116 protein-coding genes, 4 tRNA genes and 1 pseudogene (1 of these 121 running past the window's edge) are annotated in these 108,928 nt (G+C 66.9%); 61 read left to right on the top strand and 60 right to left on the bottom strand.

The annotated features are described in order from the left end of the window. On the top strand, positions 1-1,477 hold the 3' portion of the coding sequence (locus tag ACWEFV_RS17995) for an FAD-binding dehydrogenase (RefSeq protein ID WP_450071138.1). Its footprint begins 167 nt before the window's first position; only the last 1,477 of its 1,644 coding nucleotides appear in the window; its start codon lies off the left edge, out of view; it ends in the stop codon at positions 1,475-1,477. Between the two features lie 27 nt (positions 1,478-1,504). Here the strand turns inward: ACWEFV_RS17995 and ACWEFV_RS17990 are convergent, their stop codons facing one another. Next, entirely contained in the window at positions 1,505-2,143 is a 639-nt protein-coding gene (locus tag ACWEFV_RS17990; protein WP_450071137.1) for an MBL fold metallo-hydrolase, read from the bottom strand. A 46-nt stretch (positions 2,144-2,189) separates the two neighbouring features. On the opposite strand from ACWEFV_RS17990, the gene ACWEFV_RS17985 reads away from it, so the two are divergent. The 3 genes from ACWEFV_RS17985 to purQ are packed head-to-tail and all read left to right on the top strand — an operon-like array spanning position 2,190 to position 3,746. Further along, the gene (locus ACWEFV_RS17985; protein WP_135452476.1) at positions 2,190-2,825 is read left to right on the top strand and encodes an ATPase; all 636 of its coding nucleotides are present in this window, start codon (positions 2,190-2,192) and stop codon (positions 2,823-2,825) included. A gap of 10 nt (positions 2,826-2,835) precedes the next feature. Then, a complete protein-coding gene (purS, locus tag ACWEFV_RS17980) occupies positions 2,836-3,075 on the top strand; it encodes a phosphoribosylformylglycinamidine synthase subunit PurS (protein ID WP_075919398.1) in 240 nt (79 codons plus the stop codon). Continuing rightward, on the top strand, positions 3,072-3,746 hold the full coding sequence (gene purQ / locus ACWEFV_RS17975; protein WP_039325285.1) for a phosphoribosylformylglycinamidine synthase subunit PurQ: 675 nt from the start codon (positions 3,072-3,074) through the stop codon (positions 3,744-3,746). The genes purS and purQ overlap by 4 nt, the downstream gene beginning before the upstream one ends. Before the next feature lie 157 nt (positions 3,747-3,903). On the opposite strand, the gene ACWEFV_RS17970 is transcribed toward purQ, so the two are convergent. Genes ACWEFV_RS17970 through ACWEFV_RS17960 form a run of 3 tightly spaced genes read right to left on the bottom strand, consistent with a single transcriptional unit; the run spans position 3,904 to position 7,255 of the window. After that, a complete protein-coding gene (locus ACWEFV_RS17970) occupies positions 3,904-5,448 on the bottom strand; it encodes an outer membrane protein assembly factor BamB family protein (RefSeq protein WP_450071136.1) in 1,545 nt (514 codons plus the stop codon). Positions 5,449-5,450: 2 nt separating this feature from the next. After that, on the bottom strand, positions 5,451-6,248 hold the full coding sequence (locus ACWEFV_RS17965; RefSeq protein WP_135452481.1) for a family 1 encapsulin nanocompartment shell protein: 798 nt from the start codon (positions 6,246-6,248) through the stop codon (positions 5,451-5,453). Next, on the bottom strand, positions 6,245-7,255 hold the full coding sequence (locus ACWEFV_RS17960) for a Dyp-type peroxidase (protein WP_450071135.1): 1,011 nt from the start codon (positions 7,253-7,255) through the stop codon (positions 6,245-6,247). The genes ACWEFV_RS17965 and ACWEFV_RS17960 overlap by 4 nt, the downstream gene beginning before the upstream one ends. A gap of 50 nt (positions 7,256-7,305) precedes the next feature. Here ACWEFV_RS17960 and ACWEFV_RS17955 point away from each other — a divergent pair, with 50 nt between their 5' ends. Next, positions 7,306-8,568 (top strand): M18 family aminopeptidase, encoded by a 1,263-nt coding sequence (locus tag ACWEFV_RS17955; RefSeq protein ID WP_450071134.1) that lies wholly within the window; start codon positions 7,306-7,308, stop codon positions 8,566-8,568. Positions 8,569-8,583: 15 nt separating this feature from the next. Beyond that, a complete protein-coding gene (locus tag ACWEFV_RS17950; RefSeq protein ID WP_450071133.1) occupies positions 8,584-8,931 on the top strand; it encodes a VOC family protein in 348 nt (115 codons plus the stop codon). Between the two features lie 21 nt (positions 8,932-8,952). Here the strand turns inward: ACWEFV_RS17950 and ACWEFV_RS17945 are convergent, their stop codons facing one another. Beyond that, on the bottom strand, positions 8,953-9,933 hold the full coding sequence (locus ACWEFV_RS17945; RefSeq protein WP_450071132.1) for a hypothetical protein: 981 nt from the start codon (positions 9,931-9,933) through the stop codon (positions 8,953-8,955). Between the two features lie 114 nt (positions 9,934-10,047). Between ACWEFV_RS17945 and purL the strand changes: the two genes are divergently transcribed. Genes purL through ACWEFV_RS17930 form a run of 3 tightly spaced genes read left to right on the top strand, consistent with a single transcriptional unit; the run spans position 10,048 to position 14,716 of the window. Beyond that, the gene (gene purL / locus ACWEFV_RS17940; protein WP_167858079.1) at positions 10,048-12,342 is read left to right on the top strand and encodes a phosphoribosylformylglycinamidine synthase subunit PurL; all 2,295 of its coding nucleotides are present in this window, start codon (positions 10,048-10,050) and stop codon (positions 12,340-12,342) included. Further along, entirely contained in the window at positions 12,339-14,066 is a 1,728-nt protein-coding gene (locus ACWEFV_RS17935; RefSeq protein ID WP_450071131.1) for an alpha/beta hydrolase, read from the top strand. Before purL ends, ACWEFV_RS17935 begins: the two co-directional genes overlap by 4 nt. Beyond that, the gene (locus tag ACWEFV_RS17930; protein ID WP_450071130.1) at positions 14,066-14,716 is read left to right on the top strand and encodes an Rv0804 family intramembrane glutamic endopeptidase; all 651 of its coding nucleotides are present in this window, start codon (positions 14,066-14,068) and stop codon (positions 14,714-14,716) included. Before ACWEFV_RS17935 ends, ACWEFV_RS17930 begins: the two co-directional genes overlap by 1 nt. Here the strand turns inward: ACWEFV_RS17930 and ACWEFV_RS17925 are convergent. Together ACWEFV_RS17925 and ACWEFV_RS17920 are read right to left on the bottom strand one after the other, a co-directional pair. Continuing rightward, positions 14,637-15,905 (bottom strand): hypothetical protein, encoded by a 1,269-nt coding sequence (locus ACWEFV_RS17925; RefSeq protein ID WP_450071129.1) that lies wholly within the window; start codon positions 15,903-15,905, stop codon positions 14,637-14,639. The two genes, ACWEFV_RS17930 and ACWEFV_RS17925, sit on opposite strands and share 80 nt — an antisense overlap. An 82-nt stretch (positions 15,906-15,987) precedes the next feature. Continuing rightward, complete coding sequence (locus ACWEFV_RS17920) at positions 15,988-17,196, bottom strand: MCE family protein (RefSeq protein WP_450071128.1); 1,209 nt, start codon at positions 17,194-17,196, stop codon at positions 15,988-15,990. Between the two features lie 18 nt (positions 17,197-17,214). On the opposite strand from ACWEFV_RS17920, the gene ACWEFV_RS17915 reads away from it, so the two are divergent. Then, on the top strand, positions 17,215-17,604 hold the full coding sequence (locus tag ACWEFV_RS17915; RefSeq protein ID WP_450071127.1) for a sterol carrier family protein: 390 nt from the start codon (positions 17,215-17,217) through the stop codon (positions 17,602-17,604). Here the strand turns inward: ACWEFV_RS17915 and ACWEFV_RS17910 are convergent. Continuing rightward, positions 17,601-17,984, bottom strand: coding sequence for a DUF4259 domain-containing protein (locus ACWEFV_RS17910; protein ID WP_135452502.1), 384 nt, complete (start codon positions 17,982-17,984; stop codon positions 17,601-17,603). The genes ACWEFV_RS17915 and ACWEFV_RS17910 overlap by 4 nt on opposite strands. 58 nt (positions 17,985-18,042) lie before the next feature. Further along, positions 18,043-19,395, bottom strand: coding sequence for a DoxX family protein (locus tag ACWEFV_RS17905; protein ID WP_450071232.1), 1,353 nt, complete (start codon positions 19,393-19,395; stop codon positions 18,043-18,045). Positions 19,396-19,606: 211 nt separating this feature from the next. Between ACWEFV_RS17905 and purF the strand changes: the two genes are divergently transcribed. Beyond that, positions 19,607-21,139, top strand: coding sequence for an amidophosphoribosyltransferase (gene purF / locus ACWEFV_RS17900; protein ID WP_450071126.1), 1,533 nt, complete (start codon positions 19,607-19,609; stop codon positions 21,137-21,139). Positions 21,140-21,223: 84 nt separating this feature from the next. Continuing rightward, on the top strand, positions 21,224-22,315 hold the full coding sequence (gene purM / locus ACWEFV_RS17895) for a phosphoribosylformylglycinamidine cyclo-ligase (protein WP_450071125.1): 1,092 nt from the start codon (positions 21,224-21,226) through the stop codon (positions 22,313-22,315). A gap of 82 nt (positions 22,316-22,397) precedes the next feature. On the opposite strand, the gene ACWEFV_RS17890 is transcribed toward purM, so the two are convergent. After that, positions 22,398-22,571: a DUF3073 domain-containing protein gene (locus ACWEFV_RS17890; protein ID WP_082940115.1), complete on the bottom strand. Its 174-nt coding sequence runs from the start codon at positions 22,569-22,571 to the stop codon at positions 22,398-22,400. Positions 22,572-22,833: 262 nt separating this feature from the next. Beyond that, positions 22,834-23,928, bottom strand: a complete 1,095-nt coding sequence (gene ygfZ / locus ACWEFV_RS17885) for a CAF17-like 4Fe-4S cluster assembly/insertion protein YgfZ (RefSeq protein WP_450071124.1) — start codon at positions 23,926-23,928, stop codon at positions 22,834-22,836. Between the two features lie 69 nt (positions 23,929-23,997). On the opposite strand from ygfZ, the gene ACWEFV_RS17880 reads away from it, so the two are divergent. Then, a complete protein-coding gene (locus ACWEFV_RS17880; protein ID WP_450071123.1) occupies positions 23,998-24,876 on the top strand; it encodes an aminodeoxychorismate lyase in 879 nt (292 codons plus the stop codon). A gap of 246 nt (positions 24,877-25,122) precedes the next feature. Here the strand turns inward: ACWEFV_RS17880 and ACWEFV_RS17875 are convergent, their stop codons facing one another. From ACWEFV_RS17875 to lmeA, 9 genes are all read right to left on the bottom strand, one after another. Then, positions 25,123-25,518: a hypothetical protein gene (locus tag ACWEFV_RS17875; RefSeq protein WP_450071122.1), complete on the bottom strand. Its 396-nt coding sequence runs from the start codon at positions 25,516-25,518 to the stop codon at positions 25,123-25,125. A gap of 260 nt (positions 25,519-25,778) precedes the next feature. Further along, positions 25,779-26,030, bottom strand: coding sequence for a hypothetical protein (locus ACWEFV_RS17870; RefSeq protein ID WP_450071121.1), 252 nt, complete (start codon positions 26,028-26,030; stop codon positions 25,779-25,781). Beyond that, positions 26,030-26,701 carry an FABP family protein gene (locus ACWEFV_RS17865; RefSeq protein WP_135452516.1) on the bottom strand — a complete coding sequence of 224 codons (672 nt, stop codon included), beginning with the start codon at positions 26,699-26,701 and terminating at the stop codon, positions 26,030-26,032. Before ACWEFV_RS17865 ends, ACWEFV_RS17870 begins: the two co-directional genes overlap by 1 nt. A 234-nt stretch (positions 26,702-26,935) precedes the next feature. Then, positions 26,936-27,238 carry a DUF1416 domain-containing protein gene (locus ACWEFV_RS17860; RefSeq protein ID WP_003884652.1) on the bottom strand — a complete coding sequence of 101 codons (303 nt, stop codon included), beginning with the start codon at positions 27,236-27,238 and terminating at the stop codon, positions 26,936-26,938. A gap of 1 nt (position 27,239) precedes the next feature. Further along, complete coding sequence (locus ACWEFV_RS17855) at positions 27,240-28,076, bottom strand: sulfurtransferase (protein ID WP_135452518.1); 837 nt, start codon at positions 28,074-28,076, stop codon at positions 27,240-27,242. 47 nt (positions 28,077-28,123) lie between these two features. After that, entirely contained in the window at positions 28,124-28,606 is a 483-nt protein-coding gene (locus ACWEFV_RS17850; protein ID WP_450071120.1) for a DUF4395 domain-containing protein, read from the bottom strand. A 91-nt stretch (positions 28,607-28,697) separates the two neighbouring features. Next, positions 28,698-28,766: an Ms5788A family Cys-rich leader peptide gene (locus ACWEFV_RS17845; protein WP_350355364.1), complete on the bottom strand. Its 69-nt coding sequence runs from the start codon at positions 28,764-28,766 to the stop codon at positions 28,698-28,700. A 50-nt stretch (positions 28,767-28,816) separates the two neighbouring features. Then, entirely contained in the window at positions 28,817-29,239 is a 423-nt protein-coding gene (locus ACWEFV_RS17840) for a thioredoxin family protein (RefSeq protein ID WP_450071119.1), read from the bottom strand. Then, a complete protein-coding gene (gene lmeA / locus ACWEFV_RS17835) occupies positions 29,236-30,051 on the bottom strand; it encodes a mannan chain length control protein LmeA (protein ID WP_135452524.1) in 816 nt (271 codons plus the stop codon). The genes ACWEFV_RS17840 and lmeA overlap by 4 nt, the downstream gene beginning before the upstream one ends. Positions 30,052-30,211: 160 nt before the next feature. On the opposite strand from lmeA, the gene ACWEFV_RS17830 reads away from it, so the two are divergent. The 6 genes from ACWEFV_RS17830 to pstB all read left to right on the top strand — a co-directional run bounded on the left by ACWEFV_RS17830 (position 30,212) and on the right by pstB (position 35,944). Next, entirely contained in the window at positions 30,212-31,012 is an 801-nt protein-coding gene (locus tag ACWEFV_RS17830; protein ID WP_450071231.1) for a winged helix-turn-helix transcriptional regulator, read from the top strand. Next, on the top strand, positions 31,009-31,887 hold the full coding sequence (mshD, locus tag ACWEFV_RS17825) for a mycothiol synthase (protein WP_450071118.1): 879 nt from the start codon (positions 31,009-31,011) through the stop codon (positions 31,885-31,887). The genes ACWEFV_RS17830 and mshD overlap by 4 nt, the downstream gene beginning before the upstream one ends. 121 nt (positions 31,888-32,008) lie before the next feature. Then, entirely contained in the window at positions 32,009-33,136 is a 1,128-nt protein-coding gene (gene pstS / locus ACWEFV_RS17820) for a phosphate ABC transporter substrate-binding protein PstS (RefSeq protein ID WP_135452528.1), read from the top strand. Positions 33,137-33,191: 55 nt separating this feature from the next. Next, positions 33,192-34,244 carry a phosphate ABC transporter permease subunit PstC gene (gene pstC, locus ACWEFV_RS17815; RefSeq protein ID WP_450071117.1) on the top strand — a complete coding sequence of 351 codons (1,053 nt, stop codon included), beginning with the start codon at positions 33,192-33,194 and terminating at the stop codon, positions 34,242-34,244. Next, entirely contained in the window at positions 34,244-35,158 is a 915-nt protein-coding gene (pstA, locus tag ACWEFV_RS17810) for a phosphate ABC transporter permease PstA (protein WP_450071116.1), read from the top strand. The genes pstC and pstA overlap by 1 nt, the downstream gene beginning before the upstream one ends. A gap of 9 nt (positions 35,159-35,167) precedes the next feature. Beyond that, positions 35,168-35,944, top strand: a complete 777-nt coding sequence (gene pstB / locus ACWEFV_RS17805) for a phosphate ABC transporter ATP-binding protein PstB (protein ID WP_135452535.1) — start codon at positions 35,168-35,170, stop codon at positions 35,942-35,944. Positions 35,945-35,959: 15 nt separating this feature from the next. Here pstB and ACWEFV_RS17800 read toward each other — a convergent pair whose 3' ends face one another. Continuing rightward, the gene (locus tag ACWEFV_RS17800) at positions 35,960-36,934 is read right to left on the bottom strand and encodes a quinone oxidoreductase family protein (protein ID WP_450071115.1); all 975 of its coding nucleotides are present in this window, start codon (positions 36,932-36,934) and stop codon (positions 35,960-35,962) included. Between the two features lie 81 nt (positions 36,935-37,015). Here ACWEFV_RS17800 and ACWEFV_RS17795 point away from each other — a divergent pair, with 81 nt between their 5' ends. Then, entirely contained in the window at positions 37,016-37,534 is a 519-nt protein-coding gene (locus ACWEFV_RS17795) for a MarR family winged helix-turn-helix transcriptional regulator (RefSeq protein WP_450071114.1), read from the top strand. Position 37,535: 1 nt separating this feature from the next. Here the strand turns inward: ACWEFV_RS17795 and phoU are convergent, their stop codons facing one another. The 4 genes from phoU to ACWEFV_RS17775 form a co-directional block, all read right to left on the bottom strand. Continuing rightward, on the bottom strand, positions 37,536-38,204 hold the full coding sequence (gene phoU / locus ACWEFV_RS17790) for a phosphate signaling complex protein PhoU (RefSeq protein ID WP_135452542.1): 669 nt from the start codon (positions 38,202-38,204) through the stop codon (positions 37,536-37,538). A gap of 85 nt (positions 38,205-38,289) precedes the next feature. Further along, positions 38,290-40,602, bottom strand: coding sequence for an LCP family glycopolymer transferase (locus ACWEFV_RS17785; protein WP_450071113.1), 2,313 nt, complete (start codon positions 40,600-40,602; stop codon positions 38,290-38,292). 237 nt (positions 40,603-40,839) lie between these two features. After that, the gene (dusB, locus tag ACWEFV_RS17780) at positions 40,840-42,024 is read right to left on the bottom strand and encodes a tRNA dihydrouridine synthase DusB (RefSeq protein ID WP_135452546.1); all 1,185 of its coding nucleotides are present in this window, start codon (positions 42,022-42,024) and stop codon (positions 40,840-40,842) included. Next, entirely contained in the window at positions 42,021-43,025 is a 1,005-nt protein-coding gene (locus tag ACWEFV_RS17775; RefSeq protein WP_135452548.1) for an acyl-ACP desaturase, read from the bottom strand. The genes dusB and ACWEFV_RS17775 overlap by 4 nt, the downstream gene beginning before the upstream one ends. A 193-nt stretch (positions 43,026-43,218) precedes the next feature. Here ACWEFV_RS17775 and ACWEFV_RS17770 point away from each other — a divergent pair, with 193 nt between their 5' ends. Continuing rightward, positions 43,219-43,671 carry a hypothetical protein gene (locus ACWEFV_RS17770; RefSeq protein WP_450071112.1) on the top strand — a complete coding sequence of 151 codons (453 nt, stop codon included), beginning with the start codon at positions 43,219-43,221 and terminating at the stop codon, positions 43,669-43,671. A 179-nt stretch (positions 43,672-43,850) separates the two neighbouring features. After that, complete coding sequence (locus ACWEFV_RS17765; RefSeq protein ID WP_135452552.1) at positions 43,851-44,291, top strand: hypothetical protein; 441 nt, start codon at positions 43,851-43,853, stop codon at positions 44,289-44,291. 15 nt (positions 44,292-44,306) lie between these two features. On the opposite strand, the gene ACWEFV_RS17760 is transcribed toward ACWEFV_RS17765, so the two are convergent. Further along, on the bottom strand, positions 44,307-44,891 hold the full coding sequence (locus ACWEFV_RS17760; RefSeq protein WP_450071111.1) for a TetR/AcrR family transcriptional regulator: 585 nt from the start codon (positions 44,889-44,891) through the stop codon (positions 44,307-44,309). An 81-nt stretch (positions 44,892-44,972) separates the two neighbouring features. Here ACWEFV_RS17760 and ACWEFV_RS17755 point away from each other — a divergent pair, with 81 nt between their 5' ends. Continuing rightward, complete coding sequence (locus ACWEFV_RS17755) at positions 44,973-45,983, top strand: oxygenase MpaB family protein (protein WP_450071110.1); 1,011 nt, start codon at positions 44,973-44,975, stop codon at positions 45,981-45,983. Between the two features lie 30 nt (positions 45,984-46,013). Here the strand turns inward: ACWEFV_RS17755 and ACWEFV_RS17750 are convergent, their stop codons facing one another. Together ACWEFV_RS17750 and ACWEFV_RS17745 are read right to left on the bottom strand one after the other, a co-directional pair. Beyond that, positions 46,014-46,370, bottom strand: coding sequence for a DUF732 domain-containing protein (locus ACWEFV_RS17750; protein WP_135452556.1), 357 nt, complete (start codon positions 46,368-46,370; stop codon positions 46,014-46,016). Between the two features lie 126 nt (positions 46,371-46,496). Next, positions 46,497-46,572: transfer RNA gene (locus ACWEFV_RS17745), tRNA-Lys, on the bottom strand. Between the two features lie 133 nt (positions 46,573-46,705). Between ACWEFV_RS17745 and ACWEFV_RS17740 the strand changes: the two genes are divergently transcribed. From ACWEFV_RS17740 to ACWEFV_RS17725, 4 genes are all read left to right on the top strand, one after another. Continuing rightward, positions 46,706-46,778: transfer RNA gene (locus ACWEFV_RS17740), tRNA-Glu, on the top strand. 35 nt (positions 46,779-46,813) lie between these two features. Next, a tRNA-Asp gene (locus ACWEFV_RS17735) sits at positions 46,814-46,890 on the top strand. Positions 46,891-46,931: 41 nt separating this feature from the next. Continuing rightward, positions 46,932-47,008, top strand: a tRNA-Phe gene (locus tag ACWEFV_RS17730). A gap of 71 nt (positions 47,009-47,079) precedes the next feature. Continuing rightward, entirely contained in the window at positions 47,080-48,642 is a 1,563-nt protein-coding gene (locus tag ACWEFV_RS17725) for a DUF4132 domain-containing protein (protein ID WP_450071109.1), read from the top strand. Here the strand turns inward: ACWEFV_RS17725 and ACWEFV_RS17720 are convergent. Genes ACWEFV_RS17720 through ACWEFV_RS17705 form a run of 4 tightly spaced genes read right to left on the bottom strand, consistent with a single transcriptional unit; the run spans position 48,639 to position 51,447 of the window. Further along, complete coding sequence (locus tag ACWEFV_RS17720; protein ID WP_135452617.1) at positions 48,639-49,457, bottom strand: L,D-transpeptidase; 819 nt, start codon at positions 49,455-49,457, stop codon at positions 48,639-48,641. The genes ACWEFV_RS17725 and ACWEFV_RS17720 overlap by 4 nt on opposite strands. Positions 49,458-49,496: 39 nt before the next feature. Further along, positions 49,497-49,679 carry a hypothetical protein gene (locus ACWEFV_RS17715; protein ID WP_450071108.1) on the bottom strand — a complete coding sequence of 61 codons (183 nt, stop codon included), beginning with the start codon at positions 49,677-49,679 and terminating at the stop codon, positions 49,497-49,499. Further along, complete coding sequence (locus tag ACWEFV_RS17710) at positions 49,676-50,542, bottom strand: DUF692 domain-containing protein (protein WP_135452619.1); 867 nt, start codon at positions 50,540-50,542, stop codon at positions 49,676-49,678. Before ACWEFV_RS17710 ends, ACWEFV_RS17715 begins: the two co-directional genes overlap by 4 nt. After that, complete coding sequence (locus ACWEFV_RS17705) at positions 50,539-51,447, bottom strand: TIGR04222 domain-containing membrane protein (protein WP_450071107.1); 909 nt, start codon at positions 51,445-51,447, stop codon at positions 50,539-50,541. Before ACWEFV_RS17705 ends, ACWEFV_RS17710 begins: the two co-directional genes overlap by 4 nt. 288 nt (positions 51,448-51,735) lie before the next feature. Here ACWEFV_RS17705 and ACWEFV_RS17700 point away from each other — a divergent pair, with 288 nt between their 5' ends. From ACWEFV_RS17700 to ACWEFV_RS17690, 3 genes are read left to right on the top strand one after another with little or no spacing between them, the layout of a single operon-like run. Continuing rightward, complete coding sequence (locus tag ACWEFV_RS17700) at positions 51,736-52,305, top strand: YdcF family protein (protein WP_135452621.1); 570 nt, start codon at positions 51,736-51,738, stop codon at positions 52,303-52,305. A 21-nt stretch (positions 52,306-52,326) separates the two neighbouring features. Then, positions 52,327-52,569 (top strand): hypothetical protein, encoded by a 243-nt coding sequence (locus ACWEFV_RS17695; protein ID WP_135452622.1) that lies wholly within the window; start codon positions 52,327-52,329, stop codon positions 52,567-52,569. 24 nt (positions 52,570-52,593) lie between these two features. Then, positions 52,594-53,193, top strand: coding sequence for a TetR/AcrR family transcriptional regulator (locus ACWEFV_RS17690; RefSeq protein WP_135452623.1), 600 nt, complete (start codon positions 52,594-52,596; stop codon positions 53,191-53,193). Here the strand turns inward: ACWEFV_RS17690 and ACWEFV_RS17685 are convergent. Beyond that, positions 53,186-53,662 carry a DUF2834 domain-containing protein gene (locus ACWEFV_RS17685; RefSeq protein WP_135452624.1) on the bottom strand — a complete coding sequence of 159 codons (477 nt, stop codon included), beginning with the start codon at positions 53,660-53,662 and terminating at the stop codon, positions 53,186-53,188. The two genes, ACWEFV_RS17690 and ACWEFV_RS17685, sit on opposite strands and share 8 nt — an antisense overlap. Before the next feature lie 88 nt (positions 53,663-53,750). On the opposite strand from ACWEFV_RS17685, the gene ACWEFV_RS17680 reads away from it, so the two are divergent. Both ACWEFV_RS17680 and ACWEFV_RS17675 read left to right on the top strand, forming a co-directional pair. Then, a complete protein-coding gene (locus ACWEFV_RS17680) occupies positions 53,751-54,356 on the top strand; it encodes a TetR/AcrR family transcriptional regulator (protein ID WP_450071106.1) in 606 nt (201 codons plus the stop codon). Between the two features lie 49 nt (positions 54,357-54,405). Continuing rightward, complete coding sequence (locus tag ACWEFV_RS17675) at positions 54,406-55,962, top strand: phytoene desaturase family protein (protein ID WP_135452626.1); 1,557 nt, start codon at positions 54,406-54,408, stop codon at positions 55,960-55,962. Here ACWEFV_RS17675 and ACWEFV_RS17670 read toward each other — a convergent pair. Continuing rightward, positions 55,959-56,306: a UBP-type zinc finger domain-containing protein gene (locus tag ACWEFV_RS17670; protein ID WP_135452627.1), complete on the bottom strand. Its 348-nt coding sequence runs from the start codon at positions 56,304-56,306 to the stop codon at positions 55,959-55,961. The two genes, ACWEFV_RS17675 and ACWEFV_RS17670, sit on opposite strands and share 4 nt — an antisense overlap. Before the next feature lie 33 nt (positions 56,307-56,339). On the opposite strand from ACWEFV_RS17670, the gene ACWEFV_RS17665 reads away from it, so the two are divergent. Further along, complete coding sequence (locus ACWEFV_RS17665; protein WP_135452628.1) at positions 56,340-56,780, top strand: SRPBCC family protein; 441 nt, start codon at positions 56,340-56,342, stop codon at positions 56,778-56,780. Positions 56,781-56,792: 12 nt separating this feature from the next. Here ACWEFV_RS17665 and ACWEFV_RS17660 read toward each other — a convergent pair whose 3' ends face one another. Then, positions 56,793-58,460, bottom strand: coding sequence for an alpha-keto acid decarboxylase family protein (locus ACWEFV_RS17660; RefSeq protein ID WP_450071105.1), 1,668 nt, complete (start codon positions 58,458-58,460; stop codon positions 56,793-56,795). Positions 58,461-58,477: 17 nt separating this feature from the next. Here ACWEFV_RS17660 and ACWEFV_RS17655 point away from each other — a divergent pair, with 17 nt between their 5' ends. The 4 genes from ACWEFV_RS17655 to ACWEFV_RS17640 all read left to right on the top strand — a co-directional run bounded on the left by ACWEFV_RS17655 (position 58,478) and on the right by ACWEFV_RS17640 (position 61,922). Beyond that, complete coding sequence (locus ACWEFV_RS17655; protein ID WP_450071104.1) at positions 58,478-59,560, top strand: CaiB/BaiF CoA transferase family protein; 1,083 nt, start codon at positions 58,478-58,480, stop codon at positions 59,558-59,560. Positions 59,561-59,618: 58 nt separating this feature from the next. Next, positions 59,619-60,524, top strand: coding sequence for a universal stress protein (locus ACWEFV_RS17650; RefSeq protein ID WP_135452631.1), 906 nt, complete (start codon positions 59,619-59,621; stop codon positions 60,522-60,524). After that, positions 60,517-61,395, top strand: coding sequence for a universal stress protein (locus ACWEFV_RS17645; RefSeq protein WP_135452632.1), 879 nt, complete (start codon positions 60,517-60,519; stop codon positions 61,393-61,395). The genes ACWEFV_RS17650 and ACWEFV_RS17645 overlap by 8 nt, the downstream gene beginning before the upstream one ends. Before the next feature lie 83 nt (positions 61,396-61,478). Continuing rightward, complete coding sequence (locus ACWEFV_RS17640; RefSeq protein WP_135452633.1) at positions 61,479-61,922, top strand: SRPBCC family protein; 444 nt, start codon at positions 61,479-61,481, stop codon at positions 61,920-61,922. A 61-nt stretch (positions 61,923-61,983) separates the two neighbouring features. On the opposite strand, the gene ACWEFV_RS17635 is transcribed toward ACWEFV_RS17640, so the two are convergent. Continuing rightward, positions 61,984-63,348 (bottom strand): hypothetical protein, encoded by a 1,365-nt coding sequence (locus tag ACWEFV_RS17635; protein ID WP_450071103.1) that lies wholly within the window; start codon positions 63,346-63,348, stop codon positions 61,984-61,986. A gap of 457 nt (positions 63,349-63,805) precedes the next feature. Here ACWEFV_RS17635 and ACWEFV_RS17630 point away from each other — a divergent pair, with 457 nt between their 5' ends. Next, positions 63,806-64,723, top strand: coding sequence for a TIGR03564 family F420-dependent LLM class oxidoreductase (locus ACWEFV_RS17630; RefSeq protein WP_450071230.1), 918 nt, complete (start codon positions 63,806-63,808; stop codon positions 64,721-64,723). On the opposite strand, the gene ACWEFV_RS17625 is transcribed toward ACWEFV_RS17630, so the two are convergent. After that, positions 64,720-66,279, bottom strand: coding sequence for a sensor domain-containing protein (locus ACWEFV_RS17625; RefSeq protein ID WP_450071102.1), 1,560 nt, complete (start codon positions 66,277-66,279; stop codon positions 64,720-64,722). The two genes, ACWEFV_RS17630 and ACWEFV_RS17625, sit on opposite strands and share 4 nt — an antisense overlap. Before the next feature lie 39 nt (positions 66,280-66,318). Between ACWEFV_RS17625 and ACWEFV_RS17620 the strand changes: the two genes are divergently transcribed. Together ACWEFV_RS17620 and ACWEFV_RS17615 are read left to right on the top strand one after the other, a co-directional pair. Next, positions 66,319-66,804 (top strand): hypothetical protein, encoded by a 486-nt coding sequence (locus ACWEFV_RS17620; protein WP_450071101.1) that lies wholly within the window; start codon positions 66,319-66,321, stop codon positions 66,802-66,804. Between the two features lie 71 nt (positions 66,805-66,875). After that, the gene (locus tag ACWEFV_RS17615) at positions 66,876-67,247 is read left to right on the top strand and encodes a WhiB family transcriptional regulator (RefSeq protein WP_353653665.1); all 372 of its coding nucleotides are present in this window, start codon (positions 66,876-66,878) and stop codon (positions 67,245-67,247) included. On the opposite strand, the gene ACWEFV_RS17610 is transcribed toward ACWEFV_RS17615, so the two are convergent. Further along, positions 67,244-68,410 (bottom strand): pyridoxal phosphate-dependent aminotransferase, encoded by a 1,167-nt coding sequence (locus ACWEFV_RS17610; RefSeq protein ID WP_450071100.1) that lies wholly within the window; start codon positions 68,408-68,410, stop codon positions 67,244-67,246. The two genes, ACWEFV_RS17615 and ACWEFV_RS17610, sit on opposite strands and share 4 nt — an antisense overlap. A gap of 144 nt (positions 68,411-68,554) precedes the next feature. Between ACWEFV_RS17610 and ACWEFV_RS17605 the strand changes: the two genes are divergently transcribed. Continuing rightward, positions 68,555-69,661, top strand: a complete 1,107-nt coding sequence (locus tag ACWEFV_RS17605; protein ID WP_450071099.1) for an alkene reductase — start codon at positions 68,555-68,557, stop codon at positions 69,659-69,661. Positions 69,662-69,708: 47 nt separating this feature from the next. Here the strand turns inward: ACWEFV_RS17605 and ACWEFV_RS17600 are convergent, their stop codons facing one another. Both ACWEFV_RS17600 and ACWEFV_RS17595 read right to left on the bottom strand, forming a co-directional pair. Next, on the bottom strand, positions 69,709-70,176 hold the full coding sequence (locus ACWEFV_RS17600) for a hypothetical protein (protein ID WP_135452640.1): 468 nt from the start codon (positions 70,174-70,176) through the stop codon (positions 69,709-69,711). A 195-nt stretch (positions 70,177-70,371) separates the two neighbouring features. Further along, complete coding sequence (locus tag ACWEFV_RS17595) at positions 70,372-70,881, bottom strand: hypothetical protein (protein ID WP_135452641.1); 510 nt, start codon at positions 70,879-70,881, stop codon at positions 70,372-70,374. A gap of 432 nt (positions 70,882-71,313) precedes the next feature. On the opposite strand from ACWEFV_RS17595, the gene ACWEFV_RS17590 reads away from it, so the two are divergent. Next, complete coding sequence (locus ACWEFV_RS17590; protein ID WP_450071098.1) at positions 71,314-72,525, top strand: acetyl-CoA C-acetyltransferase; 1,212 nt, start codon at positions 71,314-71,316, stop codon at positions 72,523-72,525. A 15-nt stretch (positions 72,526-72,540) separates the two neighbouring features. Next, positions 72,541-74,688 (top strand): 3-hydroxyacyl-CoA dehydrogenase NAD-binding domain-containing protein, encoded by a 2,148-nt coding sequence (locus ACWEFV_RS17585; RefSeq protein WP_450071097.1) that lies wholly within the window; start codon positions 72,541-72,543, stop codon positions 74,686-74,688. A gap of 64 nt (positions 74,689-74,752) precedes the next feature. Here ACWEFV_RS17585 and ACWEFV_RS17580 read toward each other — a convergent pair whose 3' ends face one another. The 3 genes from ACWEFV_RS17580 to ACWEFV_RS17570 are packed head-to-tail and all read right to left on the bottom strand — an operon-like array spanning position 74,753 to position 76,871. Beyond that, positions 74,753-75,199, bottom strand: coding sequence for a TIGR03618 family F420-dependent PPOX class oxidoreductase (locus ACWEFV_RS17580; protein ID WP_450071096.1), 447 nt, complete (start codon positions 75,197-75,199; stop codon positions 74,753-74,755). 11 nt (positions 75,200-75,210) lie between these two features. After that, a complete protein-coding gene (locus tag ACWEFV_RS17575) occupies positions 75,211-75,633 on the bottom strand; it encodes a PPOX class F420-dependent oxidoreductase (protein ID WP_450071095.1) in 423 nt (140 codons plus the stop codon). A gap of 32 nt (positions 75,634-75,665) precedes the next feature. Next, positions 75,666-76,871 (bottom strand): FAD-dependent monooxygenase, encoded by a 1,206-nt coding sequence (locus tag ACWEFV_RS17570; RefSeq protein WP_450071094.1) that lies wholly within the window; start codon positions 76,869-76,871, stop codon positions 75,666-75,668. Positions 76,872-76,946: 75 nt separating this feature from the next. Here ACWEFV_RS17570 and ACWEFV_RS17565 point away from each other — a divergent pair, with 75 nt between their 5' ends. Further along, a complete protein-coding gene (locus ACWEFV_RS17565) occupies positions 76,947-77,492 on the top strand; it encodes a TetR/AcrR family transcriptional regulator (protein WP_167857723.1) in 546 nt (181 codons plus the stop codon). Position 77,493: 1 nt separating this feature from the next. On the opposite strand, the gene ACWEFV_RS17560 is transcribed toward ACWEFV_RS17565, so the two are convergent. The 4 genes from ACWEFV_RS17560 to ACWEFV_RS17545 are packed head-to-tail and all read right to left on the bottom strand — an operon-like array spanning position 77,494 to position 81,201. After that, on the bottom strand, positions 77,494-78,204 hold the full coding sequence (locus ACWEFV_RS17560) for a sensor domain-containing protein (RefSeq protein ID WP_135452646.1): 711 nt from the start codon (positions 78,202-78,204) through the stop codon (positions 77,494-77,496). 30 nt (positions 78,205-78,234) lie between these two features. After that, entirely contained in the window at positions 78,235-79,587 is a 1,353-nt protein-coding gene (locus ACWEFV_RS17555) for a bifunctional WXG100 family type VII secretion target/C40 family peptidase (protein ID WP_286174643.1), read from the bottom strand. Between the two features lie 12 nt (positions 79,588-79,599). Beyond that, positions 79,600-80,358 (bottom strand): hypothetical protein, encoded by a 759-nt coding sequence (locus tag ACWEFV_RS17550; RefSeq protein WP_135452647.1) that lies wholly within the window; start codon positions 80,356-80,358, stop codon positions 79,600-79,602. Positions 80,359-80,376: 18 nt separating this feature from the next. After that, positions 80,377-81,201 carry a type VII secretion target gene (locus ACWEFV_RS17545; protein ID WP_135452648.1) on the bottom strand — a complete coding sequence of 275 codons (825 nt, stop codon included), beginning with the start codon at positions 81,199-81,201 and terminating at the stop codon, positions 80,377-80,379. 234 nt (positions 81,202-81,435) lie between these two features. On the opposite strand from ACWEFV_RS17545, the gene ACWEFV_RS17540 reads away from it, so the two are divergent. The 4 genes from ACWEFV_RS17540 to ACWEFV_RS17525 all read left to right on the top strand — a co-directional run bounded on the left by ACWEFV_RS17540 (position 81,436) and on the right by ACWEFV_RS17525 (position 86,876). Continuing rightward, positions 81,436-83,271, top strand: a complete 1,836-nt coding sequence (locus tag ACWEFV_RS17540) for a S9 family peptidase (RefSeq protein ID WP_450071093.1) — start codon at positions 81,436-81,438, stop codon at positions 83,269-83,271. Positions 83,272-83,429: 158 nt separating this feature from the next. Then, positions 83,430-85,079 (top strand): alpha-keto acid decarboxylase family protein, encoded by a 1,650-nt coding sequence (locus ACWEFV_RS17535; protein ID WP_450071092.1) that lies wholly within the window; start codon positions 83,430-83,432, stop codon positions 85,077-85,079. Between the two features lie 158 nt (positions 85,080-85,237). Continuing rightward, on the top strand, positions 85,238-85,690 hold the full coding sequence (locus ACWEFV_RS17530) for a hypothetical protein (protein ID WP_450071091.1): 453 nt from the start codon (positions 85,238-85,240) through the stop codon (positions 85,688-85,690). A 166-nt stretch (positions 85,691-85,856) separates the two neighbouring features. Then, positions 85,857-86,876 carry a zinc-dependent alcohol dehydrogenase family protein gene (locus ACWEFV_RS17525; RefSeq protein WP_135452650.1) on the top strand — a complete coding sequence of 340 codons (1,020 nt, stop codon included), beginning with the start codon at positions 85,857-85,859 and terminating at the stop codon, positions 86,874-86,876. 79 nt (positions 86,877-86,955) lie between these two features. Here ACWEFV_RS17525 and ACWEFV_RS17520 read toward each other — a convergent pair whose 3' ends face one another. Both ACWEFV_RS17520 and ACWEFV_RS17515 read right to left on the bottom strand, forming a co-directional pair. Continuing rightward, the gene (locus ACWEFV_RS17520) at positions 86,956-87,543 is read right to left on the bottom strand and encodes a class I SAM-dependent methyltransferase (RefSeq protein WP_450071090.1); all 588 of its coding nucleotides are present in this window, start codon (positions 87,541-87,543) and stop codon (positions 86,956-86,958) included. Between the two features lie 4 nt (positions 87,544-87,547). Beyond that, positions 87,548-87,973 carry a pyridoxamine 5'-phosphate oxidase family protein gene (locus ACWEFV_RS17515; protein ID WP_135452651.1) on the bottom strand — a complete coding sequence of 142 codons (426 nt, stop codon included), beginning with the start codon at positions 87,971-87,973 and terminating at the stop codon, positions 87,548-87,550. Between the two features lie 56 nt (positions 87,974-88,029). On the opposite strand from ACWEFV_RS17515, the gene ACWEFV_RS17510 reads away from it, so the two are divergent. Both ACWEFV_RS17510 and ACWEFV_RS17505 read left to right on the top strand, forming a co-directional pair. After that, positions 88,030-89,019, top strand: coding sequence for an LLM class F420-dependent oxidoreductase (locus ACWEFV_RS17510; RefSeq protein ID WP_135452652.1), 990 nt, complete (start codon positions 88,030-88,032; stop codon positions 89,017-89,019). 136 nt (positions 89,020-89,155) lie between these two features. Then, positions 89,156-89,542, top strand: a complete 387-nt coding sequence (locus ACWEFV_RS17505) for a hypothetical protein (protein WP_135452653.1) — start codon at positions 89,156-89,158, stop codon at positions 89,540-89,542. Positions 89,543-89,603: 61 nt separating this feature from the next. Here the strand turns inward: ACWEFV_RS17505 and ACWEFV_RS17500 are convergent, their stop codons facing one another. Next, a complete protein-coding gene (locus ACWEFV_RS17500) occupies positions 89,604-90,317 on the bottom strand; it encodes an SDR family NAD(P)-dependent oxidoreductase (protein WP_450071089.1) in 714 nt (237 codons plus the stop codon). A gap of 126 nt (positions 90,318-90,443) precedes the next feature. Between ACWEFV_RS17500 and ACWEFV_RS17495 the strand changes: the two genes are divergently transcribed. Beyond that, the gene (locus tag ACWEFV_RS17495) at positions 90,444-91,376 is read left to right on the top strand and encodes a LysR family transcriptional regulator (protein WP_450071088.1); all 933 of its coding nucleotides are present in this window, start codon (positions 90,444-90,446) and stop codon (positions 91,374-91,376) included. 42 nt (positions 91,377-91,418) lie between these two features. Here the strand turns inward: ACWEFV_RS17495 and ACWEFV_RS17490 are convergent. Further along, a pseudogene (locus ACWEFV_RS17490) lies at positions 91,419-92,435 on the bottom strand (YbfB/YjiJ family MFS transporter); the annotation flags it as partial. Between the two features lie 152 nt (positions 92,436-92,587). Between ACWEFV_RS17490 and ACWEFV_RS17485 the strand changes: the two are divergent. The 3 genes from ACWEFV_RS17485 (at position 92,588) to ACWEFV_RS17475 (ending at position 95,274) form a co-directional block, all read left to right on the top strand. Then, positions 92,588-93,826 (top strand): thiolase family protein, encoded by a 1,239-nt coding sequence (locus tag ACWEFV_RS17485; protein WP_450071087.1) that lies wholly within the window; start codon positions 92,588-92,590, stop codon positions 93,824-93,826. 146 nt (positions 93,827-93,972) lie between these two features. Next, the gene (locus ACWEFV_RS17480; protein WP_450071086.1) at positions 93,973-94,359 is read left to right on the top strand and encodes a hypothetical protein; all 387 of its coding nucleotides are present in this window, start codon (positions 93,973-93,975) and stop codon (positions 94,357-94,359) included. 3 nt (positions 94,360-94,362) lie between these two features. Beyond that, positions 94,363-95,274 carry an NAD(P)H-binding protein gene (locus ACWEFV_RS17475; RefSeq protein ID WP_450071085.1) on the top strand — a complete coding sequence of 304 codons (912 nt, stop codon included), beginning with the start codon at positions 94,363-94,365 and terminating at the stop codon, positions 95,272-95,274. A gap of 3 nt (positions 95,275-95,277) precedes the next feature. Here the strand turns inward: ACWEFV_RS17475 and ACWEFV_RS17470 are convergent, their stop codons facing one another. The 6 genes from ACWEFV_RS17470 to ACWEFV_RS17445 are packed head-to-tail and all read right to left on the bottom strand — an operon-like array spanning position 95,278 to position 100,473. Beyond that, positions 95,278-95,997 (bottom strand): hypothetical protein, encoded by a 720-nt coding sequence (locus ACWEFV_RS17470; RefSeq protein WP_450071084.1) that lies wholly within the window; start codon positions 95,995-95,997, stop codon positions 95,278-95,280. 11 nt (positions 95,998-96,008) lie between these two features. Next, complete coding sequence (locus ACWEFV_RS17465) at positions 96,009-96,860, bottom strand: MBL fold metallo-hydrolase (RefSeq protein WP_450071083.1); 852 nt, start codon at positions 96,858-96,860, stop codon at positions 96,009-96,011. Continuing rightward, positions 96,860-97,981 carry an alpha/beta fold hydrolase gene (locus ACWEFV_RS17460; RefSeq protein ID WP_450071082.1) on the bottom strand — a complete coding sequence of 374 codons (1,122 nt, stop codon included), beginning with the start codon at positions 97,979-97,981 and terminating at the stop codon, positions 96,860-96,862. The genes ACWEFV_RS17465 and ACWEFV_RS17460 overlap by 1 nt, the downstream gene beginning before the upstream one ends. Further along, on the bottom strand, positions 97,978-98,700 hold the full coding sequence (locus ACWEFV_RS17455; protein WP_450071081.1) for a flavin reductase family protein: 723 nt from the start codon (positions 98,698-98,700) through the stop codon (positions 97,978-97,980). Before ACWEFV_RS17455 ends, ACWEFV_RS17460 begins: the two co-directional genes overlap by 4 nt. A gap of 13 nt (positions 98,701-98,713) precedes the next feature. Further along, on the bottom strand, positions 98,714-99,553 hold the full coding sequence (locus ACWEFV_RS17450; RefSeq protein ID WP_450071080.1) for an MBL fold metallo-hydrolase: 840 nt from the start codon (positions 99,551-99,553) through the stop codon (positions 98,714-98,716). Positions 99,554-99,564: 11 nt separating this feature from the next. Next, positions 99,565-100,473 carry an alpha/beta hydrolase gene (locus ACWEFV_RS17445; protein WP_450071079.1) on the bottom strand — a complete coding sequence of 303 codons (909 nt, stop codon included), beginning with the start codon at positions 100,471-100,473 and terminating at the stop codon, positions 99,565-99,567. Positions 100,474-100,556: 83 nt separating this feature from the next. Between ACWEFV_RS17445 and ACWEFV_RS17440 the strand changes: the two genes are divergently transcribed. From ACWEFV_RS17440 to ACWEFV_RS17430, 3 genes are all read left to right on the top strand, one after another. Next, complete coding sequence (locus tag ACWEFV_RS17440; RefSeq protein ID WP_450071078.1) at positions 100,557-101,363, top strand: helix-turn-helix domain-containing protein; 807 nt, start codon at positions 100,557-100,559, stop codon at positions 101,361-101,363. 199 nt (positions 101,364-101,562) lie between these two features. Beyond that, the gene (locus ACWEFV_RS17435; protein ID WP_450071077.1) at positions 101,563-102,285 is read left to right on the top strand and encodes a hypothetical protein; all 723 of its coding nucleotides are present in this window, start codon (positions 101,563-101,565) and stop codon (positions 102,283-102,285) included. Between the two features lie 89 nt (positions 102,286-102,374). Continuing rightward, the gene (locus ACWEFV_RS17430) at positions 102,375-102,719 is read left to right on the top strand and encodes a cupin domain-containing protein (RefSeq protein WP_135452666.1); all 345 of its coding nucleotides are present in this window, start codon (positions 102,375-102,377) and stop codon (positions 102,717-102,719) included. A gap of 15 nt (positions 102,720-102,734) precedes the next feature. Here the strand turns inward: ACWEFV_RS17430 and ACWEFV_RS17425 are convergent, their stop codons facing one another. The 3 genes from ACWEFV_RS17425 to ACWEFV_RS17415 all read right to left on the bottom strand — a co-directional run bounded on the left by ACWEFV_RS17425 (position 102,735) and on the right by ACWEFV_RS17415 (position 107,101). Then, the gene (locus tag ACWEFV_RS17425) at positions 102,735-103,082 is read right to left on the bottom strand and encodes a VOC family protein (RefSeq protein WP_450071076.1); all 348 of its coding nucleotides are present in this window, start codon (positions 103,080-103,082) and stop codon (positions 102,735-102,737) included. Then, positions 103,079-104,728, bottom strand: a complete 1,650-nt coding sequence (locus tag ACWEFV_RS17420) for a DNA repair helicase XPB (RefSeq protein ID WP_135452668.1) — start codon at positions 104,726-104,728, stop codon at positions 103,079-103,081. Before ACWEFV_RS17420 ends, ACWEFV_RS17425 begins: the two co-directional genes overlap by 4 nt. Positions 104,729-104,842: 114 nt before the next feature. Continuing rightward, positions 104,843-107,101 carry a helicase-associated domain-containing protein gene (locus ACWEFV_RS17415; protein ID WP_450071075.1) on the bottom strand — a complete coding sequence of 753 codons (2,259 nt, stop codon included), beginning with the start codon at positions 107,099-107,101 and terminating at the stop codon, positions 104,843-104,845. Positions 107,102-107,159: 58 nt separating this feature from the next. Between ACWEFV_RS17415 and ACWEFV_RS17410 the strand changes: the two genes are divergently transcribed. Genes ACWEFV_RS17410 through ACWEFV_RS17395 form a run of 4 tightly spaced genes read left to right on the top strand, consistent with a single transcriptional unit; the run spans position 107,160 to position 108,766 of the window. Beyond that, complete coding sequence (locus ACWEFV_RS17410; protein ID WP_450071074.1) at positions 107,160-107,357, top strand: hypothetical protein; 198 nt, start codon at positions 107,160-107,162, stop codon at positions 107,355-107,357. 2 nt (positions 107,358-107,359) lie between these two features. After that, positions 107,360-107,833 (top strand): cyclic pyranopterin monophosphate synthase MoaC, encoded by a 474-nt coding sequence (moaC, locus tag ACWEFV_RS17405; RefSeq protein WP_450071073.1) that lies wholly within the window; start codon positions 107,360-107,362, stop codon positions 107,831-107,833. After that, positions 107,830-108,306, top strand: a complete 477-nt coding sequence (locus ACWEFV_RS17400; protein ID WP_167857725.1) for a MogA/MoaB family molybdenum cofactor biosynthesis protein — start codon at positions 107,830-107,832, stop codon at positions 108,304-108,306. The genes moaC and ACWEFV_RS17400 overlap by 4 nt, the downstream gene beginning before the upstream one ends. Before the next feature lie 31 nt (positions 108,307-108,337). Continuing rightward, the gene (locus ACWEFV_RS17395) at positions 108,338-108,766 is read left to right on the top strand and encodes a molybdenum cofactor biosynthesis protein MoaE (RefSeq protein ID WP_135452673.1); all 429 of its coding nucleotides are present in this window, start codon (positions 108,338-108,340) and stop codon (positions 108,764-108,766) included. Positions 108,767-108,928: the final 162 nt, after the last annotated feature.

Here is a 108,928-nt window from a genome sequence, read left to right as displayed (position 1 = left end):
TCCCGAACAGCGCAGGCTCGGTATCCACGACAGCCAGGAGCTGGCCCTGCAGGACTGGCTGGGCACCGCGGGCTTCGACCGGCCCGAGGACCACTGGCCACGGGAGTGGGCGCACGCGTACGTCGATTTCGCGGCCGGCGAGAAACGCAGTTGGTTGCGGGCCCGCGGTCTGCAGATCTTCCCCTTGGTCGGGTGGGCCGAGCGGGGCGGTTACGGGGCGCTGGGCCACGGCAATTCGGTGCCGCGTTTCCACATCACGTGGGGGACCGGGCCGGCGATCGTCGACGTCTTCGCCCGCCGGTTGGTGGGGGAGCCCCGGGTGCGATTTGCGCACCGTCACCGTGTCGATGAACTCATCGTCTCCGAGGGTGCCGTCGTCGGGGTCCGGGGTGCGGTGCTGGAGCCCTCCGACGCGCCTCGGGGCGCACCGTCGTCACGAAACGTGGTCGGCGACTTCGAGTTCCGCGCATCTGCGGTGATCGTCGCCAGCGGCGGGATCGGCGGCAACCACGACCTCGTACGCAAGAACTGGCCGGAGCGCATGGGCCGGGTGCCCGAGCAACTGCTCAGCGGTGTTCCTGCACACGTAGACGGTCGGATGATCGGCATCTCCGAGGCCGCCGGTGCGCACGTCATCAACAGCGACCGGATGTGGCACTACACCGAAGGCATCACCAACTACGATCCGATCTGGCCCGACCACGGCATCCGCATCCTGCCCGGACCGTCGTCATTGTGGTTGGACGCCAACGGAAAACGGCTGCCCGGGCCGCTGTATCCCGGTTTCGACACCCTGGGCACGCTCGAACACATCTGCCGTACCGGGCAGGACTACACGTGGTTCATCCTCGATGCGCGGATCATCGCCAAGGAGTTCGCGTTGTCCGGCCAGGAACAGAACCCCGATCTCACGTCGCGCAGCGTGCGTGACGTCCTGGCGCGGGTGAAGCCCGGTGCGCCGGCCCCGGTGCAGGCGTTCGTCGACCGCGGTGTTGACTTCGTCAGCGCGCGTTCGCTGCGTGAATTGGTGGCCGCGATGAACGACGTGCCGGATGTACTCGAACTCGACTACGCCGCGGTGGCGGCCGAGGTGACCGCGCGAGACCGCGAGGTGGTCAACAGATTCACCAAGGACGGACAGGTCACCGCGATCCGGGCGGCCCGCAGCTACCTCGGTGACCGGTTCAGCCGCGTCGTCGCCCCGCACCGGCTCACCGACCCGAAGGCGGGCCCGATGATCGCCGTCAAACTCCACATCCTGACCCGAAAGTCCCTGGGCGGGTTGGAAACCGACCTGGACTCCCGGGTGCTCAAGGAAGACGGCACCGCGTTCGCCGGCCTGTACGCCGCGGGTGAGGCTGCCGGATTCGGCGGGGGCGGGGTGCACGGCTACCGGTCGCTGGAGGGCACCTTCCTGGGCGGCTGCATCTTCTCCGGCCGAGCAGCCGGGCGGGGTGCGGCCGGCGACATCGCCTGAGTCGGACACCACGGCTGAGCCGTGAAATCAGAATTCAGTACCGTTTTCCTCGGTGAGAACCTGGAATTCGGTGCTCGTCATCTCCGCCAGCCGCCCGTAATAGATCCCGCGCGCGTTCGGCTCGATGATGCCCTGATGGATCGGCACCGCCCGCGCCGGCGCCACCGCGCGTAGGAAGTCCACGGCCTCTGAAATTTTCATCCACGGGGCGGCCGCCGGGGTGGCCAGCACGTCGACCGGTTCGCCGGGGACGAACAGGGCGTCACCGGGATGCATGAGCCGGGCCGGATGTTCGTTGTCGCCCAGCAGGTACGAAATGTTGTCGATCACAGGGATTTCCGGGTGGATCACGGCATGTTTGCCGCCGGTCCCGCGCACGTTGAGTGAGCCGACCCGGAACTCGTCGCCGGGATGCACTGCCTGCCACGGCTCACCCAACTGGGCGGCAGTCTGCGGATCGGCATACAGCGCCGCCTGCGGGTTGGCAGCGATCAGCGCGGGCAACCTCGCGGTATCGGCGTGGTCGAGGTGCTGGTGGGTGATCAAGATGGCCGACAGACCGGTTATGCCTTCGAAACCGTGCGAGAAGTTGCCCGGGTCGAACAGCACGGTGGTGTCCGAAATGCTGGCCAGTAGGCACGAATGTCCGAAATGCGTGAGTTGCATCCCTATATTGTGGCGCTCGGTGGGGTTGTGGCGGGTGATCGTGGCGATGTCGATCGGGCTCTGCGGGCTGGCCGCAGCGCCCCCTTCGGCTTGGTCGGAGCCCAGCGCCGATTGCCCGCCGCTGTGTGACCGCATCCCCGATTCGGCTTGGGTGGACACGTCGAAGATCCCGTTGGACCGTGAGTACCAGTGGCCCGGGCTGGCCGGGTTGGCCGTGACCGCGGTGGTACCGCGCTTCCGCTTCGAGGAGGAATGCGCGTTGCCTCCGATACCAGGCGACCCGCGCGGGTACGCCGTGGCGGCGCGGTCGGAGGTCGGGCGGCCCGAGGGGCACTGGCAACTACGCGTGCAGGTCCTCCATTGGCGCGGGGAGACGTGGCAGGGCGGTCAGACGGCGCTGGCGGTCGTGCAGGGCGCCACTGCCGCGTTGCGCACCTGCCCGGGGAACCCGCCGTCGATCACCACCGAGCGGACCGGACGGCTGGCGGCAGTGGTGAGCCGCGACGGCGGGAGGGTCCTACACCAGTACCTGCTCGCCGATCCGGCCAACAGCACGGTGGTCGAGTTGGCCATGTGGTCGAGCACGCCGCCACAGGTCGCATGGTCGGCCCCAGCGGACGACCGGGTGCTGGATGCGCTGGCCGACCCACTGTGCACGGCCTACATAGGGTCGTGCCGGTAGAGTGTGCGCCGTGGCAAAGGTGGTTGTGCACGTCATGCCGAAGGCGGAGATCCTCGACCCGCAGGGTCAGGCGATCGTCGGGGCACTTGGTCGGCTCGGACATGGTGGTATCTCGGACGTCCGTCAGGGCAAGCGTTTCGAGCTCGAAGTCGACGACTCCGTAGCGGACGAAACCCTGGCCGAGATCGCCGAATCTCTGCTGGCCAATACCGTTATCGAGGACTTCTCGGTGAGCCGGGAGGACGCGTGACCACCCGTGTCGGGGTGATCACCTTCCCTGGGACGCTCGACGACGTCGACGCGGCCCGAGCTGTCCGGCTGGCCGGGGCCGAGGCGGTCAGCCTGTGGCACGCAGACGCCGACCTGAAGGGCGTCGACGCGGTCGTCGTGCCCGGCGGATTCTCCTACGGGGACTACCTGCGCTGCGGGGCCATCGCGAAGTTCGCCCCGGTGATGGGTTCGGTCGTGGAAGCTGCCGGCAGGGGCATGCCCGTGCTGGGCATCTGCAACGGCTTCCAGGTGCTGTGTGAGGCCGGGCTGCTGCCGGGCGCGCTGACCCGCAATGCCGGCCTGCATTTCATCTGCCGCGACGTGTGGCTGGAGGTCGCCTCCAACACCACGGCCTGGACGACCCGCTATGACGCCGGGGCCGACCTGCTGATCCCGCTCAAGTCGGGTGAAGGCCGTTACGTCGCCTCCGAGGCGGTGCTCGACGAGCTCGAGGGCGAGGACCGTGTGGTCTTCCGCTACCGCGAAAACCTCAACGGCTCGATGCGCGGCATCGCGGGCGTGTGCTCGGCCAACCGCCGCGTCGTCGGCTTGATGCCGCACCCCGAACACGCCACCGAGGCGTTGACCGGTCCGTCCGATGACGGGCTCGGATTGTTCTACTCCGCGCTGGACGCGGTTCTTTCCGTCTAGTCCGGGCGGCGTATTTGGTGCGTCGGCTCCGACGGACTGAACACGGTGTTGTGCCGCCGATGACGTTGCGCTCTGCACTCGAGGGCGACTTGGCAACCGTTTCCCTGGGCCTTCTCACCCGCGGCCGGGGGTCAGGTTCCGGCGGGTCCGTATGAGATCAATACAGACGCGCGACACCGTCACGCCCGTCCACATAGAGTCCTTTACCCACCCAGACGGGTGCATTCCGAACGTTCGGGACAGTCCACAGTTCCTGTCCATTGGCAGCATCGACACAGATCAACGTCTCGTCGTGGTGGAGCAGGACACGCTTACCGTCAAACCCCACGACATCCTCCTGCGGCCCCACGTCGTCATTTTCGAGACTCGGCTGAATGTCGATGAAGTCGTCGCCCTGAGTATCGCAGCGTTGGAGCGACATGCCGATGTTGTTCTTTCTGAGCGCGAAGGCGCTGCATGTCTCCGCTGAACCAAGTCCCCTGATGACTTGTGCCGGGTTGTACCCCATGTTCGCAGTCCACAACTCCTCGTGCGAAATTCCGTCTATAGCTTTCATTTTGGAGGTGTTGTAGAAGATCGGATGGTAGAAGCCCGTGGAGTTGTTCGGAGTCACTCTCGTCGTCTTCTGCTTCACCGGCTTGAAATCGGAGTCTGACATCGTCCATGTCTTGTTTCCGGAAAAGTCATAGAACTCGATGTCTCGCCCATTCCGAATGGCGAAACCAGCGGCGAAGGCGATGCTGTCCGGCACCTTGGTCTTGACCCGGGCCAACACACGACCGGTGTTGGCATCCAGTGCGCGTCCGTCGCTCATGACAATCACTCGTTGGTCGCCGTAGATGGCGGCTGGGAAGCCGGTGTCGCGCCACGAGACCGTTCCGTCGGCGTCATAGCCGATGAGATCGTCGGCCCAGGTTGCTACAACGAAGCTGTTGCCTGCCGCTTGTATATCGCGAGGTCGGGTGCCGAGTTCCAAGTACCCCTTCTGCGCCCCGGACTGTAGGTCGGCGAATAGGACAAATCCAACGTCCTGGGTTTTGAAGTCCTCGATAGCGCAGGCGACGGTTGATTCGGCTGACTCGATCACACACTGAACGAGAACATCGTCTAGCTTCATGCCTGGCGGTATGAAGGGCTGCGGCCAACGCGGCGCCCCTGTTGAGGCGTCGAGGGCGATAATTCCTCGGTCGGATTTGACGACGACCGTGTTCGAATTTCCACCGGCGTGGTGAGCCGGGCTGCCTGCTCCATACGTCCACATCGGAGCACCGGGTGCACGTTCAAGAGACGACAACGTTATGTCCCGGGGCGGACGCAGGCTACCGGGTGGCGCTTCGGCCGTCGTCGGGGTGACTTTTGGCTGCGTGGTGGCGGCGGTAGGTGACGTGGTTTGTGGGGCGGCGTCCGCCGCGGGTTCGTTCTCCCCGGAGTTCAGCCTCCACAGCATGGCGCCGGTGCCAACTGACACGATGAGCACTGCCACGACCGTCAGCAGGATCAGCAGTGTCTTGTTGTTCTTACCCCCTGGCGGTGTTGCGGCGGGCAACGGTACCTGGTTGGGCCAACCCACGGGTTGACCCGGCCCGAACGGATCATTGCCCGCTGACGGGAAATTGGCTGAAGAACCCGGGCCGAACGGATCGTGGTTGGGCCACGGGTTGGGGCTTCCCGGTGGCGGGAAGCCCTGCGGTGGGAACGTCACAGTTATGCCGTCAACGCGACCGAGGCCTCGGCGGTGTAGGCCAGGAACGTCAGGGTCTCCTGCAGGTACAGCTGCACGCTCTCCGCATCGTGGGACAGGTAGCCGATCGAGACGTCGGTGCCCAGCTGCAGGTCGAAATCCCCACCGCGGGTCGACAATACGAACGCGCCGTCGATCGCGGGCGCCCAGATGATCTCCCCGTCGACCAGCCGGCTCAGGTGCTCGCGGATCGGATACCCATGCGCGGTGGTCTCGCTGACCTTGGTGTAGATGGCCGCCGAGAGCAGCACCGAGTACGGCCCGTCGACACCGGCCAGTCGCAGCTCGGAAAGGGCCTGGGCGATCACGTCGGGAATCTCGCGGGCGTCGTCGGGCAGCGCCAGCGCGGGGTTGGAGCTTGAGCTGCGGATGCCTTCGATCGAGGCCGCCGGGTAGCCCTCGAAGATCGCCCGGTCCTCGACGAACGCCAGCTTCTTGGCGGCCTCCTTGACCGGATCCCAATCGGAATCCTGGGCGCCGCGCTCGACGTCGTCAATCGCGTTGCGCGACACCGTGAACGGCACCCGCAGCCGCACCAGCGGCTTGGAGTCGCGCAGGTGGGCGACCACGCCGTCCCCGGGCGGCTTCACGTCGAGCAGGTGTCCCGTGCTGATCGCCGCGGTAACCGGGCCGCCGGGCTCGCTGACGTCGACCACGCGCCGCCCGGCGATGTGACGCTTGAAGGTTCGGCTGGCCTCGAGTTCGATCTCGGCCCAGGCGGACTCGGTGATCGGGGCAAGCTCGCGGTACAGGTTGTTCATTGCGGGGTTCCTTTCAGGCTGCCGATCGCCAGGGAGGTGTCTTGCTTGGCTGTCGCGGGTTCTTCGACCGGAACCGGAAGCGGCGGTGGATCATCGAGAAAATCGATGGTGGGCACAAAGAACATGCAGCCGGTCACGGCCGTGGAGAAATCCAGGATCCGGTCGGTGTTGCCGGGTGGATCGCCGATGAACATGTTGGTCAGCATGCGTTCGGTGATGGCCGGGTCCGCGCAGTATCCGATGTAGTACGTGCCGAACTCGCTGCTGCCGAGTTCACCGAACGGCATGTTGCGCCGCACGATCTTCAGCTCGTTGCCGTCTTCGTCGGTGATGACGTTCAGCGCGATGTGGGAGTTGGAAGGCTTGGTGTCGTCGGGCATCTCGATGTCGTCGAGCTTGGTGCGGCCGATCACGCGCTGCTGTTCTTCCACCGACAGCGAGCGCCAGTCCGTCATCGCATGCACGTACTTCTGGATGTGCACGTAACTGGCCCCGGCGAACTCAGGGTCCTCGGTGCCGATCTGAACGGCGGCCGCCGCGGTGGACCCGTTGGGGTTCTCCGTGCCGTCGACGAAGCCGAGCAGATCGCGGTTGTCGAAGTACTGGAATCCGTGCACCTCGTCGACGACCGTGACGGCACTGCCGAACTCCTGCAGCATCCGGTCGGCCAACTCGAAACACACGTCCATGGACTCGGCGCGGATGTGCAACAACACGTCGCCCGGCGTCGACGGGGCGCGGTGACGGCCGCCGTCCAGAGCGATGAACGGATGGAGGTCGGCCGGACGCGGACCGGCGAACAACCGGTCCCAGGCAGCCGAACCGATGCCGGCCACCAGCGACAGCTCTTTGGCCGGATCACGGAACCAGATGGAGCGGACGATGCCTGATATGTCGGGAAGCACGTCGTGAACGGCTTGCTGGCCACCGTCCTCGATCGTCAGCACCAGGAAGATGGCCGCCCGCGTGAGAGGTTTCAGCACCGGCTGCGGGATCGGAACGGGCACAAACCGACCCTACCGACACCTGAGGGGGGTTCGCCGGTCAAGATGAAAAGATGCCAGCTAGCGCCCAGGGCCTGTGCGAGTTCATCGACGCATCTCCGACTCCGTTCCACGTATGCGCCACCGCGGCGCGACGATTGCGCGACGCGGGATACACCGAGCTGGCCGAAACCGACAGCTGGCCTGCCACCGCGGGAAAGTTCTTCACGGTGCGGGCAGGATCGCTGGTGGCCTGGAATACCGAGGGGACCGACCCGGCCGCGCCGTTCCGGGTGGTCGGCGGTCACACGGATAGCCCCAACCTCCGGGTCAAGCAGCACCCTGATCGCGTCGTCGCCGGTTGGCAGGTGGTCGCGCTGCAGCCCTACGGCGGGGCCTGGCTGAACTCGTGGCTGGACCGCGACCTCGGGATCAGCGGCCGGCTCTCGGTCCGGGACGGCAACCGCATCGAACACCGCTTGGTCCGGATCGACGATCCGATCCTGCGGGTGCCCCAGCTCGCCATCCACCTGTCCGAGGACCGCAAGGGCGTCAGCCCCGATCCACAGCGGCACGTCAACGCGGTGTGGGGCCTGGGGGAGCGGCCGCGATCCTTCATCGGATTCGTCGCCGAGCGGGCCGGGAGCACAGAAGGCGACGTGTTGGGCTTCGACCTGATGACCCACGACCTGACGCCGTCGGCGATCACCGGCGCCGAGGGGGAGTTCGTCAGCGCGCCGCGGCTGGACAACCAGGCCACCTGCTACGCGGGTCTGGAGGCGTTCCTGGCCGCGGGCGCGGACTCGTATGTGCCGGTGCTGGCGCTGTTCGACCACGAGGAGGTCGGCTCGACCTCTGATCATGGTGCCCAGTCCGAGCTGTTGCCGACCGTGCTGGAGCGCATCGTGCTCGCCGCCGGCGGTACTCGGGAGGACTTCCTGCGCCGGGCGGCCGGATCGATGGTGGCTTCCGGGGACATGGCGCACGCGACGCATCCGAACTACCCGGACCGTCACGAGCCCGGGCACCTGATCGAGGTCAATGCCGGTCCCGTGCTCAAGGTGCAGCCGAACCTGCGCTACGCCACCGACGGCCGCACCGCGGCGGCGTTCGCGCTGGCCTGCGATCAGGCCGGGGTGCCGCTGCAGCGCTACGAGCACCGCGCCGATCTCCCGTGCGGGTCGACCATCGGACCGATGACCTCGGCGCGCACCGGGATCCCCACTGTCGATGTCGGCGCAGCGCAGTTGGCCATGCATTCCGCCCGTGAGTTCATGGGAGCTCGGGACGTAGCGGCCTACTCGGCGGCGTTGCGAGCGTTCTTGTCACCCGCCTGATCTAGGGTCGGCGCCATGACGCTGTCCGTGGAGATGATCACAGTCGACTGCACCGATCCCGACGCGCTGGCCCGGTGGTGGGCCCAAGCCGTCGGTGGGGAGGTAAATGTCTTTGCCCCAGGCGAATTCGTGGTGTTGATACGTCCCGACGGGCCGCGGCTGGGATTTCAGAAGGTTCCCGATCCGACGCCGGGCAAGAACCGCATCCACCTCGACTTCACCGCACCCGACGCCGAAGCCGAGGTGGCCAGGCTCGTGGGTCTGGGCGCAACCGAAACCGGGCGGCACAGTTTTGGCCCGGAGTTCAACTGGGTCGTACTGGCCGACCCGGAGGGCAATGCGTTCTGTATCGCGGGCTCATAGCGCCGAGCCCGGTGGTGGGGCTCACGGCGGGCAGCTCTCGAATTGGGCGCGCAGCCTGGTCTGAAGGTCCGTGATCGGTGGCGTCCGCGGCTGCGGTTCCCGGGCGCCCTCCGAACAACCCCCGGGCCGGACGGTGATCTGCGCGTCCTCGACTTCGTAGACCATCGGTAGCCCCGAATTCTTGACGAGCTGTAGCTGGTCGATCAGAACGCGATCCCCATCAGGACCGGTCGGCACGTCTTCGATGGAAAAGCGGGGCGGCTTCAGATCGAATCCGCCTTTGGTGGGTGCCAGCTGATCGAGTGCCTCCCACAGCGCCAGTTGCTCCCGGTCGGGAAGTCCATGGCCGGAACGGATGCTCGGTGCATGGTTGGTGCTCGCATCGAAGATGCTCCAGTCCGCGGTCGAGTCCGGGAAGTCCGTGATCAGCCTCCGGACCGAGGCCGCGAACTCCGAAGCGCTGAGCGGGTCATCCCGATGGTCGAGACTGCGCAGGGTCACCGTCAGACTGGTGCGTGCCGGTTGCCAGGCGCCGTCGGGGGATGCTGACCCGACGATTTCGTAGGCGTAGTCGCCCTGCGACAGTTTCAGCCAGTCCTGCCACGGCGGTTCCGGGGTGGTCTTCGACGGGGCGACCTCGACGTACATTGTCGAGCCCGTTTGGGCCGGGAAGGATTGCGCTGAACGTCTCACGTTCATGCTGGCTCCCTTGTCGTCGTACACCCTCGATCCGTTGATCTGGTCGGTGAACGTGCGGCCGAGCGCCGAGAGTTGGTCGGCGGTGGCATCGGCCCTGACGTAGACGTCGAAGCTGGCGGTGCGGACCCCGAATCCGTCGTTGCTCGAGACCGTATGTGTGACAGACGTAACGCCGGGTTGACTCTTCAGCACCTTGTCGATGGCGTCGGCCGCACGTGAGCCCCCGAAATCGCAACCGGTTACGCCTGCTACCAGCAAGGCGCCGAGAATGACGAGACGGCCCTTGGCCCCGAGCTTGCGCACCCGCTGAGTATGCCGCCGCGCGGGCGGGCGCAGGCGCACTCAGCAATCGCGGGTCGGACGTGCGAGATCGGCAACGATAGACTCTTGGGCGTGACGTCTGAGCTCACCCACGCTATGGATACGGTGCAGCGGGCAGCCGCCACCCCCGATCAGCCCCAGCCGTACCGCGAACTCGGCCTCAAGGACGACGAGTACGAGCGGATTCGCGAGATCCTGGGTCGCCGCCCCACCGACGCCGAGCTGGCCATGTACTCGGTGATGTGGAGCGAACACTGCTCCTACAAGTCCTCGAAGGTGCACCTGCGCTACTTCGGTGAGACCACCACCGAGGAGATGCGCGCCGGCATGCTGGCCGGCATCGGTGAGAACGCCGGCGTCGTCGACATCGGTGACGGCTGGGCCGTCACCTTCAAGGTCGAGTCCCACAACCACCCGTCCTATGTCGAGCCCTATCAGGGCGCGGCCACCGGCGTCGGCGGCATCGTCCGCGACATCATGGCGATGGGCGCCCGGCCCGTGGCGGTCATGGACCAGCTGCGGTTCGGCGCGGCCGATGCACCGGACACCCGCCGTGTGCTCGACGGTGTGGTTCGCGGTGTCGGCGGCTACGGCAACTCGCTGGGCCTGCCCAACATCGGCGGCGAGACGATCTTCGACCCGTCGTACGCGGGCAACCCGCTGGTCAACGCGCTGTGCGTGGGTGCCCTGCGCAAGGAAGACCTGCACCTGGCCTTCGCCTCGGGCACCGGCAACAAGATCATCCTGTTCGGCGCGCGCACCGGCCTGGACGGCATCGGCGGTGTCTCGGTGCTGGCGTCGGACACCTTCAGCGGCGACGAGAGCGGCGCGGGCCGCAAGAAGCTGCCGAGTGTCCAGGTGGGCGACCCGTTCACCGAGAAGGTGCTCATCGAGTGTTGCCTCGAGCTGTACTCGGCCGGCCTCGTGGTCGGCATCCAGGACCTCGGCGGTGCCGGATTGTCCTGTGCCACCTCTGAACTCGCGTCTGCCGGTGACGGTGGCATGCGCATCGAGCTGGATCAGGTGCCGCTGCGGGCCAAGGACATGACCCCGGCCGAGGTGCTCTCCAGCGAGTCCCAGGAACGCATGTGTGCCGTGGTGACGCCGGAGAACGTCGAGGCGTTCATGGCGGTGTGCCGCAAGTGGGAAGTGCTGGCCACCGTGATCGGTGAGGTCACCGACGGGGACCGGCTGGAGATCACCTGGCACGGCGAAACCGTGGTCGACGTCCCGCCGCGCACCGTGGCCCACGAGGGCCCGGTCTACCAGCGCCCGGTGGCCCGTCCCGACACCCAGGATGCCCTGGTCGCCGACACCTCGGCCAAACTGCCCCGGCCCAAGACCGGCGATGAGCTCAAGGCCACCCTGCTGGCGCTGATCGGCAGCCCGCACCTGTGCAGCCGGGCGTTCATCACCGAGCAGTACGACCGCTACGTTCGCGGCAACACCGTGCTGGCCGAGAATGCCGATGGCGGTGTGCTGCGCATCGACGAGAACACCGGCCGCGGCATCGCCGTCTCCACCGACGCCTCGGGCCGCTACACCCAACTCGACCCGTACACGGGCGCGCAGTTGGCCCTGGCCGAGGCCTACCGCAATGTCGCGGTCACCGGGGCCACCCCGGTGGCGGTGACCAACTGCCTCAACTTCGGGTCCCCCGAGGATCCGGGTGTGATGTGGCAGTTCAGCCAGGCCGTCCGCGGGCTGGCCGACGGCTGCGCCGCCCTTGGCATCCCGGTCACCGGCGGCAACGTCAGCTTCTACAACCAGACCGGTTCCACGGCGATCCTGCCGACCCCGGTGGTGGGTGTGCTCGGCGTGATCGACGACGTGAAGCGACGCATCCCGACCGGCCTCGGCACCGAACCGGGCGAGACGCTGCTGCTGCTCGGCGATACCCACGACGAGTTCGACGGGTCGGTCTGGGCCCAGGTCACCGGCGATCACCTGGGCGGCGTTCCGCCGAAGGTGGACCTGGCCCGCGAGAAGCTGCTGGCCGAGGTGCTGACCGCGGCATCGCGTGACGGCCTGATCTCGGCGGCGCACGACCTGTCCGAGGGCGGGCTGATCCAGGCCGTGGTGGAGGCCGCGCTGACCGGTGAAACCGGTTGCCGGGTCATCCTTCCGGAGGATCTCCCGGCGGGCATCGATCCGTTCGTGTTCCTGTTCTCCGAGTCCGCGGGCCGGGTGCTCGTGGCCGTGCCGCGCACCGAGGAGAGCCGGTTCCGGTCGATGTGTGAGGCCAGGGACCTGCCGGTGACCCGGGTTGGCGTCGTCGACCAGGGCCCCGAAGGCGGCGAGCCCTCGATCGAGGTCCAGGGACAGTTCAGCATCACCCTCGCGGAGCTACGGAGTACGTCTGAGGGCGTGCTGCCCGGGCTGTTCGGGTGACGGCGAAAGCCCTCAACGAACGTCATCCTCTGCTGCACTGGGCCTGGAGCCTGGTGCGACTGGACTTCGTCGGCATTGCCGTCGGAGCCCTGTTCTTCTGTCTCTCGCTGACCCCGTCGCTGCTGCCGCGCGACTGGTTGTTCGCCGGGCTGATCGGCGGTATCAACGCCGCGATCGGCTACGGCATCGGGGTTCTGCTGGGAAAAGCGCTGTACCGCTTCGTGTTACGCAACCGCGCCTGGTGGCCACCGTCGAAGCGGACGTTGTACTGGCTGAAGGCGCTCGTCGTGGCCGGTGCGGCCACGGCCGGAGTGCTGATGCTGATTCCCGCGGCGGCCTGGCAACGGCAGGTCTCGGCGTTGATGGGCATGGAAGGTCCGGCCACGCTCGGCTATCTGCGCACCCTGATCATCGCCGTCGCGGTGGGCGCGGCGCTGATCGCCACGGCACGGTTGCTCCGCGATATCGTGCGACTGCTGGCCAGGTGGTTCATCCGGCGCTGGCATCTGCACCGGGAGGTGGCCCAGTTCATCGGGACCGCAATCGTGGTGGTCCTGGTCGTCACGCTCGTCAACGGCGTGCTCTACCGCGGGTTCCTGGCGGGCGCCAGCCGGGTGTTCCAGCCGCAGAACTCCACCACCCGTGAGGGCATCAGCAGGCCGGTCGAACCTGAAAGATCAGGCAGCCCAGACTCATTCGCGCCGTGGGACTCCCTGGGCTTTCAGGGGCGCAACTTCGTGGCGACCGGCCCGCGTGCCGCCGAGCTCGAAAAGGTCAACGGCGCTCCGGCCCGCGAACCCATCCGGGTGTACGCCGGGCTGCACACCGCCGAGACCGAAGACCAGCGAATTGCGGTGCTGCTCAGCGAGCTTGAGCGCACCCATGCCTTCGACCGCAAGTTGTTGGTCATCGTCCCCACCACCGGCACCGGTTGGGTGAATCCGGTGGCCGCCCGCGCGCTGGAGCTGATGTACAACGGCGACACCGCGATGGTCGGCATGCAGTATTCCTATCTGCCGAGCTGGATTTCGTTCATGGGGGACCGGGAGAAGTCCATGAAAACCGGACGGCTGATGATCGACGCGATCCAAGCGCGCTGGGCGCAGCTGCCACCCGATCACCGCCCCCAGCTGGTGCTCTACGGGGAGAGCCTGGGGTCGATGGGCGGGCAGGGCGCATTCAGCTGGCTCCCCGACATCTCGCGGATGGGCTTCTCCTCGGTGCTGTGGGTGGGCCCGCCCAATGCCAGCCCGCTGTGGCGCGGCCTGACCGCGCGCCGCGACCCGGGCACCCCGCAAGCGCGACCCAGCTATGACAACGGCCGCACCGTGCGGTTCTCCGAGGCCGCGAACGCCGCCGAGATCGCCGAGGACACCGGTGCTCCGTGGGAGGGCACCCGGGTTCTGTTCCTGCAGCACCCGTCGGACCCGATCATCTGGTGGTCGACGGATCTGCTGTTCTCCGAACCGGATTGGCTGGTCGAACCGCCAGGGACGGACCGTACCGCCTCGATGCGCTGGTACCCGATCATCACGTTCTGGCAGGTGGCCGCCGACATCACCAACGCGTCGAGCGTCCCGGCCGGACACGGGCACAACTACGGCGAATCGGTGCTCGACGGCTGGGCGGCGGTGGCGCCACCGGAGGGGTGGACACCGGAGGACACGGAGCGAATCCGGGTGGCTCTGGAGAAGGCCGAGGCCAACAACGGACCCGAATACTGATGCCGGCCAGCCGGATTCGCGCAGTGGCGCTGGCTGTGGGCCTGGTCGCATGGAACGGTCTGGTCGATCCCCGGTTGCCGGCCCGGTGGCAGCCGCTGGTGCGGGCGGCACTGGGCAGCGTACTGATGGTCGGAACGGGTGCCCGCCCGGGCTTTCGGCCCCCGGCGGTGTGGTCGGGTCTACGACTGGGAGCGGCCGCCGCGACCGCGGTGAGCGCGGGTGTGGCGGCGACCTCGACAGTGCCGGTGGTCCGCACCGGGATGCGCCGAAAGGTTCTGCCCGTAGCTCCGGGCAGATGGCTGGCGCTGCGGATTCCGCTGGGGACCGTCTGGCCGGAGGAGGCCGGCTTCCGCGGCGCGCTGGGCAAGGTCGGTGCCGAGGCATTCGGCCCGACGGGTGGTCAGGTGTTGCAGGCCACCGCTTTCGGGCTGTCACACATCGCCGACGCCCGTGCCGCAGGGCAACCCGTGATCCCGACGGTCGTGGCCACCGGCATCGCCGGATGGGTGTTCGGCTGGCTTGCGCAGCGCTCTTCGAGCCTGGCCGCGCCGATGCTGGCGCACCTGGCGATCAACGAGGCGGGGGCACTGGCCGCACTGGCCTACCAAGCCGTGCCAAGAACCCTGCCAGCGCGAGGATCGCAGCCGTAGCGGCCAGCGGCCACAACGTGGGTAACGCAAAACTGGTGACCCGCAGGGGGATCAACACCACACAGACCACCACCACGGTCAGGATCACGCGGGGCGCCTGCTGCGCCGCCGCGGAACCCTCGATACGTGAATTGGCCTCCGTGACAAGCACATAGACAACCAGAAGGAGCAGGGCCGGGACGACCATCTGCAGTCGGCCGATATGCCCCTGAAACCGGCTGAACGCCACAGCCAGGACACACATCACCGCGGGAACCAGGATCGCGACTTCCGGACCGGAACCGAACAACCGTCCCGCGACCCGGGTGGCCGCCCACGTCAGGGCCAGCAGCGCCGCCGACCCCAGGCACAACGCCCCGGCGGTGAACCAGTAGTACCCGGCGTCTGCAAAGAACTGGGAGACGATCAGCGAGAGGTTCACGGCGGTCGGGTGGAACCCGCCCGTCGCGCCGATGTTGACGGCCAGCAGTAGGGCGACTGTGCCCAGCGCCGTGATCCCCACCGCAGCGCCCACCGGGCGCGCGACCGACACCAGGCGGCCGCTGACCACGGTTGCGGCCTCGAATCCCACCAGCCCCAGGCCGAGCGGAATGGCGGCCGCCGTCACCAGCAGGACAGAATCGACGGGCGTGGGCCCGCCGATCTGCATCGGAGGGGTACCTGATGCGACCCGGGCCATGATCGCCAGCGCCAGGTAGAGAAACACCAGCAGGCCCGCGCCGGCCAGCGCGGCAGCCGTCGCACCCACCGCACGGGTGGGCAGGTAGGCCACCACCGCGCCGGCGATGACCACCACCGCCACCGACCAGCCGGGCCACCACCAGCCGGCCAGCGCGGTCTCCAGGTCAGGCGCCCCGGTCAACGGCTGCAGGGCGAGCGTGAGCGCGGCACCCACGCCCAGCAACGCGTAGGCCGCCAGTTGGACGAGGCTGGTGAACCGTCCGGCGGCGGGACCCACGGTGGAGGCGACCAGATCACCCGTCGAGACCGACTGTGGCGCATTGTGGTGCAGCCGGGCGAACGCGAAAACCAACACGGCGGCGATGGCCGCGGCACACAGGCCGGCCACCCCGTTGAAGACCGCGGCACCGATCGGTCCGAGCGACAGGCCGACGGCCCGCCACGCGGGAAGCGCAGGGGGCCAGGCTGCGGATGGCTCCGGACTCGCCGGTACTGCGCGTTTAGGCATCGATCAGACTTCTTGTATCGGCGACGCGTTCACAAATCCCCTTTTCGCGCAAAGACCTCTCCCGAGCAAGATCGTAGAGCGGTCACGGGTTGATCGTGGGCTCACCGATCTGCCGCCCCCAGACATAGTCGGTGAAGATCGGCGAGCCGAGTTCGACATGGTTGTAAGGCGCGATCGACAGGCCGGTGTCCATCACCAGATACGGCGCAGGCCACAGGTCCTTGGTGATCGGCTTCCAGCAACCGGGCTTGCCCTCGGGCCCGCCCTTGGCATTGACCCGCGGCAGGTTGTCCGGATACACGTAGGCGTTGCCCACGCCGATGCTCGACAAGGTCCCCGTGCTGTCGAACGAATATCCGTTGTCGCCGCCGAACGTCGCATAGAAGGCGGGGGCGACGTCGTGGTAGTTGCGGATGGTGCAGAACAGCTGCCCCTGGTAGTCGTCGAACAGTTTCGACGTCGGGATCAGATCCTGCGCGCCACGCTGCAGATACGGGCCGCCGCGCTCGAGGATGTCGGAACCGGTCCCGGCGAAGCCGATCGCCGCGATCAGCGCGGCGTCGAGGTGAGCGCGCTGGGCGTTGAAGGTGGCGGCACTGCGGGCGGCGTCGGCCAGGCCGTCGAACAGGTCGGGCCCGGCCGCCGCATACCGTTCGCCGAGATCGGCCAGGGCCGCGATGTCATGGCGCAGCGCGGGCAGGCGCGGGTTCACATCGTCGAGGATCGTGTTGCCGTCGGCCAGCGACTGACCGAATGCACTGCCCAGGCCGGTCAGCGCCTGGGCGGTGGCAGACAGGGTCTGGTTCAGCTTGATCGGGTCGACCTGTTCGGTGATGGCGGTGATGGTCTCGAACAAACTGTTGAACTCGGTGGTGACCGCCGTGACGTCGATCGGCGTTGAGCTCGAAACCGGTTGCGAACTCGGATGTTCCGGTGAGGTGAAGGCGACGTACTTGTTGCCGAACACCGTGGTCGCCTGGATCGAGGTCTGCACGTTGGCCGGCAGCAGGTCCATGTACTTCGGGTTGATGTCGAGCCGCACCAGGGCCCGCACCGGGTCCCCGCCGTCGGTGCTCACCGCGCCCACCCGGCCGATGGGAACCCCGTTGTAGGTCACCTTCGAACCCGGATCGAGAACCAGGCCGGCCCGCGAGGCCAGCAGGGTCAGCGGTGTCCTGGGTTCGAAAGCGCCCCGGAACTGCGCCACGATCAACCCGAGTACCAGCGCCAGGATCGCCAAGAGCACTGCACCGGCCGTGCGATACGGCGGATTACGGTGATCGGCAAACACTTTGCGAGACTCTATGGCATGGCCGCGCGAGGCAGTGTCGATCCACAAAAGACCAGGGCGGCGGTCGCCGCCGTGGCCGACTGGCTGCGCGAACCCACCCATGCCGAGCCCACGCGCGCGGAACTGGCCGAGGCGGTCCGGCTGACCGCGCGCACCCTGGCCGCGTCGGCCCCCGGCGCCAGTGTCGAGGTGCGGGTGCCGCCCTTCGTCGCGGTGCAGTGCATCGAAGGGCCCCGCCATACCCGAGGCAACCCGCCCAACGTCGTGGAAACCGATCCCCGCACCTGGCTGCTGCTGGCCACCGGACTGCTCGATCTCGACGCGGCAGGTGCTGCCGTGCAGATGTCGGGATCGCGGGCCGGTGAGGTGGCCCGGTGGCTGCCACTGGTGCGGTTGGGGAGCGCCTAGTCCCGTTCGCGCGTGGCGGCCAGCGCGATGGCCCGCTCGAAGGTGCCGACGAGTACCGCGCGCCGTTCGACCTTGTAGTCGTCATCCGGATCGAGCTCGTCGATGTACTCGTCCCATACGCGCATGTACCGATCACGCCAATCGCTGAGCGCCGCCACCGAGGGAAAGGTTGCACCGACCCTTGGCGGCTCGGCGATCTCGACCAGGATCTCGAGCCAGGCGGGCACCATCGCTCCGCCCCACTCATCCGGCTCCAGGGCGGAATCGTCGTCCGCGTCTGCGAACTGCTCCGCGATTTCGTCGATGATCCGACCCGTCAGTGCGCCCAGCCCGTCGGCCACGGTGTCGCTCTCGAAGTTCCCCGGACCCCAAACTCCCACAAAATCCTCCTAGCAGGGCAGATGACGTGCTCGACGAGGCTACCGGGATCACCGCGACTCACCGGAAGTAGGGATACTCCTGCACCCAGTGAAAGCCCCGGTTCCGCAGGGTGAACTGGTTGAGATCCAGCCGATCCAGCCAGATCGCGACGTCGCGGCCGGACAACTCGCCGGTCAGTTGCAGCTGCTCAGGTGTCGGCCGGGACGCGGTGAGCGTGGCCAGGGGTGCGCCGTCCGGGCCCGACACCGTGAGGTTGTTCCCGTCGAGCTTGAGCGGTGCGTCCACCAGTTCGCCGCTCATCCGTTGGTAGGTGAGTAGCTCGGGCAGGTCGAAAACGACCCGCTGCCAACGGTACTGATCGGTGGTCAGCGGCGGCGCCGCTGAGCCGTCGACGTCGAAGCGGCTCACCGTCCAGATCCCGTACAGCTCGGGTTTGGCGCGGCCACCGCCGTACTCGCTCCAGCTCTGCCAACTGGTCAGAACACAACCGGCCACCATCCAGATGCCGAGGACGGCCTGTATCCGCGCCGCGATGGTGTTGGCCCGAGCACCGGCGAACAGTTCGGGTTGGACGGCCGGTTCGGTGGTGCGCTGAAGCACCAGGAAGTCGGCCATCCGCCGGAATTGCGGGGCGAGCAGCACCAGACCCATCAACAAGAGATGTCCGGAGAGAATTTTCACCGGCACATCGAAGGTCATGTTCAGCAGGAACACCTGCACCATGCTGGCCACGCCGAGCAGGGCACCCAGCGTCCCGGTCCGCGGCAGGAACAGCAACAACCCGGCGAGCACCTCGACCGCGCCGAGCGCCATCTCGTACGGATAGGAGCTGCCGACCTGCAGCCACAGCACCGACGCCGGGCTGAACTCGCCGTACGGTCGCAACAACGCCGCCAGCGGCGGCGCCGGCATCTGCGTCGGCACCAGCTTGGCGAATCCGTAGAACAACATCTGGCCGGCCACGCACAGCCGCACGAAGGTCAGGAACCAGGCCCACAGCCTCGAGTAGTCGTGGCGCTGCCGGTCCAGCCATGACCACACCGCTGTGCCGACGACGGCGAACACCAACAGGCAGAAGACCATCACCCAGATCGCGGCCTGGTCCCCGCTGCCCGAGTCCTGATGCAGAACCGCCTCGACGCCGAAGACATGGCGGCCGACCCAGTCCACCAGCGGGCCCAGCACCGTCATCTGCCACATCACCGCCCGATCCGGCAGCCAGTGCCCCACGATCCCCAGGAAGGCGAACGTGATCTGCGCGAACAACAGACAGAACAGGCCGAAGTACAGGAAGCAGAACCGGAATGCGATCTTCGTCACCTCCGGCCACGGTTGCGGCCGGGCCTCCGCGTCGGAATCGAGGGGATCGGTTGCCGGCTTCTCGGAGAGTTGGCGGGTCACGAAATCCATCCTTGCCGTTGGCATGTAGTGGGTCGATGGGGTTATCCCGACGGATCGGGGTAGGGCTGGCCACACCGCTGCGGACCGGCGCGGGAATGGCGATCGTGGTACCCGCTGTTGCAAAAGCCGGTGCCAGACCGGCCATTCGATTCTTTTGTTGGCCCACCTGGACCGTAGACTCGGTTATGTCACCAACCGCCGCCCCGGGAGCAGCCCTATCGTGACTGTGCAGGAACTCGACGAAAACGAACCGCGCGAAGAGTGCGGCGTATTCGGGGTCTGGGCCCCGGGTGAAGACGTTGCCAAGCTCACCTACTACGGCCTGTACGCGCTGCAGCACCGTGGCCAGGAAGCAGCGGGCATAGCCGTTTCCGACGGCTCCCAGATCCTTGTGTTCAAAGACCTCGGGCTGGTCAGTCAGGTATTCGACGAGCAGACCCTGGCCGCCATGCCGGGCCACGTCGCCGTCGGACACTGTCGTTACTCCACGACCGGATCCACCACGTGGGAGAACGCCCAGCCGGTGTTCCGCAACACCGCCGCCGGGACCGGTGTCGCCCTCGGACACAACGGCAACCTGGTCAACACCGCCGAACTGGCCGCCCAGGCCCGTGAAGCCGGACTGATCGACCTGAAGGGCGCCCCGGCCGCCACCACCGATTCCGACATCCTCGGGGCGCTGCTGGCGCACGGCGCCGCCGACGCGACGCTGGAGCAGGCCGCCCTGGACCTGCTGCCGACTGTGCGCGGCGCCTTCTGCCTGACCTTCATGGACGAGAACACCCTTTATGCCGCCCGCGACCCGCACGGGGTGCGTCCGCTGGCGTTGGGGCGGCTCGACCGAGGCTGGGTGGTGGCCTCCGAAACCGCCGCGCTCGACATCGTCGGCGCCTCGTTCGTCCGCGACATCGAACCCGGTGAACTCCTGGCCATCGATGCCGACGGCGTGCGCTCCACCCGGTTCGCCAACCCCGAACCCAAGGGCTGCGTCTTCGAGTATGTCTATCTGGCCCGCCCGGACAGCACGCTGGCGGGCCGCTCGGTGCACGCCACGCGCGTCGACATCGGTCGCCGGCTGGCGCGCGAACACCCGATCGATGCCGACCTGGTGATCGGCGTCCCGGAATCAGGCACCCCGGCCGCGGTCGGCTACGCCCAGGAATCCGGGATCCCGTTCGGGCAGGGCCTGATGAAGAACGCCTACGTGGGCCGCACCTTCATCCAGCCCTCGCAGACCATCCGGCAGCTGGGTATCCGGCTCAAGCTCAACCCGCTGCGCGAGGTGATCCGCGGTAAGCGGCTCATCGTCGTCGACGATTCGATCGTCCGCGGCAACACCCAGCGCGCGCTGGTCCGCATGCTGCGGGAGGCTGGGGCGCTGGAGGTCCACGTCCGGATCGCCTCGCCGCCCGTGAAATGGCCCTGCTTCTACGGCATCGACTTCGCCACCCCGGCCGAGCTCATCGCCAATGCGGCATCCGCCGAGCACCCGGGCGAGATGCTGGAGGCGGTGCGGCACGCCATCGGTGCCGACACCCTGGGCTACATCTCCCAGCAGGGCATGATCGCGGCCACCGAGCAGCCGCCCACCCGGCTGTGCTCGGCCTGCTTCGACGGGAATTACCCGATCGAACTGCCCGGCGAGACCGCACTCGGCAAGAACGTCATCGAGCAGATGCTGGCCACCGCGGCCCGCACCGGCGTTCCGCTGCAGTCCGACAACGACAACGCATCGGCGCTGCGCAGGCCCTGAGGTCTTCGCCCTGGCGTCCTTGAGGGGTCCTTAACACCTCCTGCGCTGTACCCCCGCAACAGCGGGGCGGTAGCCTTGCTTGCGATGACTAAGGGCGCCGAACAGCACGGCATCGCCGAAGACAACATGATTTCGTACGCGTCGGCCGGAGTGGATATCGAAGCCGGTGACCGCGCTGTCGAACTCTTCAAACCCCTCGCCGCCAAGGCGACCCGTCCAGAGGTCCGGGGTGGCCTGGGCGGCTTTGCCGGGATGTTCGCCTTACGCGGCGGGTATCGCGAGCCGGTGCTGGCCGCCTCGACCGACGGCGTGGGCACCAAGCTCGCCGTCGCCCAGGCCATGGACAAGCACGACACCGTCGGGCTGGACCTGGTCGCGATGGTGGTCGACGACCTCGTGGTGTGTGGCGCCGAGCCGCTGTTCCTGCAGGACTACATCGCCGTCGGGCGCACCGTCCCCGATCGGGTCAGCGCGATCGTGTCCGGCATCGCCGAAGGCTGTGTCCAGGCCGGCTGTGCGCTGCTGGGCGGCGAGACGGCCGAACACCCCGGGCTGATGGATCCCGACCACTACGACATCTCCGCGACCGGCGTCGGCGTCGTCGAGGCCGACAACGTGCTCGGGCCCGACCGGGTCCGCCCCGGCGACGTGATCATCGCCATGAAATCCAGCGGACTGCACTCCAACGGCTACTCCCTGGCCCGGAAGGTGCTGCTGGATATCGACCGGATGAACCTGGCCGGGCACGTCGAGGAATTCGGCCGCACCCTGGGCGAGGAACTCCTGGAACCGACCCGCATCTACGCCAAGGACTGCCTGGCGTTGGCTGCCGAGACGCAGGTGCGCACGTTCTGCCATGTCACCGGCGGCGGCCTGGCGGGCAACCTGGAGCGTGTGGTGCCCCACGGACTGACCGCAGAACTGGATCGCGGCACGTGGACCCCGGCACCCGTGTTCCAGATGATCGCCCAGCGCGGACGCATCGAGCGTGCCGAGATGGAGAAGACGTTCAACATGGGTATCGGGATGGTCGCGGTCGTGGCCCCCGAGGACACCGATCGCGCGCTGGCCATCCTGACCGCACGGCACCTGGACTGCTGGACGCTGGGAACCGTCAAGAAGGGCGGCAAGGACAGCGTGCGCGCCCAGCTGGTTGGACAGCATCCGCGGTTTTAGGCAGTTAGACAGGTCGCGCTGGTAAGCGACGTGCGCAACCAGCGCGACCTGTATCTAAGTTCTGCGACAGAATGCAGGCGGCTCAGCGCCGCCAGTCGTCCTCGCCCGACCAGTCTTCGGCGTCGTCGTTGACATCGCCGGAATCGGGAGATCCCGACAGCTCACGTTGGAGCTGACTGAAGTCGGTATTCGGCGAGCTGTACTTAAGGTCACGTGCAACCTTGGTCTGCTTTGCCTTAGCCCGGCCGCGGCCCATGGGGGACCCCCTCGCGCAATAACGGAGCGGCCCAATAGCTAGGCGGCTCCGATCTGTGTGTCTTTATTTCCTGCCAACACTTTACCGTGCCCGTCCGAGAAGTGCTGTCAGGCCCTGCCTCGCGGTGCGCGGCTGGGGTCCCGGCTGCCGTGCGTCGTTGCACGGCAACACGACCGTCCCCAAGATCGCGGAATCCGCGCAGTGACGGTCGTCACGTCCTCGGTGACCGAGTGAGCTTACGTGCTGTGAGCGGTTCCACGGCTCAACGCCCCCGGAGGCGGTCGACTGCCGCCCGCCCGGCGCCCGCGGTGGCGTCCGACTCCGGCATGGAATCCGGGTCGATCGCGGCCGGTGCCTGCGCCTCGGCCCCGGCGACCAGCTCGGTTTCGACCGGCAATCCCCGTTTGAGCAGCGCCAGCGCGATCGGGCCCTCGTCGGCGTGCTCGACGACTGTGCCGATCCGGCCGACATTGCGCCCGCCGGCAGTCACCACGTCGCCGGTCACCGGCCGGTCGGAGGAGCCGTCGAGCTGGAGGATCACCAACATCCGCGGCGGTTTACCCAGGTTGTGCACCCGGGCAACGGTCTCCTGGCCGCGGTAGCAACCCTTGTCGAGATGGACAGCTCCGATACCGGGGCCACCGATCCAACCGACCTCGTGCGGGATGGTCCGCTCATCGGTGTCCACACCCAATCGAGGTCGCCCGGCCGCCACCCGGTGCGCCTCATACGCCCAGACGCCCGCCGGCCGGACGCCGGCCTCGGTGAGCTGCCGGGTGTATTCGGCTACCGACGCGCGCGGCACCACCAGGTCCAACTCGATGCCGGAGGCAGGTAGCCGGCGCACGAACCCGCCGCCGGGCAACGCCACCGCCGTCGCCTCCTGCGGCAGCTGCCCGCAGCCCAGGGCCTTGATGACCTGCTCATCGGCAAGCCCGGGCCCCAGGAGTGACAGCACCGCCATGTCCGCGGGCTCGATCTGCACGTCGGCCCAGAACACCATCTTGCGCAGATAGGCCAGCAGCGGTTCGCCGCGCCACGGCTCGGTGTCCAGGTAGGTGGTGCCGCCGAGGTCGGTCTGGATCCAGTGGTCTTCGACACGGCCCTGGAGATCCAGGCTCAAGTTCTCGGTGACCGCGCCGTCCGGCAATGCGCTGACGTGCTGGCTGGAGATGCTGTGCAGCCACGTCTGCCGATCCTTGCCGGTCAGTGTCAGGACCGCCCGGTGCGACCGGTCGACCAGAACCGCGGCGCCCGCTGCGGCCCGTTGTTCGCCGAGCGGATCACCGTAGTGCCATACGGCCCCGGCGTCGGGGCTGCCTTCGGGCGTGGGCACTGGTGACGGAAGTGCAGTCATAGGCCAACTCTACGTTCGGCGCTCTTCGCGCCAGCGGCTCACGGTTTGTCACAGCTACGCTTTGGCCCCATGGCAAGCCAACCAGCCGTACTGGTCACTCTTGACGGGCAGCTCCACGACCCCAACGCCCCACTGCTGCATGCCGACGATCTGGCCGCCGTACGCGGAGACGGCGTCTTCGAGACGCTGCTGGTGCGTGACGGCAGGCCCTGCCTGCTGGAGGCTCACCTGGGGCGGTTGGCTCAGTCCGCCAAGATGCTCGACCTGCCTGAGCCGGATCGGGACGCCTGGCGGTCGGCCGTAGCGCTGGGGGCGCAGCGCTGGACAGCGGAGAACGACGGCGACGGCGTGCTGCGACTGGTGTACAGCCGTGGGCGGGAGAGCGGCGGGCCGGCGACCGCGTTCGCCACCATCGGAGCCCTGGCCGACCGCGTGGCCGGGGTGCGGCGTGACGGGCTCGCGGCGATCACCCTGGACCGCGGGCTGCCGCTGAACGCCAGCGATATGCCGTGGCTGGCCGCGGGTGCCAAGACCCTGTCCTACGCGGTGAACATGGCTGCGCTGCGGCATGCCGAGCGTCACGGCGCAGGCGACGTGATCTTCGTCAGCTCCGACGGCTACGTGCTGGAGGGGCCGCGTTCCACCGTGGTCATCGCGATCGAAGGCGAGGGTGGGCACCCGCTGCTGCTCACCCCGCCGCCGTGGTATCCGATCCTGCGCGGCACCACTCAACAGGCGTTGTTCGAGGTGGCGCGCAACAAGGGCTATGACTGCGACTTCCGCGCGCTCAAGCCGGCGGATCTGCTTACTGCGCAAGGGGTTTGGCTGATTTCCAGCATCACACTCGCGGCCCGGGTGCACACCCTCGACGGGCGGTCGCTACCTCATGCGCCGCTGGCTGCCGACATCTCAGGCCTGGTCGACGCCGCGATCGTCAGCGATCGCTGAGCAGCGAATAAATGGCTTGTCGGGGTGCACGGACGGGGGTAGCTTCGTGGGCACACAGGGAAGGAGGTGGTCCGTCAAAGTGAGTGACTTATGGACATGTGAGGTGGCTGCCCGCTAGCAGCGCCGGGGTATTGCCTGCGCGCGCTGGCGAATTCCCCGCAGCCACCCGGCCCCCGAGCCCTCCGGTCTGTCCAACCAGGTACCAAGGCTCGGGGGCCGCCCCATATCTGGGGTCGGCCGAAACGGTTACTGCTGCGGCGGTTGTGGCGCCAGTGAATGGCAGGCCTGCATGGCGTCGTCCCATTGGGCCCGGTCGATTCCGGGCGGAGGAAACGGCTTCCCGTCCGAATCCAGAGGTGGTGTCGGGGCACCCGGGGGCGGGGTGGTGCCGGCCGGCGGCGGACCTGGTGGCGCACCCTCCGGTGGCGCCGGGATCCCGTGCTCGGTCAGGCAATCGGTGAACGCGCCATGAGGCGCGGCTGCGGGTGCGGATGCTGCGGCCGACGTTGACTCCGAAGCCGAAGCGGCCGTCGAGGTACCGGGCGACTCTGTGTTCGAACCCGACGAACACGCCACCATGCCGGTGACGAGTGCCGCACCCGTGACGCCGAAAACAGCGGCGCGCAGCGATAACAAGGACACATTTACCTCCTCGGTGGTTGATGCGCGACTGACGCTATTTGGGCTGACTAGGCCCGGGTTATCAGCACACTGGGAGCCGGCTGTGTGGTTGGTTGCGAAACGGTGTAAGACCATGACGCCGTAGTCGGGACGCGGCGTACTCCACGAAATCGCAGCAGTTGCCCCGTGCCGTCAGCATGAGGTCGCCGAAATCTGTTGCGGCGATCTGCAATTGGCCCTTGCGGGCTATGGCGCTGCGTGGCGACGCGCAGCACCGGGCACTAGTTGCTCGGGCCCGGCGCCAGCGTCGAACACGCCTTGGTGGCCTGCTGCCAGGTCTGATCGTCGACCCCGCTCGGCGGCCCCGCGACGGGGCCCGGCGCCGCCGGAACACCGTGCTCGGACAGACAATGCGCATATGTGCCATGCTCGGGCGGCGGTGAGGTGGGGGCCGGTTGCGGCCCCTCCGACGAACATGCGCCGAGGAACGCTGCTGCGGCAAGCAGACCTGCCGCGATGATCGGCCGGCGCATCAGCCGACAAACCGTGACAGTCGGGCCGACAGGTGCGGTACCAGACCGCCGTCGGCATCCACACGTTCTTCCACGTAGCCCAGGTCGCCGCCGTCGACGATGCCGTAGAGCCGCTTGGCGCCGCCGACGAGCAACCCGGACTTGCTGCGGGCCAGCGCATCGGTGACCAGCTCCCAGGAGGCCTGGGTGAGCGGCTTTCCGTAGAACAGTTCGACATAGCCGGCCGAATGGGCCAGCAGCAGTTCGATGGCCTGTGACTCATCACGGCCGGCCGGATCGTCAGGATCGGTCACGAATCGCCAGAAGCCCGTTTCGCGCAGGCCGGGGGAGTCGTATTCACCCGATTCGGTCAACCGCCAGGACCGGGAATCCCAGTTCAGGTAGTCGCCTCCATCATGGGAAACCACGATCTGTTGGCCGAATCGGTAGTCGCCGTGGGTGTCGCGACCTTCGCCTTCTCCGCGCCAGACGCCGACCAAAGGCAACAGCGCCAGCAGCGCATCGTTGAGTTCCACGCCGTCACGCAGGTTGGCGGTGTCGGCGGGCATCGGGAGGTCGTCGAAGGCCGGAATGTTCCGGGCGGCCGTGGCCTTGGCCCGTTCGGCAGCTGCCGCTACGGCGCGATCACCGGAGCCCGGCTCGGCGGCCGGGGCGTCGCCGCCGGAGGTCACGACTCGTCGGTGACGAGGCGGTACAGCGCGTACAACGCGAACCACGTGATGACCACGACGGCCGCGACGAGCATTATCTCGAAGAAGAGCACCACGGGAGTGAGTCTAGTTCCTAGTCGAGGGTGTCGGCGCCCCGGGTCGGGACGCCCTATACACGCCGAACGTGGGCTTGTGTGCGAGATGCGTGCAAATCCTCGTCCACAAGCCCACGTTCGAGCGGGATCAAGCGATCGATCAAGCGACCTTGACGTCGACCTCGTGGATACCCGCGCCGGTCGGGGCCACGCTGGCGTCGCCGTTGCCCGCGGGGGACAGGGCGCGCAGCGTCCAGGTGCCCGGAGCGGCGAAGAACCGGAAATCACCGGTTGCCGAGGCCACGACCTCAGCGGTGAACTCGTCGCTGGAGTCCAGCAGGCGCACGAAGGCCCCGCCGACCGCCTGGCCGGAGCCGTCCACCACGCGACCGGTGATGACGGTTTCCTTCTCCAGGTCGACGCCGGCGGGCAACGTCAGTCCTTGCTTAGGTGCAGAGCACATATCAACTTCCCAACTCGATCGGGGCGCCCACCAGGGAGCCGTATTCCGTCCAACTGCCGTCGTAGTTCTTCACGTTCTGGTGTCCCAGCAGCTCCTGCAGCACGAACCAGGTGTGCGAGGAACGCTCACCGATCCGGCAGTAGGCGATGGTCTCCTTCTCGCCGTCGAGGCCGGCCGCGGCGTACAGCTTGGCCAGATCCTCGTCGGACTTGAAGGTGCCGTCCTCGTTGGCTGCCTTGCTCCACGGAACGTTGATGGCGCCGGGGATATGCCCGGGCCGCTGGCTCTGCTCCTGCGGCAGGTGCGCCGGTGCCAGGATCTTGCCGGAGAACTCGTCAGGCGAACGCACGTCGACCAGGTTCTTGGCGCCGATCGCGGCGATGACCTCGTCGCGGTACGCCCGGATGCTGTTGTCGAGCGGCTGGGCCGCGTACGACGTGGCCGGACGGCTGACGGCGTCCTTGACCAGCGGGCGCGCGTCGAGTTCCCAGCGCTTGCGGCCACCGTCGAGCAGCTTCACGTCGGCGTGGCCGTACAGCTTGAAGTACCAGTAGGCGTATGCCGCGAACCAGTTGTTGTTGCCGCCGTACAGGACCACGGTGTCGTCGTTGCTGATGCCCTTGTCGGACAACAGCTTCGAGAACTGCTGCTGGTCGACGAAGTCACGCTTGACGGCGTCCTGCAGATCGTCGCGCCAGTCCAGTTTTACGGCGCCGGGGATGTGCCCCTCGTCGTCGTAGGCGCTGGTGTTCTCGTCGACCTCGACAAACACCACGCCAGCGGTATCGAGGTTGTTCCCGGCCCATTCGGTCGAGACCAGGACGTCGGAACGTGCCATGTACGAATTCCTTTCGGTTGCTTGCTATTTCAGATGTCAGGTGGGTGTCATGCAGGACTGGGGGCGCGACGCAGCCGGGCCACCAGCGGGTAGATCTGGCAACCCAGGCAGATGCCGAAGGCGGCGTTGAGGAAGGCCGCCACCAACGCGAAAGCGGTGGCGGTCAGGCCGAGGGCGGTGATGCCGAAGGCGAACCCTGCGGTGCCCACGGCGGCGAACGCGAAGCCGACCAACTGGGCGAACTTCAGTGGCGGCACCGGTTCACGCTCGGTGACCGGGGCCAGCCGGGGCGCGATGAACGTGGCAAATACGCGGCCGTACGGATGCCGGCGGGGGCCGCCCACCGCGCCGATGGCGAACACCACCGCCTGGGCGCCCAGCAGCACCGCGGCCGCGGGCTCACTCACCCCGGCGACCAGCAGCGTCGCGATCAGTACCGCGGTGGTGACCCAGGCCGCGAACCGTGGCCCCCGTACGTCGACCTGGGCAGGCCGACTGTCAGCGATGGGTGGGGTCGATATCGATGCCATGAGAACGAACTCCTGTTGTTGTAGAAGGTCTGATGGTGTGCAGGCTCAGGGCACAAGGCCCGAGCGGGCGCGCGAAAGCGCGCGGCTGCCCTCAACAGCAACAACAACAGCAGCAACCCGCAACGCGGCACAGATCAACTGCGCGGCGCTTCGTGAGCACAAGCTCAAGGCGGGGTGACACGAGCGACAGCTTACCCAATAACCGCGGGGTCAGGCCAACAGTGGTTCCAGCGCCGAGCGCAGGTCAGCGGCCTTGGGGACCCCGCTGGTGCGGTACCGGGGCCGGCCGTCGCGGTCGAAGATGATGGTGGTGGGCAGCGACAGGACCGAAAGCCGCCTGGCGGCTTCGGGATTGGCGTCCATGTCGATTTCCACGTGAGCGACTTCGGGTAGTTCGGCGCAGACCTGGTCGACGACTCGTCGCACCCCGGCGCAGGGTCCGCACCATTCGGCCGAGAAATGCAGGACCGTCGGGCCCGTGTGCGACAGCCCGAGGTCACTGGTGTCGATGTTGGCGGCTTCCCCGCCCGCCCTGATCATGCCGGCGCGCAGCGTGATCAAGCGGCCGATCACGTAGGCCACCCCGAGAGCGGCGATCAGCACCACGATCACCAGCACCATCGAAGAGCTCATGATTGTCTGAACCCCGCCAGGTCGATCGTTACTCCCGTGGCGATGCCTTCGATGATCACGTCGGATCCGCGGGCGCCCGCGGTGGTCGGGGCGATCCCGAACGGCAGCTTCTGACCGGTGATCGTGTGGCTGAACTCGGACAGGACCGCCGCGGTCTTCTCCTCGGGCACGGGCTCGTCGGCGGTACCGGGGCCGGTCAGGATCCCGGTCGCGGTCAGCACCAGGGTGGTGTCGTCGCTGTCGGCGAAGGACAGGTCGACCGAGACACTGACCCGCTTGTCCATTCCGGAGCCCTTGGGAGTTCCGGTGAACACCAGCCCTTGACTGCTGGAGATGCCGGACTCCGTGGTGCCCCCGGTGGCGTCGTTGGTTTCCCGCGAGGGAGCCTCCACCAGCAGGTCATCGATGCCCATGAACCTGCCGATATGGGTGGAGTCGATGATGATGCGGCTCTCGGTCTTCCTGACCGGCAGTTTCGCGTCGGGGCGGATCAGCCAGGACGAGTCGGTGAGGTCGATGCCGTGCAATGTGGCCTCCAGCGAGGCCTTGCCGACCACGGGATGGTCGACGCCGGCGGCCCGGATCTCGATCTCCTTGTAGCGGTGGTTGCTGACCTGGGTGAGGAACGGGAATCCCAGGATGGCCACCCACGGGTCCCAGTTGAGGTTGGCCGCACTGCGTACGTTGCGGGCGAGCCGGTACTCGGCGTAGATCGCCGAACCGAAATCGGCCCCGACAACCCCGACGACGAGCGCGGTCACGGTCGCGGCGAGCCCGATCAGCAGTTTGCGCACCGCCACATTGTCGCCCACAGCCGCCGGGTCGAAGCGCTCGGCGCGGCTAATCAGCAGGTGAGGCGTTATCGTTAGATCACTAAAGGCCGGTAACGGCTACATGTCAGTCATGAATCCGACCGTGTGGACATCGGGGTCCGGGCGATCGTGGGAAGTGATTGCCGGCGCGCCGGAGGACCTGTTGGATCTACTGCTACTGACCGTCGACCCGCATCCTGAGGCGGTCCTGCCCTCCCTGGCACTGCTGGCCCACACTGTGCGCACAGCACCGACAGAGGTGTCCTCGCTGCTGGAAGCGGGTAGTGCCGATGTGGCGATCGTCGACGCCCGTACCGATCTCGCGGCTGCTCGCGGCCTGTGCCGACTGTTGGGAACGACGGGTACCTCGGTCCCGGTGGTGGCGGTCATCAACGAGGGCGGGTTGGTGGCGGTCAACCACGAGTGGGGCCTGGACGAGATCCTGCTGCCCGGTACCGGGCCGGCCGAGATCGACGCCCGGCTGAGGCTCCTGGTGGGCCGACGCGGAGGCGGCGCCAACCAGGAGAACGTCGGCAAGATCACACTCGGTGAGCTCGCCATCGACGAAGGCACCTACACCGCACGCCTGCGTGGGCGTCCTCTCGACCTCACCTACAAGGAATTCGAGCTGCTCAAGTACCTCGCCCAGCACGCCGGGAGGGTCTTCACCCGGGCGCAGCTGCTGCAGGAGGTGTGGGGCTACGACTTCTTCGGCGGTACCCGCACGGTCGACGTGCACGTCCGTCGCCTGCGCGCCAAGCTCGGCCCCGAGTACGAATCGCTGATCGGCACCGTCCGCAACGTCGGATACAAGGCCGTGCGCCCGTCGCGCGGCCGCGCCGCCGCCGCCGAGGCCAGCGGTGCCGCCGAAGCCGTGCAGGACGGCCACGGCGACGACGACTTCGACCCGATGACCGACGACGTGGACGAGCCGTTGGCCGGGCGGTTGCCCAGCCAGTGACCGAACTCGACTGGCGTACGCGGCTGTCCGAAGCCGAGCAGACCGGGATCCGTGCACTCATCTCCGCAGCCACCGCGGCCGACGGCGTCGCCCCGGTGGGCGATCAGGTGCTGCGCGAGCTCGGCCACGACCGCACGCGCCACCTCCTGGCGACCGACGGCGCAGACCTCGTCGGGTACCTGAATCTGGCCCCGGCCGGCGACGCGGACCCGGCGATGGCCGAGCTGGTGGTGCATCCGCAGGCCAGGCGCCGCGGCGTCGGTGCGGCGCTGGCCCGTGCCGGGCTCTCCGAGGGCCCGGCAGGCACGCGAATCTGGGCCCACGGCAATCTGGAGGCGGCCCGGGCGCTGGCGGCCGCATTGGATCTCCGATCGGTCCGCGAACTGCTGCAGATGCGTCGTCCGCTGACGGACCTGCCGCCGCTGCGCACCGCCGAGGGCGTGCGGATCGCCACCTACGCGGGGCCCCGCGACGATGCAGAGCTCCTGCGGGTCAACAACGCCGCGTTCGCCTGGCACCCGGAGCAAGGCGGCTGGACCGAACAGGACATCGCGGAGCGGCGCAGCGAGCCGTGGTTCGACCCCGAGGGGCTTTTCGAGGCGTTCGACGAACGCACCGGGGCGCTGCTGGGCTTCCACTGGACGAAAGTCCACGACGGCGATCTGGGCGAGGTTTACATCGTCGGGATCGACCCTGCCGCGCAAGGGCGAGGGTTGGGCTCGGTGCTCACCCTGGTCGGTCTGCACCACCTGGCGGGCCGCTCGCTGGCGACCGTGCTGCTTTACGTCGAGGCAGATAACTCGGCGGCCGTGGCGACCTACCGAAACTTGGGTTTTGAGGTGTTCAGCGTCGACGTGGCGTACGCCGTCGGTTAACCCGTTTAGCTGTGAACACGCTGAACCTATTCACTGCTGATTCACCTGCTGTCCGTGAGCCGTCCACTGCGGCCTAATACGTTGCCGGAGAGTTCGAAGCCGTCAACTGAAAGTGGGACAAGTGAAGCTCATCAGCATTGGCAAGCCGTTCGGTGTCGCGCTGTCCGCGACGGCGATTGCGGCACTCACGCTGACCGCGTGCGGTAGCGACAACAACTCCGGCAGCACCGGCTCCTCGGCCGCGGGCACCAACTCGGCCGCGTCGGCTGAGTGCAGCGGCAAGACCGCTGTGACGGCCGAGGGCTCGACCGCGCAGCAGAACGCCATTGCGGAGTTCAACAAGGTCTGGGGCCAGGTGTGCTCCGGGAAGAACCTGTCCTACAACCCGACCGGCTCGGGCGCGGGCGTGGACCAGTTCATCGCCAAGCAGGTCGACTTCGCGGGCTCCGACTCGCCGCTCAAGGACGATCAGGTCGCCAAGGCCGCCGCGCGTTGTGGCGGCAACGAGGCCTGGAACCTCCCGCTGGTGTTCGGCCCGGTCGCGCTGGCCTACAACGTCGAGGGTGTCGACAAGCTCGTGGTGAGCCCGGACGTGCTGGCCAAGATCTTCCAGGGCCAGATCACCAAGTGGAACGATCCGGCGATCGCCGCGCTCAACGCCGGCGCCACCCTGCCGGACCTGGACATCAAGCCGATCTACCGGTCGGATTCCTCGGGCACCACCGACAACTTCCAGAAGTACCTGGCCGCCGCGGCGCCGCAGACCTGGACCAAGGGTGCGGGCAAGGAGTTCCAGGGCGGCGCCGGTGAGGGCGCGCAGAAGTCCTCCGGTGTGGTGCAGGCCGTCCAGGCCACCCCCGGCTCGATCGGCTACGTCGAGAAGAGCCCGGCCGCCGCAGCCGGCCTGCCCTACGCCCAGATCGACAGCGGTGCCGGTGCGGTCGCGCTGGACGACGAGTCGACCACCAAGGCCGTCGGCGCCGCCAAGGTCAAGGGTGACGGCAAGGACCTCGTGCTCGACCTGAACGCGCTGTACGCCTCGAAGGAGGCCGGCGTCTACCCGCTGGTGCTGGCCACCTACGAGATTGTTTGCTCCAAGGGCTACGACGCCGACACCGCTTCGGCCGTCAAGTCCTTCCTGACCGTGGCCGCCAATGAGGGCCAGGCCAGCTTGTCTCAGGCCGGATACATCGCGCTCCCCGACGAGTTCAAGCAGCGCCTGCTGACCTCGGTCGAGGCCATCGCGTAGTAGCCGGACTGGCATTAGAGGACGAATCTGGGCGAGGATGGGTTTTCCGACCAAAATGACCAACAGGGGCCCGGACGGGACAACAGTGACATCGCCGAATCCAGCTGATTCGGGGTCGGGGGAGACGCTCGCCTCCCCCCATCCCGAACCAGAACCCATCTCCACCGATCCGTCCAAGGGAGCCAAGGTTCGCCTCGGCGACCGAATTTTCCGTGGGCTAGCAGAAGGCTCGGGCATCCTGATCGTCGCGCTCATCGCGGCGATCGGGGTGTTCCTGCTCTGGCGCGCGGTTCCGGCGCTGACCCGCAACGAGGAGAACTTCTTCCTCTACGGCGGCAACTGGATCACCACCGACACCTCGGCGATGCACTTCGGCATCTTCGAGCTGCTGCAGGTGACCGTGTTCGTCTCGGTGTTCGCGCTCTTCTTGGCGATGCCGGTGGCGTTGGGCATCGCGATCTACCTCACCCAGTACTCATCGCGGCGATTGGCCGGTCCGCTGGCCTATCTGGTGGACCTGCTGGCCGCCGTGCCGTCGATCGTCTACGGCGTCTGGGGCCTGTACGTGCTGGCGCCGGCGATCAAACCCTTTGCGGTGTGGCTCAATACGAACTTGAACTGGCTGTTCCTGTTCAAGACCGGCAACGCCTCGGTGGCCGGCGGCGGCACCATCTTCACCGCGGGCATCGTGTTGGCGGTGATGATCCTGCCGATCATCACCGCGGTGACCCGCGAGGTGTTCACCCAGACCCCGCGCGGCCAGATCGAGGCCGCGCTGGCGCTGGGTGCCACCCGCTGGGAAGTGGTACGCACGACGGTGCTGCCCTTCGGGCTGTCCGGCTACATCAGCGGCGCGATGCTCGGTCTGGGCCGCGCGCTCGGTGAGACCATCGCACTGCTGATCATCCTGCGCGGCACCCAGACCGCGTTCAGTTGGACGCTGTTCGACGGCGGCTACACCTTCGCCAGCAAGATCGCCGCCACCGCAAGCGAATTCAACGACCAGTACAAGGCAGGCGCTTACATCGCCGCCGGTCTGGTGCTGTTCATCCTCACCTTCGTGGTGAACTCGCTGGCCCGTGCCGCGGTCGCCGGAAAGGGACGCTGATGACCTCCACGCTCGAGCGGCCGGTCAAGGCGCCCGCGTTCCAGGGCGTGAGCCTGCGCCGCAAGCTGACCAACCACTTCGCCACGGTGCTGGTGACCTCCTCGTTGCTGGTCGCCCTGGTGCCGCTGGTATGGGTGCTGTACTCGGTGATCGTCCGGGGGTGGGCCGCATTGAGCTCACCCACGTGGTTCACCAACTCTCAGGCCGGCATGACGACGTTCACCGCCGGCGGCGGCGCCTACCACGCGATCGTCGGCACCCTGCTGCAAGGCCTCGTGTGCTCGCTGATCTCCATTCCGATCGGCGTGATGGTGGGCGTGTACCTGGTCGAGTACGGCGGTGGTACGCGGCTGGGCAAGATCACCACGTTCATGGTCGACATCCTCACCGGCGTGCCCTCGATCGTCGCCGCGCTGTTCATCTACGCGTTGTGGGTGGCCACGCTCGGGTTCGGCCGGTCCGGGTTCGCGGTGTCACTGGCGTTGGTGCTGTTGATGATTCCGGTGATCGTGCGGGCCACCGAGGAGATGCTGCGCATCGTTCCGATGGACCTGCGTGAAGCGAGTTACGCACTGGGCGTGCCCAAATGGAAGACCATCGTGCGAATCGTGATCCCGACGGCGCTGTCGGGCATCGTCACCGGCATCATGCTGGCGCTGGCCCGCGTGATGGGTGAGACCGCGCCGCTGCTGATCCTGGTCGGCTACGCCCAGGCGATGAACTTCGACATGTTCGGCGGGTTCATGGGATCGCTGCCGGGCATGATGTACGACCAGATCTCGGCGGGAGCAGGCGCCAACCCGGTGCCCACCGACCGGCTCTGGGGTGCGGCGCTGACGCTGATCCTGCTGGTCGCCCTGCTCAATGTCGGCGCGCGTGCGGTCGCCAGATTCTTTTCCCCCAAGAAGGTGTAGGAGTTATCCATGGCCAAGCGGCTGGATCTCAAGGACGTCAACATCTACTACGGCGCGTTCCATGCCGTTTCCGAGGTTTCGCTGTCGGTGCAGCCGCGCAGTGTGATGGCCTTCATCGGCCCGTCGGGCTGCGGCAAGTCGACCGTGCTGCGCACGCTGAACCGCATGCACGAGGTGATCCCCGGCGCCCGCGTCGAGGGCTCGGTGCTGCTCGACGGTGAGGACATCTACGGCGCCGGGGTTGACCCGGTGGGCGTGCGCAAGACCATCGGCATGGTGTTCCAGCGGCCGAATCCGTTTCCCACCATGTCGATTCGTGACAATGTGGTGGCGGGGCTGAAGCTGCAGGGCGTGCGTAACCGCAAGACTCTCGACGAGGTGGCCGAGCGCTCGCTGCGCGGTGCCAACCTGTGGAACGAGGTCAAGGACCGGCTGGACAAGCCCGGCGGCGGTCTGTCCGGCGGTCAGCAGCAGCGGTTGTGCATCGCCCGCGCCATCGCGGTGCAGCCCGACGTGTTGTTGATGGATGAGCCCTGCTCGGCGCTCGACCCGATCTCGACGCTGGCCATCGAAGATCTGATCTCCACGCTCAAGCAGGATTTCACGATCGTCATCGTCACCCACAACATGCAGCAGGCTGCCCGGGTGAGTGATCAGACGGCGTTCTTCAACCTCGAGGCCACCGGCAAGCCCGGCAAGCTGATCGAGATCGATGACACCGAGAAGATCTTCTCCAACCCCACCCAGAAGGCGACCGAGGACTACATCTCGGGCCGCTTCGGCTGATCTGCCGCCTGCCGCTCACGGCGTCAATACGACACGGGTTCCCGAGGGTTCGCCGCCGGTCCACACTTCGGCAACATCGGCCAATGCCCTTGATTGGGTGCGTAATTCGATCTGACCGTCGGCGACCATGGTGAACAGCCGGGGTAATGCCTCGGTGTGGGCCCGGGCCAGCACGTCGGGCGGCACGCTGCCGATGCCGACCCCGCTCAGGGTGATCCCGGTGCCGCGCAGTACTCCCGCATCCAGCGACAGTGTCGGCCCGGTCATCGACCCGATCTGCACGAATCGGGTCGGGTGGTAGTGCGCGGCGGGGTGGCTGGCCGCCAGGGCGGTGAGCACCTGCGCGGCCGGGTCACCCCACAGGTAGTCGAGTACCGCATCGAACGGGCGCTCCGCGTGCATCTCGGCGACCCGGGCGCCCAGATCCTCCTCGCCGAGGGGGATCGTGTCGTGGGCGCCGGCCGACCGTAGCCAGGCCAGCCGTTCGTTGTTGCGGCCGGCGGCCACCACGGACTCGGCGCCGAACATGCCGCCGGCCAATTGCACTGCCATCGAACCGGTTACACCGGTGGCGCCCAGCACCAGGACGTGATCGCCGGGCTTGACGGCCGCGGCGTGTGACAGTGCGGTCCAGGCGGAGATGCCCGGGTTGGGCAGGGCGGCGGCGGTCACCGAATCCACGTGCTCGGGGACGTCGACACCTCCGGCCGGGTCAACCAGTGCGCGCTGCGCCATCATCCCGGAGTATCCCAGCGCCCCGGTGTAGATGCGACGGCCGTCGGCCAGCCGCGCGACACCGTCGACGCCGGGAATGGCCGGCAGTTGAATCTCCTTGCTGGCGTAGTGCTTTCCCGATACCAGGGCCCGGGTCAGGTTGGTCAGGGCCGATGCCTCGACGACCGCCACCTCGGCGCCGTCGCGCGGTTCCGGCTCGGGCACGTCGGCGTAGTCGGGGTGCCGGCCCCATTCGGTGACCAGTGCGGCCTTCATCGCGGCTCCTTTGGTTTCTCGAGATATGGTTTCTGTGGAAACAATCTACCTATGCTTGCCCAGAGTGGCAAGATGGTTTCCATGAAAACCAAACTCGAGCTGATCGAGTCCATCGCCGGGCTCATGACCACGGTCGGGGATCGGCTCGAGAACGACGGGGACGGCGACGCCGAGCGTGATTTCATGGCCGACAGATGCCCGCCGCGGTTGCAGGACGCGGTGCGGACCCTGCCGACGTCGTCGATGCACCTGCTGGCGGAGATCGCCGAGGGCCCGGTCAGCGTGGTTGGGCTGGCGGCCCGCGCCGGCCGGCTCAAGGGCACGGTGTCCAAGCACGTGCAGCGGCTGGTCGAGGCCGGCCTCGTGGCCCGCACGCCGGTACCCGGCAACCGTAAGGAGATCGAGCTCGGCCTGACCGCCGACGGAGAACTCGTCGCCGACGTGCACCGGCAGCTGCACGAGGAGATGGACCGCGGAACCCGCGATTTCCTGCTGCGCTACAGCGCTGCGGACCTTCAGGTGCTGGTCAAGGTGCTCGGAGACCTGGCCGGGGCGCACAAGGACGGGGTCCGTCTGGTGCCGCCCACCGACCGGCCCTGAGTCACTGCGTCGGAGTAACCGATTCCCCGTCCGGGTAGGAGCCGGTGACCTGGAAGATGACCCGCCGGGCCACCTCGACGGCATGGTCGGCGAAGCGCTCGTAGAAGCGGCTCAGCAACGTCACGTCGACGGCAGCGGTCACCCCGTGCTTCCACTCCCGGTCCATCAGCACCGAGAACAGGTGGCGATGCAGATCGTCCATCGCATCGTCTTCTTCCTGGATCCGGGCGGCCTTCTCCGGGTCCTGGGTGAGCAACACCTCGCGTGCGGCGTGTCCCAATTCGACGGCAACCCGGCCCATTTCGGCGAAGTACCCATTCACTTCCTCCGGCAGCACGTGCTGGGGGTGGCGACGGCGTGCGATCTTGGCCACATGCAGCGCCAGCGCGCCCATCCGGTCCACGTCGGCGACGATCTGGATGGAGCCGACCACCGAGCGCAGGTCGCCGGCCACGGGCGCCTGCAACGCGAGCAACACGAACGCAGACTCCTCAGCCTGGGTGCTCAGCGTGGTCATCTTGTCGTGGTCACTGATGACCTGCTCGGCAAGTGCGAGATCGGCCTGCAACAGTGCCTGGGTAGCTAGCTCCATTGCGGTACCCGCCAACTCGCACATCTCGCCGAGTTGGTCCGTCAGTGAACGCAATTGCTCGTTGTAATGGGTACGCATGATGCAAGATTATGCGGTCAGCAGGCCTGGAGTCACGATGCAACGGTGAACGAACGGTGAATGCCGTCCGCTCGGGCTCTGGAGACTATTCGCAGGTGGTGTCGGCGGCGTTGGTGACGGTCAGATCCTCGGGGAGGTGTGTCGGGGCGCTGCTGGTGCCCTTCAGCACGTGCACCTGCACCTCCGACCCGCTCGGGGTCGGCGCGTTGACCGTGTAGAAGTCGGAGCCCAGCACCACCTGCACCACGCTGCCCATGCCCGACACCCGCTCGATGGTCGGGTTGGTGAACGAGCTGGCCACCGTCGCGGCAGCCTCCTCGTTACCGGGGGAGAAGAACACCGTGGTCGCCGGAAGCGTGCTCGGATAGTCGTCAGGGGTGTTGACGTTGAAGCCGTGTTCCTGCAGCTCGGTGGCCGCCGTGGAGGCCAGGCCGCTCTGGCCGGTCGAGTTCGACACCTGCACCGTGACCTGCTGCGGTTCGGTGGTGACGGCGTTGACCATCTCACCGCTGTCCGTCGTCGCCGGTGCGGGCGCGGGAACGGTCGACTGGAGGGTCTCCGACGGGGCGGCCGCCTGGACGGACGACGTCGTCGATTCCGGGGTGCCGGGCACCGGGGTGTTGTCCGGGTTCTTCTCACCGGGCAGCGGATCGTCGTTGATGATCGCGTCGAACAGGGAACGCATGTCGTCGGTGCGCGGGACCTCGTTGCCGTACTCGTCGGCATAACCGACGGTCGGCACCGTGACGAACGAGATGCGCCCGGCGTTGACGCCCTGGACGGACTGCCCGAGGTCGACCAGGTCCTTGGTCCTGATGTTGTCGACGTAGCTGTCGCTGATGAACATGTTGACCACGCTGTTCAGCTTGCGCAGCGAGAAGAAGGTGTCCTTGGAGATAAGGGACCGCAGCAGTGATGACAGGAACAGCTGCTGACGTTTGATCCGGCCGTAGTCGCTGGTGACCTCGGTGGTGACGTGCCGGGCCCGGACGTAGTTCAGAGCGGTGTGGCCGTCGACCATCTGACGGCCGGGGTTCGCCAATACCGTGCCGAGAATCTCGTCCTCCAACGGCGTGGTGCTGCACACCTCGATGCCTCCGAGCGCATCGACCATCTTGGAGAATCCAGCGAAGTCGACGGCCATGAATCGGTTGATCGACAAACCGGAAAGCTTCTGGATCACCTTCACCAGGCACTTCGGGCCACCGAACGCGTATGCCGAGTTCAGCTTGGTTTCGGTGTAGACCTCGTCGGGGCCGTTCGTCCCTGATTCTTCGTCGTACTGGGGACCGTATGTCGCCGTCTCGGGGTTCCAGGGCTCGCATTTCATCGGGGTGATCGACAGGTCGCGCGGGAACGACACGGCGACAACGCGTTTCCGGCTCGCCGGGATGTTCACCAGCATCACGGTGTCGGACCGCACGCCATCGGCGTCCTGAGTGTTGCCCGCGCCCATGCCACTGTTTTGGCCTGCGCGGCTGTCGGTGCCGACGATCAGGAAGTTCTCGTCACCGAACTGGGCGTTGGGGTCGAGGATGTCGCGTGAATTGAGATCCAGTGCCGCGACCTTGTTGAGGCTGTTGTTCTTCGAGGACTGCCACTGCCAGGCCCCGCCGGTGAGCACCAGGGTCAGGACCGCGAGCATCGCGGCGGCGGCGCGGCCGGCCAGCATGACCCGGCGGTCGAGCGGCGGCCGCAGTCCCTCGATCTCGTCGGTGTCCTCGGGGTCGTGCTCGTCGGGCGGTGTCGGGCGGACCCGCCACGCCGGGCGCTCCTGGGGTGCGTCGTAGTCGTACACCGGCAGGACCGGCAGCACATCGGTGTCGGTGTTGTCGGTCTCGATCTCGCGGTGATCCAGCGAGTCATCGAACGGTTCCTCGAATGGTTCCTCGTACGGCGCCGGGAAATCCTCGGCGTCGTGGGAATCCTGGGGTTCATCGGCCTCGGGTTCGATCAGCACCGCCGGAATCACGTCGGTCGGGTCGGGCACCTGCGGGCGGACATAGGCCGGTGCGTACGCCGGCTCGGGTTCCGGGGCCGGATCCAGTGCGTGCTGCGGTTGGGGTTCGGGTTCTGGTTCCAGGTCGAATTCGGGCTCTGGCTCAACCTCCGACTGGTCCAGCTCTGGCTCGTCGGGCTCGTCTGGCTCCAGCCGGTGGCGCGTCGGTGTGAACCCGGTCCCGGCGACCTTGGCGATCAGATCGGCGACAGTTACCCCGTCGGCATGACTGCCGGTGGGCTCATCCAGGGGTGAATCATCGGGTAGTGGCGCATCCTGGCGCTCCCACGGCGCGGCGCCTGGCAAAGGCTGCCGGGATCGGGTAATCCATTGGTTGTCCGACGGCTCCTCCGGCGAGCGGTGTCGACGGCCGGGAGTGGCGTTATCAGCGTCACTCATGTCCTTACCGGCCTCCGACTCTTCGAGCTCGCGCGTGCGCGTCGGTGCGCATCGTTCCCGCGGTGTGATCTGGGTGCTGCTGAGGTTTTCTCCCCATCTCTTCTAGCAGCACACTGCCGGACTGGCTACTTGAAGCCAGCCGCGGCAGGGGTTTCATCGTACTGAGGCATCCTGAGGCTGAGCTAGACCCAACCTGGTGACAGTGCCGTCTCGATGTCATCTCGGTGCGACTGCAGGTCAGCCTCCGGAATGCATCACATCGGCCCCGACCGGCACCGCGCAGTCGTCGGGATCGTCGAGCCACCCCTCGGGCAGCGACACCGAGGCGGCCGACCCCTGGCGCCCGCGGGGACCGGTGGCCGCCGGCGGGAACGGTGCGTCGCCGTCGAGTTGGTCGAGCAGTGCGTCGAGTTCGGCACGGGTCTTGACCAGGGCCAGCCCACGCCGCAGGTCGGCGCCGGCCGGGAATCCGTGCATGTACCAGGCCACGTGCTTGCGGATTTCGCGCATGGCCTTGTCCTCGCCGAAGTGCTCGCTGAGCAGTTCGCCGTGGCGGCGCACGATGTCGGCGACCTCGCCCAGGTTCGGCGGGGTGGCGGCGGGGCGGTCGTTGAAGGCTGCCGAGAGTTCGGCGAACAGCCATGGCCGGCCCAGACAGCCTCGGCCGATCACCACGCCGTCGCAGCCGGTCGCAGCCATCATCGCGAGCGCGTCGTCCGCCTCGAAGATGTCGCCGTTGCCGAGCACCGGAATGCTCGTGACATGCGCTTTGAGCGCCGCGATCTGGTCCCAGTCGGCGGTTCCGGAGTAGCGCTGCGCCGCGGTGCGGGCATGCAGCGCCACGGCCGCCGCCCCCTCCTCGGCGGCGATCCGCCCGGCGTCCAGGTGGGTGTGATGCTCGTCGTCGATGCCGATCCGGAACTTCACCGTCACGGGAATGTCGGTGCCCTCGACGCCGCGCACCGCGGCGGCCACGATCTGGCCGAACAGCCGCCGTTTGTAGGGCAGTGCCGACCCGCCGCCACGCTTGGTGACCTTGGGCACGGGACAGCCGAAGTTCATGTCGATGTGATCGGCCATGCCTTCGTCGGCGATCATCTTGGCCGCCAGGTAGGTGGTTTCCGGGTCCACGGTGTAGAGCTGCAGCGACCGCGGCGATTCGTCGGGGCCGAAGGTCGTCATGTGCAGGGTGACGGGGTGGCGCTCGACCAGGGCCCGCGCGGTGACCATCTCGCACACGTAGAGGCCGCTGACGGTGCCGGCGCGGGCGATCTCGAGCTCGCGGCACAGCGTGCGGAACGCGACGTTCGTCACGCCGGCCATGGGAGCCAGGACGACGGGACTGGGCAACGCGAACGGCCCGATCCGCAGTTGGGATCGGGCCGGTGCTGCCGTTGTGGGCGGCGGTGCGGTCAGAGTCATGCAGTCGACGAGGACGAAACCAGCAGGTTCTTCATGGCCTTCTTCTCGGCCACCTTGCGCTCGCGCTCCAGGCGGCGCTCCTTGGCGACCTCGAACTTGTCGCAGGCATCCTCGAGCTCCTCGATGATGCGGCCGATGTCGTCGCGCAGTCGCGCGCCCTCGCCGGTGAAGTCCTCACGCTCGAAGATGCGCCACTTGCGCAGAACCGGCATCACCACGTCGTCCAGGTGGATGCGCGGGTCATAGACACCGCCGACGGCGATGATGACGGCCTTACGGCGGAAGTCGGGCACGGTGTAGCCGGGCATCTTGAAGTTGTCCAGCACGCGGTGCAGCGACGCCATGCCCTGGTTGGGGGAGATGTCCAGACCGGCCGCCGAGACGTCCCGGTAGAAGATCATGTGCAGGTTCTCATCGGCGGAGATGCGCTGCAGCAGCTGATCGGCGATGGGGTCGTCGCAGGCCTTGCCGGTGTTGCGGTGGCTGACGCGGGTCGCGAGCTCCTGGAACGACACGTACATCACCGAGTCGAACAGGCTCTCGGCGAACAGGTCGCCCTGCTGGTTCTGGCCGGGGGAGAAGCCGCGGGTGACCTGCTCGACGCGCAGTTCTTCCAGCTCGACGGGGTCGACGGCGCGGGTCACGACGAGGTAGTCGCGCAGGGCGATGCCGTGGCGGTTCTCCTCGGCGGTCCAGCGGTTGACCCAGTTGCCCCAGGCGCCGTCCATGCCCATGTTCATCGCGATCTCGCGGTGGTACGAGGGCAGGTTGTCCTCGGTGAGCAGGTTCTGCACCATCGCGGTCTTGGCGACCTCGGACAGCTTGGACTGCTCGGGATCCCAATCCTGGCCGCCGAGAGCGTAGTAGTTCTTGCCGTCCGACCAGGGAATGAAGTCGTGCGGATTCCAGTCCTTACGCATCCGCATGTGGCGGTTGATGCTGGTTTCGACGACAGGCTCGAGTTCGTGCAGGAGCTGCAGGTCGGTGTATTCCTGCGTCATGTGCCCTCAACCCTCCTCGCGTCCTGCGGACGCTCAGTTATCTGTACCTGTTGGTTGCAGTCAATATATCTGTGTAACCCGGTGACATCAAGTTGCCCCGCGGGTACTTTCGCGAGCCCTGCGGCGCGCCCGTGTCGACTGTAGGATCCGCACGAACATCTGTCGGATACCCACGCTCGGAGGTTGGGCACACGTGAAAAAGCTTGTCGTTGGTGCCGGAGCTGCAGTTGCCACCGGTGCGGCCGTGTCCCTGCTGTTCGGTGCAGGTGTCGCGGCTGCCGCACCTGATGTGGTCGGCCAGACCTACTCGGACGCTTCGAGCGCGATCGAGAACAGCGGCTCCAGCGCGAAGGTTGCGGTCACCGTCGGCAGCAAGCTGTCGCAGGACGAGTGCATTGTCACCAACGCCTGGGACGCCCCGTTCGTGCGGGACGGCAATCACGCCTCCGGCGAGGTCATGGTCGCTTTGAACTGCGACGGCGCCCACGCCAGCGCCAACCACCCGGGCGCCTCGGTCGCGAGCCCGGCCGGCCGTGAGGCCAAGGCGGCTGATGATCTGGAGGCTGCGAAGCAGGAGTACGCCGAGCAGCAGGCCCAGCTCGCCGAGCAGGCCGAGCTCGCCGAGGTCAGCACGCCCGACGAGTAGCGGTTAAGTAGGGGTTAATTACTCGAAGTGAGCCCCACCGCCGACTAAAATCCACGTCAGCTCCCAAAGAGTCTTCTGTGGCACCCTGCCGCGGAACGAGGGGCAGCTGAAAGCATGGGCGAGAACCCTGGCACCCCACCTCTCCGGGAGAGATCACCGGACGGGGAAGGTCGGCCTAGATGAAGATCGCGATCGGGTTCGGAAGTGTCATCGGTGTATCCGCGGCGGGTTTTGCGTTCGCGGTGGTGGGTGCGGGGGCGGCCCAGGCGGCGCCGGATGTCGTGGGGCAGAAATACAGCGACGCTGTCACCGCCATCGAGGGCGGCGGAGGTACGGCGCACGTCGCTGTCACCGTGGGTAGCCGGTTGCCGCGCGACGAGTGCATCGTCACCAATGCCTGGACTGTCCGGCCGCTGGTGCCGCAGACGTCCGACACCTACTTCGAATACAAAGAAGACGTGACGCAGGTGGCGCTCAACTGCGACGGCGACCATGCCACCGAGACCCATCCGGGCGCGTCGGTCGCCAGCCCGGCGGGCCGTGAGGCCAAGGCCGCCGAAGATGAGGCGGCCGCGGCCCAGCAGGAGCCGATCGCCGAGGCCAGCACCCCTGACGAGTAGTTCTGGGGAGTTCCGTCAGAAACTGCCGACCCGCCCGAGCAGCATGTCGACGCAGTAGTCGATGAACTGTTCGCGGCTGGCCGGGAGTCTCTCGTCGAGATATGCGGTGAACAACGCGGTCAGGGCCCCGATCAGGCTGGTCGCGACCATGGCCTGACGCACCGGGTCGGCGATGCGGGTGAGTTTGCGTTGCAGCAGTCCGATGAAGTCGGGCATCCACTCCGCGCCCGAGCGGGTCAATACCGGTTCGGATTCCGGGGCGAGCAGCAGCACCCGGCCCCGGGTGGGGTCGTCGACCATGAGTGCGACGAATCGTTCCACCGCCTCGCGGGGAGTGACGGCGGTGGTCAGGGCTGACATCGCCCGAGCGCAGACGTCGTCGTAGACGGCCCGGACGAACGTGTCGCGGTCGCTGAAGCTCTCGTAGAAGTACCGTTCGGTGAGTTCGGCCGCGCGGCACACCGCACGGACCGTCAGGGCCGGGCCGTCGGCTTTGCCCAGCAAGGTGACGCCTGCGGCGATCAGTTCGTCGCGTCGACGCGCCGCGCGCTCCTGAAGCGGAACACCCGACCATCGGCCGCGTCGTTGACCGGATGGCACATCTACTCCTAAGCTCTTGATGACAACGTCTGTAGTCACATTTGACAACAGGACATCGTCTTGCCGGCAGAAAGCGCACCTGTGACACAAGATACTTCTGAGACATGCCCCGTGACCAGCGGATCCGCTGCCGTGGCGGCGGGTTGTCCGGCCGCCCCGGGTGGCTATGAGGCGCCGCCGATCCCGCTCGGGCCGGATTCGCTCACGTGGAAGTACTTCGGCGACTGGCGGGGCATGCTCCAGGGGCCGTGGGCCGGGTCGATGCAGAACATGCACCCGCAGCTCGGCGCGGCGGTGACGGAGCACTCGATCTTCTTCCAGGAACGTTGGCCCCGCCTGTTGCGCTCGCTGTATCCCATCGGTGGCGTGGTGTTCGACGGAGACCGTGCGCCGCAGACCGGTGCCGAGGTGCGCGACTACCACGTGAACATCAAGGGGATCGACGCTCAGGGGCGCCGCTACCACGCGTTGAATCCCGAGGTCTTCTACTGGGCGCATTCGACGTTCTTCGTCGGCACGATCATCGTCGCGGACCGGCTCGCGGGCGGGATCTCCGAGGCTGACAAGCGGCAGCTGTTCGAGGAGCACAAGCAGTGGTACTCGATGTACGGGATGACCATGCGTCCCGTGCCGGAAACCTGGGAGGACTTCCAGGTTTACTGGGAACACATGTGCCGCAACGTATTAGAGAACAACCAGGCGGCCCGCGATGTGTTGGATCTGAGTGAGCTGCCGAAGCCGCCGTTCGCGTCGAAGATGCCGGATTGGATGTGGGCGCTGCAGCGTAAGCATGTGGTGCACCCGTTGTTCGTGTGGTTCACCATCGGCCTGTACCACCCGGCAGTGCGAGAGCTGATGGGATACACCTGGTCTGAGCGCGACGAGAAGATACATCGACTGCTGGGCAAGGTGATCGGCAAGGTTTTCAAACTGGTGCCCGCCCGGCAGCGCATGCATCCACGGGCCCGCAGCGCGTGGGACCGCGTCACCGGCCGCATCCCGGCCGACGCTCCGCTGGTGCACACCCCGGCCCGCAACCTGCCGCCGATCGGGCACCGCGACAACGGGATGCACTACTGCCCCAAGGTGTAGCGCCTTGCGTCAGAGCCTCGTTCGTGGGCCTCAGCGCCCGACGAACGGGGCGTTCTGCGGGCAGTAGACCTTGACCGCACCCCGCACCAGATTCGCGGCCTGGTGTTTGTCGATACCGGCCTGATTCATCAGCTGGCTGATGACTCCCCGCACCGTCCGTGCGGGTTCGATCTTGCCCTTGGTGAGCGCGTCGCAGACTCCGCGACCGACCTGGCCGGCTTCCTCGGCCGAGGTGGTGGGGATGTTCAGGTCTTTGACGATGGTGAAGAACTGGTCATCCTGAGCGTCTGCGTGGGCCGGTGCCACCCCGAATGCGGCGCTTGCGGCCAGCGCGGCAGCACCGATCGCGGTGGCCATGACTCGAGTGCGCGGGCGCCGGGACAACATCGGTGACTCCTTCATTCCAACTGCCGATCCCCGGCTACAACGATAAACGGGAGTGGCCCGTGGTGCTTGTGGGTTGAGCCACGCGTCACCTGTGAACCGCACCGGACCCGCCTCGCGGCGGGTGTGTGGTGCCCCCAGTAGGGCTCGAACCTACGACCTGCGGATTAAAAGTCCGTAGCTCTACCAACTGAGCTATAGGGGCGCGAGAAGACAGGGTACAAGATGGATGAAATTGGTGTTGCGACCACCGGGTTTGAAGATTTGGGCATCCGTACCCTAAGCTATCGAAGCTCCCAACGGACACGTTGTGAACACCCCGGAGAGATTCGGATTAGGCCCCCATCGTCTAGTGGCCTAGGACGCCGCCCTTTCACGGCGGTAGCACGGGTTCGAATCCCGTTGGGGGTACGCATCGCGGAAACGCGGAGCACGCAGGAAAGCAAGGCCCTGTGGCGCAGTTGGTTAGCGCGCCGCCCTGTCACGGCGGAGGTCGCGGGTTCGAGTCCCGTCAGGGTCGCCATCACGGCGAGGCAGTTCGGTTTGCAAGAGCCGGTGCCTTCCGGCCAGGTAGCTCAGTTGGTACGAGCGTCCGCCTGAAAAGCGGAAGGTCGCCGGTTCGATCCCGGCCCTGGCCACCACAAAAGCCACCTGGTGACAGGTGGTCTTTTTTGTTTCCGGTCAGCTGCGGTGCGCACGTACCCTCTCCAGCATGACCGACGGGTTCCTCGAGGAACTGGAAGCCCATGCCGAAGTTCGTCTCGGATTGCCTGCGGCCAACGCATTGGGGATGCTGCGCGATAGTTGGGTGCTCGTCGGAGACGATCACGATGTCCTGCGCGCACTGATCGAGCAGCTGAGCCGGGACGGCGAGTACCTCGGTTTCGCCCGCAAGGTCCTTGCGCTCGCGGATTCGCGGCTGGCTGCGATCCACGAAGGGACCGAGCCGTTCGTCGCCGACAAGGCGTTCAGCCCGGCCGACGCGCGGGTGATCGAGCGCGCTGCGCTTGTCGCGCTCACTCTGGACGCCGACTGGGCGGAGCCGATTCCCCGAATTCTCGGCAGGGCCGCCATCGCGCCCCAAGCGGCAGCCAAATCAGCGCCGTCACAGGCGGCGGCTTTCGCGCTTGCCCGCGCCATCATGGCCGCGCCGACCCCTGAGAGTGTGGCGGGCCTCGCCGACACCACGCGCGACGTACGGCACGCCGGGATCAAGAAGAAGTTCACCAGGTACATGAAGGAGGCCCGTCGAGCGCTGGCCGGGCGCCCGGACGTCGCCTTGCGGCTACCGTTCGAAACCGCCCCCTCAAAGGCCCAATTGACCACGTGGACCAAGGCACTGGAGGCAGGGTGGCTCGTCTCCGCGTCGTGGTCGTATCCGACGTGGTTCGACGCTGCATTCGCCGCCCCGGTCGCTCCGATCAGCAAGAGCCTCGTCTGGCAGGTCGTCGACGGGCCGGCATTCCTCGGCGGGCCAGGCGAATTCACCGACGTGGCGGGCCGGCCGTTCGTCGTCCCGGCCACCGCGAGGATTCGACTTTGGCACCCCGCCGCGGCGACTCCCGACGAACGGAGCGCGTGGCGCGATCGCGTCCGGAACCTGCAACTGGTGCAGCCGTTCGCGCAGGTGTTTCGGGAGCACTACACAAATGCCGACGCCGACCGGTTGATCGCCGATCAGGCGGTTCTGAATGCGCGACAGCTGACCGGTCTGTATCGAGCGGAGGGCTGGACCAGCGCAGGCCACGAAACGATCACCCGACGGGTGGGGACGGTGGGCGCGGAGATGTGGTTCGACGGCTCGGTGTACCCGGGCGCGGGCTTGGAGACATGCAGTGCAGCAGGCCTACGCGTCGGAGCACTGGGAATGGCCGCAGACGGCTCCGTGACGATTGCCACCGAGGGATGCGACGACGTGCCTGCCGTGTCCGAGATCATTCGCTCGGCCGATCTGATTCTCAGTGCCTCCACTGTCGCGATCGAGGGCGGATCCGAATCCGGCGGCTCGTCCACCCAGTCACCCGCGGGAGTCCTCGCGACGCGGCGGGTGATCCTGGAGCACATCCTGGCCGAGTTCACGTCAGCCGAGCCGGTCCGGATCGGCCAAAGGCACCTGGAGGTCAACGGATTCAGGATCAGCCTGACCACGGGCCGTGTCACGCGGGACGGTGACCCCGTCGACGTCACACCGAAGAAGCGCCACGGCGTGTGGCAACCGGCCTCAGATCGACTGCTGACAACGATCGTCGGAACCGTCGCGGCGCTTCTCGATTAGATCTGCCAATCGTTGGAGCCATCGTGCCGGGAGTAGGTGCCGGTGGAGTTCTGAACGATGATGGGATCGCCGGCGCCGAAGTTGTCGAAGAACCACCTCGCGTTGGCCGGGCTGATGTTGATGCAGCCGTGACTGACGTCGCGCTTGCCCTGATCGTCCACCGACCACGGAGCGCTGTGCACGAAGTCGCCGCTGTCGTCGAACCGGACGGCCAACTCGACCGTCACCTTGTAGCCGTACGTCGAGTTGACCGGGACACCGTAGGTCGACGAATCCATCACCACCGACGGCATTTTTTCTTGAACGTAGTAGGTGCCGTTCGGAGTCTGGTGGCCGCCGGCTGCCATACCCATCGACATCGGGATGGTTTTCTCCACGGCCCCGTTGCGGGTGACGGTCAGTTGGTGTGTGGAGTCGTTGGCCGTGGCCACCAGCGCGTCCCCGGTCTTGAAGTTGGACACCGTGCCGGCGGCATCGACGGTGACCGCGGTGTGGGCGGGCCAGAAGCTCAGCGGACGCCAACGCAGCTGCGTGGGGGTCATCCAGTAGAACTTGCCGGGAACTTCCGGGACCGACGAGACATGGATGGCGTTTTCGGTGGCACCGGCGTCGTCGACGGGGCCGGGGAAGTTGATGATGATCGGCTGGGCCACACCGACGGTCGAGCCGTCGACGGGGACGAGCCTCGGTGGCTCGAACGGCCCCGGATCTGCCTGCGCAGCACCGGCACCCAACATGAACGCACAGCCCACCATCGAAGCCGCTCCGGCCGCCTTCAAAGCGCCGAAAAGTCTTCCCCTCGTCCAGTCACTCATCTCACCATCGTGTCACGCTGGTCAGGCCTGTCCGGTGTTTCAGAGGCACACCGACCACCACCGGCGCGGACGAGGGGTGGCACCTGAGTGCGCGTCGCGTTTGTGTCGACACACCTCGCCGGCCGCGGCCACTGCCGTCGGATCGAAGCCGGGTGGCACGGGGCCGCCGGTCACCAGCGCCCGGACCAGGGCTTCCTGCCGCTGAGCCAAGGTGTCTCTCATGCCCACGCCTCCCTCGCCCCGGCGGTGATCGATGGAGCTCCGGCCGCCGTGGCGATCGCGTCCAGCTCATCGAAAAGCTCTGCGGCGGGTGGGAACCGGCCGTCGCGCTCCAGCATGAACGGGGTATCGACCCGTTCCCGCAGCGCTGTGACCAGGTCCAGCACCTCCGTCGGAGTCCGATCGGTGTGGGTGTCGTGGTAGAAGTCCTCGCCCTCCCGACCGCCCGCGACGTGGCTGTAGGCCACCCGCTCCACCGGCAGGCGCGCGATCTCCCGCAGTGGATCACGTCCACGGTTGCGGGCGTTGGCGTAGACGTTCGCCACATCGAGGACCAGTAGCACCCCGGTGCATTCCACCAACTCGGTGAGGAACTCCGATTCGGTGAGATCGGACTCCGGCCATTCCACAAACGAGGCGATGTTCTCCACCGCGAGCGGCACCGGCAGTTCGCGCCGGGTGCGGTCGATATTCGCCGTCAGCACGTCGAGCGCCTCCCGGGTGCGTGGCACCGGAAGGAGATGCCCGGCCTCGATCCCGCCGGCCCGGACGAAGGCGATGTGCTCGCTGACCACCGGAGCGTCGAGCGCTTCTGCGCAGGCGGCCAGCCGCCGGACCCGCCTGGGCTGCACGGGTTCTGCGCCGCCCAGCGAGAGTGCGACGCCGTGGGGTACCACCGGAACACCGCGGGCGACCAGATCCGCCAGGGCCGGTTCGGGCCGGGCTCGACGGCGGCGGACCGGGATCGATTCGGCGATCACCTCGCAGAACCCGGGCCGCAGATCGGTGATCACCCCGGCGATCTCACGCCGCCAGCCGATACCCACGTCGCCCAGGGCGGGCACGGTGCGGGTCGCGGTGCTCATCCGCCGCAACCTCCGCACCCGCCACAACCACCGCACCCACTGCAACCGCCGCCGCCGTCGCCCCCGCAGGACGCACCGCAGCCGCCGCCGTCGGCTCCGCTGGAGGAGCTGCCGGCCAGCTGCACGGAGGTCGAGTAGTCGGCGTCCAGCGCCCACAGCGCGCCGGTACCGAACAGTGCCACCGACATCGCCACCGCCGCCGGACCGTAGGTGTCGAAGGCGGGCTGCTTCGCCGGTTCCAGATAAGCCAGTTCCTTCTGTTGGGCGGCCAGTAACCGACGGCCCGCGCGGGTCAGGCGGTCGACGCCGAGCAGGTGTGGGAGCACGAGTGCTGCGTACAGGACCGTGGCGAGCACAACCGCGGTGAACGTGACCGCGTGGATCGGGTGGTCGGACAACTGGGTCGCCAGGTACACGCCGTAGCCGATACCGAGCGTCATCACCACGATCGACGGCGCTGTGCCCCAGCGCATGCGGGCCCGTTCGGCCCCGGTCCGCACCAGGCCGCGCCGGCTCAGTTGCTCTTCGAGCGCAGCGAGTTCGTCCCGCGATGCGGCATACAGACCCGGCACGGTGTGCTCCGGATCGGCGGCGACCCGTTCCAGTACCTGCCCGGTGAACCGGTCGGTCTCCGGGCTGGGCACGGCGCGGTCCACCCGTCCGTCCGCGGTGATCCGTCCGGTGGCGCGCAGGCTTGCGAGTGATGTCACCACCGGGGCGATGTCCGATCGCAGGAATGCCAGCTCGGACGCGCTGATCGGTTCCGTCACCGCAGGCCGCCGCGGAGTCATGGCGATCCGCCAGACCACCGCGCAGACGATCGCGGTTGCCAATGCGGCCAGATATCCGTACCCCACTGGGGTTATCGCCTCGGCGTACCGATCAAGCAGGTTCTCGATCGACATCACATCACCTCCTGGTGTTCGGTTTGGATCACCTTGCTCGCGTCAATGCCCCTTACCGGTCACAACTTTCAGGCGAAACCCCGGTCGTGCGGCGCCGCTGAACCAGCCAGCGTGCACGGCGGGGGACAGGGGCCGTTGAGGACTTGGTGGCTGTTGTCTGAGGATGAGGAAAATCCGTGCTGTCACCGGGTGAGCAGGTCGGCAGGCGCGGATGCCACATCCGTCCGATCGGTAACATCAACCCCATGGGCAACGGCATTCACAAGCGTCGCGGCTGTCGGGAGTGAAATGCGCAACTGCCTGAGGGTTCTCGTCGTCGCGCTGGCATGCGCACTGACCCTGACCGCTAGTCCGGTGACCGCGCAGGCCGTCCCGCCCGTGGCCGGCAAGGATTTCACCAAACCCGCCATCGTCATCCTCGGGTACGGGCTGAAACCCGATGGCTCCATGCGCGCCATCCTGTACCACCGCGTCCTCACCGGCCTCGCGATCGCGCAGGCGTTTCCGCAGTCTCCGGTCATCGTCACCGGCGGCAATCCGCAGAACGGTCAAACCGAGGCCGCGCAGATGCGCAATCTGCTTGTCATGCTTGGTCTTCCGGCCCGCCGCATCATCGTCGAGGACCGGGCGAACAGCACCGTGCAGAACGCGCAGTTCTCGGTTCCACTGGCGAAGAAGGCCGGCGCCACCGGCATCATCGTGGTGACGTCGTCGACGCATCAGGGCCGCGCCGATCAGAACTTCGCCGACGCCGGCGGCAATGTGCTGGCCACGGTGAGCTTCCCCGACGGCAATCCGTCGGTGAACATCGCCCAGTTCGTGCGTGATGTGCTGAGTCCATTGACGCCGATCGGTTGACCACCGGGTTACGCTGCGGGAATGGGCAGGATCGTCATCGGGGTCTGTGCGCTGGCCGTGTTGCTGGCGCCGTCTGCCGCTGCGGAACCGGCAGCCCTGGATCCGACCGGGAATCGTTCCGGTGGGCCGGTGCCCACAGTCAACGGGGTTCCGTGCGTGGGCGGCAACCTGGGTGTCTGTCTGAGTTTCCGGCAGAACCGTCCACCGGCCGCCAGTCCGGGTGCACGGTCCAGTGTTGGCCACACCCCCACCGTGCGTCGCTGATCGGCACTACCATGACAGCCCGAGATGAACAGTCCCACGACGTCGGTTGACGCCGACAAGAGCGCGTTCCGGTCGCGCCTGCTCGCCGCCATGAACGAATCGATCGTCGAGGACGGCTATCAGAACACCACCGTCGCTGACATCGTGCGCCGGGCGAAGACTTCGCGCCGTACCTTCTACGAACATTTCGCCAGCCGTGAAGAGTGCTTTGTCGCGCTGCTGACCAGCGTCAATACCCAGCATGTGCGTGAGGTCGCGGGAGGAGTCGACCGGAGCGCGTCCTGGCAGGACCAGGTCCGTCAGGCGGTCGAGGCGTGGATCGCCTCCTACGAGGCCAATCCGGAGCTGATGCTGGCCTGGATTCGCGATCTGCCGACGCTGGGTACCGCGGCGCGGGCGCTGCAACGCGAGTCGATGGAGCATTTCATCGCCATGGTGCAGGCCATGACGAACAACGAAGCGTTCCGCGCGGCCGGGGTGTCGATCTCGCGGCGTCGGATCATCATGATGATCGGCGGGTTGCGTGAACTCACCGCGATCACCGTGGAGAGCGGGGACCAGGTGGGGGAGATCACCGAGGACGCGGTGCTGGCGTGCACTGCGATGCTGACGCCGCTCAGCTGACGGGGACCGCCGCCTGTTGGTGTCGGCGCTGCCGTTCGATCGTGGCGAAGTAGAAGGCGAACGCGAACGCGAAGCTGGTGAACAGGCTCGCCACGAAGAACAGCCAGGGGTGGCGGATGCCGCGGCGCAGCCCGTCGATGATCGTAAACAGCGGCAGCAGTATGACATTGGCGATCGTGTAGTCGGCGCTGGCCGAGCCGGCCGCGGGGTTGGTGTACCCGAGCGCGATGAACTCTTGCCAACTTCCCGGGCCCCAGATCGGGTTGCCGTCCGGTTGGGCGTACTGCGCGACGAACTTCATGTTGAAGTACCAGCAGATCGGGATCGAGGCGAGGCCGACGACGTAGTACGCCAGCTCGACGCGGGACAGCGCCGGCCCGGGCGGGCGCGAGAAGACATGCGGATTGAGGCGGATGACGAGCGCGACGACGGCCACGCCCAGAACTGCATGAACGATGATCGACACCATGGCGTGAGCACACTCTCGATCCCAAGTTTTGTCAATATTGACATTTGTGTGTCCGGGGATCGATCGGCCGTGCGGTAATTTCACTGCCATGGCCAGACCCGCGCAGACCGCGCGCAGTGAACGCACCCGCGAGGCGCTGCGCCAGGCCGCGTTGGTGCGGTTCCTGGCCCAGGGGGTCGAGGACACCTCGGCAGAACAGATCGCTGCCGACGCCGGGGTGTCGCTGCGCACGTTCTACCGGCACTTCACCTCCAAACACGACCTGCTGTTCGCCGATTACGACGCTGGCCTGCACTGGTTCCGAGCCGCGCTGGCCGAGCGGCCGGCCACCGAATCGATCCTCGACTCGGTGCAGTCCGCGGTCCTGGCCTTCCCGTATGACGTCGATGCGGTGACGAAGATCGCCGGCATGCGTGCGGTCGAACTCGACCCCGACCGGATCGTGCGGCACATCCGTCAGGTGGAATCCGACTTCGCTGATGCGGTGGCCGAGCTGCTGGTGTCGCGCCAGGGCCGAATGCCGCAGGGGGATGACCGGCTGCGGATCGTGGTGACGGCTCGATGCGTCGCCGCCGCGGTGTTCGGCGCGATGGAGCTGTGGATGGTCGGCGATGAGGCGGGGGAGCGAACGCTCCCCGAACTGGCGCGGATGTGCCGGACCGCGCTGGAAGGGCTGCGCACCGGGCTGGCGTGATGTTTTGTCATTATTGACAAAACATCCAGCTCGGTGTCAGCCTCAGTCGATGGCGGACTACGACGCGATCGTGATCGGGGCCGGGCACAACGGGCTGGCCGCTGCGGCCCTCTTGGCGCGGGCGGGAATGCGCACCCTGTGCCTGGAGGCCAAGAGATACGCCGGCGGTATGGCTTCGACCGTCGAGTTGTTCGACGGCTACCGGTTCGAGATCGCCGGGTCCCTGCAGTTCCCCACCTCGGCGGTGGTCAGCACCGAACTCGGGCTGGATACCTTGCCGACAGTGGACCTGGAGGTCATGTCGGTGTCTCTGCGCGGAATCGGTGACCCGCCGGTGGTCTATTACGCCGATCCGATGAAGATGCTCGCCCATCTCGGTGAGGTCCACGGCGCCGACGCGGTGGCCGGGATGGCCGGCCTGATGGCGTGGAGCCTGGCGCCCACCCGGGCGCTGGGCCGATTCGACGCGGGGCGTCCGCCCCGCACGCTCGATGAGATGTATGCCTGTGCGACAACGGAATCCGAACGTTCCGCGATCGATGACCTGCTGTTCGGATCGGTAAGCGGTGTCTTGGACCGGTATCTGCCGGACCGGGACAAGCACGGCGCGTTGCGCGGCATGCTGGCCTTCCTGGCGGTCAACACGACCTACCGCGGGCCCGAGACGCCGGGCAGCGCGGCCGCCCTCGCCTACGGACTCGCGGTGCCCGACGAGAACGCCATGCTGATGAAGAAACTGGTGGGCGGTATCGGTGCCTTGACCGACCATCTGCATGCACTGCTGACCGCCGCCGGTGGTGAGTTGCGGTTGCGCAGCAGCGTGGATCGGATATCGGTCGATGGCGGCCGGATCACCGGAGTGCGACTGGCTGACGGTACGGCGATCACCGCGCCCGTTGTGGTGTCGGCGATCGCCCCGGACACGACGGTCACCAAGTTGATCGACGCCGAGGCACTGCCCGCCGAGGTGCGCGAGCGGTTCACCCGCATCGACCATCGCGGTAGCTACCTGCAGATGCATTTCGCTCTCGACGGAGCCCCTACCTTCGATGCCCCGTACGAGATGCTCAACGACCCTGAGATGCAGGCTGCCATCGGCCTTTTCAGCACTCCGGAAGAACTGCAGCAGCAGTGGCAGGATGCCCGCCGCGGGATCGTGCCCGCCGATCCCGCGATCGCCTTCCAGATTCCGTCGGCCCACGATCCGACGCTGGCCCCGGCGGGCAAACACGCGGCTTCGGCGTTCGCGCTGTGGTTCCCGGTCGAGGAGTCCACGTCCGGGTACGGCGAGCTGAAGGCCGAGATGGGCCGACGCGTGATCGAGAAGATCACCAGATTGGCACCGGATTTCGAGCGCCGGATCATCCGGCACACCACGTTCACCCCGCGGCACATGGGCACCATGTTCGGCGCACCGGGCGGCGACTACTGCCACGGGCTGATCCATCCCGAGCAGATGGGTCCCAACCGGCCTGGCCCCAAAGGATATGTCGGCCAACCGCTTCCCGTTGACGGTCTCTATTTGGCCAGTGCCGGGTGCCACGGCGGACCGGGAATCACCTTCATCCCCGGCTACAACGCCGCCAAGGCCGTGCTGGGCGATTAGCGGTTACGCAGCTGTTCGGCCCAGTCTCTGGGCACGCGCCCTTTCGGGCCCGGCACCGGCTGATCTTTCGGATGATGATGCGGCGGGGCGAGTTCGGGCCCGTCGGCGTAGTCGTTGGTCTCGAAGTTCCAGAACCAGCTCTCGCCCGGCTCGAACGAGCGGATGACCGGATGCCCCGTCTCACGCCAGTGCGCCGACGCATGACGGGCCAGCGAGTCGTCACAGCAACCGATATGCCCGCACGCCGCACACCGCCGAAGATGCACCCACCAGCCATGCGCGGCGGTGCACTCCGCACATCCGGTTCCGCTGGGCCGAGCAGTGGGATCAACGGCATTGCTCATATCCCCGAGCGTAGCCCCGAGTAATCTCACCGCATGGCAACCAGCGATTCCCGTGAAGTAGTGATCGAGGCGACCCCGCAGGAGATCCTCGACGTCGTCGCCGATGTCGAGGCGACGCCGACCTGGTCGCCGCAATACCAGCGTGCCGAGGTACTCGAGTCCTACGACGACGGCCGGCCCAAGCAGGTCAAGATGACGGTCAAGGCAGCCGGGCTGACCGATGAGCAGGTCATCGAATACACCTGGAGCGAGAACAAGGTCAGCTGGACGCTGGTGCGCGCCGGCCAGCTCAAGGCCCAGGACGCCAGCTACACCCTGACCCCCGAGGGCGACAAGACCAGGGTCCGGTTCGACATCACGATCGATCTGTCGGTGCCGCTGCCGGGCTTCATTCTGAAGCGGACCATGAAGGGTGGCGTGGAGACCGCCACCGAAGGTCTGCGCAAGCAGGTGCTCAAGGTCAAGAAGGGGTAGACAGCCGCCGGATTAGCTCGAATTGGCGTCCGAGGCGGATTGCGCCAACTCGGCCAGAAGGGGCGGGATGTCCATCCGGCCCAGCATCACCTCGACGAACACCATGCGGTCCGGTGTGGCCGCCGCCGTTCTCAGCGCGTCGTCGAGCTCACCGTAGGTGCTGACCCGGAAGGTGAGCGCATCGGCGACTCCGAGCGCCGCGGGTAGCTCTGTCCAGCGCCAGCCGGTGATGTCGTTGTATTCGGCTGTGACACCGTGGATTGCGCGTTCCACGGTGTAGCCGTCGTTGTTGACCACCACCACGACGGGGGACAGGCCCTCGCGGCCGAAGGCGCCCAGTTCCTGGATGGTCAGCTGGGCGGCACCGTCACCGATGAGCAGCACCGTCCGGCGGTCCCGGGCGGCAAGCCCGGCGCCGAGTGCGGCAGGCAGGGCGTAGCCGATCGAGCCCCACAGCGGTTGGCCGATGAACGTCACCTCGGAGGCCAATCGGTGTCCGGCCATCCCGTAGAACGACGTTCCCTGATCGGCGAGCACCACATTTCCCGGGGTAAGTGCTTCAGAAAGCCTGTCCCACAGCACTTCCTGGGTCAGTGCCGCATCCCGGCCGGGTGGGTCGGTGTGCGGCCGGGTGGGATGCGGCGGCAGCGCCGGTGAGGTGATGCCGCGCTCGGTGAGGATCGCGGTGACCGCGTCGAGCGCAGCCGACATGTCCAGCGGGGCGTAGACCTGTCCGGCCACCACACTCTGGTTGACGCCGATGTCGATGGTGCGGGCCGGGTCGATGCGTTGGCTGAAGAACCCGCTGACCATGTCGGTGAACAACACCCCCGCGGTCACCAGCACGGGAGCGTCCTCGATCGCCTCGCGCACCGAATCCTCGCTGGCCGCACCGGCATAGATGCCCAGATAGTTGGGTGAGCTCTCATCGACGAGGCTCTTGCCCCACATCAGGGTGGCGTGGGCGACGGTGTCGGCGGCGAGCAGCGCGTTGAGTTCGTCGACGCAGTCCAGGCGGTGCACCAGGAAATCGGCGAGAACGGTCAGCCGGTGGTCTGCGATCATCTCGGCGGCCGCCGCGGTGAACATGGACAGGGCGCGCGGACTCGTACCGCCGGTGTAGCGGGGCAGCGGCGCGGCGGGAGGTTCGGTGGGGAATCGGGCCACATCCGTCGCGATCAGCAGGTAGCCGGGCCGCTTCTGCTCACGCACCTCCGAGAGCACCCGGTCGATCTCCCGCGTCGCCGTCGCGGGCGCCAGATTCGCCTGCGCACAGGTGATTTCGCGGCTCATCCGCAGGAAGTGTTCGAAGTCTCCGTCGCCGAGCGTGTGGTGCACGATGCGCCGCGCACCCTGGGAGTCCTTGGACGGTGCGCCGACGATGTGGACCACCGGCACGTGTTCGGCGTAGCTGCCCGCAATCGCATTGGCCGCCGACAATTCGCCGACCCCGAATGTGGTGACCAGCGCGGCCATGCCGCGTAGCCGGCCGTAGCCGTCGGCGGCGTACCCGGCGTTGAGTTCGTTGGCGCCGCCGATCCACTTCATCTTCGGGTGGTCCAGGATGTGGTCGAGGAATTCCAGCTGATAATCGCCGGGGACGCCGAAGACCTCGGTCACCCCGAGTTCAGCGAGGCGGTCCAGGAGATAGTCACCGACCGTGTAGCCGTTGTCGCCCATCCCTTAGTGTGCCTCGCATGACCAACACCGGACCGCTCGCCGGAGTGCGAGTTATCGAACTCGGCGGCATCGGCCCCGGGCCACACGCCGCGATGATGCTGTCGGACCTGGGTGCCGATGTGGTGCGGGTGCGCCGGCCGGGTGGCCTGACCATGCCCGCCGAGAACGTCGACCTGCTGCACCGCGGCAAGCGCATCGTGGACCTGGACGTCAAGGCCGAACCGGGAAGGCTGCTGGATCTGGTCGCCAAAGCCGATGTGCTGTTGGACTGTTTCCGGCCGGGCACCTGTGAGCGGCTCGGTATCGGTCCGGCCGAGTGCGAGGCCGTCAACCCGCGGCTGATCTTCGCCCGGATCACCGGCTGGGGTCAGGACGGCCCGCTGGCCACCACGGCCGGCCACGACATCAACTACCTGTCGCAGACGGGTGCGCTCTCGGCGATCGGCTACCGCGACCGCCCGCCGGTGGCCCCGCTCAACCTCGTCGCCGATTTCGGCGGCGGCTCGATGCTCGTCGTCATCGGCATCGTCACCGCGCTCTACGAGCGCGAGCTCTCCGGCAAGGGCCAGGTCATCGACGCCGCGATGGTCGATGGGGTCAGCATGCTGGCGCAGATGATGTGGACCATGCGGGCCACCGGATCGTTGCGCGACGAACGCGAGTCGTTCCTGCTCGACGGCGGCGCCCCGTACTACCGGACCTACGAGACCTCCGACGGCGGCTACATGGCGGTCGGGTCGATCGAGCCGCAGTTCTTCGCGCAGTTGGTCGCCGGTCTCGGCCTGGACGCCGGCGAGATCCCCGGGCAGTTCGAACTGGCCCGCTACGACGAGATGCGGGCCATCTTCACCGAGCGGTTCGCCAGCAAGACGCGCGACGAGTGGACCGCGATCTTCGACGGCACCGACGCCTGCGTGACACCGGTGCTGACCTGGGGTGAGGCCGCCAAGAGTGAGCATCTGCTGGACCGGTCGACACTGATCTCCGTCGACGGTGTCGCGCAGGCCGCCCCGGCTCCGCGGTTCTCCCGGACGGCGCCGGGAACACCCGGGCAGCCGCCGCAGTCGAGCACCGATATCGCCGACATCGGCTGGGACTAGGAGCGCCTGAGGTCTTTGGTCCCTGGCCATAGTGACGCGCAGCCGCCACGATGAAGGGGTGACTTCCTCGAACGCACCTGTAGTGGTTGGAATCGACGGCAGTGATGGCGCGCTCGATGCCGCCCGGTGGGCCGGCGCGGTCGCCGAGCGGTTCGGCGCTCCGCTGCGCATCGTGCACGCACTGCCGTCGGTCGGCCGCAATCTGACCCAGACCGCGGCCGCGTTCACCGCGGCGATGATGTCCTACCAACGCGACATGGCCGAGGCGTTCCTCAAGGCCGCAGATGAAGCCGTGCGCGGCGATCATCCCGGTCTGTCGGTGTCCACGGTCTCGTTCAACGAACCCGCCGACCAGGTGCTGATCGACGCCAGCGCCGATGCGCGCCTCGTCGTCCTCGGCGGCAAGAAGGTGACGCCCGCCGCGGCGCTGCTGCTCGGATCGACGGCGCTGGCCGTGGCGACGCGGGCGGCGTGCCCGGTGGTCGCCTTCCGCGGGGAGAAGGTGGCGCCCGGTGACGGTCCCGTCGTGGTCGGGGTGGACGACAGCCCCGCCGCGCAGGCCGCACTCGAGACGGCATTCGAGTTCGCCGATCGGTTCGGGCTGGCGGTCAACGCCGTGCGCTCGCTGTCGTTGGCCGCGCCCGCCGAGACCGGTGTCACCATCCCGCTGCTGATCGACTGGGATGGCGTGGAGGCCGCCGAACTGGCCGACCTCACCGAGACCGTCGACGTCCACAACAAGCGCCACTCGGGCGTCGATGCCAAGTGTTTCATCGAGCCGGACTCGCCCGGCAAGGCGCTGTTGAAGCATGTCGCCGACTCTGGGCTCGTAGTGGTCGGGTCCCGGGGCCGCAACGCACTGGCCGGTGTCCTGCTGGGTTCGACGAGCCTGAACCTGCTGCACCACAGTCCGGTGCCGGTGATGATCTGTCGTTCTGCACCACAAGGAGATTCGCATGAGTGACCATGACGTCCGGCACGGCATCGTCGTCGGGGTTGACGGGTCGCCCTCGTCGGACGCCGCCGTGGCCTGGGCGGCCCGCTCCGCCGTGTTGCGGGGCGTCGGGCTGACGCTGGTCCACGCGCTCCCGGGCGCTGCGTCACCGGTCTGGCTGGATGTCGCTTTGCCCCAGGACTATTGGGATTATCAGGACGAGCGCGGGCAGGAGGTCCTCGATGATGCGCGCCGTGTTGCGGTCGAGACTATTGCCGGCCAGCAGGAACCTCGGATCATCGCGAAAGCGGTTCCCGGACACGCGGTGGCCACGCTGATCGATTACTCGCGGCATGCCGATCTGGTGGTTGTGGGCTCCCGTGGCCTGAGTAAATGGGGACGCCGGTTGCTCGGCTCGGTCAGCTCGAGCCTGGCGGCTCACGCCCACGGTGCGGTCGCGGTGATCCCGGAAAGCGAACACCCGTCGGACGGGCCCGTGGTGGTCGGGGTCGACGGGTCGCGTGCCTCCGAATACGCCACCGAGATCGCCTTCGACGAGGCGTCGCGACGCGGTGTCGAGCTTGTGGTGGTGCATACCTGGACCGACCTCAACTTCGAGTTCCCCGACGTGAAGTGGGAAGACCTGAGCGCGGAAGCCGAACGTGCGCTCGCCGAGCAGCTAGCCGGCTGGTGCGAGCGATACCCCGATGTCACGGTGCGGCGCGTGGTCATGCCGGACAAGCCCGCCCGACAATTGCTGGCCCAGGCAGAGACCGCGCAGCTCGTGGTGGTCGGCAATCGTGGACGCGGCGGATTCACCGGAATGCTGCTCGGTTCGGTCAGCTCGGCAGTGGTTCATTCGTCCATATCGCCGGTGATCGTCGCGCGGCAACCCAGCTAATCAGTCCCGCGCTGCTTTCTCGCCGGCGGGTTGGCATCGCAGAACCACAGCCTTGGGCGGCACGCTTCGCTAGATTCGGAGGCGTGGCCGTGCAGGCATCACGCGAGGAGGTCTTCGACGCCTCGCCGGAGGCGATCATGGAGGTGCTCGCCGATGTCGACGCGCTGCCGTCCTGGTCTACGTTGCATCGTCACGTCAAGGTCGTCGATCGCTATCCCGACGGCAGGCCGCACCATGTCAAGGCAACGATGCGGTTGTTGGGCATCACCGACACGGAAATGCTCGAATTTCACTGGGGCGACTACTGGATGGTGTGGGATGCCGAGCCCAACCTGCAGCAGCGCGGCCAGCACGTCGAATACAACCTGATGCCCGAGTTGGACAGGACGCGGGTGCGGTTCGACATCATCGTCGACCTCGCGATGCCGGTCCCGGAGTTCCTCGTCAAGCGCGCGAGGAAACTCGTCCTCGACGTCGCCGTCGAGCGGTTGCGTCAGCGCGTCATGAGCAATTCGCGCCGGCAGTAACGCTCCAGCACGTCGGCCCCGCCTTGTGGAGGAAGGCGGGGCCGACGGCTAGGGGGTGTGGTTAGTCGCTGCCCTCGCTGGAGCCGCCGTTGCCTGCGCCGCTGTCGGTCTTCTTGGTGCCGGGCTTGGCGGGCTTGCTGATGCCCTTCTTGAGCCCGTCGCGGATCTTGGAGACCGTCGAATCCACGTTCTTGCCAACCGAATCGGCAGACTTCTTGATGTCGCCGCGAATCTTCTCGGCAGCCTTGGTGGACTGGACCTTGGCCGTGACGCGGGTGCTGCTGGTGTTGGTTGCGTCAGCGGCGGTGTCGGTCTTCTCTGTAACCGTGGTGCCGGCGTCGTCTGAAACCGTTGTGTTTTCGTTGGTTTCGGTGCTCGCGGGCTCCGTCTTGGTGTCCGCATCGGACACCGTGGTCTGCGAGTCGGTCTCGGTGGCCTTCTCGGTGACGACATTTTCGACCGGAGCCTCAGTCACTGCGGTCTTCACCGCGGTGTCGGTGGTGAGGTTGACCGTGACAGTGTTGGCCGTGGCCGACGGCAGGGCCGCTGGGCTTTCGGGGGCCACCGTGTCGGGCGCGGTGCGCAACGCCATCGGCGATGCGGGTGCCGGGGCGCCGAGTGCCTGCGCGATGGCCCGGCGCACCTGCACCATCACGCCGGCGATCGGGCCGGGCAACGGGGACGACGTGGGGCTTTCGGGCGTCAGGATTCCGGGCGTGTATTCAGTCCCGTTGATCAGGCCATTGAGAACCAAGGCCGGCGTGGCGATCAGGGCGTTCACCGCCGCGACTGCGTCGCCGGCTTTGACCGAGTCGACGAAGGACTGCAGGCCGACACCGAGCTGGCCGGCGGTGCTCGACATGATCTGCAGCGTGCCGAGCACGGTACCGAACAGCGTCATCGGGTTGGCGATGGTCTGGGCCACTTTGTAGAGGTTCCCGGTGATGCCGACGGTGATCGACGACAGCGACATCAGCGGCATCGCGATACCGATCGCCAGCCCGAACAGCGGATACACCATCTGCATGATGGCGTTGTCGATCCGGCCTTGGTCCAGTGCGGCTTTCACCCCGTCCGCGTACATGGGCACGTCTTTCACCCACTGCACCACACCATTGCCCATGCCCTGGACGATGGTGCCGATCGTTTGGGCGTAGCCGGCCCCGTTGTGCAGCATCTGGCTCAGGATCGGCGCGGGGTCGGCAAGGATCTGCTCGGCCAGCGTCGTTGCGCTGACCCCGGTGTTGGTGAACAGCTTCACCCAGGCGTCCAGTGGATCGATCGAGGCGGTTAGCTGAACTGCCGTCGACTGGATTGCCGGCGCGGGTAGATCCGCGGGGATCGCCGATATCGGCGTGAGCGCGATAGCGCTGGCGCTGACCAGGGCGACTCCCGCCGCGAGCGGTGAGCGAAGTGTGACTGGCATCTAGTCCCTTTCGGTGGGTGATCTTGGACACGGGGAGAGTACCTGAGAAATCCCTTAAATCCGCAAAATTGGAACGTGTTCGTACCGGCCGGTCCTGGCGAGATATTTTCGTCAGCGTCTGCCAATTTATTGCTGCTCATACCGGTTGAGTTGCCACGGGCGCATCAACTACGAGGGCTTGCATCCATCGGTCGGCGGCGGATCAAGGTCGTTGCGTTTGGAAGTTTGATAGCCGCTTGTCAGGCGACAGGTATCCAGACCTGCTGATCTTGATGGGGGGTCGGTGGCAAATTATTTGCTGGGCTAAATCGCGGGCGGCCGGGGGGCCGGCCGATTAGCTGAGCCTTTCCAAGGTGTAGCCGAGGATCCCGGAAGAAGTTTGCTGATGGCTGTCGCGGGTATGGCGCAGCGTGAGCGGAAAGGAATAGCCCAGACGGCCGTGCCGGTTGGTGCCGGTATGCCGACCGGAGTCGTCCTCCCCCTGAACCCGTCCGCCCCCAACGTCGTCGACGCCGCGATCTCACAGGCCCGCACCGCGTCCGCGGCCGGGGTCCGTCAGATCTGGCTCGCCCAGCAATTCGACGTCGACGCCATCACGCTGGCCGCGTTGATCGGGGCTGCGGTGCCCGGTCTCGGCGTGGGCACCTCGGTGGTGCCGCTCAATCCCCGTCACCCCTTACTGGTGGCGTCCGCCGCGCAGACCGCGCAGGCCGCCGCGCACGGCAACTTCACTCTGGGGCTCGGATTGGGTTCGCACGCACCCGAACACCGGGCCTTCGGCACGGTGTGGCCCGATCCGGTGGGCCGGCTACGGGAACATCTGCAGGTGCTCCGCGCGATCCTTCACGATGGTGCGGTCGACTTCCACGGCACCGAGTTCACCGCGAGCCCGGAGTGGCCCGTGCACGTGGCCGGCGGTGCTCCCGTCCCGGTGTACGTCGCCGCGATGGGGCCCAAAGCCCTTCGCGTGACAGGTGAATTGGCCGATGGGACATTGCCGTACCTCGCCGGACCGCGCACAGTGGGGGAGTTCATCGTGCCGACGATCACCGCGGCGGCCGCCGCGGTGGGCCGGGCGCAACCGAAGGTGGTGGCCATGGTGCCGGCGCTCGTCGCCGATGACGCGGACGCTGCCCGCGACGCCGCCGCGCAGCGACTGGAATTCTACGAGAGCATTCCGTCTTATCGGAAAGTCATTGCCCGCGAACAGGTTTCCAGTGTATCGGAACTGGCGGCCGTCGGGTCGTCGGCGCAGGTGCGCGCGCAGTTGCAGCGTTATCTCGACGCCGGCGCCACCGATGTGGTGCTCAGTCCGATCCGGACCGAGCCGGAGGATCTGGCCTCGCTGTGGGCGGTGGCCGCCACGCTGCCCTAGTAGTCGGTGGGAATGCGCTCCCGCACGGCGTAGGCGACGGCGACCGCACGCGATGGTTCCGCAGCGCCGCACAGGTCGACCGCGATGACGATGTTGGACTTGGCGGCCAGGGCTTGGGTGCAGTCCGCGATCGCGCTCGACGGCGCCGAATCAGGCACGGACAGAATGCCTTCCTGCACTACACGTGCTCCGAGGGTGCGGGGCTGAGCCTCGCCATGACGGTTCACCGCGGCTGCCTTGCCCGCGCAGTAACCCCAGTGGTCCTGGACCGAGGCCATGAAATTCGTGGCCTCGGCGGGGTTGGCGAATCTCATGGCCCGTTGCCGCAACCACACCGGGCCGGAAGTGGTTCCACCGGTGAACTCGCGTTCCCGCGCGGCCGGTACATCTGCCGGGTACGGCGGCAGCGCTGCGGGGATTCCCGATGGATCGCCCTCGGGTACACAACCTTTCGGCGGAGTGGAGTCACCGGTGGCAGGCGCGGCATCGGAGTTGGTGTCCGGGCCGGTGGCCTTCAGGCTGCCGGCACCGACGGTCGTCTGTACGGCCTCGGGTCCGAGCAGAATGGGTTCGAGGTCGGGCTGCCCGAAAGTACGTACGACTTCGGGGCATTGCCAGTACGGGTCGATACTGGGTCCTTTCGCGACGGGAGTCGCGTTCACCACGCCGGTGATGCGGTGTGTCGCGTCGGGCGTCACGGTGATGGAGTAACCCTGTTCCCGTGACCATCTGGCCGGCACCAGAACGTAACGCCCGCCGTGCGCTTCGAGGACGCGCAGGCATTGGTATCGGTAGACCGGTGGGGCGGGTGGGCCTTGGGAGGGCAGCACTGTCGTCTTGACCATGCTGCCCGGCAGGTCCAGCGTCTCAGTGGTGTCGAGTTGCACTGCGGTGTAATCACCGTCGGCGGCCCACAGCTGTGTCGAGGCGAACGCGCCGTGGCCCTTGCCCTGGTCGACGGCGTACAGGTCGGTGACCCAGAACAGCGCCACCACCAGGCCCGTGGCCGCCAGGACGAGCAGTGCTCGCTCGGCAATCTTGGGTAGCCGGCCCAAGCCGGTGAGGGTCAGAGTCCAGTAGCCGGTGGCCGGTAGCGTGATGCCGGCGGCGATTGCCACCGCCATGTGCATTTGGGTGGGGTTGTCGACTATCCATTTGATCAGGTTGCGCTCGGACGCCAGCCAGACCACGGCGACGGTCAAGCTCACTGCGCCGAAGCCCGCGAATAGCCATGCGATGGTGCGCAACAACGTGATTCGGCGCCCCGTGGCGGCCCAGTGCCGGAACGCGACCACAAGGACCACCAGCACCGCGAGGACGATCAACACGCGCAGGGCTGCGAAGAAGAAGAGTCCCACTGTGGTGACGGCATAGTCGGCCGACGTGTAACCCAGAGTCGACGGATCGACACCGAAATACTGCAACTTGCTTCGGATGAAGAGCAGGCCGAAGAAGTAACACAGCCCGGTGATCAGTGATGTCGGTGCGACGACCAGGGCCGCCAGGCTCAGCCACCGCTCCGCGGACTGGGTGAGCGATTTCGTCTCGTCGCTCACGCCGGCGGCGCCTGCGTGGTGGGCGGAACCGTCGTTGTCGTGGTGATCGTCGGGGTGGGCAATGTAGTGGTGGTCTCCGGGACCGTAAGAGTGGTGGTGGTCGAGGTCGTGGTGGTGGTGTATCCACCGCTGCCGTCGTTGGTGGTGGTGGGTGGCCTGTGGGTGGTGGGCGGTCCAGACGGGGTCGTCGAAGTCGTGGGCAGGGTCACGCTCCCACTCGCCGGTGGCGGCGGCGGTGGCGGGTCCGTGTGGTCCGCCGATCCGCTACAGGCCACCGCGAGCACCGCCGACGCGACGATCGCAGTCAGGCCGGCAGCGCGCCCAAGCGTTGTCGATCCGAGCTTCATTACGCCTCCCACCAGTGTTTTTACGATGGTGGCAAATTTGGTGAGGCTGCGCGCGAGTATCGGCCTACTCGAATTGCCGACGCCCTCGGCGGCGACGGCCATATCACTTGATCGCCGGCAGCGTGCCGAAATGGCGCGACAAAGTGTCGCGATCTGCGGTCGATTCCTTACACGATGACAACGTGCCGGCTCCGGCTCGGCTGGCAGCATGGCAGGCCACACGCCACTTCCCCCAAAGGAGTGAACGCCTTGTCCCGCACGCTTTTCGACAGCCGACCACCGCTGGAACTCGTTGCGCGACAAGCGATACGCGATACCGTCGCCACGCGTCCGGCGATCCCGGTCCACCGCTCTCCCCGCAACCTGCCACCACCCGCGCTCGACGAGTGGAGCTGGCAGCTGCACGGGCGCTGCCGGGACCATCCGGCAGAGGCGTTCTTCCCGGACCAGGTCCGGGGGCGCCAGCTGCGCAAGCGGGAGGATGCCGCCAAGGCGATCTGCCGGGATTGCCCTGTGCTGGCCCGGTGTCGCGATCATGCCCTGGCCGCCCCGGAGCCGTACGGCATCTGGGGTGCGATGACGGCCAGAGAGCGCGCCATCGTGTTGAGCGACGAAGGCTAGCCCCGTAACATGCCGAGGCGGCGGATCGCCTCTTCCATGGTGTCGTCGCGCTTACAGAAAGCGAAGCGCACCAAGTGATTCCACAGATCGGCGTGCGGAGCCTCCGGGTCGCAGAACGCCGACATCGGGATCGCGGCCACCCCGGCCCGATGCGGCAACTCGGCACAGAACTGCGTGCTGTCCGAATATCCGAGCGGCCGTGGGTCGGCGCACAGAAAGTACGTGCCGCGGCTGTCGTGTACCTCGAACCCGATGTCGGCCAGTGCATTGCCCAGCCGGTCGCGTTTGGCCTCGAATGACTGGCGCAGGTCGGCCACCCAGCCGTCCTCGTGGTTGAGTGCGTGGGCCACCGCGGGCTGGAACGGGCCGCCCCCCACATAGCTCAGATATTGCTTGGCGGCACGGACCCCGGCGATGAGTTCGGCCGGCCCGCAGGCCCAGCCGATCTTCCAGCCGGTGACGTTGAACATCTTGGCCGCGCTGGAGATGGTCACCGTGCGCTCCGCCATGCCGGGATATCCGGCCAGCGGCAGGTGCTCGACACCGAACACCAACTGCTCGTACACCTCGTCGGTGATCACCAGCAGGTCGCGTTCGATGGCCAGCGCCGCGATGGCGCGCAACTCGGCATCGGAGGCCACCGCGCCGGTCGGATTGTGCGGGGAGTTGAGGATCAATGCGCGGGTCTTGGGCGTCACGGCCCGGCGTAAACCTTCTACGTCGATCACGAAACCGGCACCGTCGGCGAGCAGCGGCACGGCCCTACGGACACACCCGGCCATCGCGATCACGGGGGAGTACGAGTCGTAGAACGGCTCGATCACCAGTACCTCCGAGCCCGGCTCGACCAGGCCGAGGACCGATGCGGCGATGGCCTCGGTGGCGCCGACGGTCACCAGCACCTCGGTGTCCGGGTCGTAACTGATGCCGTAGTGGCGTTTGCGCTGGGCGGCGATCGCGTCGCGCAACTCGGGGATGCCGAGGCCGGGCGGGTACTGGTTGTGGCCTTCGGCGATGGCGTTCTGCGCCACCTTGAGCATCTCGGCCGGGCCGTCCTCGTCGGGAAAGCCTTGCCCGAGGTTGACCGCGCCCAGTCGGCCGGCCAGTGCAGACATCTCCGCGAAGATCGTCACGGCGAAGGGCTGCAGTCTGTGCACGGTCATGAGCGTCGAGCGTAGGCGTGGTTGCGCGCCGAGACTGCGGTGAGATCGCGAAATTCGGCGAATCCGCGATCTGGACGCAGGCTCGGCGGCCTGGACGCAGGCTCGGCGGGAATGATCCGGCCGCGCCCGACGCTTTAGAGCGGCGTGACCTACAAAATGAACGCCGACGCCGCATTGCTGCAGCCGATCCAGGTCGGCGACACCGCCGCTGCCAACCGTCTGTTCATGGCACCGCTGACGCGTTCGCGCGCCGACGCCGATGGCACCCCGTCGCCGCTGGCCGCGCAGTACTACTCACAGCGCGCCGGTGCGGGCCTGATCATCAGCGAGGCTACCGCCGTCGCCGAGACCGCCAACGGTGCCTACATGAACACCCCGGGCATCTACACCGACCGCCACCAGCACGGCTGGGCCGAGATCGCGGAATCCGTGCACGCCGCGGGCGGCAAGATGTTCGTTCAGCTGTGGCACGTCGGCCGGATGGCCCACCCCGACATCAGTGGCGTCGAGCCCGTCGCTCCCTCGGCGATCGCGGCCGATGTGGTTACCCACACCCCCACCGGTAAGAAGCCGCTGCAGACGCCGCGCGCGCTCGACGCCGCGGAGATCCCGGAGATCGTCGAGCAGTTCCGGGCCGCCGCCCGACGCGCGATCGACGCCGGGATGGACGGCGTGGAGATCCACGGTGCCAACGGCTACCTGCTGCACCAGTTCGCCTCCGATGTGGTCAACCAGCGCACCGATGCCTACGGCGGTTCGCCGGAGAACCGGGCCCGCCTGACCTCCGAGGTGGTCGAGGCCGTCGTCGACGAGATCGGCGCGGGCCGGGTCGGGCTGCGCATCTCGCCCGGGAACACCGCCGGGGGCATGCAGGAGAACGACACCGTCGGCACCTACGAGGCGTTGTTGGAGCGCATCGCGCCGCTCGGGTTGGCCTACCTGCACGTGCTCATCGACCCGGCGTCGCGGGCCTTCGGTGTCATCCGCGCCCTGTGGTCGGGGGCATTCGTGCTCAACACCGGCCGCGCCGACGGTACCGACTTCTCCCTGCTGGAGGGTTATGCACAGTGGGGCGCGATCAGCGCGTACGCGGTCGGGCGGGCGTTCCTGGCCAACCCGGACCTGATCGACCGGCTGATCCTGGGTGCCGAGCTCAACGAGCCCGACATGGCGACGTTCTATGCGCCTGGACCCGTGGGCTATACGGACTATCCGACGCTGATCGAGATCGAGGAGCCTCGCTCGGCCTGACGGCTTCTACCGCACGTTGATTCTGCGGTGAAGGCGCAAAAGTGTGGTCAGTCCGTCTCGACCTCGGTCGCGCTAGACAAGTCCTCGATGGCGACCGGCGCCGACCCGGTGAAACGCACCCCGATGCCGAACTCCTCGCCCATTGCGAGGCCGCACTCGGCGAAGCGGATCATCCAGGAACCGTCGGCCCAGATGATCGCCTCGGGCATGTCGAACGGCGCCTCCGGCCCGTCGAGCCGTTCGCGGTCCACCGAGTCGAGCGCCCACACAGGATCGGTGAGCTCGGCGACGAGATAGCGCGAAGCGGCGGCTGCGAGCCCGTCAAATCCGGCGATCGCCTCCGCAGCGGAGTCGACGGCCGCATCCGTCGGCGGTCCTGCCGGTTCCACGACGATGCTGACCGTGCGCGGTTCGTCACCGGGCAGAGCGGCCGACCAGCAGACAAGCTCCTCCGAGAGTCCGATGCGGTCCAGCACGGTACCCCGCACCTCGACTTCCTCGGGTAGGTCGTTCATGCGGCAAGTCAACCTCAGTAGCTTCTGGCTCTGTGGCTCAGGTCTACGTCAACGCGGAGTGACGAGCGATCGGCGTGTAGCGCGACGTGAACGTGTCCGTGGCTTGCAGGCACTGGTGCTTGACGCCGGAGCGCCTCGGGTCTCGGTGGCGTGCCGGCGGATCTCAGCCTCGAGCGGATCCGGATGAGCTGTGGGTCAGAGACGGGCAGGTCTCAGCGGCTCAATGACCTGGGCCTCGGAGCGCTCGCGCAGCTTGAGAAGCGCCTCGTCAAGGCTCGAGCCGAGTAGGTGGAGGGTGTTCATGCCGCGCGATTCCCACACCGGAAACTCCTCGTCGGCATGGCGGCTTGCGACGTCCCAGAGGAGAAGGTCGCCGTTCTCGCTCCAGCCGAAGACTTCGAGTCGTTCGGCGAGGTCCCAGCTACCGTCGGGCTCGATCATCCAGTCGAATTCCTCCTCTTCGCCGTCGCGGAAGACCGTGTGGAAGTGCTCGGTGAGGTTTGCTGCACGGGCCCGCCCGTCTGCGAAACCGGGTTGCACGGGCGGGTAGATGAGCCACAGGCCGAACGTGCGGGCCCAGCCGCAGGAGCGAACAAACTCGCGGTAACTCTGGGGGTACCCGCTACCGTCCGGGAAACGGAACGAATCGAGTGCCTCGAAGTCGACATGCTCGTGCGAGGGGGATTCAGGCGCGGGGACACTCATGACTCGATTATGGTCGGGTTGCTGGAGCCACGTCCCTGGAGCCAGATGGAGTGAAGGCGGCGACCGTCAGTCCCACACCAGGAACACGATGCGTTCGCGTCCGGACACCTGCAGGGATCCGGCAGCACTCCTCGAGCGACTTCCGCGTTCGACTCGATGATTCCGTCGCTCTGCAGCGACTCGGTATCGAGCCGGGCCTCCAGGCCGACCGCGGACGCCGTGGTCGCGCGATGACGATCGATTCGGGGCACACGTCGCCGTTCTCCTCGTCCGTCTCGGTGTCCTAATGCAGCCCGACAGGAGATGCTGAGCACAGGCCCAACCAACGGGTTGGGCGAGCCTGTTAGGCTGCGGTCAGCGTGCTGCCCACATTCGCTGGGCGGTTCCACAACCCAACCTGAACCTGGACGCCGATACGGCAGGGGAGCAGACATGTCCGAAGAAGCCTTCATCTACGAGGCGATCCGTACGCCCCGTGGCAAGCAGCGCGGCGGCGCACTCAACGAGATCAAGCCGGTCAACCTGGTTGTCGGCCTGATCGAGGAGATCCGCAGCCGTTACCCCGACCTGGACGAGACGCTGATCAGCGACGTCATCCTGGGCGTGGTGTCCCCGGTCGGGGACCAGGGCGGCGACATCGCCCGCACCGCCGGTCTGGTGGCCAAGCTGCCCGAGACCACCGGTGGTTTCCAGCTCAACCGCTTCTGCGCGTCGGGCCTGGAGGCAGTCAACCTGGCCGCCCAGAAGGTCCGTTCCGGCTGGGACGACCTGGTGCTGGCAGGCGGCGTCGAGTCGATGAGCCGCGTTCCGATGGGCTCCGACGGCGGCGCCTGGGCGTCAGACCCGGAGACCAACTACCGCATCGGTTTCGTCCCGCAGGGCATCGGCGCCGACCTGATCGCCACCATCGAGGGCTTCTCCCGCGACGACGTCGACGCCTACGCGGCGCGGTCGCAGGAGCGCGCGGCGGCGGCCTGGTCCGGCGGCTACTTCGCCAAGTCGGTCGTCCCGGTCAAGGATCAGAACGGCCTCGTCGTCCTGGACCACGACGAGCACATGCGCCCCGGCACCACCGCGGCTGACCTGGGCAAGCTGAAGTCCGCGTTCGAGGGCCTTGGCGCCATGGGCGGCTTCGACGACGTGGCGCTGCAGAAGTACCACTACGTCGAGAAGATCAACCACGTCCATACCGGCGGCAACAGCTCGGGCATCGTCGACGGTGCCGGCCTGGTGCTGATCGGGTCAGAAAGCGCAGGGAAGGCTCAGAATCTCACCCCGCGCGCCCGCGTCGTGGCCACCGCCACCAGCGGCGCCGACCCGGTCATCATGCTCACCGGCCCCACCCCGGCCACCCAGAAGGTGCTCGACCGTGCCGGCCTGACCGTCGATGACATCGACCTGTTCGAGCTCAACGAGGCCTTCGCCTCCGTGGTGCTGAAGTTCCAGAAGGACCTCAACATCCCCGACGAGAAGCTCAACGTCAACGGTGGCGCCATCGCGATGGGCCACCCGCTCGGCGCCACCGGCGCCATGATCACCGGAACCATGGTCGACGAGCTCGAGCGTCGTGGCGCTCGGCGTGCCCTGATCACGCTGTGCATCGGCGGCGGCATGGGCGTGGCCACCATCATCGAGCGCGTCTGAGAGGGTTGAGAATCAATGGCTGAGAACACCATTCAGTGGGACAAGGATGCCGACGGCATCGTCACCCTGACGTTGGACGACCCGACCGGTTCGGCCAACGTGATGAACGAGCACTACAAGGAATCCATGCGCAACGCCGTGGACCGCCTTGTGGCCGAGCAGGATTCGATCACCGGTGTGGTCATCACCAGCGCGAAGAAGACCTTCTTCGCCGGTGGCGACCTCAAGGCGATGATCAACATCGGGCCCGACAATGCCCAGGAAGCCTTCGACACGGTCGAAGGCGTGAAGGCCGACCTGCGCAAGCTGGAGACCTTCCCCAAGCCCGTCGTCGCGGCCATCAACGGCGCCGCCCTCGGTGGCGGCCTGGAGATCGCGCTGGCGTGTAATCACCGCATCGCCGCGGACGTCAAGGGCAGCCAGCTCGGTCTGCCCGAGGTCACCCTGGGCCTGCTGCCCGGCGGTGGCGGCGTGACCCGCACCGTGCGCATGTTCGGCATCCAGAAGGCCTTCATGGAGGTCCTGAGCCAGGGCACCCGGTTCAACCCCGCCAAGGCCAAGGAGGTGGGCCTGGTCAACGAGCTCGTCGGCTCGGTCGACGAATTGATCCCCGCCGCCAAGGCATGGATCAAGGCCAACCCCGAGGCCGGCACGCAGCCGTGGGATGTCAAGGGCTACAAGATCCCTGGTGGCACCCCGTCCAGCCCGGCGCTCGCCGCGATCCTGCCGTCCTTCCCGGCCCTGCTGAAGAAGCAGCTCAAGGGCGCCCCGATGCCCGCACCGCGGGCCATCTTGGACGCCGCTGTCGAGGGTGCGCAGGTCGACTTCGACACCGCCAGCCGCATCGAGAGCCGTTACTTCACCTCGCTGGTCACCGGCCAGACCGCCAAGAACATGATTCAGGCGTTCTTCCTGGACCTGCAGGCCATCAACGGCGGCGCATCGCGGCCCGAGGGCATCGCCAAGCAGGAGATCAAGAAGATCGGTGTGCTGGGCGCGGGCATGATGGGCGCCGGTATCGCCTACGTGTCGGCCAAGGCCGGTTACGACGTCGTCCTCAAGGACGTCACGCAGGAAGCCGCTGACAAGGGCAAGGCGTACTCGGAAGGCATCGAGGCCAAGGCGCTCAAGCGTGGCAAGACCACCGAAGAGAAGTCTGCGGCTCTGCTCGCCAAGATCACCCCGACCGCCGATCCGCAGGATCTCAAGGGCGTCGACTTCGTGATCGAGGCCGTCTTCGAGAACCAGGAACTCAAGCACAAGGTGTTCCAGGAGATCGAGGACATCGTCGAGCCCAACGCGCTGCTCGGCTCGAACACCTCCACGCTGCCGATCACCGGTCTGGCGACCGGCGTGAAGCGCCAGGAGGACTTCATCGGAATCCACTTCTTCTCGCCGGTCGACAAGATGCCGCTGGTGGAGATCATCAAGGGCGAGAAGACCTCTGACGAGGCCCTGGCCCGGGTGTTCGACTACACCCTGGCGATCCGCAAGACCCCGATCGTGGTCAACGACAGCCGCGGCTTCTTCACCTCGCGCGTGATCGGCACCTTCGTCAACGAGGCGCTGGCCATGCTGGGCGAGGGTGTCGAGCCCGCGTCGATCGAGCAGGCGGGTTCGCAGGCCGGTTACCCGGCTGCGCCGCTGCAGCTCTCGGATGAGCTCAACCTGGAGCTCATGCACAAGATCGCCGTCGCCACCCGTGAAGGTGTCGAGGCTGCCGGTGGCACCCACGTGCCGCACCCGGCAGAGGCCGTCGTGGAGAAGATGATCGAGCTCGGCCGCCCGTCGCGTCTGAAGGGTGCCGGCTTCTACGAGTACGTCGACGGCAAGCGGACCCAGCTGTGGCCCGGCCTGCGCGAGGCATTCAACTCCGGGTCCTCGCAGCCGCCGCTGCAGGACATGATCGACCGCATGCTGTTCGCCGAGGCGCTGGAGACCCAGAAGTGCATCGACGAGGGCGTGCTCACCTCGACCGCTGATGCCAACATCGGCTCGATCATGGGTATCGGCTTCCCGCCGTACACCGGTGGTTCGGCCCAGTTCATCGTCGGCTACGAGGGCCCCGGTGGCGTCGGCAAGGCGGCGTTCGTCGCCCGCGCCAAGGAACTGGCCGCCAAGTACGGCGACCGCTTCCTGCCCCCGGCCTCGCTGGAGAGCTAAGCGCGAAACGTCAAAAGCCCCCGGCGCAAGCCGGGGGCTTTTGCGTGCGCGGCATCGAGATATCTCAGCCGGGGTTCGAGTACACCCGCGTCGGCGTGATCAGGACCGCGGCGCGGCGCTCCTCGCGCATGACGCGGTCATAGGTGTCCCAGTCGTCGTGGGTGCCGCCGGCGGCCTCGAAGACGGTGCGCAGGAGCACTCGTAGCGCCTCGGCGTCGGTGTCGGGATCGAGGTCGTCGGGCCCGATGATCTCGACGGTGCCCTCGACCGTCACCCATTGCCAGCCGGCCCGGGCCACGACCGTGGCCCGCGGATCGGCCCGGAGGTGCTGAAGCTTGCGCGCTCCACCGATGGCTACGAGCGCGACGACCGGTTCACCGGTCCGTGGGTGCGCCATCACGCCGGCGTTCACCACCGAGGACTGGATGCTGCCGTCGCGGCGCAGGGTGCTCAGCGTGCAGAGCCCGTGATCGCGGGACAACATCTCGGCGAAAGCGGAAACTTCAGCCACGATGGCTCCTTTCAATCCGCCACGTCGAATGCAGCATGGATTTTTGTGGGCTTGACCCGCACCACGAGTTCGCCCGGCACGCCGTTGCGCCGGCCGAATTCTTCGGCGCGGTCTGCGCCCATGTAGCGACCGCCGGTGCGGGTGGCGATGTCGAGCAGCTCGCCGGGATCCTCGCTGATCGAGGCGACGCCCTGGACTTGGACGAACGCATACGGCGGGTTGGTGTCGTCGACGCACAGCACCACTCGCGGGTCTCGGGCCAAAGCCCGCCCCTTGGCGGTGTCCTTGCCGGTGTTGAAGACCAGCGCGCCGTCATCCACCACGAACCACACGGGCGCGGCCAACGGTCGGCCGTCGGCCGCAACCCAACCCAGCACCGCGGTGCGGGTGCCTTCGGACAAAAAAGCGATCACGTCGTCGGAGAGTTCGCCCATGCGGCCACGCTACGCCCGCTTGCGAGTGCTGATCACGGAAGCGCGGCGGGCCAGGTAGGCAGCGGCATGGTGTCGTAGAGCCGTACCCCCTTGGTGTTGAGCCGGGCCAGCGCCTGGGTCACACCCAGCGGCAGCAACGAGATCAACTGGCCCGTGCCCACGAGTGCGCGTATGCCCCAACCACTCATGGGCACCACGGTTTTCGCATTGACGCGCGCCAGCTTTCGGCTACCTTCAACTGGCGCGCGCATCGTGCGTTCGCAGGCGGCGAACGCCGCGGCGTAATCGTCACCGGCCCGGACCATCTCGGCGGCCAGGACGTAGGCGCCGTACACCGCGAGGCTGGTGCTGCCGCCGACGGCCGGGCCGGGACAGTAGCCCGCATCCCCGACGAGAGTCACCCGGCCCCGTGACCACGTGGACATCTGCAGCTGGGTGATGGCGTCGAAGTAGAACGTCGGGGTCCGCGGCACCTCGTCGAGCCAGCGGTCCACCTCGGGGGCCATGTGCTCGAACGCGGCGCGCAGTTGCGCCTTTTGGCGCTCCGCATCGCGGTAGTCGTAATCCAGCGGTTGGCTCGGGCGGAAGATGTAGACCGCACGCGCATCGTCGAGGTGGTCGGCAGTGTAGATCCCGGCCATGTGGCCGGGTTTGAAGTAGCCGGTCATCTCGCCGTCACGGGCCATGTCCTTCGGCACCGACACCACAGCGAGGTATCCACCGAGGAAGCTCTCGGAAACGTTGTCGCCGAACGTCAGACGACGCACACCAGAGTGCAGCCCGTCGGCTCCCACCACCACGTCGAAGCGCCGGGGTGGGTTGTGCTCGAAGGTCACGTCCCCATCGGGCGAGATCGAGGTGATGGTGTCGCCGAAGAGATACTCGACATCGTCACGGCCTGCCTGGAAATAGATCTCGCTGAGGTCATCCCGCATGATCTCGACGTGCCGGTCGGACATCGCCCCCATGATCTTGACGTAGTCCAGGCGGGTGGGGTGCGACGTGCCGGGTCGATGGATGATCATCTGGGTGGTGCCGGTGGCGTGTGCCTCGATCTCGGGCAGCACGCCCATGCGTTCGGAGATCTCCATCGCCGGCCGGAACAGGTCGACGGCGTGACCACCTGTCTTGCGTAGTGCGGGTGAGCGCTCGACCACGGTGACGGCGACTCCGTGTCGAGACAGCCAGTAGGCGAGTACGGGCCCGGCGATGCTGGCGCCGGAGATGAGTACCTTCACGATTCCCCTTACTTAACGGTCGGTAAGTGATTCTGTCGTGAGCTTACCTATCGTTAAGTAAGTTAGGCTGGCTACGTGGCCAAGCCTGCATTGGATACCCGGCAACGCATCCTGGATGTGGCGCGCGAGCTGTTCACCGAGAAAGGCGTTGTGCGCACGAGTCTGCAGGACATCGCCGACCGTCTGGGCATCACCAAACCCGCGTTGTACTACCACTTCCGGTCGCGTGAGGACCTGGTCCGCAGCATCGTGCAACCCCTCATCGACGAGGGTGAAGCCTTCATCGCCGAGCAGGAAAGCAGGCGTGGAGCGAACCGGGCCTCGGCGCGGGAGCTCCTCGAGGGCTACTTCGACTTCCACTACCGGCACCTGGCCGACCTCGTGCTGATCGTCTCCGAGCTGACCACCCTGGCCGATCTGGGGCTGATCGACCAACTGCTGGCCTGGCGGGCCAGGCTGGGGGTGCTGGTGTTCGGCCGGCGCCCGACGCTCGAACAGTCCACCCGCTCGGTCATCGCCTTCGGCGGCCTGCAGGACTGTTGCCTGCAGTTCCCCGACACTCCCTACGAGCAGCTGCGTACGGCGACCGTGGACGGTGCCATGGCCGCACTCGGGTTGTGACTCAGCCGAGCTTGCTCACGAGCTTGTCGGCGACCGCGGCGACGACGGCGGGAGATTCGCTGGATGAGACCCCTACGATCGCCGAGCCCGCCAGTCGATACTCCGAGGCGTCGCCGGAGCTCCCGCCTGACAAGCTGGGATTGGGCTTGCGCTTCTCGGTGAAGCGTGCGACGTCAGATCCGGCCTCACCCGGGGTGACGGTGAACGGGATGCCTTCACCCGCTGACGCCTTGGCGCATGCTGGAATCCCCGCGGTGAGCTGTCCGAATTTCTGCGATGCAGCGGCAGCGGTGTCATATAGAGCGATGGTCTGGCTGACATAGTGCTGGCCGGGCGCGCCCGCCCACTGCGAGACGTACTTGGTAGTGGCTGGGGTACCCGCGGCGAAGTACAGCGTGTTCACCGCGTCACACACAGCCATGGGACCCGGGTCCGGTACGCGCGGTGTGGTTTCGGCCGGGTCCAGTGCGTCGAATTCTGCGGCGCCGGGGTTTGCCTGCTGCACAACGCTGTTCAGAGCATCAACAGACAACGTCAGCGTTGCCGGATCGGTAGGTGCGGTTGTGGTGTCCACCGGGGTCGCGGTGACGGAGGCCGCGTGGACGGGACTGGCGGACGGGGTGGCTCCGACGGTCGACGGGCCTTGCGAATGGCAGGCACTCACGGTGAGCAAGGTGGCTGCGCAAAGGGCGTTGAGGGCGGTCGTTCTCATGTTGGTCTCCTGGCTCGGATCGTCGAGGAATCAGTTGGGCCGCACCACGCGGACGGTGCCGTCGGAGGTGGTGGCTGCCTGTGAGTGTGCGGGTGTGCCGGACTCACTGGTCTCGACCGTGACTCCGTTGCCCATGTAGATCGCGACGTGTGCCCCCGCGACCCCCTGGCCGCCGTCGTAGTAGATGACGTCACCGGGTTGCAGTTGCGAGGTGTCCAGCTTCGGCCCGGTCTGCACCACCGACCCGAACGCCCCGGCCCCCTCGGTCATGTGCCCGTACTGCACGGATGTTCCCTTGCCCGGGTCGTACCCGGTGGCCTGATAGATGGCGTATTCGGAGAGGCCGCTGCAATCGAATCCGGTGTGTTCGTAGTCGTGCATCTTGTCCGCGTACTTGTCTGTTCCCCGCGCCGGTGCCCCAGAGGTTGCGCCGTCCTTGCTTCCGCCACCCCAGACATACCGTGTGCCCTGTTGATTCTCGGCCGCACCGACGATCTTGAGCTTTTTGTCGGTGACCGCCTCCGGCAGCGGGTAGGCCTCGGGAGGCTGCCCCGCTGGTCGTTGGGTGCCGTCGCCGTTCTTGCCGTTGAGATAGTCACGCCAATTCTGATCGCGTGCTTCGCCCGGCGGCTGCGGGGGGTATCCGGGCGGATTCGTCTCTCCCTTGGCGTCGACCTTCCACCCTGGCTTCGGGGGCACCTCCGCCGGGTCGCCGGGTGCGTGGGGCACTTTGTACCCGGGGTCGCCCGGTTTGGCATCCGGGCCCGGAACCGGCGCGTTGGTGTCGTCGGTGTTGGGCTTCGGCTGGTCTGGAGGCGGCTGCTGCGGAGTATTCGGGTCTTTGGGCTTGTCCTCGGACGGGTTGAGGCCGTCGGTGGCCTTGCGTATCGCGTCGGCGAGTTCCCGGTCCTGGCTGTCGAATTGGGCCAGCAGGGTCTTGAGCTTGACCGAGTTGGCGGCGGCGAGTTGCCGGAGCTCAAGGGCCGTCACCGGGCTCAGTTTGGCCACCGCATCCAGTGGGCCACCCGGACGGACAGACACAGTCCCGTCGTCGGCCACCTGGAAGCCGAGTTGTTTGAGGCTGTCCACGTCGTTGATCAGGCTGCTTCGGCTGGATGACAATTTCCCGCCGCCGTCTGTCAGGACCGTTTGCAGCCGCTGCAACGTGTCGGCCACCTTCTGGTGATCGGTGAAAGTGCGGTTCGCGCCGGCATTTGCGGCATCAGCGGCCGAGCCCTTCCAACCGTCGTCCAGCCGTTTCAGGGTGCCGTGCCCGTCGGCGATCTGTTGGGAAACCTTGCCGGCGGAGTCTGCCGCGCGGCGTCCGGCGTCGGTCAACTGCTCGGGGTGAGAGTTGCTCACCCCGGAGATCGTCATCGTCATGTCTGGCGGTCCTCAGCATTCCCATACCGAGCACAGCTGAGGGTTCATCGCGGCGAACACATCTTCGTCGGCAGGCGCCTGCCACTGCGCTGCGGGTGTTCCCGTGGACCACACGCTCAGTTCGGTCACCGTGCTTCCGACGACTGCCAGGTACATGTGCGCCGTTACGTTCTTGTCCGGCAGCCGAATTTCGGCTGCCACTTGATTGCAGCCGCCGCGTTGCATGCTCGGGCAGAACTGCTTCGGGGTAGTCACGGTCAGTTGCGCCGTCGGCGATGTCGCCTGACATCCGGTCAGCGTGCCCTGCAGGGCGGTGAACGAAGCGTGCGCGGTCTGGCCCATGGTCCAGGGATCGCCGGGATAGTGCACGATCACCTGCTGAGCCGACCAGTTGTTGTCGCCACGATCGATCAAAGAGCGAGCGTTCTCGCCGCCACCGAGTTGCGTCGGTGTACCTGCACAGAGGCTGTCGATCTGGAAAGTGTTGTTGCCCAGCGGTTGTGCCGAATCAGACAGATCGGGCCAGTGCTGAGAGTCGTTGAGTGGGAGGCGGTTGGAGTGGATCCACGCAGCCGTGGGTACGGACGTGGCGTGTGGAGCCGTCGTCGACACCGGGCTGGCCGCGGGACTCGTCGCGGGGTGCACCATGCCGGTGGCCGAGGAGGCATCGGGGCTGGGTGTCCCGGCAACCGGGGTGTTCTGACATGCCGTCAGGCCCGCCACCACGGCGCCCGCGGTGAGGACGATCGAGACTGCGCGCGTGAGCTTCACCAATTCTCCTGTCATCGGTCAGTACCCCTGATGGGTGCCGGGGTTTGTCTGCGGAATCTTCGCCCGGATGTCGGATCCGTCGGGATTCACGCCGTACTCCCCGACCAGATAGTTCATCGACGCGGCGATGTTGGCGGCCGGATCGTAGATGTTGTTCGACGTTCCAGGCTGGTGGTACTGGGCGAAGGTTCCTGGAACACACTGGGCGAGCCCGCGGGAGCAGCCGTTGCCGTAGCCATCGGACACGTTGTAGGTCGAGTTCGGTGGTTTCGAGTTGACGTCCCAGTCATTGATCGACATGGGGTTGTACGAGGATTCGTGTTCCGTCAGGGTCAGGTAGGCGTCCATCCATCGTTGCCGGGCCGCCGGATCGGTGACGCCGCGCTGATCCAGCGCCTGGTTGATGTAGTTACGGGTGGCGTCCTGACCCGATGGCCAGGACCCTTTGTCGTAGGTCACCTGATCCACCGGGATGGCCTCTGGCCCCTGTTTGCCGGCCGGCGGGGGAGTGGTGCCGTCGCCTCCGTCGCCGGGCTCATCGGTGCCGTCACCGGCCTTCTTCACATCCTTGCCGAGCTGGGCGTCGGTTTTCTCGTATGTGTCGGCCGCCGAGTTCAGATTGGTCGAGAGTTTGGCGTACTGGTCGGCGACCCGCCGGCATGCGGAGTCCACGGCTGTCCCGGCCTGCTGGCAGGCGTCACCGCTGTTCAGGCCGGGAAGCTGAGCGGGAAGTGCGGAGAACTGCAGCTCTGTGCCGGTGCTGGCGCTGTTGGTGCCCAGGTGGTCGAAATCGCCGGCGGCCGACCGGAGGGCGGCGGGATTCACGCGCAGCGGCGAGGTCATATCGGAAGCCTAACGGCGCTTGGGAGCCCGTCATGACACGAATTCCGTTGCGGCAGAGCCGCTGTGAAGTATCTGTGGGTTTCCTGCGGAGCGGTGCGGGGTGTTGCCTTCGGGTGTCCGACAGGTGCGCTGTGTCCCGGTCCGATCGCCGGGTTCCTGTTCAGACCCGCCAATATGTTCCGGCCGGAACCTCGGGTAGGCATGATTGACGGCACATCGAACGAGGGGGCTGGAATGTCCGGTGACATGGAAGACGCGAAACTCATCCCACTCGAGGTCCTGCTGGGCCAGCCGGAACGGGCCGCGGCACAGATATCGCCGGACGGCACGCGGTTGTCCTACATCGCCCCGCTCGAGGGCGTGTTGAACGTGTTCGTCGGTGACGCCGGGTCGGGTAATGACAAACCGGTCACCCGCGACAGCGACCGCGGGATACAGGGCTACTTCTGGGCGCATGACAATCGCCACCTCATGTACATCCGGGACAAGGACGGCAGCGAGAACTTCCGGCTGTTCGATGTCGACCTGCAGACCGGAGTCGAGCGCGACCTGACGCCGATCGATGATGTGCAATGTCGACTCATCGCTCACCGCAAGCGATTTCCCAACGATGTGCTGGTGGGCATCAACAAGGACAACCCGCAGCTGCACGATGTGTATCACCTCGACCTGAGCACGGGCGAGTTGCGCAAGATCGTCGAGAACCCCGGCTATCTCGGCTGGGTGGTCGACGATGACCTGAAGGTGCGCGGCGCGGCCGCCCCGACCCCCGACGGCGGCCTGATCATCGTGGTGCGTGACGACGAGACGTCGCCGTGGCGGACACTGCTGGAGGTCGGACCGGAGGATGCGGAAACCACCGGCCCCGTTGGCTTCACGAAGGACGGCCGGTCGATGTATCTGCAGTCCTCGGTCGGCTCGAACACCAGCCGCCTGGTCAGGATGGGTATCGAATCGGGCGCGACCGAGGTGATCGCCGAAGATCCCACCTACGACATCAGCGGCGTGATCATCCATCCCGACACCCGGGAAGTCCAGGGCGTGACGGTGTACGGCGAGCGGCTGGAATACCGGATCTTCGACGAGTCGATTCGTGGCGACGTCGAGGCACTCGAGCGGCTGCATCCGGGCGAGCTGGTGATCAGCGACCGCGACGATGACGACAGCACCTGGCTCGTCGCGTTCGACCAAGACTGCGGGCCGGTGAAGTTCTATCGCTGGGACCGTGGTTCGCAAACGGCGACCTTCCTGTTCGATCACCGGCCAGAGCTCAACGACTACCCGCTGGTGCCGATGGAACCGTTCAGCTACACCGCCCGCGACGGCCTGACGATCCACGGCTACCTGTCGTTCCCTCCGGGGGTGGACCGCAAGGATCTACCCGCCGTCCTCGACGTGCACGGCGGGCCGTGGGGCCGTGTCGGCTGGGGCCTCGATCCCGAGGCACAGTGGCTGGCCAACCGTGGTTACCTCTGTGTGCAAGTGAACTTCCGCGGCTCCAGCGGCTATGGCAAGGATTTCCTCAACGCCGGCAACCATGAGTGGGCCGCCAAAATGCACGAGGACCTGTTGGACGCCATCGATCACCTGGTCGGGCAGGGGATCGTCGACCGGGATCGGGTGGCGATCTACGGCGGCTCGTATGGCGGGTATGCGGCGTTGGTCGGTGCGACCTTCACACCCGAGGTGTTCAGGTGCGCGATCTCGATGGTCGGCCCGTCCAATCTGAACACTCTCATCGAGTCGTTCCCCGAGTACTGGAAGCCGATGATCATGCTGTGGCACAAGCGAGTTGGCGAGGACCCGGACTTCCTGTGGTCCCGGTCGCCGCTGTCGCGGGTGGATGCCATCCGGATTCCGATCCTGATCGGTCAGGGCGAGAACGATCCGCGGGTGAAGCGGGCGGAGTCCGAGCAGATCGTGGCGGCAATGGAAGAACGCGGCCTCGACTACGAGTATGCGATGTACGAGAACGAGGGCCACGGTTTCGTCAAACCCGAGAACCGCCTTGACTTCTACCACCGGGCCGACCGATTCCTGGCCAAGCATCTCGGCGGTCGTGCCGAGTGAAGGGCGTCGCGGCAGCAGCGGGTCGGCGAAGGAGTGTTCGAAACCGGCCTGCGGGCCGTGCTCGACGGCCTTGAGATGCGGTACCAGGCGCATTCGTTGCCAGCGGTCTGACAGTCTGGGGCCCTTGCTGTCGGGAGTTGGCCGCTCGACAATGGTTCATGGCTGAAACCGTCATCGGCCACATCTTGAGGCGGCTCGAAGAGACCGGTGTCGACGACATCTTCGGGGTAGCGGGGGACTATGCGTTTCCCGTCAATGACGCGATCGTCGAGCACCCGGTGATCAACTGGATCGGATGTTGTAACGAGCTCGACGCGGCCTACGCGGCGGACGGCTATGCCCGCATTCGCGGTGTCGGCGCGGTGTGTACGACCTACGGGGTGGGCGAGCTTGCCGCGATCAGCGCGGTGGCCGGTTCCTACGCCGAGCACCTCCCGGTCTTCCACCTGGTCGGCGCGCCGAACCTGGCCACCCAGGAAGGGCGCGCTTTGGTACATCACACGCTGGGCGACGGCGAGTTCGGCCTGTTCAGCAGAATGGCGGAGTCCGTCGTCTGTGCCAGCGCGATCGTCACGCCACAAAACGCGGCATCGGAAACCGAACGGCTCATCGCCGCAGCGCGGTACCACCGCCGTCCCGTCTACCTGGCGATACCCAGCGATGTGGCCGACGTCCCGGTGGGCGTGACCGCCCCTCCGATCAGCCCACCGGTCAGCGACCCCGAGTCGCTGGCTGAGGCGGCCGACGCGGTAGGTGCGGCGCTCAACGATGCGGGACAAGCGTGCGTGTTGCCGGGCGTGCTGCTGAGGCGGTTGGGACTGCAGGATGCGGCGACGGCATTCCTGGATTCCTGGGACCTGCCCTTCGCGACGATGTTCGGGGACAAATCGGTCCTCGGAGAGAGCCACGCCGGCTACATCGGCATGTACGCCGGCCGGCTGATGGAGGAACCGGTACGCGCCTTCGTCGAATCATGTGACCTCGCGGTGTTGGTCGGATCGATGCTCACCGACGGGAACACCGCGGGATTCACCGCTCGACTGGATCGAGAAAAGACGATCGATATCGGGCATCACCGCGTCACGGTGGGGCGCAAGGTGTTCCGGGATGTTGAGATGGTGGACATTCTCGCGGAGCTGTCCACACGTGCGACGAAACGTTTCGACCGGCCGGCCATCGAACCCGGAACCCTCGGACCGATCGTGCACAGTGGGGCGGACCCGATCGGTGCCGATGCCCTCTACCCGCGGTGGGCGAGCTTTCTTCGGCCCGACGACGTCATCATGACCGACACCGGAACGTCATCCCTGGGTCTGGCATTCGCTCAACTGCCCAACGGTGCGCAGTTCCACAACCAAACCCTTTGGGCGTCAATCGGATGGGCGACACCTGCCGCCTTCGGCGCTGCGGTGGCAGCCCGCGATCGCCGCACCATCCTGATCACCGGCGAAGGCTCCCATCAGATGACTGCTCAGGAGATCGGCCAGTTCGGACGCCGGGGACTGCGACCGATCATCTTCGTGCTCAACAACTCCGGCTATCTCAGTGAGCGGCTCCTGTGTAGGGACATGGCCACCGCATACAACGACATCGCATCGTGGAACTATGCGCAGTTGCCACGAGCCTTGGGCTGCGAGGGTTGGTTCACCGCGCGTGTCACGACATGCGGCGAGCTCGATGACGCACTTGCCGCCGCTGAGCGGTCCGACAGCGCGTCCTATATCGAGGTCATCACCGATCCCTATGCGGCTCCACCGCTCTACCTGAAGTTGCGGGAGAACGTCGAATCGTTCTACAACGTTCAATAGCCCGGTCTGGACACGGCCCGGCCGGCCGATCTCAAACTGTCCCTGCGGGTACCAGTAATGACAGGGACGGGCTGGCGGCTCGATCGGCGGAATCGGCGACGGATGCCGTGTGGTTATTGGGTCCATCGATAACCAACTCCTGTTGAGAGGACCCCGAAATGGCCATCATCCGTTTCCACGAGACAACCACCGCAACACCCGAACAGTTCATCGCCGGGCTCACCGATTTCGGGCCCGGTCGATCGAAGCTCTTCAAGAACAGCGCCGATGGCTACCTGAAGGTGCACAGCCTGGGGCTCCATGAGGCTGACGTAACGGAGGGCTCGGGCGGTATCTGGGAACGTCTGCATTACGACTGGTCGCATCCGCAGTACGTGAAGCTCACCACCATCGACTCCAATCTGTTCGGTGGCGCTTCGGGTCATACCTACACGCTGACACCACAACCTGACGGCACGACTCAGATCGACGCTGTCCTCGTGCGCGAGGGCAAGAATCTCAGAGGACGAATTGTCGCGGGAGTTCTCGGCACAGTGGGAAAGCGCTCGCTGGCCAAGGCGTTCAGTAGCAGCGTCAAGGCGATCGAGGCTCGCGAGGCCGTCCAGAGCTGAGCGGCGATCCGTAGCGCCGTCGCGGTAGTCATTGCGCGAGGCCAGGGCGTCGTCGCTTTCCTTGCACCGACAACGCCGTCATGGTGGCAGCATCATGAGTTGGGGATGACGCTCTGGACACCGAACCACCCCGAGATCGGGATCCGACTGAAGGAGCAGCAGGATGATGGCAACGATGCGGTCTGTCGTCGCCGAGACGGTCGGCGAACCGTCCGAGGTGCTGCGTCTACAGGCCCGCCCAATTCCGAAGCCCGGTCCCGGCCAAGTTCGGATCCGGGTGGCCGCGGTGCCTGTCGAGGCCAGCGATCTGCACACGATCCGCGGCCGATACGGATTCACCCCGGAGTTCCCGGCGGTACCCGGCATCGAATCTGTCGGTGAGATCGACGAAATCGGCAGCGACACAGAAGGTCTGACCGTCGGGCAACGTGTCGTGACGATCGGGGTCACCGGCACGTGGCAGGAGTACATCGTTGCCGATGCCGAGCGGGTGTTGCCAATTCCCGCGAGCCTGAGCACGTCCACGGCCGCGCAGCTTCTCAGCAATCCGCTCACCGCCGTGATCTTGACCAGTGACGTGCTCGACGTCCGGCCGGGTGAATGGCTGCTGCAGACGGCGGCCGGATCAACCGTTGGTCAGTTGGTCATCCAACTCGGGACACACGTCGGCTTCAAGACCCTCAATGTGGTGCGGCGTCGATCCGCCGTCGAGGACATTCTCGCGTTGGGTGGCACCGCGGTGATCTGCACCGAGGACGAGGACCTGCGTGAGCGCGTGGCCGACATAGCGGGCGAGGGTGGGGTGTCCAAAGCGATCGACTGTGTCAGCGGTCAGGTGGGTGCGGACGTGTCGCGGGCTCTGGCACCGCACGGCGAGCTGGTCGTCTACGGTGCACTGTCCACGCACCGCCAGACCGACCCCGCCAAACTCACCATCCCGATTTTCGCGCGTTCACTGATCTACGAAACCAAGTCCGTTCGGGGGTTCTGGCTGTTCCGCTGGTTCACCGAGACCCCGAAAGACCGGATGGCCGCGACGATCGACCGGACGGTCCAACTCGCCGCCGGCGGGGCCCTGCGGGTTCCGGAGGGCCAGCCGATTCCGGTCGAAAAGTTCAGCGATGCTGTCCATCTGGCCGAAGCTCCCGAGCACGGAGGCAAGCCGTTGCTGGTGTTCGAGCCGTAGCGCAGATCCGGCGGGCCAACTGCACTGCACCGTAACGTGATTCGACGACGGTCGGGTTATCTCAGTGCTCGGACCACATCTATGCCGAACGTGCGAACAGATAATGCCGCGCCCGGTGGGTGCCGTTCTGGTCCATCGAGGGCTCATCCCCGCTGGACAGCAACGTCCAGCCGTCGCTGAAACGTCGTTGAACCTCATCGAACCCGATGCCGGGTACGCCCATCGACGCTCCCGGGATGAACGCCACGATCAGCAGTTGTGTACCGGGGACGGCTACCGCGCTGACTTCCCGGACGTAGGCATCGCGGTCGGCGGCGTTCATGCCGTGCAGGCAGCCGCTGTCGATGATGAGGTCGAACCCTGCGCCGATGCCAGACGAACTCAGTTGTGTCACATCGGCTTTTGCGAAGAACACGGGCATTCCGCCGGCCTTCCTGCGAGCCTTCTTCAGCGGTTTGGCCACATAGTCCACACCGGTGACCCGCCAGCCGTGTCGGGCCAGGTACACCGCGTTGTCCCCGGTCCCGCAGCCCAGATCGAGCGCGGTCCCGGGGGGCAACGATGTTCTCTCGACCAGATCGGTCAGGCTGTGCGCCAACGGGTGGCCGTCCCAGGGCGTGACCCCGAGCCGGTAGAGCCACCGGAACACCCGTTGGCGCGAGCTCATGGCGTCACAGCGCCCCCAGGTCAGAGGACAGCCAGTGCTCAGGCTTGAAGAACACCGCGACGCTCTCACCGTGCTCACTGCGGGCGAACTCCAGATACGGCTCCACCTTCTCGGGAGCCAGGTAGCGCTTGGTCATCTCGACGAGCTGCTCATCGGTGCCCGGTTCGATGCGGGAGACCGCACCGTCGACCGCGACGTAACGCACCGTCGGTTCCAGCCGCTCGACCATCAGCGTCGCGTGCCCGGCCGCCTCGATCAGCCGGTGCTTGCGTGATCCCACCCCGGTCAGGACCCACGGTTCCCCACCAGGGCTGTACTGGTACCAGATCGGGACGGTCAGCGGACCGCGCTTGTCGCCCGCGTACACCGAGAGGGCGGCGATGTGCGGCTCGGCCAGAAACTGTTCGCGTTCTTCTTTGGAAAGGGCCATAAAACTCAGGCTAGCGCCGTGCCACGACACGCGTCGGCGTCGTAGAGTCGGCATTCATGCGCTTCGGACTCTTCATCCCGCAGGGCTGGCGCCTTGACCTCGTCGACATTCCCATCGAAAGCCAGTGGCAGGTGATGCGTGACCTGGCGACCTACGCCGACGCAGGCACCTGGGACTCGCTGTGGGTTTATGACCACTTCCACACCGTTCCGGTGCCGACCGACGAGGCCACCCACGAGGCGTGGTCGCTGATGGCGGCGTATGCCGCGACGACGTCGCGGATCAAGCTCGGCCAGATGTGTACCGCGATGAGCTACCGCAATCCGGTCTACCTGGCCAAGATCGCCGCCACCACCGACATCATCTCGGGCGGCCGGGTGCAGATGGGCATCGGCGGCGGTTGGTACGAGCACGAATGGCGGGCCTACGGCTACGGTTTCCCGTCGGCCGGGGTGCGGCTGGGCCGGCTCGACGAGGGCGTCCAGATCATGCGTGACGCCTGGCGCGACGGGCGGGTCAGCTTCGAGGGCAGGCACTACCAGGTCGACGGTGCGATCGTCGCTCCGAAGCCTTTGCAGGACAGTGGCATCCCGTTGTGGATCGCCGGCGGCGGCGAAAAGGTGACGCTGCGTATCGCCGCCAAGTATGCGCAGTACACCAACTTCACCTCTGAGCCGGCGGGCTTTGCCCACAAGTCACAGGTGTTGGCCGACCACTGCCGCGACGTGGGAACCGACTACGGCGCGATCGTGAGATCGGCCAACTTCAACGCCGTCATCGGCGACTCCGAAGCCGACGTCGCCGAGCGGGTCGCGCGGTTGCGGGCACGGCAGGTGCCGGTGGCCGGTGAGGCGACCGTCGATGCCATGCTCGCCAACGTCACCGCCCCCGAATCGGCAAGCGGTACACCCGAACAGGTCATCGAGAAGCTCCAGAGGATGCGCGACCTCGGGTGTGAGTACGCGATTCTGTACTTCCCGGAGGCCGCCTACGACCGGTCCGGTATCGAACTGTTCGAGCAGAAGGTCATCCCCGCGCTCAGCTAGGCGTACCGACCACGGACGCCGCCCGCGCGCAAAGGCCGTCAAACGTACATCGGGTAACCGGTAGGTGACCAGAGGCGGTATTCCAGGTGAAACATGTGCGGTGGCTTTGAATCGCGAGCTGCTCCATGATCCCCTCGTGACGTTGATATCACGGGAGTTCGGGAGCGGGAGCATCTCTGCCTCGACAGTCGGGGCCGATACGGCCGCGGTGTGCAATCCCTTGCCGCGCGTGGTTTCCCGCGCGGCCGCCCCGGTTGCCTGTTCCAGGCCCGCGCACAGCGCTGACGTCGCACAATCGCGGCTGTTCGAGGACATTCTGGTCGGCGAAATCGCCGAGCTGCGAGACCATCTCGCGGCCGCCGAACTCCGGTGGCGACGCCTTCGGGAACGCAGCCGGGTGGCCGACGCGCCCGTGCCGGAAGCGCTGGTCCGGATGCACGCGCGCATCGCCGAGGCGGAGCGTCTGCTGGTCCAACTGCGGTCCCGGTTCGGCTACGACGGGGATTCACTCCGGGTGATTTAATCTGCGCGGCTCGTTCGGTGGTGCTGGGAGTTGCCCTCAGCCGGGCACGGCTGACACCCGATCAGTGTCCGGCACTTTGACCTCCGTCGACGTGCAGGATCTCACCGGTGACGAACCCGGCCCGCTCCAAGTACAGCACCGCGTCGACCACATCGTCGATGTCGCCCATGCGGCCGACGGGATGCAGCGCCGAGAGGAATTCGTGGGTCTCGGGCGAGTGCATCGGGGTGCGGATGATGCCCAGTGCGACGGCGTTGGACCGGATGCCCCGCGACGCGTACTCGACTGCCAGCGCCTTGGTTGCGGCGTTCAGCCCGCCCTTGGTCAGGGACGCCAGCACCGAGGGCACTTGGGAGTTGGCGTGGTCGACGAGGCTCGTGGAGATGGTGACCACGTGTCCGCCTTCGCCGTGGGATTCGATCGCGGCGATTCCGGCGCGGGTCAGTTCGAAGAAGCCGCGCTGATTGACTCCGGTGACGGCGTCGTAGTCCTCGTCGGTGTAGTCGGTGAAGGGCTTGGCGATGAAGATGCCGGCATTGTTCACGACGGTGTCGACCCGGCCGAAGCGCTCGACGGCGGCGTCGATCACGTGCTTGCCTACGCCCGGTCGGCCGATGTCGCCCGGCACGGTCAGCACCATCGGGTCGTCGCTCTCACCGATGTTGCGGGAGTTGGCGACGACGGCGTAGCCCAGCTTGCGGTAGCCCGCCACCAGGGCTTCGCCGATGCCCTGGGAGGCGCCGGTGATGACTGCGACGTGTGGTGTGGTGCTCATGAGGGTGGTCTCCTTGTCTTGGAGCTGGTCGGATGCACACCTCAACGCATTCGCCGGACCGGTGATGTCCGGCCGATGTGACGGGATAGCTCGTTGCTGCGAGGTTCCGCCTAATACGCTCGTTCGGTGGAACTGCGCCAGTTGCGGTACTTCGTGACCGTCGCCGAGGAGCTGAATTTCGGACGCGCGGCAGAGCGCCTGCGGATCGCCGGCCCGTCGCTGTCCCAGCAGATCAAGGCGCTGGAACGTGACCTCAAGGTGCAGCTGTTCGACCGTGACCGGCGCTCGGTGGCACTGACTGCGGCCGGGACCGCACTGCTGCCCGGCGCTCGGGCCCTGATTCAGCAGGCCGACGAATTGCGCAGGAGCGCAGCGGGGATGGCGACGAAGGAACCGGTGCGGGTCGGGTACGTGAACTGGTGTCCGGGTGATCTGGCGGAGCGCGCGGCCGGACTGGCGCAGCTGCGGGTGGACACCTGGGTGATGCCGTCGCACACCCAGGCGGCCCGCGTCGCCGACGGCAGCCTGGACCTCGCGATCTGCTGGGTGCAGACCCCCGACCTCGATGCGTTGGGACTCGACGCCCGCCTGATGGGCGTCGACCGGTTGTACGCCCTGTCCGCGGGGCGGGACGATACGCCGGTGAAAGCCGCCGACGTCCTGGTGCTGGTGGATGCCGACGCCGCCAGCTGGTCCTCGTGGAACCGGTACGGCGAGCAGTTCGCGGCCGACACCGGGGCGCGCGTCATGCGCACCGACGACGGCGGCGTGACGGGGCCGACCTTCTTCGAGCACGTCCGGGAATTGCGGCGGCCGGTGCTCAACAACCCCAAGGGGCAGGACGCGCCATTGCCGAAGGACCTGGTCCGGCGTCCGGTGCTGGGGCCGGTCCCGCTGTGGACCTGGTCATTGGTCTGGCGCCGCGATGAGGACAGTTCGGCTGTGCGCGCCGTGATCGACGCGTTCACCCGCGGTGTCGGGGACCTCGGTATCGGTGACACCGGAGCGTGGCTGCCCGCTGACGACCCGTATCGAGATCGCGGCGAAGGCGGCGAGTAACACCACGACCGCCCCGGCCGCCAAGGCGGTCCGAAACCCGTTGTGCACGAACGGTGACACCGCGACCGGTCCGATGATCTGGCCGACGGAGTAGCCGGCGGTCAGCAGCGCGACAGCTCCCGGGAACTGCAGCAGCCGGCCGGCGGCCAGTGCCGGCGTGCTGATCCCGATGAATGTGCCGCCGAACAGGACCGCGCCGATGAGCGCCGCAAAGCCGTTTCCGAGGCACGCCAGGCCGATTCCGCCTGCCTGCAACAGCAGTGCCCCGGTGAGTAGAACGGGGTGGGAGTAGCGGGAGCTCAGCCGTGCCCACACCGCGGCGGAGGGGATTGCCGCCAGTCCGACGACGAGCCACGCCCCGGTGCCCAGCCGGCCCGGCGAGTTCTGCGCGATGGCGGCCACCAGAAAGGTGCCCGCGATGATGTACCCGATGCCCTCGAGGGTGTAACTGCCGAACAGCAGGGCGAACGGGCGGCGCGTGGTATTCCGCTTGCCGACAGTATCTTTCGATGCCTCAGCCGGCGGGGCCGGGCGCAGGCCCCACGCGGCGGCACCCAACACCGCGGTGAGTCCGGCGGCCAGCCACCACGCCGCCTTCCACCCGTTCTGCGCCGGCAGACCGAACACCAGCGCGGCCGACAAGGCGATGCCGACGCCGACACCACCGAATGCCCAGCCGGGTAGGTGCGGCGGATGACCGTGCAGATGATCCAGCACCGTATTGATGGCGATGACGAACACCAGGGCGCTGGCCACCCCGGCCACCACGCGGAGAGCCATCCAACCGAAGGCATTGCCGGTCAACGACATTGCCGCCAGGCTGACCACTAGCACAACGAGCGACACTCGGCATGCGGTGATCGAACGGGAGAGCCGCGGCGAGCCGGCGCCGGCGACGGCGCCGAGGAGGTACCCGACATAGTTGGCGGTGGCAAGATGGCCCGCCGCTGAGGTGCTGAGCCCGGCATGCGCCGTCATCAGCGGCAGGATCGGGGTGTATGCGAAACGCCCGATCCCCATCGCGGCAGCCAGGATCGCGGCGGTGCGCGCGACGTGCATCCAGGGGTGATTGCGCATCGGTCCATGGTGTGCGGCGCAGGTCAGACCTGCCACGACCGAATGGCTCGTAGCTGTGAGGTGCTTCCTCCCAGTCGTTTCTGACCCGATGTCCTCCGTGCGCGTTACGCTCCGGGTGACCCTGGGAGCCACTCATGACTGATGCATTTGTGCTCGGCGGTGTTCGCACACCGTTCGCCCGGTACGGCAGCTCGCTGTCGCACATCCGCGCCGACGATCTTCTCGGAATGACCATGAAGGGCGCGTGCGAACGCGTCGGCGTACCGATGGACCAGGTCGAGGACATCGTTGCCGGCTGCGTCAACCCCGCGCACGAGGGCATGGGCGACGTCGGCCGGTGGGCCGCCTTGGCCGCGGGCTTCCCGGACAGCGTCGCCGGGGCGACCATCAACCGGTTCTGCGCCTCGTCGCTGAGCGCCACGATCAATGTGGCGCACGCGATCCGAGCCGGTGACCTGGGTGTCGGGATCGCATGCGGCGTCGAGTCCATGTCACGTTCGGGCTGGGCCTACATGAAGGGCGACGCACCGTTCTCGCCCCGTGGGCCGGTGATCCTGCTCGACACCATGTGGGCGGGTGCCGGCGGTCCGCCCAACCCGGCGCTGCTGGCCCGCAACGCCTACATCGGCATGATCGAGACCGCGCAGAACGTGGCCGACCGTTACGGACTCACCCGTGAGGAGATCGACGCCTTCGCGCTGCGCAGCCAGCAGCACGCCAAGGCGGCGAGGGACTCAGGCCGGCTGGCCAAGGAGATCATGCCGGTCGAGATCGCCGCGACGAAGAAGACGCCGGGGCGGACATTCGAGCACGACGAGTTCATCCGCGACGACACCACCGCCGAGCAGCTGGCCAAGCTGCCGCCGCAGCCCGGGACCAAGCAGATGACGGCAGCGAACTCGACGCCACTGACCGACGGCGCCAGCGCCGTGCTGTTGGCGTCGGGCGAACGCGCGGCCGAACTGGGGGTCCGGCCGCTGGCCCGGGTGGTGTCGTCAGCCGTGTACGGCATCGACCCGCTGGTAATGGGCCTCGCCCCGGCCTGGGCGATACCGCTGGCCATCAAGCGGGCCGGGTTGACGCCCGAGCAGATCGACGTGTGGGAGGTCCACGAGGCGTTCAGCGCGCAGGCACTCGGCGTGTTGCGTGAACTGCCCAACCAGCTCGGCGGGTTCACCGTCCCGGACGAGAAGCTCACTCCGAACGGGGGCGCCGTCGCGATCGGGCATCCATTCGGTGCCACCGGCACGCGGTATGTGCTCACGCTCGCCACCGAACTGCGCGAGCGCAACGCCCGCTACGGCGTCGTCGGCGTGTGCGTCGGGTCGGGGCAGGGCGTCGCCCTGGTCCTCGAGAACCCCGCCGCCGGCTGACATCTGACCGTCCGATTCGGCCGGTCTGTCTGTGAGAGACCTTCGAAAATGCTGTGTCGAACGGATTTTCGTTGGAAGGCAGCGAGTTGGGCCGACGTTGGCGGATACTCAGGTCGTCTCCCTGCCGAGGCTCGCTGGAGGCGGATATGACCTACATGGGAAAGCCCTACTACCCGGAGTGGCTGGACAACCTGGCCGAGGACGTCACGCTGGAGGCCGCCGCGATGGACGGCACCGCTCACGGTGCCGAGTCGGTGCGGGCCATCGTGGATGCCGCGCGAAGGCACTACGACGACCAGCAATTCGCCTACGCAGGTCCGTGCGGGGAAGACAGATTCATCGAGGACTACTCCAGCAGTGTCCGGGGCGTGCCCACCTACGTGATCGTGCAGGTCACATTCAATGCGGCCGGGCAGACACAACACATCGTGGTGAATCACCGGCCGCGTAGCGCGCTGCTGGGCTTCTCCCGACTGATGCTCGAACATTTCGCAGGAACTCCGCTGGCCAAACATTGGGAAGGCACCCCGTAGAACATGGCTGAACGCTTGTATCTGGTCACGGGCGCAGGTGGCGGCACCGGCGGCGTGAGCCGGCAGGTGATCGAGCTTCTACGCCAACGCGGGCACCGGGTCCGCGCGGTGGTCCATCACGATGACGCCCGTGCCGACCCGCTACGCGATATGGGGGCTGAAGTCGTGGTCGGTGACCTGACCGACCCGCAGAACGTCGCCGAAGCGGTGGCCGGTGCCGACCGGATGTTCTTCTCGATGGGTGTGTCCCCGGACTACCTGCAGGCCACGGTCATCGTCTGCGATGCCGCACTGGAATACGGCCGCCTGGAGGTGGTCGTGAACATGTCGCAGATGACCGTTTCCCAGATGACGGCGACCAGTGTCGGGGAGTCTCGTCAACATCGATTGCACTACCTCGCCGAGCACGTCTTGAACTGGTCGGGCGTACCGGTGGTGCACATCAGACCGACAGCCTTTCTGGACAACCCGCTCTTCACCTCGTTCGCGGCGCCTTCGCTTCGTGACCGAAACCTGTTGGCCCTCCCGCTCGGAACCGGTCGAACCTCACCGATCGCCAGCAACGATGTGGCACGAGTGGTTGCCGCCGTGCTTCTCGATCCTGATCACCGCATCGGCGACGTGTACGAGTTGACCGGCCCGGTAAGCCTGGACATCGACGGGCTGGCCGCCGAATACACGCTCGGGCTGGGAAGGCCGATACACGGTTCCGACATAGCGCACGAAACGTGGATGGAAACCGTCATCAAGCCGTTGGGCTTGCCCGCACACCTCGAACAGCACTTGGCCACAATGGCGCAACTGCACCGAGCCGGGCGCTACGACCGGGCCACCGACGAGGTCGAACGGATCACCGGGCAACCCGCGACCACCGTTGGCCAGTATGTCGCCCAGCACCCCGAGCTGTTCTCATGAGTGTCAAGTGAAGTGGATATCGCTCAGATCGATAGCGACCATGAGCTCATCGGGCATGAGCTGTCCGGCCGAATCGCACCGGTACGCACGACGTTTCGTCGGAACCTTGATGCCGTCCACGTCGACGAGGTCGTCGACGTACTGGACGGCCGAGAATCCGCCGGCCACGTCGACCCGGTAGTCGTGCCGCCTGATGAGCCGGTGGTCGTCGAAGTAGAACTCCTGCACCGGACTGTGGGTGGCGATGTGAGGTGGAAAGGAGACGCGCAGACCACGCCACGTCTCACCGTCGTGCTCGACGGGTGCGATCTCGTCGACCGTGACGCCGGGCAGGCTCAGCAGGAATGGTGTGGTCAGATAAGTCCACAGTGCGTAGCCGTTGAAGTAGGAGCGCTGCAGTGGATTCCACGGAGTTTCGAGTTCGTGGCCGGCGAACGAGTCTCGCGGACTGGGCAACTCGGCCACTATGCGGCCGTCCAGCTTCTCGATGGCGACGCGATCGGCGGTGAAGTCGGTCTTCTGGTCGGGTGCACCGAACGGCTGGACCGAGGCCCACTGGCGATCCAGGGCGACGGTCATTCGGCGCGGAGTGTCGTCCTGGGGCTGGCCTTTGAGCGTCCAGAGTTTGCCTCCGGTCACGATCGTCGCCTCCACCCGGGAAAACTCGTTCCAGCGGGTCAGGCCACCATGGGCGTCGAGAACTTCGGCAAGCAGATCGGTCATCTCAATCCTCGTCACTTCGGTGGGAACAGGGTGATCGCCGCACCCCACAGCGCACCCGGATTGATCCGGTCGGGGTGCCGGGCCAGCATCCCGGCGTAGAAATCGTCTGCGCCGGCGGATGATTCGACCAAATTGCGCGCATCGGTGAGGTAGCGACGGGTGGCGTCGATCTGAGACGGGTCGTCTGGCGCGTCGGGATTCTTGTGGCCGGCGATCACCGTCGTCGGCCGCAGAGCCTCGGCAATGTCCAGTGCCGCGAGCCATTCGTCAACGCCCTTCACGCCGCCCGACTCCGTGAGATACAGATGCACACCGTTGTAGACCACGTCGCCGGCGACAAGGAGCCCGGCGCTCGGCACGTGCAGCATGGTGGTGGCGTCGGTGTCGGTGTGCCCGACCTCGACGGGACGTAGTTGCTCGCCTTCGAGTTCGAACCCGGCTTCGTCGACGATGCCGACCTCGACATCTCCGGTCGGCAGCTCGCCGGGAAACACCTTGTCCCAGAAGCCGGTCCGGAACTCCGGCGAGTTCTGCGCGGCCATGTGCGCCGCTGTGCCCGCCGTGGCATAGACCGCTAGGCCCGGGCACCGCCTCAGCAGCGGGATTGCGCCGAACCAGTGGTCGCCGTGACCGTGCGTGATGTAGATCCCGGTCAGTCGTCGGCCGGACGCCTCGACCCAGTCGCCGACCTCGGCCGCCTGCGCGGTGGTCAGGGGCGGATCGACGAGCACAGCGTCCCGGGAACCTGCGATCAGCGTCGACGAGATCGGCGACCACATCCGCCGGCTGCCGTCGGGCAGTGGGCCGCGGCCCGACTGCGGAATCTGGCCGGTGACAAAAACCCGGTGCGTCAGCGCGCTCATCATGCCTCCTTGAGGAAATGTGTTGACGGGATCGCCCCGGCGAGGCGGTCACGGATCTCGGCGGAGAACCGCAGAACGGCGCCCAGCGGCCGGTGGTGGATCGCGGCGGAGACGATGCGTCCCTCGGCATCACGTTCCAGGATCGTGATACCCCGGATCGCCATCCCACCGAAAGCCGTTGCCCGCCATTGGACGTAGCTGGTCGGGCCATCTGTGGTCTCGGCCGTGAACTCCAGCGTCTCGTAGATCGAGCTCGCGACGCCGAGCACGGTCGCGACGGCTTCCCGACCGGCGACAGGTTCGACGAGGGTCGTGGCGTCGAGCACCACGTCATCGGCGAAGGTGTCGGCGAAGCTCGCCCGCGACTGCTCGGCGAACGCCTGACGCCAGCCCGCGGCAGTCGCACCACCGGCGATCTCGTCGGCGAACGCCACGATGGCGGCTGCGACCTGGTCGGCGAACTCGATATGAACCCAGTGCCCGCCGCCGTCGATCACCCGTTCACGGGCCTGCGGGAAGCGCGGGGTGATCGTCGCGACGAGGTCGGCGGTGACGAAGGTGTCCTCGCTGCCCCGGATCACCAGTACGGGTCCGGTGTAATCACTGATCGACGATGCGTCCGGCACGCCGTCATTCCAGACGTCCACATAACGGCTCACCACGTCCGGTCGTGCCGACTCTCCGGCGCGGGTCAATCGGTCGAGCTGGTCGTCGGTAAGGGCCGGGGACAGGTTGGACCGGGCCGCGCGCTGTGCGGCGGGATCGCCGCCCAACGCCCGGAACGGCGCAAGGGCGTCGGCGGGAAGCCGGGTGCCGCCCAACGGGACCGGCGTGAGCAAGACCAGCCCGGTGACCTTCCCGGCGTGACCGGCGGCGACCAGTTCGGCAACCTGGGTGCCCAGGCTCTGCCCGACAACGATGACATCTGAGTCGACGCCGTTGAGGAGCCGGCCGGCCTCGGCAGCCAGCGCTCGCAAGGTCAGCTCCGGGTCGGCGGCACGAGCGCCGAAGCCCGGCAGCTGATAACGGATGACGTGCACGTCGTCGGGTAGTGCGGACACGAGGTCGTCCCAGACGTTGACGTCATCGAGAAAGCCGTGGATGAGAAGCACGGTGCTCATTTCGCGGCCGCCTTCGTCGCGCCGGACGGTGACCATGCGGCGGTGTCGATGGGTGAGAAGTCAGTTGCGTTGCCGTCCAACCGCTCGGCGCGCTGGACCGCCAACGTTTCGGCAAGGCCCTCTGGCAGCGGGGTGGTGAAGATGTTGTCGACCATTGTGTACTCGCCCGCCAGGCGGCCGAATGCGTTGAGCGCGCCGACGTCGATGCGCCCGCGTGACAGGTACAGGTCGTCGCGCACGTGGATGCGCGTCACCCGGCCCCACACCACGTGGTCGGGCAGCGGCGGCATCGGGATGATGCGGTCCACGACGCACTCGAACGAGATCGGTGAGTCCGCGATGCGAGGCGCCGAGATGGTCTCCGATGGCGCCTTGGTCAGCCCCAGCGCATCGAATTCATCTACCCCGGAGTCGAATTCGAAAGCGGATCGGTGTACGGCGTCGGCCTGAGCGATTGTGGCGACATTGACCACGAACTCGCCGGTGTCACGGATGTTGACGAAGGTGTCCTTGAGCGTGACGCCATCAGAGCGCGGCTGCAGCGAGATGGACAGGATCGGGGGCATCCGGCCGACGACGGTGAAGAACGAGACCGGCGCGATGTTGCCCACGCCCTCGGCCGAACTGGTGCTGACCCAGGCGATCGCACGGGGCAGGATGCTGCCGATGAGAAGCTTGTAGCTGGATGTGGGGTCGAGGTCGTCCGCATCGATGATCATTTCAGGATTCCTTTCAGGACAGCAGGGCTACGGCGCTGTACCAGACCGGGCCGACGTTGAGCCGGTCCGGGTAGAGCCGGGTCATGTAGTCGAAAAATTCGTGAGGACTGGGCTTTCCGGCGATCAGCCGCTGAGCGTCGAGCAGATAGTCGCGGGTCTCGGCGAGGATTGCCGGATCGTCGGGGAGATCCTTGTTCTTGTGCCCGGCCACCACGGCGCGAGGCTGTAATGCCGAGATCGTGTTGAGCGCCTGCAGCCAGGACTTGATCCCGCCGTGGTCACTTTCCAGCAGGTACTGGTGCACGCCGTTGTAGGCGACGTCGCCGGCCACCACCAGCCCGATCGACGGTACGTACAGCACCGTGGTGTCGTCGGTGTCGGTGTGCCCGACCTCGATGGGCACCAGGTGTTCGCCTTCCAACAACAGTCCGTCGTTCGGAACAGGTTGGTAGACAACCGGGCTCGGGGGGATCTGACCAGGGAAGTCGACGTCCCACATCTGGGCACGGCCTTCGACGGCCTGCTCGTGCATCTTCGCGATGGTGCCCTCGGTGGCGTAGGCGACCGCGTCCGGGAACTGTCGCAGCAGCGCGTCGGTGCCGAACCAGTGATCGCCGTGACCGTGGGTGGCGTAGACGTATTTCAGTGTCCTGCCGGATTTCTCGATCCACTCGGCGGTACGACGTATCTGATCGTGAGTAAATGGCGGGTCTACGAGCACGGCATCGTGCTCACCCACGACGAGGGTGGAGGCCACCGGTGAGGACACGATGGGGCTGCCGTCGGGCAGTCGCTGTTCGCGATGGCGGGGCAGGCCGTCGTGGACCATTACCTCATAGCGCAGTGTGGTCATGGTGTTTCCCTTCACAATTCGGATTTGGTGAGGTGTTGGGTGAACCAGTCCCGGGCCGCACCCGCGGCCTGGTCGAACTTGCCGAGGTAGGGGTCGAAGTGCCCGCCGGGAATGGTCACGAGTTTCTTGGGTTCCAGTGCCCGCTCATAGGCGGTCAGCGACAGATCGGTGACGGTGACGGTGTCCTGCAGGCCGACGATCATCAGCAGCGGCGTGGGGGAGACCCTGTCGATCCAGGTGCCCGGCTCGTACATCCGTGCTGCGCGTGACGAGCGGACCGTCATGCTGTTGTGCCACACGTTCTCCGGCGTGGTCGGCTGGGTGTAGAACGCAATGGCATCGGCGGATCGGTAGGCGGCCGGGATCGCGGGATCGCTGCCCACCACCGCCTGCAGCGCCGGCGGCTCGCCGCGGAATTGGGCCCGGTCGTCCTCGATGAACCCGGCTTGCAGATTTGCGACCTGATCGGGCGGCACGCGGCGCAGGCTCTGCTGGTAGCCGCTGATGGTGGGCACCTGCGCGACGACTGCCCGCAATCTGCGATCGGTTGCACCGAGCACGATGGCGTGCCCGCCCGCGTAGCTCGTGCCCCACAGTCCGATCCGTTCCGGGTCGACGTCCGGCCGGCTCTCCAGGAAGGAGATGGCTCGCCGCCAGTCCGCGATCTGCGCCCAGGGGTCGACGTCGAAGCGGGGCGCACCGTCGCTGGCGCCGAAACCTCGGTGGTCATGCACCAGCACCACGAACCCCGCCTCGGCGAAGAAGCGGGCGAACCGCTCCAGGCCGTGCTCCTTCACCCCGGCGAATCCGTGCGCCATGGTGATGCCCGGATGCGGGCCCGGTCCATCCGGCTGGAACAGCCATCCGCGCAGCGTCACAGCGCCTTCGCCGGCGAACTCGATGTCGTGTCGTTCAACCATGGCTCCACCCTGCGACCGACGGAGACCGGGTGGGAACGCCACGTTGATCCTGGTATCGGCAGGGACAGGCTTACGCTCAACAGGTGGCGGCGAAGAACAATGCCCTCGGCGATTACCTTCGGTCGCGGCGCGAGCAGATCCGTCCAGAGGACGTCGGCCTGCTCGGCGGTGCGCGCCGGCGGGTTGCCGGGCTGCGCCGCGAGGAGCTGGCTTTGTTGGCCGGCATCAGTTCCGATTACTACCTGCGGCTCGAGCAGGGCCGTGACAAGAATCCGTCCGCGCAGGTGCTCGAAGCGCTCGCGCGGGCACTGCAATTGGACATCAAGGGCACCGAGTATCTCCACCAGCTCGCCGGCCAGACCGGAACTCATTGGGAGCAAGGTGATCTGGAGAAAGCCGTCGACGGGCTGGACGAGCTGATCGATCAGTTCCCGATGCCGGCGATCGTCGCGAACAGGTATCAGGATGTACTGGCGGCAAATCCGGTTGCCAGAGCCCTCGCGCCGGCGTTCCGGCCCGGAGAGAATTTCTTGAGATGGCGGCTGCTCGAGCCGGCTGCGCGCGACTTCTTCGTGGATTGGGATGAGGCAACCGACATCGCGGTCAGTGGGTTACGCGAGGTCGCGGGCAGCTATCCCGACGACCCGCGGCTGCGTCAGATGATCGACGAACTGTCATCTGTCAGTGAGCGATTCCGTGAGCTGTGGGCGCGCGCCGATGTCGGGTACCGGCCGGGGATCACCCATGTGCGTCATCCGCGGGTGGGTGAGCTGTACCTGCACCGCAATCGCCTGCATGTACCCCACTCAGGTGGGCAGCACCTGATCATCTTCCGGGCGGACCCCGGGAGCGACTCGGCGCGGGCACTCGACGAGCTCCGCTCCGGGTAGCCGCTCAGCCTGCCCCTGCCGCGGCTCGGCGGGGTGTCCCCAGCCGGTTCACGGTCGCGCCACGGTGGAGAAGTCCATCGAATCGGCGCAACGGAGGAACCGACATGGGAACGAGGAGTTCGCTACCGGCACCGCCGCCTTCCTCGATGCGGCGTAACCGAAACTCACCCCGCCCGATCATCAAAGGAGCTGAACAGAAATGAAACTGCTCGACGAAGTCATCGCCGCCCACGGGGGATTGGATCGCTGGAAGGAGATCGACTCCATCCGCATTCACCAGATCATCGGAGGCGGTCTGTGGAAGCTCAAGGGTGTCGACGGCATCCTCGACGACTCGATCGTCGAGATCCGCCCCAAAGAGCAACATGCCTGGCACAGCCCGCTGCCACGCCCGGGTTTCCGCTCGTCGTACAGCCCACAGCAGGTGCTGATCGAAACCGAGGAGGAGTCGCCGAGGGTCGTAGAGACTCTGACGTCGCCTCGCGAATCTTTCGCCGGGCACACACTCGAGACACCGTGGACGCACCTTCAACTGGCCTATTTCGCCGGCTATGCGATGTGGACCTACCTGTCCGAGCCGTACTCTCTGACGTTCCCCGGTGTCCACACCGAGGAACTCGGCGAATGGCGCGAGGACGGGGAGACCTGGCGCCGACTGGGTGTGCGTTATCCCGACGGCATCGCCACGCACAGCGCCGATCAAACCCTCTATGTCGATTCGGACGGACTGATCCGCCGCCGCGACTACGACGTGGATATCGCCGCCGATTCACCGGCCGCGCACTACTCCCGTAACCATCTGATGGTCGACGGCATCGTGTTGCCGATGAACCGCATCGTCTACGTCCGCGACGATGCCGGGCAACCGCTGCGCGACATGGTCACCGTGACAATCGACATCAATGACGTCACGGCCACCTGAGATTCGCCGCGCCTGATTCATCCGGGCTTCCTCCGGGGCCGCCGTGGATTCGCCGTGAGCGGCCGCCGGAGGTGGCACGATCTGAGGGTATGGAGAAGATCTCGCTCACCGCGATTGCACGTCAGCAGTTGGCCTCAGCCCGCACGGCCAGCAGCGGACGCAGTGCGCACACGGTCTACGGCGGCCATGAACACCAGCTGCGCCAGACCCTGATCGCGCTGACCGAGGGAAACGGACTCGACGAGCATGAGAGCCCGGGCGAAGCCACGCTGCAGGTGATCGAGGGCAGGGTGAAGCTGGCCAACTCCGAGGCCAGCTGGGAAGGTTCGCCCGGCGATCACATCGTTATCCCGCGGACCCGGCACAGCCTGCATGCACTCGAGGATTCGGTGGTGCTGCTGACCGTCGTCAAGGCCATGGGGCCGCACACCTGAGACTGGTGCTGCGTGTCAGCGATGGCTCAGCACATTGACCACGTTGCCCGCCCCGTCGGCGAAGAAGAACCGCCGGACACCCCACTCCTCGTCGCTCAGGCGATGCACGATCTCCAGCCCCGCCTCGACCACGGCCGCATACGTGGAGTCGACATCGTCGACCTCGATCGAAACCGACGGATTCACCGGTGCGGTGGCGTCCTTCGTCATCAGGCTCACCTGATGGCGACGCTCGGCATCGGCCAGGGTGATGATCCAGCCGTGGTTCATCACCTCGGCCAACCCGAGCGTCCGGGTGTACACGGCGGCGGTCGCCTCGGCGTCGGACACCGTGAGCACGGGCATCACCCGCCGCACTGTCATATCGCGGGGCCCAACAGGTCGTCGGCGTCCTTGATGACGTAGCCGTAGCCCTGCTCGGCCAGGAAGCGTTGCCGGTGGGCGGCGTACTCGGCGTCCAACGAATCGCGCGAGACCACGGAGTAGAACACCGCACCGCCGCCGCTGGCCTTGGGTCGCAACAGCCGGCCCAAACGCTGCGCCTCTTCCTGGCGGGAGCCGAAGGTGCCTGAAACCTGAACGGCGACAGACGCTTCCGGCAGGTCGATGGAGAAGTTCGCCACCTTGCTGACCACCAGCGTGGAGATCTCGCCGCGGCGGAACGCGTCGAACAGGGCCTCGCGTTCGGCGTTCTTCGTCGACCCCTGGATCACCGGGGCGTCCAGTTCCTGGCCCAGCTCCTCCAGCTGATCCAGGTAGGCGCCGATCACCAGCGTCGGCTCGCCGGGGTGGCGTTCCAGGATCGAGCGCACCACCGCGATCTTGGTGTGCACTGTCGAGCACAGCTTGTAGCGTTCCTCGGGCTCGGCGGTGGCGTAGAGCATTCGCTCGTTGTCGGTCATCGTCACCCGCACCTCGACGCATTCCGCGGGGGCGATCCAGCCCTGGGCCTCGATGTCCTTCCAGGGTGCGTCGTAGCGCTTGGGCCCGATCAGTGAGAACACGTCACCCTCGCGGCCGTCCTCGCGGATCAGCGTCGCCGTCAGCCCCAGCCGCCGCCGGGACTGCAGATCGGCGGTCATCCGGAATACCGGGGCCGGCAGCAGATGAACCTCGTCGTAGATGATCAGCCCCCAGTCGCGGCTGTCGAACAGCTCCAGATGCTTGTACTCGCCCTTGGTCCGGCGGGTGATCACCTGGTACGTCGCGATGGTGACCGGCCGGATCTCCTTCTTCTCGCCCGAGTACTCGCCGATCTCGTCCTCGGTCAGGGAGGTACGGGCCACCAGTTCGCGCTTCCACTGCCGTCCGGCCACGGTGTTGGTGACCAGGATCAGCGTCGTCGCGCCGGCCTTGGCCATCGCGGCCGCGCCGACCAGGGTTTTACCGGCGCCGCAGGGCAGCACCACCACGCCGGAGCCCCCGGCCCAGAACGAGTCGGTCGCCATCTGCTGGTAGTCGCGCAGTTCCCAGCCGTCCTGGGCCAGTTCGATCGGATGGGCCTCACCGTCGACGTAGCCGGCGAGGTCCTCGGCCGGCCAGCCGATCTTGAGCAGCATCTGCTTGATGTGGCCGCGCTCGCTGTTGTGCACGATCACGGTGTCGTCGTCGATGCGCGCGCCCAGCATGGGGGCGATCTTCTTGTGTCGCAGCACCTCCGTGAGCACCGCGCGATCCAGGCTCACCAGGATCAGGCCGTGCACGGGACTCTTCACCAGCTGCAGACGTCCGTAGCGGCCCATGGTGTCGACGATGTCGACCAGCAGCGGCTGCGGCACCGGGTAACGCGAGAAGCTGACCAGGGCATCGACCACCTGCTCGGCGTCGTGTCCGGCCGCGCGGGCGTTCCACAGCGCCAGTGGGGTGATGCGGTAGGTGTGCACGTGCTCGGGGGCGCGTTCGAGTTCGGCGAACGGCGCGATGGCGGCGCGGGCCGCCCCGGCCTGCTCGTGGTCGACCTCGAGCAGCACCGTTTTGTCGGACTGCACAATCAGCGGGCCGTCAGTCATTTCGTCCATTATTCCGAATGGCTCGGCCCGGCCGCGCGCCGCGCAGCCCGCCGAGACTGAAGTGAGGGACAAGATCGGTGGTGATCATGTCCCTGAGAGCAGTCTCGAGACCTGCTAATCGGTGTCCGCCGAGACCACGGACGTGACGCGATGGATGGCGAACTCGCGGACGCGTCCGGCGGCCGGATCGAACGCGGTCAGCTGGCCGCCGCGCACGTTGATGGGGGAGACCACCCGCTGGGTTGCCACCCCGGCGGGGTCGACGTAGCCGATCAGCACAGAGGTCTGGTTGATCGCGGCGTCCTGCAATTGGGTGATGGCCATCGCCGGGTCCAGGCGCACGCTGGCGAACGGTCCAGAGGCCACCTTGCGCAGCACCGCGACGATCGCGCCGAGGGTCTGGGCGGTCGGCGGGGTGGGCGGGCGGTAGACGCGGCGCCGGGTCGGTGCGACGACGCGCGCGCCACGGGCCCTGATGTCGACGACGGTGCCCGTGGAGTCCTCGGCGGCGGGTGCGAACCCGGCCTCACGCAGCACGGTGAGCACGTCGGCGATCGGTGCCTGCGACACCGCCACCGTCGGGGCCAGCAGTCGCAGCTCGAGGCGGTCGGTGCCCGGCGAGGCGATCGCCTGGGTCAGCAGCGCGGGATCTTCGCACCGCAGGAACGACGTGGCCATCCCGACGCGCAGCTGACCGTGGCGGCGCGCTACGTCGTCGATGAGATACGTCAACCCTTGCGGCACCGGGGTTTTCGAGTGTTTCTCGAACAGGGCGTGCAACTCGCTGGCGGTCCGGCCGGCATCGAGTGCGCGCCGGATGGACGGTTCGCTGATCCGGTAGACCATCGCCGCGCCCGCCGATTCGACGGTGGCGACCTCGGCCAGGTGCTCGGCCAGATCCCGCTCCAGCGGGCCGGGCACGATCACCGTGAGATCGGCCTGCAGCAGGAAATGGTCGAGCGGTTTGGGCAGCACCTTGGCCATCGCGGCCAGCACGTCCTCGTCGGGGTCGCCGGCCAGCAGACCGCGGGCGGGCGTGCTGATCGCGCCGCGACCCACCATGCCCAGCGAATGAGCCTCGGCGAGCAGCCCGCTGACGGTGGCCGGCTGCAGACGCGCGGCCCAGCGGGGCCGTCGCCAGCCCATCGCCCGGGCGGCCTCGGCGCCGTCGACTCCGGTGCCCGGAGCCAGTTCGGCCAGCACGCTCAGCATCAGCCGGCGGTCCAGCGGAGCCGCGGTCGAGTACAGCGAATCCGACAGTGCGGCAAAGGGTTTGTTGTCCGGGCCGCGGCTGCCGATCAGGGCGGGCCGGGCCGGCAGGTCCAGCCACGTCGCGGCCAGCAGGTGCCAGCGCACGGCAGTGGGGGATTCGATGAACCGGTCCGCGGCCACCGTCGGTGCCCAGTAGGGCCCGGTCCCGTCACCCGGATCCGGATCGGGCATCCCCGCCGCGATCAGCCCCCCGCCCGCCGCCAGTTCCAGGAGAAGGCCGAGGCGCGGTTCCTCGACGCCGGTGGTCTTGGCCAACCGCTTGACGTCACGCACCCCGAGCCCGCCGTTGCGCAACTCGGGAACCGGTGTGCTGCCCAGGGTTTCGATGATCAGGTCGATCTCACGCAGCAGGTCGATGGCCGCACCGGCGGCCACCGCGTCCACATCGGCAGGCGTCGTCGACGTCGTCTGGAGTGCTGGCGTGGTCAACTCCACCGGGCCGGGTGCCTCGCCGCGCATCACCTGGCCGACGACCCGGGGCAGGATCACCGTCTCGTCGTCGATCCGGCGCAACAGTCCGGCCTCCACGAGCCGCGGCACCGGCCGGTCGGGCGGGGTGTCGGGTGCCGCGTCGCGGGTGCGGCCCATGGGTGAGCCCTCCAGCAGCCGGGCCAGCAGATCGCTCTGGGCCTCGTCGAGCCCGCCGAGCAGTTCGGCGATCTCGTCGGCGCTGCGCTCAGAGGTCTCCACGGCGGCCTGACCGACGAACCAGGGCAGGCCCGACGCCACCTCGGGCGCCACCCGGACGGCGGCCTCGCCCCACACCAGGGCCCGCTCGCGCAGGTCTTCCAGTGCGGCGGCCACGTCGCCGGAGCCGACGCGCTCACCCAACAGTTCGCTCACCTCGGACACCGGGACCGGGTGGGTGTCGGCGTGCAGGACCAGTAGTGCATCCAGGACGGCCAGCCGCAGGAAGTCCAGGGAATCGGTGGCAGCCTTGACCGACTGACGTGAGGTGGCGCGCGCGGCAAGCGCGGCAATCGTTCCCGGTGGCGGCTGGCTCAGGTCGGGCCGCAATTCCAGCAGGCGGATGAGGCCCTTGTCGTCGAGGTCGGACAGCCAGGCACCCAGCGGGAATCCGGGAGTCTGTGCGGCGGTCATATCCTGACCAGCGTAAAGCAGCCCGCCGGTCTCGCCACCGGATGAGGAGCCTGCCACAATGTGGGGCGTGGCTGACAACAAGAAGAACCAATACATCGACAACGGCTGGCCGGTGCTCTCCGACGGCGATGATCACGCCGTGAGTGAGCTCGCCACCGACCGCACCGGCGCACTGTCGCCGTTCGGCGATGTGACCTTTCCATTGCCGGCCGACGAGCTGCCCTTCATCCAGTCAGCAACTGTCGTCAACAGATAATCGTGGGACTGTCGCACCTCGACGAGTCCGGCGCGGCACACATGGTCGACGTCGCGGCGAAGGGTGTCACCAAACGCACCGCGATAGCCGAGGGCATCGTGCACACCCGAGCGGATGTGGTGGCCCTCATCGCCTCGGGCGGCCTGCCCAAGGGTGACGCCCTGGCCACCGCGCGGGTGGCCGGAATTCTGGCCGCCAAGCGGACCCCCGACCTGATACCGCTGTGCCATCAGTTGGCGCTGACCAGCGTCGACGTGGACTTCGACGTGCGCGACGCCGCGGTGGCCATCACCGCCACCGTGCGCACCACCGACCGCACCGGGGTCGAGATGGAAGCCCTGACCGCGGTGAGCGTCGCCGCACTGACGCTGTACGACATGATCAAAGCTGTCGACCCTGCCGCCCGCATCGACGACATCAAGGTGATGCGCAAAGAAGGCGGTAAAACGGGATTGTGGGAAAGAACTACTCAGTGACGCGTTCGGCCCGGGTCATCATCGCCTCCACCCGTGCCGCGGCAGGTGTGTACGACGACCGGACCGGCCCTCTCATCGTCGGCTGGCTTTCCGATCGAGGCTATGACGTCACCGAGCAGATGGTGGTCGCGGACGGTCACGCCGTCGGCGACGCATTGCGGGCCGCCCTGGCCGAGCGCGTCGACCTGATCATCACCTCTGGCGGTACCGGTATCTCACCGACCGACGCGACGCCGGAATCCACCGCGGCGGTGCTCGACTATCAGATCCCCGGGCTGGCCGATGCCATCCGGCGGGCCGGTGTGCACAAGGTGCCCACCGCGGTCCTGTCGCGCGGCATCTGCGGCGTCGCCGGACGCACCCTGATCATCAACCTGCCCGGCTCGCCGGGCGGGGTCAAAGATGGGCTGGGCGTGCTGGCCGGCGTGCTGGAACATGCCCTGGACCAACTGAGCGGCAAGGACCACCGATGAGCGCCTGCGCGAAGAGGAGAAGGACCTGCCGGTGAGCGCAACCGTCATACGCGTCGAGCTGACCGACACACCGATCTCGCTGACCGAGTACGAGGCGCTGGTTGCCCATGAGGCGGCCGGAGCGGTGGTCGGGTTCTCCGGGGTCGTGCGTGATCACGACGGGGGCCGTTCGGTCACCCGGCTCGACTACTCCGCGCACCCCAATGCCCTGCTGACCTTGCAAGAGGTTGCCGCCGAGGTGGCCGCGCAGGCGGCCGGGGTGCGGGCGATCGCGGTCAGCCACCGCATCGGAACCCTGCACATTGGAGACGCCGCCCTGGTGGCCGCTGTGGCGGCGGACCATCGCAGGGCGGCGTTCGAAACCTGTGCCCGTCTCGTCGACACCGTCAAAGAGCGGTTACCGGTGTGGAAGCACCAGTACTTCTCCGATGGCACCGACGAATGGGTCGGTTCGGCCTGAGCCGGTTGGAACCTCACAAATCCCACTAGTCACGGCTGGGTGAGCGAGTGTCGTTGTGCCCGGCTGTTAGCGACTTTTCAGCGACAAACGCCACACACTTACCGTGGGCACCATTGGTCGCAGAGCCAGTCACTACTGGCATCACTTCAGGCTGCTTCAGCC

Source organism: Mycobacterium sp. NPDC004974 (assembly GCF_053600815.1).
Note: the sequence above shows the minus strand (reverse complement) of the source record. Positions and strands in the feature narration are given on the sequence as shown.

Coding starts and splice junctions, on each gene's coding strand:
- ACWEFV_RS17990 (WP_450071137.1), bottom strand. CDS start 2,143: ATGCAACTCACGCATTTCGGACATTCGTGCCTACTGGCCAGCATTTCG.
- ACWEFV_RS17985 (WP_135452476.1), top strand. CDS start 2,190: ATGTCGATCGGGCTCTGCGGGCTGGCCGCAGCGCCCCCTTCGGCTTGG.
- ACWEFV_RS17965 (WP_135452481.1), bottom strand. CDS start 6,248: ATGAACAACCTGTACCGCGAGCTTGCCCCGATCACCGAGTCCGCCTGG.
- ACWEFV_RS17955 (WP_450071134.1), top strand. CDS start 7,306: ATGCCAGCTAGCGCCCAGGGCCTGTGCGAGTTCATCGACGCATCTCCG.
- ACWEFV_RS17950 (WP_450071133.1), top strand. CDS start 8,584: ATGACGCTGTCCGTGGAGATGATCACAGTCGACTGCACCGATCCCGAC.
- purL (WP_167858079.1), top strand. CDS start 10,048: ATGGATACGGTGCAGCGGGCAGCCGCCACCCCCGATCAGCCCCAGCCG.
- ACWEFV_RS17930 (WP_450071130.1), top strand. CDS start 14,066: ATGCCGGCCAGCCGGATTCGCGCAGTGGCGCTGGCTGTGGGCCTGGTC.
- ACWEFV_RS17925 (WP_450071129.1), bottom strand. CDS start 15,905: ATGCCTAAACGCGCAGTACCGGCGAGTCCGGAGCCATCCGCAGCCTGG.
- ACWEFV_RS17915 (WP_450071127.1), top strand. CDS start 17,215: ATGGCCGCGCGAGGCAGTGTCGATCCACAAAAGACCAGGGCGGCGGTC.
- ACWEFV_RS17905 (WP_450071232.1), bottom strand. CDS start 19,395: ATGGATTTCGTGACCCGCCAACTCTCCGAGAAGCCGGCAACCGATCCC.
- purM (WP_450071125.1), top strand. CDS start 21,224: ATGACTAAGGGCGCCGAACAGCACGGCATCGCCGAAGACAACATGATT.
- ACWEFV_RS17890 (WP_082940115.1), bottom strand. CDS start 22,571: ATGGGCCGCGGCCGGGCTAAGGCAAAGCAGACCAAGGTTGCACGTGAC.
- ygfZ (WP_450071124.1), bottom strand. CDS start 23,928: ATGACTGCACTTCCGTCACCAGTGCCCACGCCCGAAGGCAGCCCCGAC.
- ACWEFV_RS17880 (WP_450071123.1), top strand. CDS start 23,998: ATGGCAAGCCAACCAGCCGTACTGGTCACTCTTGACGGGCAGCTCCAC.
- ACWEFV_RS17870 (WP_450071121.1), bottom strand. CDS start 26,030: ATGCGCCGGCCGATCATCGCGGCAGGTCTGCTTGCCGCAGCAGCGTTC.
- ACWEFV_RS17860 (WP_003884652.1), bottom strand. CDS start 27,238: ATGTGCTCTGCACCTAAGCAAGGACTGACGTTGCCCGCCGGCGTCGAC.
- ACWEFV_RS17855 (WP_135452518.1), bottom strand. CDS start 28,076: ATGGCACGTTCCGACGTCCTGGTCTCGACCGAATGGGCCGGGAACAAC.
- ACWEFV_RS17850 (WP_450071120.1), bottom strand. CDS start 28,606: ATGGCATCGATATCGACCCCACCCATCGCTGACAGTCGGCCTGCCCAG.
- ACWEFV_RS17840 (WP_450071119.1), bottom strand. CDS start 29,239: ATGAGCTCTTCGATGGTGCTGGTGATCGTGGTGCTGATCGCCGCTCTC.
- pstC (WP_450071117.1), top strand. CDS start 33,192: ATGACCAACAGGGGCCCGGACGGGACAACAGTGACATCGCCGAATCCA.
- pstA (WP_450071116.1), top strand. CDS start 34,244: ATGACCTCCACGCTCGAGCGGCCGGTCAAGGCGCCCGCGTTCCAGGGC.
- pstB (WP_135452535.1), top strand. CDS start 35,168: ATGGCCAAGCGGCTGGATCTCAAGGACGTCAACATCTACTACGGCGCG.
- ACWEFV_RS17800 (WP_450071115.1), bottom strand. CDS start 36,934: ATGAAGGCCGCACTGGTCACCGAATGGGGCCGGCACCCCGACTACGCC.
- ACWEFV_RS17795 (WP_450071114.1), top strand. CDS start 37,016: ATGAAAACCAAACTCGAGCTGATCGAGTCCATCGCCGGGCTCATGACC.
- phoU (WP_135452542.1), bottom strand. CDS start 38,204: ATGCGTACCCATTACAACGAGCAATTGCGTTCACTGACGGACCAACTC.
- ACWEFV_RS17785 (WP_450071113.1), bottom strand. CDS start 40,602: ATGAGTGACGCTGATAACGCCACTCCCGGCCGTCGACACCGCTCGCCG.
- dusB (WP_135452546.1), bottom strand. CDS start 42,024: ATGACTCTGACCGCACCGCCGCCCACAACGGCAGCACCGGCCCGATCC.
- ACWEFV_RS17775 (WP_135452548.1), bottom strand. CDS start 43,025: ATGACGCAGGAATACACCGACCTGCAGCTCCTGCACGAACTCGAGCCT.
- ACWEFV_RS17765 (WP_135452552.1), top strand. CDS start 43,851: ATGAAGATCGCGATCGGGTTCGGAAGTGTCATCGGTGTATCCGCGGCG.
- ACWEFV_RS17750 (WP_135452556.1), bottom strand. CDS start 46,370: ATGTTGTCCCGGCGCCCGCGCACTCGAGTCATGGCCACCGCGATCGGT.
- ACWEFV_RS17725 (WP_450071109.1), top strand. CDS start 47,080: ATGACCGACGGGTTCCTCGAGGAACTGGAAGCCCATGCCGAAGTTCGT.
- ACWEFV_RS17720 (WP_135452617.1), bottom strand. CDS start 49,457: ATGAGTGACTGGACGAGGGGAAGACTTTTCGGCGCTTTGAAGGCGGCC.
- ACWEFV_RS17715 (WP_450071108.1), bottom strand. CDS start 49,679: ATGAGAGACACCTTGGCTCAGCGGCAGGAAGCCCTGGTCCGGGCGCTG.
- ACWEFV_RS17710 (WP_135452619.1), bottom strand. CDS start 50,542: ATGAGCACCGCGACCCGCACCGTGCCCGCCCTGGGCGACGTGGGTATC.
- ACWEFV_RS17705 (WP_450071107.1), bottom strand. CDS start 51,447: ATGTCGATCGAGAACCTGCTTGATCGGTACGCCGAGGCGATAACCCCA.
- ACWEFV_RS17700 (WP_135452621.1), top strand. CDS start 51,736: ATGCGCAACTGCCTGAGGGTTCTCGTCGTCGCGCTGGCATGCGCACTG.
- ACWEFV_RS17695 (WP_135452622.1), top strand. CDS start 52,327: ATGGGCAGGATCGTCATCGGGGTCTGTGCGCTGGCCGTGTTGCTGGCG.
- ACWEFV_RS17690 (WP_135452623.1), top strand. CDS start 52,594: ATGAACAGTCCCACGACGTCGGTTGACGCCGACAAGAGCGCGTTCCGG.
- ACWEFV_RS17685 (WP_135452624.1), bottom strand. CDS start 53,662: ATGGTGTCGATCATCGTTCATGCAGTTCTGGGCGTGGCCGTCGTCGCG.
- ACWEFV_RS17680 (WP_450071106.1), top strand. CDS start 53,751: ATGGCCAGACCCGCGCAGACCGCGCGCAGTGAACGCACCCGCGAGGCG.
- ACWEFV_RS17675 (WP_135452626.1), top strand. CDS start 54,406: ATGGCGGACTACGACGCGATCGTGATCGGGGCCGGGCACAACGGGCTG.
- ACWEFV_RS17670 (WP_135452627.1), bottom strand. CDS start 56,306: ATGAGCAATGCCGTTGATCCCACTGCTCGGCCCAGCGGAACCGGATGT.
- ACWEFV_RS17665 (WP_135452628.1), top strand. CDS start 56,340: ATGGCAACCAGCGATTCCCGTGAAGTAGTGATCGAGGCGACCCCGCAG.
- ACWEFV_RS17660 (WP_450071105.1), bottom strand. CDS start 58,460: ATGGGCGACAACGGCTACACGGTCGGTGACTATCTCCTGGACCGCCTC.
- ACWEFV_RS17655 (WP_450071104.1), top strand. CDS start 58,478: ATGACCAACACCGGACCGCTCGCCGGAGTGCGAGTTATCGAACTCGGC.
- ACWEFV_RS17645 (WP_135452632.1), top strand. CDS start 60,517: ATGAGTGACCATGACGTCCGGCACGGCATCGTCGTCGGGGTTGACGGG.
- ACWEFV_RS17635 (WP_450071103.1), bottom strand. CDS start 63,348: ATGCCAGTCACACTTCGCTCACCGCTCGCGGCGGGAGTCGCCCTGGTC.
- ACWEFV_RS17630 (WP_450071230.1), top strand. CDS start 63,806: ATGCCGACCGGAGTCGTCCTCCCCCTGAACCCGTCCGCCCCCAACGTC.
- ACWEFV_RS17610 (WP_450071100.1), bottom strand. CDS start 68,410: ATGACCGTGCACAGACTGCAGCCCTTCGCCGTGACGATCTTCGCGGAG.
- ACWEFV_RS17600 (WP_135452640.1), bottom strand. CDS start 70,176: ATGAACGACCTACCCGAGGAAGTCGAGGTGCGGGGTACCGTGCTGGAC.
- ACWEFV_RS17595 (WP_135452641.1), bottom strand. CDS start 70,881: ATGAGTGTCCCCGCGCCTGAATCCCCCTCGCACGAGCATGTCGACTTC.
- ACWEFV_RS17590 (WP_450071098.1), top strand. CDS start 71,314: ATGTCCGAAGAAGCCTTCATCTACGAGGCGATCCGTACGCCCCGTGGC.
- ACWEFV_RS17585 (WP_450071097.1), top strand. CDS start 72,541: ATGGCTGAGAACACCATTCAGTGGGACAAGGATGCCGACGGCATCGTC.
- ACWEFV_RS17575 (WP_450071095.1), bottom strand. CDS start 75,633: ATGGGCGAACTCTCCGACGACGTGATCGCTTTTTTGTCCGAAGGCACC.
- ACWEFV_RS17560 (WP_135452646.1), bottom strand. CDS start 78,204: ATGAGAACGACCGCCCTCAACGCCCTTTGCGCAGCCACCTTGCTCACC.
- ACWEFV_RS17555 (WP_286174643.1), bottom strand. CDS start 79,587: ATGACGATGACGATCTCCGGGGTGAGCAACTCTCACCCCGAGCAGTTG.
- ACWEFV_RS17545 (WP_135452648.1), bottom strand. CDS start 81,201: ATGACCTCGCCGCTGCGCGTGAATCCCGCCGCCCTCCGGTCGGCCGCC.
- ACWEFV_RS17540 (WP_450071093.1), top strand. CDS start 81,436: ATGTCCGGTGACATGGAAGACGCGAAACTCATCCCACTCGAGGTCCTG.
- ACWEFV_RS17535 (WP_450071092.1), top strand. CDS start 83,430: ATGGCTGAAACCGTCATCGGCCACATCTTGAGGCGGCTCGAAGAGACC.
- ACWEFV_RS17530 (WP_450071091.1), top strand. CDS start 85,238: ATGGCCATCATCCGTTTCCACGAGACAACCACCGCAACACCCGAACAG.
- ACWEFV_RS17525 (WP_135452650.1), top strand. CDS start 85,857: ATGGCAACGATGCGGTCTGTCGTCGCCGAGACGGTCGGCGAACCGTCC.
- ACWEFV_RS17520 (WP_450071090.1), bottom strand. CDS start 87,543: ATGAGCTCGCGCCAACGGGTGTTCCGGTGGCTCTACCGGCTCGGGGTC.
- ACWEFV_RS17515 (WP_135452651.1), bottom strand. CDS start 87,973: ATGGCCCTTTCCAAAGAAGAACGCGAACAGTTTCTGGCCGAGCCGCAC.
- ACWEFV_RS17510 (WP_135452652.1), top strand. CDS start 88,030: ATGCGCTTCGGACTCTTCATCCCGCAGGGCTGGCGCCTTGACCTCGTC.
- ACWEFV_RS17500 (WP_450071089.1), bottom strand. CDS start 90,317: ATGAGCACCACACCACACGTCGCAGTCATCACCGGCGCCTCCCAGGGC.
- ACWEFV_RS17485 (WP_450071087.1), top strand. CDS start 92,588: ATGACTGATGCATTTGTGCTCGGCGGTGTTCGCACACCGTTCGCCCGG.
- ACWEFV_RS17480 (WP_450071086.1), top strand. CDS start 93,973: ATGACCTACATGGGAAAGCCCTACTACCCGGAGTGGCTGGACAACCTG.
- ACWEFV_RS17475 (WP_450071085.1), top strand. CDS start 94,363: ATGGCTGAACGCTTGTATCTGGTCACGGGCGCAGGTGGCGGCACCGGC.
- ACWEFV_RS17470 (WP_450071084.1), bottom strand. CDS start 95,997: ATGACCGATCTGCTTGCCGAAGTTCTCGACGCCCATGGTGGCCTGACC.
- ACWEFV_RS17465 (WP_450071083.1), bottom strand. CDS start 96,860: ATGAGCGCGCTGACGCACCGGGTTTTTGTCACCGGCCAGATTCCGCAG.
- ACWEFV_RS17460 (WP_450071082.1), bottom strand. CDS start 97,981: ATGAGCACCGTGCTTCTCATCCACGGCTTTCTCGATGACGTCAACGTC.
- ACWEFV_RS17455 (WP_450071081.1), bottom strand. CDS start 98,700: ATGATCATCGATGCGGACGACCTCGACCCCACATCCAGCTACAAGCTT.
- ACWEFV_RS17450 (WP_450071080.1), bottom strand. CDS start 99,553: ATGACCACACTGCGCTATGAGGTAATGGTCCACGACGGCCTGCCCCGC.
- ACWEFV_RS17445 (WP_450071079.1), bottom strand. CDS start 100,473: ATGGTTGAACGACACGACATCGAGTTCGCCGGCGAAGGCGCTGTGACG.
- ACWEFV_RS17435 (WP_450071077.1), top strand. CDS start 101,563: ATGAAACTGCTCGACGAAGTCATCGCCGCCCACGGGGGATTGGATCGC.
- ACWEFV_RS17430 (WP_135452666.1), top strand. CDS start 102,375: ATGGAGAAGATCTCGCTCACCGCGATTGCACGTCAGCAGTTGGCCTCA.
- ACWEFV_RS17425 (WP_450071076.1), bottom strand. CDS start 103,082: ATGACAGTGCGGCGGGTGATGCCCGTGCTCACGGTGTCCGACGCCGAG.
- ACWEFV_RS17420 (WP_135452668.1), bottom strand. CDS start 104,728: ATGACTGACGGCCCGCTGATTGTGCAGTCCGACAAAACGGTGCTGCTC.
- ACWEFV_RS17415 (WP_450071075.1), bottom strand. CDS start 107,101: ATGACCGCCGCACAGACTCCCGGATTCCCGCTGGGTGCCTGGCTGTCC.
- ACWEFV_RS17410 (WP_450071074.1), top strand. CDS start 107,160: ATGTGGGGCGTGGCTGACAACAAGAAGAACCAATACATCGACAACGGC.